This is a genomic window from Caballeronia sp. LjRoot34 (assembly GCF_964253815.1).
GTDB lineage: Bacteria > Pseudomonadota > Gammaproteobacteria > Burkholderiales > Burkholderiaceae > Caballeronia.
Window position 1 is genome coordinate 1 of record NZ_CAXUSB020000004.1, and the last position, 114,067, is coordinate 114,067.

A 114,067-nucleotide genomic window follows, 5' to 3' on the forward strand; every position below is an offset into this window, starting at 1 on the left:
GGCCGCGAGCGTCAGCCCGTGAGATTCTCTGAGCTTCTCGCACGCGAACGTCGGCCCAAAATCGGCATAGCGCTCGCGAATGATCGCCAAGGCATGATCTGCCAGTCCGGCGGGCAATTGGTGATTGCTGCAGCGCTCGCGCTTGCGTGAAATCAAACCCGCGGCGCCTTCGCTTCGATATCGGTTCGTCAGCCGTTCCACCTGACGCCGGCTGATGCCCAATCGCTCAGCGGCACGCCAAGGCATCAGCAGTCCATCGGCGACCATTTGGATCGCCTTCAGTCGCTCAAGCTCACGCATGCTCATGGTGATCATCCCAGTGCGGTCCATGATCGACTCCCAGCGACGGCGGAGCCCCAGCATGGGCCTGATCGAGCCTTCGGTGCGACATTTCTACTTGGCTCAAGTACGACATTACTATTTGGGGCCTACACCACTGAAATTGATAATGTTAATTATGTCAACTTACGTAGGAATACCAGTGAATAAAAGTTAGCCAATGTATCGTGTTGCCGCTCATCTATCGAAGACGTGTACCGGCTCGGATTGTCTGGACACGGGTTTGCAACTCAGGCGGCCTCTTTCATGGTGGCTGCCTGACGGGCTTCATGGGGTGACATAAAGCCCAGTTTTTCGAGACGCTGCACGGCATCCAGACCATGGAAGCGGCGAATGCATACGCGCCCGCCTTCAAGGCGACGTACAACGCGCGTTTTGCGAAGCCGCCGAGGAGCACGTTCGACGCGCACCGGCCGCTGCGTGACGATGAGGATCTGGACACGATCCTGACGTGGCGAGTGATGCGTAAGGTGTCGGACTCGTTGACCGTGCTGAATGACCTCATGATCTATCTTCTGGAAGAAACCGAGGCCAGCCGGAAACTGATCGGCCACTACATCGACGTGTGGGAGTATCCGGACGGTCGCATCGAACTGCGTGCCGACGGCGTCGCGCTGCCCTATCTGCGATACGACAAGCTCGCGGAAATCGACCAGGGGGCCGTGGTTGAGCACAAGCGGCTGGGGCATGCACTGCAGGTCGCGCAGGCGATGCAAGCCCAACGCGATAACCGTCGTGTATCGGGCTCGCCGTCACGCACGAATCGCGGCGAGCCGGTACGCAAGCCTGCAGCCCTGCCCGGCACGAAGAAGCCGCGCGCATTCACGCAGGCCGATCTGAATGAAACGATCCTGGAGCTCGCCACGCAACACACAAAACAGCCAAAGCCTGCATCAAAACCAGGCCGTCGGTCTGCAAGGGCGCACTGAACGCACTGACACGCCGTGCCCGTTCATAAGCAGTCCTTCAACACTGCATGAGTTGAAACCCGTGAAAGACAGACCCCACCAACCCCTGAGACCAGACATTTCTAATTAGCCCAAACCCCGACATTTCAAAAAAGCCTCGACACCAATGACGGTTGTAACGATCCTTAAACTCGATGACCGCAGCCCGGACTTCCTCCAGGTTCCTGAAGACGCGACCGTGAATGGCTTGTTCCTTCAGCGTCCGGTTGAAGCGCTCAGCGACGCCATTCGTTTGCGGTTCGGCGACGAAGGCGAAGCTCGGCGTGACGCCCCAGAACCTGAGCTGGTTGAGGAAGTCATCGGCCGTGTATTGCGAACCGTGATCCATGCGCAGCGTCAGGCCCCGACCAACCTCGGCACCCGTGCCGCCGAATTCACCCAGCAGTGCCTGTGCGATCGGCTGCAAGGCGGCGAACCGGTTGCCCGTCTTGACCGCATGGATGCCAACGCAGCAGGCGTCGCAATGATCAATCGCCGAGAACACCCAGACCCAGCCGTCATCCACGGTCTCGATGCGCACGCCGTCGGTGCCCCACATTTCGTTCGGGCGGCTCGTCGTGATCATGCCGTCGTGCAGAGACGACTTACCCTGGGGCCGACGATGCGGCGACAACAAAGCGTTCTCCCTCATCAGACGCAGCACACGGGTGCGCGAGACGCGGATGTCGCGCAGGATACGCAAGCGCGCCCATACCTTGCGGTGCCCCTCGCCGATAAACGGCGAGGCCGCCAGATCAGCCCGAATGGCATTCAGAAGGTCGGCGTCGGGCATCTTTGGCTTCGGGCCGCGCCGCTGTGCCACGAGTGGCACTACATTGCTCGACTCGCGCGCACGAGCGGCATAGATCGTCGAACGCGGGAATCCGAGCACTCGACAGACTCGCTCCAGCCCATAGGGCTTGCCGATGCCAGAGGAGATCGTTCGGCTCATTTCGACGACCTCCGGTTGACCAAAGGGTGTCGGGCCTGCCGTTCCTTGCGCAGCAGTTCGTTCTCCATGACCAGTTCGCCAATGCGCCGGGTCGCCTCGCCAAGCTTTGCCTCCAGCGGATCGTTCTCGCGCTCCTTGAGGCCAGCGTCGATACCGGCCAAGGCACGCTCGCGCCATTCTTCGAGCCGGTATATCGGTACCGAAATCTCGCGCGAAATGGCGTCCACCGGCTCGCCGCGCAATAAGCGCAAGACGACTTGTTTCTTCCGATTGGCCGACCACCGTTTCACTTCGGCGGCCGCGCCGGGGGCGCTTCCAGTCGCGCTACGCGCTCCTTCCACCGCCCCCGGCACAACCTCGGCCATCTTCGACTTCTTCAGCATGTTCAACTCCGTTTCCAGAAACACCTTTTACCCCAAAATCGTGTCCAGAAAAATCGGAGGCGGTTCAATCTATCGAAGACGGCCTGCGCTTCTGGTGTTCGTCGATGACGGAGCAGCCAGCCGCTCTGCGGATTTCTCGAACAGAGTCACTTGCTGCCGCGGCACAGCAGTAAGAAACAAGGCGCGCGGAGGGTGCCAACCTGGGGCGGGAAGACGGGGATAGAACGAACATCCTTCCAGATCGCTCGTTTACCGTCGCATCGTGCGTAATGGCCTCTTCACATGGCTAGACAAGCTATAAGCTAACCCGCTCATAGCGCGAAGATCACTATCTCGCTATGCCAGAAGGTTTGCCCGCGCTAATTGCGCACGAGATTTGCGGCTGCTGTATCACCCTTATCGCACCGCATTCATTCGATCAGGCACGTGATCAAGATCGACACTCAGCCGCAGGAACCCGTAGCGCGCACACTGCGCCACTACCGATGCCGCGGCCGCGTACCTCATGCATCTTTACATCTACTGTTGCAGTACTAGAATTGGTGGCGTAGCGCAACGCGGGCCACGATCTGGCTAGCGCTCGAAGAGGGGGCCGCAGCTCCCGGGATAAGGGCGGCGTCCAGTGTAGTGCTTGTCGTATTCCCGGTGAGTTTTTGGTAGGCGGCCTGTGCGTAGACGTCGGTACGTTTCGAAAGATTGTAGTCGGCCATGACGCCGACTTGATGCCATGACGGACTGGAGTCTCCGGTGAGCGAACCGAGTTTCGCGTGCGTGTACGTATACATCGCCCCCGCAAAGAGGGCAGGCGTGAACTGATATTTCGCGTTCACTTCGAAGTTGTCGAACTTCATGAAATTGGGAGTCGTTGCAAATGCGCCCACGTACACTGAGCTGAGCGGATTCTTCAAGTCGGTATGCGAATACACGAAACCGACGGTGACAACCTCGAGCGGCGTGTAGCTGATTCCGGCGCCCCACACGCGTTCGCGCGAGGCCGCGAAATTCCCGTCGTCGCTCGGCAACGCGCCGCCGACGTTCGAGCCGGGGTTGTCGATAGACATGTAGGCGGCCGCTACCATCACCTGAGCCGTCGAATATTGTGCGCCAACGCTATATGCGCGGTTGTTGGAAATCCCCCCAACCTGATTGCTAAATCCGTAGACACCTCCGAATGTAAATCCACCATACGAGTTGCTCAGATATTTGACCGCGTTGCTCATCCGAAACGTGTCGTCGGTATTGTCGTTGTCTAGTGGATGCGAGAAAAGATACCCACCCCAGTTTCCGTTCGCAGTCAGAGGGGCCACAAAATCAACTACCGAGTCGTACTGGCGCCCGAAGGTCAAAGTGCCTGCCTGCTGACTCGAAAGACCGACGAATGCCTGCCGGCCGAATTGCCGGTTTGGCTGGCTCAACGCGCCACTGCTACCGTCGAAGCCGTTCTCTAACTGAAAGACGGCGTTAAGGCCTCCGCCGAGGTCTTCGGTTCCTTTCAATCCCCATCGACTACTCGATGCGTCACCGCTTTGCATCTTCCATGCCGATCCGGTTCCCGCGTTATTGGTGTAGTCAATGCCCTGATCGATCACGCCGAAGAGAGTGACGCTACTCTGAGCCATCGCCGCGCCCGACATCAGAATGGCAGGAACAAGACATAACGATTTCTTTTTCATTTTATTACCCGCGCGAGCGGTCCGTTTAAATTAACTGCTGGATTGATACTGATATAAGTGGCCGGGCAGCGGCCACACATGACTATTTGATTAGTAATGCTTCGTAAATGGTTGAACGCAGGTATTTCGATAAAAATGGTCTGGCGACATGCTGCACGAAGCTTGTCTGTTATCACCCAGGGCCGTTGTCAGGCGTATGAAGTGACGTCTGGAGCCGGCCCCAGGCGTGGCGTAGCGGCTGTGCCAGAGGGACGGCCTTTTCAGGGCGGTCAGCCAGTTGAATTCTCGGGGTCGACAACCCTGCCCTCGACCACGACCGGAGTCTCGTCGAGCATGATCGTGCATCGACGCATGGGGATATCCATATGACAAGGAGTATTTCGGGGCCCGCCAACTTCCGTATTGGAACCGGTCGAGAACAGGAAATTGCCCTCGAACGCGCGCGCATCCATGCCGATACCGTCGTTCTTGTCGTGCAGCCCGATGGCAGTCCACTCGGCGCGCGGTTGCAGGCCCCAGCCAAGATGGGACAGTGCAAAGACCTCTGGGTCGTTGAAACGTGACATGTAAGTGTCAAGGTACTCGGCATCGAAGCCGCCATGGATCTTGCGGATGTAGCCTTCCCTGATCTCCAGGGTCACCGGTGACTGCACATATGTCTTGAACGGCAGCAGGATATCGCCGACGTCCAGCACAATAGTGCCCTCGGCGGATCCTTCATTGGGCCACGAAAAGAGGAAGCCGCTTGGCCAGTGGTCCCATCGCCCGGGCTCATCGGCAAAGCCGTATTCGGTCACAACCGGGTATTGCCCGAGTTGCGCAGTAAAGTCGGTGCCGGCATTGGAGGTAACCCGGAACGTCGAAGCCGCCTTCAGACGTTCCGCTGCAGCGTTGACGCGCACTTTGTCCTCTTCGGTCGGCAACATGCGAGCCAGCATTTCTGGCGGCTCGACCGCCAGGAGCATGCGCGTACCCGAATCTAGGATTTCGCCCTGCTCGGGGGAATGCAGCAGCATCATGGTGTCCACCACGAGGTCCGCCGCCATCAGTGCCTGCATGGCAGCCAGATTGCCCGTCAGCGGAGTATTGCCAACGATCGCGGTGAGATCGTTGCCCACTGCTCGCGGATCATGCAAAGCGGGCAGCTCGACACCGTAGACTTTGGCGCCCAAGCGCTGCGCGGCCTCCGTTGCCGCGCTCACGATCCGCGGATTCGAATAGTGGCTCTTTAGCACCGCCACGCTCTGGGTGTCATCCACCCTCGAAAGTTTCAGGACGTGCTCGAACATCTGAGTCAGTTGCGTGTTGCTGACAGGCATTGCGGTGCTCCTTTATTGAAAGGGCGTCGCCGGAAGGAGACACCCCACGGTATGTGCTCAAGTCATCCGAGAGGTGCCATTACGGATTGCCGGCGCCACCACGGTTTTGAGGTTTGGTGCCTTGGAGGGAGTTGCCCCACCCAGTTGTGACTGTTAGTTCAACGCGCCAGGTGCTGGATGAATTCGGCTTTGGAAATGACATCGCCGTACTTGCTGTCGATATCGAACAGATTCGCCTCATGAGGTGTTGCGTGACGATCGCCGACCGCCTCGCGTATGACCATGACCCGAAAGCCGTGCTGAACTCCGTCTACGGCGGTCGCCCGGATGCATCCGCTGGTGGAACAGCCCACCAGCACCACGGTATCCACGCCCTGGGCCATAAGCGTGGTTGCCAGGGTCGTACCGAAGAAAGCGCTGGGGTACTGTTTGCTGACGACCAGCTCATCGGGCAAAGGTTTTACTTCATCGCAGAACTCCGCGTGCGGGTGCCCTTCGACCATCGCTTTCATCACCGGCGCCTTCTTGAGCCAGACTCCGCCATCGATGAAACTGCCAGGCTTATAGCGGATGTTGGTGTGAACCAGAGGGATCCGCGCCGCTCGCGCCGCAGCAAGAATCTCTCCGGCGTGAGCGACAGCGGTAACCACGCCTCGGGCATACAATGGCGCGTCGTCGGTGGTATATCCCTTCATGAGATCAATCAGCAAAAGAGCAGACTTCTGCCCAAAGCCGACGCGGGTGTCCCACACCCCTGCGTAGTTGCTTGTTGCGTCCTGTGACATCTCTATGTTCTCCGAACCATATCGGTAAGATCGATTTATTCAGCCATGCCGGCATGGAGATTAATAGGCCGCCGCCGCTTTTCCGGTCGCGGTTGAGAGCGGATAGCGACCGCTGAGCAATGCGCCTGCATTGGGGACCACGGGCGCAAGGCCCAGATGATCAAGCATGCGCCGCGCGGTGCAGACTGCTGTTGAAACGACTGGCGTGCCGAGGCGATCCTCGACCCGTTGGATCGCGGGAAAGGACGGCATCTGCACGCAGGCTGAGAGGACCACCGCATCGACGCCGGACGTGTTGAGCTTGCGTACATCCTCCATGAGTTGTAGCGGATCGCGGCGACCGACTTCAAGGTTATCTGCAATCTCAAAGCAGCGTGCATCGACGACTTCGATGCCTTCGTGCTCTATGTATTCGACCACCAAATCCGTGAGTGGGCGCATGTACGGCGCCAGAAGGGAGATGCGTTTCGCTCCCATGATCTGCAGGCCTTCGATCAGCGCGCCCGCAGACGTCATCACGCGAGCGTCGCACCCGTTCGCACGCACCACGTCTTGCAGCTCGCGCTCCACCTGGCGGTGATAGCCGGGTCCCATAGCCATGATCGCTACCAGGCAGGCGGTGCTCATGACATCCACGCGGGCGTCGGCCAATTCAGCGGCACAGCGCAACCCTTGCTGGTTCATCGCTTCAAGTTCTTCGCGAGTGACTTTATGCATGCGCATCCGGCTGGAATGGAAAGTGAAACGCTCGGGCCGGATGCCCTCGCGGGCACGCAACATTGTTGGAATCTCGGTTTCCATAGTGGTATTCGAACTCGGCACGATCTGGCCGATACGGAATGGGGTCGTCGTCATTGAAGGCTCGGTGATCGTGGCCCCGCATAGCGGGGTCACAGGTGTCAGTTGTTTTAGAGAGTGGGTCCAAGGAAAGTGCCAAACGCCGCGAAAAATCCCTCATAGTCATCCCAGGGGATCATGTGACCGGCGCCCTCCACGCGCGCAACCTGGATCGACGGCATCAGTTGCCGTATTTCCTGCTCGTCCTCTGGGGGAATCACGTCGCCTTTGCCTGCGGCAATCAGCAAGGTAGGCACGTCGATCTTCGGCAGATCGCCATGAATGTCGTCCTCGTGGAAACCGTTGAAGGTGTCGATCACCGCTTTTTCGTTGCAGGTGTGCAGCCACTCGGCGCGCAAGCGCAACTGCTCGTCGGTCCAGGTGGGACAGTATTTGCGCACGATCTCGATGTCCGCGCCGCGCAGGCAGTCGCGGATGGAATCGACATACCAGGGCAACTTGCTTGGATAAGGACGACGTCCGGGGCCAGACACCGGCGGATCGATCAGCACCAGTTTTTCCAGATTCCGCGCCAGACTCCGCGCATCTCGCACGGCTGCGCGGATAGCAAATCGCGCCCCCATGGAATGGCCAGCGAGGACATAGCGATTCAATCCCAACGCGGTGGCAAGACTCAGGATATCGTCGGCGCAAGTATCGATCCTATAATCCAGCGCGTCACCCGTCTCAGACAGGCCGCGACCACGCACGTCCAGCACATGCACGTCGAAATGCCTGGCGAGCCGCTCGGCGACGAATCCCCAGGTGATCGCCGGGCTGGTGATCCCCGGCACCAGGATCATTGCCGGCCCATGGCCGCCATAGCGCAAGTAATGCTGGCGAATGCCGTTCGCGTGGATGTTGGCGCCATATAAAAATTGAGTCGTCAAAATTTTCCCTATGAAGATTGAGGTTGGCTCAGGTACGGCTTATGCCTCTCCCAGCTGGAACCGCCGGTCGCTTGCAACCTTGCGGCGCCACTTGAGGTCAATGTCCACTTCGTTGGCTGATTCAAGTGTCTTCACGGCGCTTTCGTACAACGGCAACGCCATCTTCACGGCCAAGGGCGGCCGGATACGCTCAAGACTCCAACGCAATTTTTCCCGGGCGCGTTCCCGGGAATAGACTCCCCTTCGCACCCAGTCGACGGTCAGCCAGTCGAATATCTCAAGGAAAGACAGCGAATCAGCTGCCTGCAGGATGTCTGCCTCCGGGCCGCCTCCTATCTCATGACGCAGAATCAGCGCCCGTACCCGCTTGATGAAGCCATCGTCCACTGCCGGCTGCTGCTGGCGCAGCCATTCCTCGACGATGTTGGCCGAGCGGGTCGAGTGAGCGAACAGGTAATCGGGATTATCGAATCCGTTTTCAGGGGTGTCGGTCGGCCCTCCCGGAAAAAAACGCTCGGCATCGTGAGTCAGCGCAGCGAACCGCAGTTCAGGCGACGCGGCTCCCAAAGACAGATCGATCACCCAGGCCCGGGTGTTGAACAGATGTTCCAACTGATAGAAACCATCCAGCCAGACGGTCGCTGCCAGCTCCAGTTCGCTTAGGGTCGGGTCCGCATAGCGTCCCTCTATGCAAGGTGTCATGTGTTCCTCTTAAATCTGTTGCGCGCATCGGTCACGCCCTTGGGGCGAGAGGCCTCCAAGCCGTGCCCGAGGATCATTTCTGTTGCCCCGCTGTCAACGCTTGCCACACCGATTCCGGGGTAATGGGTAGCTCGGAAAGCTCCACGCCATAGTCCGCCAGTGCGTTGCAAATCGCGTTGGCCACGGCGGCGCCTGGCGGAATGGTCCCGACCTCGCCGACGCCTCTCACGCCGAAGGTGGTGACGGACGACGGGACTTCTGTATGCAGCAGTTCGATGGGCGGTACATCCGCCGCCATGGGCACGAAGTAATCCAGCATCGAGCCGCTGACCAACTGCCCGGTCTCCCGGTCGTAACGCAGTTCCTCGCCAAGCGCGGCGCCCAGGCCCTGCACTAACGCGCCCCGCACCTGTCCCTCGACGACGAGGGGATTTACCGCTACACCGCAGTCGTGAACCATGACGAAGCGCTCCACCTTGAACTCCCCCGTCTCGGGGTCGACCGCGACAACCGCGGCAGCTGTACCGAAGGAGAACGCAGCATCGGGCGGCTCGAAAAAGGAAGTCGTCTCCAGCCCGGGAGTTTCTTCGGGCGGGATACCCTGGCCGAAGATGGCATAAGTGAAGACCTTGGCGAGCGGCACGCTTTTGCCTGGATCGGAACAATGGCGGACCAGCGTGCCCTCGATGACCGCTTCGTCGAGCGAAATCTCGAGGATCCAAGCGCCCAGTCGGAGCACCTTGTCACGGAACGGAAGCGCCGCCTCGCGCAAAGCGCCCGCCGCCGCGATCAGCGTGCGGGAGGCGAACGAACCGGTGTTGAGCGGTGACGCCGCCGTATCGCCGGCATGGACGCGGATGACGTCGTAGTCGACACCCAGCACTTCGGCGCACAGTTGGGCGAACGCCGTCTCGCTGCTCTGTCCGATGGAGGAGACGCCGGTATAGAGATCGATGGTCCCGGAGCGGTTGGCGCGCAGCGTCACGCTCTCGTGGGCGCCAAACTGTGACCCGCGGTTGGCAAGGAACCTCGCGCTCGCATATCCGGTGCGCTCCACGAACGAGGCGAAGCCAATGCCAACCAGCCGGCCGTCGTCCCTCGGGATCCGGGAAGACTCGCGGTGCGCGGCGTAATCCACCGCGTCTGCGGCCATGTGAAGCGTCTTCAGGTAGTCGCCGCTGTCGTAGACGGCACCGCTCGGGGTCTTCCATGGAAGATCCTCCGGGCGCAACATGTTGAGCGCGCGCAGCTCCAGCGGATCCCGGCCCAGCTTGCGGGCCATGCGATCGACCAGCACCTCCAGCGCAAAGTTGACCTCCGGCTGACCATAGCCGCGATAAGCACCTATCGGCGTCTTGTTGGTGAGGGCCACCCGGCGTTCGACGGCGGCGTCGACGACTTTGTAGGGACCGGTGAACACCACGCTGGAAAGCTGTGCCGAGCCGAAAGGCGAATTCCAGCCGCCGATGTCCGTCGTGTACTGGTCGGTCGCGGCCACAAAGCGTCCATCCGCCCCAGCCGCCAGCCGATAGTCATGGATGGACTCCCTGCCGTGCGTGCTGGCCCGGAAGTGCTCCATCCGATCCTCGATCCATTTCACCGGCCTCCGGAGCGCCATCGCATGCAGGCAAGCCAGTACGTCCTCGGGATAGACGCCGAGTTTCAAGCCGAAGCCACCGCCCACGTCGGAAGCCGATACCCGGATGCATCCTTCGTCGATGCGCAGAGACTCAGCAAGCTGCTTGCGCATCAGATGCGGTACCTGTGTGGAGGCGTGTACGGTCAGCTCACGGGCGCCGGGGCGCCAGATGGCGACAATGCCTCTGGGCTCCATCGGCAGTGCGGACACGCGGCCGCTGCGCATCCGCCCTTCGACGACGAAAGCCGCCGTCGCCATCCGCTCTTCCGGGTAGCCCGCACGGTTCTCGTTGGCCGCCATCAGGTTCGACGCCATGACGGACGGATGCAGGACCGGCGCCTCTGGCTTGAGCGCCTCCAGCGCATCGCTGACATGGGGAAGCGGCTCGTAGTCGATATCGATGAGTTCGAGCGCGTCCTCGGCGATCGCACGGCTTGTCGCCACTACGCTCACGACCGGCTGGCCCTCGTAAGTCGCGACCTCCTGTGCGAGCGCATAGTACGGAAGCTGCGGCGCGCCCGGCACCGGGCGCAGCACCGTGAGCGGACCGCTCAACGCCTTGATTTGCGAACCTGTCAAGACGTGCTTCACACCATCCAGTTCAATCGCCCGGGACACGTCGATGGACTTGATCCGGGCGTGCGGAAAGGGACAGCGTCCTACCGCCATCTCCAGTTGATGCGCGAGCTGCACGTCATCGGTGAAGCGTCCGTCGCCGCGCAGAAGCCGGTCGTCCTCCTTGCGCGGGACGCTCTTGCCGATCAAGCGATAGGCGGTGGCGGGTTCATCGCCGGCATCCGTTTGCTGTTTGAGCCGGGCCGCTGCAACGGGCTTTTCTACTATGCTGTTCATTGTGCAGCCTCATTCAACGCCGGCAAGGATTCGGCAGCTCCCACTTGCGTCCGAAGGTATTCTTCGATCGCCAGCACGATGCCCTCATAGCCGGTACAGCGGCACAACACGCCACTGATCTCGCTGCGAATCTCGTCCCGCGAGAGCATCACGCCACGCGCCGCCAGACTCGTCGCAAGCATTAGAAAACCGGGCGTACAGAACCCGCACTGCAGGGCGTGGTGTCGCTTGAAAGCTTGCTGCAGTTCGTTGAGCTGGTCGTTCACCGCGAGGGACTCGACTGTCCGGACGTCAGCGCCATCCAGTTGTGCAGCCAGCATCAGGCATGACTTGACGGCCTCACCGTCGACCTGGATGGTGCACATACCGCACTTGCCCTGCTCGCAGCCGACATGCGTGCCGGTGCGGCCCAGCCGGTGACGCAGGAAGTCGGCTGCATGCATGCGGCTCGGCACCGATACACGCATGGCCTCTCCGTTTACCTGCACGCTGATTTCGATCTCATTCGTATTCAAAGTAATGCCCTCGTTGTTCTGCCTTCGGCCAGACGTCCCGACAGATCCCGACGATGGAACCTGAATCTGTTATCCGGCGGAGTTGTCGGAAACGCATGGCGCTCGCGAGTTCTCAAGTCACGTGCCACAAGACGATCAAGCTGACGATGAACGCGGCCCCGCTAAGCGCCGCGGAAACCTTCGGCCACAGGTCACTGGCAGCGACGGGCGTCAGCACGGCGTTACGGGGAGCGTCGACTTCCATCGGGGTGGCGCTGCTCCGAGTGGCATCGGAGGCTGAACCCGCAGCCTCGGGTTTGCCACTGTCAGAAGGCCCCTTGCCTGACAGGATCAACTCCAGATTCCTGGAGAACTCGGTCGTCGCCTTTTCGGCTTGCTTGGCGATCACCTTCTGGCCAACGCTGCCGAGCGCCCCGCCAAGCGCGACGTCGCCCGCTACCAGGACGCGCGTATGTCCTCCTTCCCCGGTCAGCAATACGGTGTTCGTACTACGAAAGTTTCCGATTGCACCGCGCACGGCTTTACCGGTCGAGGCGAATTCGATTTTTTGGCGCTCGATGCGCTCGGTAATCTGCACCTTCGCCTCGAACGTGGCGGCCATCGGCCCAAGCCTTTGAGTCAGTACAACGATGAGATTGTCAGCATCGATAACCTCCGCTTTCTGTACCCCGGGAATGCAGTGCGCCACCCGCTCGAACTGCTCGAAGAACGCCCAAACTTTCTCGACCTCTTCTTCCACGCGAAATTCCTGCTCGTATTTCACCTGTTACTCCTTCTTGTGTGGCCGTCAGGCTGGTGCGCGATTACGGAGTTTCTGCAAAACCCGCCGCACATAAACCGGCACGAGATGAGCCCGGTACTCGGCACTCGCCCGTATGTCGCTCGCCGGGTCGATGACAGCCAGGGCCGCTTGCGCCGCCGCTGCGATGTCGTCATCGGTGAGCCGGCTACCCTCGAGCAGCGCTGCCGCTTCCATTGCGAGTACGGGCGTATCACTGACACCGCCGAGCCCCAAGCGCAGGTCGCGCCAACGTCCATCGGGCGAACGGTTGCCCGTGGCGGCGACGGACAGGACGCAAAAGTCGCCATGCCGGCGAGCGAACTCCATGAACGCGAAATGCTGCGGGTGCTTGGGGAAAACGATCTCCGTCAGCACCTCGTCGAATTCCAGGGTGGTCGCGTAGGAACCTTCGTAGAAGGTTTCCATCGGGATTTCCCGCACACCGCCGGGTCCCTGCACCCTGACTCTGGCACCGAGCACCAGGCACCCGAGCGGCATCTCGCCGGTCGGGTCGGCCTGCACCAGACTTCCGCCGATGGTGCCGCGGTTACGCACCTGCCGGTCGCCGACGAACTTCACCATAGAGGCCAGAAGTGGCAGCCGCTCGGCTGCGAGCGACGAAGTTTCCAGCGCCGCATGGCGTAACAGCGCGCCGGCAACGGTCTCCTCGCCCTTCACCTCCAGTCGTCCCAACTCCGGCACATGGTTAATGTCGACCAGGGCCGACAGCCGCCAAAGGCGCATGTTGAGCATCGGCATGAGGCTCTGACCACCCGCAATCACGCGCGACTCGCCGGGGTACTCGCTGAGATAGTTGACCGCTTCAGCGACCGAGGTGGCGCGGAAGTAAACGAAATCAGCCGCCTTCACAATTTGCCTTCCTCGGCGCCGACGGATTGCTTCGTCACGCGTGTGCCGCTCAAGCGAGCCAGCACGTGGCCGACCGGCGATCGGGCCGTACTGATCAGGGGCGATACCTCCTTGCGGCTCCACACGGTTTCAGGGCGGACCTGGAGAACACGCATTTCGCCTTGCTCGCTGACCGCCCATTCGATGTCCTGCGGCGCACCCCGCACCCGCTCGATATGTTTAGCCAATGTCGCCAGCTGCTGCACGTGGTCGTTTTCCAGGCAAACGACGTCGCACCGTTCGGACGCGATAGGAACGAGGCCCACCGTCCCCGTGTCGGGAACAAAGCGGTATTCCTCCGTCTGCGGCGTCCACTTCCGACCGACAATCTCCAGGGTCACCTTGTCGACCACGAACTGCGCCGGGGTGATATCACCCTTGACCACCCCTTCGCCCAGTCCCCAACAGGCCTCCATGACCACCTTGGACCTGTCGCCGTTAAGCGGATTGAGCGTGAACATCACACCGGCGGCCCGTGCCTGCACCATCTGCTGGATACCCACGCACATGCCATAGTCGCCGGTGGCGATGACCGTCTGACCATCGACGCGATAGGACAGCACCGCCTCGCCAAACATGCCCGCCCAGCAAGCCCGGATATGCTCAAGCACAGCATCGGCCCCGCATATCCACAGAAAGGTGTCGTACTGACCGGCGAAGCTCGCACCCGCCAGGTCTTCTGATTCGCCGCTGGAGCGGACCGCGACCGGGAGCGCCGAGACGCCGGTCCTCTGCTCCAGCTCGGCATAGCCTCCCCTGATCTGCGCCTCGAGATCGGCAGGCATTGGCGCGGTGGCGATTCCTTCGAGCAGGTGCGCTGTTTCTCCCTTGATCTCCGACAGCTTGAGACCAGCCGACGCTTCGCTGATTCGGCGTGCCTCGTCCGCCAGGCCGTTGGCGGTCATGAAGTGCCGATAGGCCGCCGTCGTGACGCCAAACCCGGTCGGCACGGCAAACCCCGCCGCGGTCATCTCGGCCAGATTGGCGAATTTTCCGCCAAGCAGCGGGTTGCCCGAAGCAGACGGATCGTCTAGCCAGAGAATGGACGGAGTGTTATTCATGGTTGCTGCCTCCTTCGAGAATGCGCACAGTGCCTTTGTAACCATCCACCTCGATCAGGTCGCCGGTACGAATGGCGACCGTGGCGAAACCGGTACCGACCACGGCGGGAAGGCCGTATTCACGGGAAATGATCGCGGTGTGGGCCATCATGCCGCCGACATCCGACACGGCTGCAGCGACGCGCTGGAACACCGGGGCCCAGCTCGGCGCGGTAATTCTGCAGACCAGGATTTCGCCCTCCTGCAGGTCGTACAGTTGCGCTGATTCGGTAATGACGCGAGCTCGTCCGGTCGCCTTGCCCGCCGATGCAGCAACGCCGCGCAGCTCGTTGCCGACCGCCGTCGCATCCACCCCGAGCCACTCCTGAATCGTTTCCTGGGTGATGCCCCACAGCATGATGGTCAGCGGTTCGGTGATGGACTCAGGCGGTACGCCCAGCGCCGGCGGCGGAGACCACTTGCAGAGCGCGTCGCGAATCCGCTTACGCTCGGCGATGATCGGCCGCCAATAGACCTCGCCGCGCGCAGGCGTGCTCACGGCCCAGCCGATCAACAGGTCATACAGGGCGTCATAGATTTCGTTGCGGTGCAGGTAGAAGATGTCGTCGCGGTCATCGAAGAAGTTGTGCGCGACGAAGACATCGCCCAATTCGCGGACCTTCGACCAAAACACCGAGTGATGCCAGTGCTCCACATAAAAATTGTGGTCTTCGACATACGGGTACACCTTGCGGGCTAGCTCGACCAGACCGTCGAAGGCTTCACGATCCGCATCGGTGGGAAGCAGGTCGCGATATTCCGCGGTCACCTTGGTACGCGTTTCGAGGATGGCGTCCAGCGGACGCCGAATATCTTCGCCACGACGCAGCGCATTGATATAGCCGCGCATGGCAACGAACGGCAGACGAGGATCACTGATCCAGACCGGATCCGAATGGGTATAACCGATACCCGTGGAGTACCAGAACCACGGATCCTTGGCTTTTTCATAAGCCTCTAGCCAACGGTTGCCATTTTGCGCGTGCGCGATGGCGGCCAATGCTTTTTCCGGATCCTCGTGCTCCAGGAGCACGTCGTCGAGATGCAGTTCGGTGGCAAGTTGCGCCAGGCCGCGAAGTTCATCGTCGGGTCTGAACAACAGGATATCGATGCCAGACACCATGTTGGTGATGGTCTGGTCGCTAATGCCGGGAAAGGCGTCGTGGCAGAATTCGCGGAACGTCAGATAGGCGCCATATCCGAGGTTCAGCATTTCGAAATGGTACGAACCCATTTCGAAAAGGTTTTCGATCAGCCGACTATAGGCGCTCAGCAGATCGTGGGACGAATAGACGCCACGATGATTAAAGACATTCTCGAGTGGCTCGATCTGGGGCAAGGGCTCAAACGTGATAGCTTTCAGGCGCGCTATGCAGTCCTTAGCCTTTTCTATCCACTCCGTATAGATCGTGTCCCAATTCTCGTAGTAGTGCCCCGCACGAACGTTAAATTGCTCCGCACGCCGGCTTATTTCCTCCGGGTCATCAATCGAGTTCGGGCTGACATACAGATAGCCGTTGATGATCCGTTGATCGATGCCAAGTGCGAGTGGAATAGGCCAGACCCGCGTGGTCATCTGGCTGGCCGCCACCCACCAGTTCTCGGTCATGATGGTGTCGAACGGATACAGCGGCTCCGGGTTGTGCATCCCGTCGAAATACCAAAGCTTGTCCTCCTCCATCGTCCGCCGCTCCGAACTGATTCGCGCGTAATAGGGATACATCTCCTGCCATCCCTCTGCTCCTTCCGGAGTGGGTACAGCAAACGGACTAAGAAACTGGCGCTTCGCTGGAGGTGATGCTGCGGGTTCTTTTTCCATCATGCGGTTTCCTCTTTTTTTCGATGCGTTGGGGGCAGTCGTCTGCTCTGCGCAAACCGTCGGCGTAACCACTTTTGCGGTCGGGTAGCACCGGGCCTGGAAGCTGGGCGACTGGAGAAGTAAAGTTTTCGGAATGGTATACCGATTGAAACATCACTCAAGCAGTGATTTCCCTCATGTAGCTCACAATTTATACGGTATACCATTTATGGCGACCTAGCCATGTTTGTAAAATTCCCGTTTAATCTCACCAACGCTAGGTTGTTGTACCAATTCAACACTTTATCGGCCTTAGGTGGCGTGGAACGCGCGGGGAGTTGTATTCCTGGCTCATCGGCAAAAAGAGCAATTCAATCACAAATGGTATGCCAAATGCCCGATTTCAGGGCATGAGGACCCGATGCGAATGCCGTGAAAAACCGGGCTTGAGTCATCTCTGCACTGGCGTGGTGCGGATACGCTGCCCGTTGATCCGCGGTTGAGCACGCGTTGGTAGCGTGACCTTTCCTAAGGTGACATCAATTTTAAGGAGCAAGCCGTGCTGAAAATTTTTCACGAGCAAGTGTCGACGAACGAAATACTGCTCACGTTCATTTACCTGGTCGGGGCCGTTAGCGTGCTTCTTGTCGTTCTCGGGCTCGGCTTCATCGACTCGGGGTTGGCCAGGGCGCGCAATGTACTGGATACGTGGGTGCAGAAGATGACGGCAGTCATGATCGGCGGGGCTAGCACGTTGTTGTTCGGGTACGCGCTCTGGGATCTGCAATTCGAACAGGCGTTCCAGGCGCCCAACCCGCTGTCGGCGGCGCTGAAAGCATGGTGGGTCGGAGGTAGTGCTATCAGTTCGCCATCCGTCTACCTCGATCCGGAGCATTTCCCTGGGGCCGATGTCCTTCAGGTCTTCGTCGTGTTCTTCATCACATTCTCGATGGCGACCATGGCCTTGATCCATAGTAGTGCGATCGAACGGATCAAGAGTAAAGCGCTATACACGATGGCGTTCTTCGTCGGGCTGGTGCTGTCCCCGCTTGTGGGGTATCTCTGCTGGGGACCGCTCTCGCCCTTGACAAATCGAGGCGTACACGACTTCGAAGGGTGTTTCCCGCTGTACATCTTCGCCGGCACATGGTCGCTCGTGCTTGCGTGGCGCCTTGGGCCTCGTCGCGGCGCCCTTGCGCGGGATCCTGAAGGAATCCAACCGACGCCAAGCAATCATGGATTGGTCGCTGCCGGCGTTCTGTTCATCCTTTTCGCCTTGCCATTTATCGCGCTCGGATCGACTTTCATTGTGCCCGGCGACGGTGTCTACGGCATATCACTTACGCGGACCGGCCTTGGCCTGATCTTGATCAACCTGTTTAGCGCATTAATGGCGGGAGGGATCGCTGGCGCGCTGATTGGCTATCGGCTGCGCGATCCTCGTTGGGTATTCCTTGGTCCGATCGCAGGGACAGTGATGGGAAGCACCCTCTTTGACATTGGAACTCCGCTGGAAAGCCTGCTGTTCGGCGCCGCCGGCCCGTTCGTAGCGCTTGCCACCGCGAAGCTCGTGCATCGGCTGGGTATCGACGAACCGAAGGTTGTACCATTGGCTCTGGGTCCTGGCATCGTAGGGGCTGTGCTGGTCGGCTTCACGCACTGGGGTACGGCCACGGGCGGCTTTCCGGGACTCACCGGGGAATATGCCGTCGGGCATGCGCAGATCACGCCGTGGTGGCAATTGGCGGGAGTCATCACAACGATGGCGGTATCCGGAATCCCCGCCTTCTTGCTATGCCTCGTCTTCGAAAAATTCCGCGCGCTGCGTATCTCCCGAGACGTTGAAGTCGTTGGCCTCGATATGTTTCACTGGAATATCAGCTGTCACGGTAACGACATTGAGCCGACGAGCATTCGAGAAGGCTTAGGCAACCCGGCATTTGATGCGCCGGCCGGCCTCAGCAGCATACAGCCCGGCAAGGGGGTACGGGCAACTTAAGCTCGGACCACTTCCGCCGAAGAGGTGGTTATTTGGGAACCCGGATTTGCCGGGTTCCACTCTCGCGGCCGAGGAACCTCGATCCAGGCTGCACGCGAGCTGCGACTCGGAGGTGGGAGCGGTGTGGGCCGGCCCGGCAAGGGCCGCGCGCCGCGACGCTCGACTTGGATAGCGAACGACAAAGCGACGGTCGCGCGTGCATTTGCAGAGTGGCTGCAAGGTGATACATGCTCCGCTCACAGCTCGCGCGGTCGGCACTTTGAAAATCTCGGTGAATCCGCGTAGTGCCGGCGGCAGGACCGCTATGGTCGACCCGACTCATGCGGCCCGCAGCGCCTCACTCTCAAGGATTTCAACCGAGGCGAAAGTATGCAAACCTTCTGACCCAGGGAACCGAAGTACAGAGTGGACGTTACCTCGCCGGCCCCAAAGCGTTCGCTTGCGGAAAACCGACCACTAAACTTGCCGTGCGACGTCTACTTAATTTCCTGGGATTTCGAGTCTCGCCAAAATTAACACCAGCACCCCGTTTGGACGCCCGGTGGATTGCTAGTGACGGTCTGTAGAAGGTGTTAAGCTTATAGACCATTCATGGAAAATGTGACTGTCTATGCAGTATGACTACTTCAAGGAGCTGTATGCCGAATTCGAATCGGTCCAGCATTCGAGTCGCGGCTCTGCTTCGAAACGGTTGAGCGAAAACCTAGCCTACGTCATTCGCAAAGCTATTCTTTCTGGCGTATTGAAACAAGGCATGCCAATACGCGAACGGATGCTGGCAGAAGAGCTCAATGTCAGCCGCACACCCGTTCGCGAGGCGCTTTTCGTACTGCAGGGAGAAGGCCTTGTCACGCTGAATCATAATCGCAGCGGATGCGTGGCTCATTTCTCCCTCGAAGACATTCGCAACATCTATTCGCTGCGCGGCGTTCTCGAGAGCTTTTCGGCTGAATGTGCGGCAAAGAATAATGATCCGGTTCAACTCGAAAAAGTGCGCAGCGCTTTAGTGAGATACCAGCATCTTGATGCCACCTCCACTTCTCTGGAACAGGCGCAGGCTGACCTCGAGTTTCATGAAGCCATTTCGGCGGCGGCCGGCAGCCAAATGCTGATGACGATTACCCGGCAAGTATTGGCAGTGACGATCACCCATCGGTCACGGTATGCCTATACCGAGGACCAGCTAAAGCAGGCTCAAATACAGCATGAGTCGATATTCAACGCAATCAATAATGGCGATTATGCTTTAGCCAAATGGCTCATGGCTGAGCATGTGAATAAGTCGAGCGACTTGGCTATCCAGCATTTGTCGTCGTCGCTTTAGAAACACCTTTTCGCGATGTCCGAGGGCAACGTCGCACCAGCTTTAATCTTTGGTTTCCCGACAAATCAGAGAAGCGTTGTATTTTTCGGTGATCTCAAGATTATGTTAACTCAAAATGTCAACTAGCGCGAAAAATGACGCGCTATCTGGCTTGCGCTATGGTGAATCGATGAACACAACGGTAATCGACATGGCAACCCCACTCGACCCCCTTATCTCCGAATTCGACACGGCCGAAGAAGCCGATGCATACGATCGCTGGTTTCGCGCCGAGGTCGAAGCGTCGCTGGCTGAGACTGGACGTAATCGGCTCGCGAGGGCCATTCCCTATCCCGCGTGCGCGTAAGGCATGATGATCCGGATAGTTCGGTATAGATCTGGTGAGATCCTGTCCACGATCGGATGATCATGGACAGGATCTATCTGGATCGACCCTTCAGGCAACAGGGGTCGGCGGGCTGGGCGTGGTTCAAAACCCGTGTTTTTTGCGTTACACAGACGAGCTGACTCGTCCTGCGTTTTCAGGCAGACGTAATATGGAATACGAATCAATTTGAGGTTTTTCGACCTCAGGCGATCAACTTTGCCGAGGCTGAAGCGGACCGAGTCCGAGTAGTGTCAGCCAGTGCGGATGGTCCTGGCCGGTCATCGCTTCACGCGGACTTTTGCCGATCCGCTCGCTGCACCGGCTGCGCATGAAGCGACGGTGATTGAAGAAGAACTGCAGCAGGCCCAGCCAGGCGCGGCTACCGTTCAGATGGCGCCGCAGCGTCAGGCAGTTGCGCAGCCGGGAGTTGAGGTTTTCAACCAGCGAGCTGCTGCGTGGCGTGCTCTGCATGGCTTGCGAGACCGCGGTCCAGACCCCGTAGAACTTGCGCCCCATAGCGGCATGCAGCCGGTTCCAGCCTTGCCAGAAGGCAGCCGAGGTGTCGGGCTTGCGATGCAGCATGCACGTTGCGCGGACCAGATAGTCCGGTACTGCCGCCGTGCGCGCGATAGCGGCCAGCTTGTCATCGAGCACGCCGACGAAGGCGAGCAGGTCGTCGCGCTGGTTCTGCAGGGCGACGCGCATCGTGCCGATGCGTGATGGATCTTCAGGCTCACGTTGATGAAGTTCATCGACGATGAAGTCGAACAGCTCCTGACGGGCGGCCCGCTCAGGACCCGCCAGCGACAGAATGTCACGTTCGAGCCACTGGGCGAGGGTGCGCAGGTCGTCCGCCCGCTCAGACGAGCGCGCTTCAAGCTGACGAAGCGCGACCAGCTCAGCCACGAGCAGGTGATCCTGGCAGCGCCGGCGCGGGTTGGCGAGCCGGGCTTCGAGTGCTTCGCGTTGCGAGCGTACGCCGCTGGCGATGCGTGCCCAGATGTTGACGAGGGTTTCGAACTGCTGACAGATGTGGAACACGTCGCCATGACACGGAGTGCCGGGCCAGGCGAGTTTCTGGCCGGCGCGCAGACCCGTGCCGGCGTCGGCAATCGTGTAACCGGGATTCAGTCCGCGCGCCTTCAGGTCGAGCAGATGGACGGCCCAGGTGTCGGCGTCGCGATGGTCTTCGGCGGCCAGCAGATAGCAATAGGTCGAGGCGGCGTCGATGCCGACGAGCACGGGCTGCGAGCCCTGAAAAAGCTCATCGTGCAGTCCCACCCGGATCGCCGACAGCTCAACGCTGTCTCTGATGACGATGGCGTGCTGCGCCGCCCGTTGGTGGATATTGTGCACGGTGCCCAGACTGATGGACACGCCCAGCAGATCAGTCATGAACTCCATGACGCCGCGCATCGAGGCGTGAGCAACCATCGTCAGCGCCAGGGTGACCTGCTCCAGCCATCGTTTGGTGACCGGCAGCGAGAACAGCACCTTGTCTTGGCCGTTGTCGCTCTGCGCCGGCGAAAAGAGCTCGTCAAGCGCGGCGCGGGCCTTGTCCATCTGCCGGTAGACCAACGGACGACTCACGCCGTGCCGGGCGGCCAGCGCACTGATCGGTTCAGCGCCCGCCAAAGCCCGAACGGCCATCACCTTACGGTCGTCGGTAGTCAGTTTTATGGAGGCTGCGCAAACGGATAAATTCATGGCGACGTGGCGTTGAAAATGGGGTCGCATTATCCCGCATTATTCTTCGCTCCCTCGCATGTGTAACGCAGCTTTGAACCTCGCCTTGAGGTCCATGGCTACCACCTGCCCGATGCGCCACCGCCGCCAAATCCGCCGCCACCGCCCCGGAAGATTGTGCGGCCGGCGCCGCTGCCGAATGTGCCCGACGGGCCGCCGACAGCACGCCCCCCTGCGTAGGCGCCGAGACCGCTGCCGAGTAACGTGAAAGCGAAGGCGATCGCGCCCGCGACTACTGCGATGAGCAGCGCGCCCGATAACATCCACGCGAGCGCCGCGACGGCGCCGCCGGTCACTACAGAGCCGGGCAACCGTCCTAGTAGCGTCCGACACACCCCGCCCGCGACCAGGGTGAGCACGAACAGAATGGGCAAATAGCGCGCGAGTTGCTCGGACGCGCCACCTGCATGTCGGTCTGGTCGCGGGAGAGGTTCGCCATTAATGACGCTCATGATGCGGTCAAGGCCGGCCGCAACACCACCGTAAAAGTCGCCCTGCTTAAATCTCGGAACGATCGTCTCGTTGATGATACGGCTGCTCGTTGCATCGGTGAGCGCCCCCTCGAGGCCGTAGCCAACTTCAATGCGCAGCGTCCGGTCGTCCTTCGCGATGATCAGCAACACGCCATCGTCGATACGCCCGCGTCCCAGCTTCCATTGATCAACGACGCGCAGCGAATACTGTTCAATGGTTTCCGGCCGGGTGGTGGGCACAATGAGGACGGATATCTGGCTCCCCTTTTTGGCCTCAAACGCCTGCAATGTCTGCTCTAGCGCCAAACGCTGTTCGCTGGTGAGCGTGATCGTCTCATCGGTGACGTGTGTCGTCAGTGGCGGAATCGCCACCTCCGCACTCGCAACGCACGGCGAGAATGCGAGGACGGCGAGCAGCAGCATGCTTGCGGACGTCAGGATGTTCAATTGGCTGCTCCGCTGGCCGGCGTGGGCGCTGTGCTGAAATCAACTAGTGGAGGACGCGCGATCTCTGCCTCGTTCGACACCGAGAAATTTGGTTTCTCCTTGTAGCCGAACATGCTCGCGGTGAGATTGGACGGAAATGACCGCACGGTCGTGTTGTAGCCTTGCACTGCCTTTATATAGCGGTTGCGCGCCACGGCTATGCGGTTTTCGGTTCCTTCAAGCTGCGCCTGCAGGTCACGAAAGTTGGCATCGGACTTCAACTGCGGGTAGTTCTCGGACACAACGAGCAGTCGCGATAGTGAAGACGACAACTGCGCCTGGGCCGATTCGAATTTCGCGAATGCCTGCGGGTCGTTCAGGACCTCCGGAGTCGCCTGCAGGGAACCGACTCGGGCTCGCGCCTTGGTCACGCTGATGAACACTTCTCGTTCCTGACTCGCGTAGCCCTTCACGGTGTTCACGAGATTCGGAACCAGGTCGGCCCGACGCTGGTACTGGTTGAGTACCTCCGACCAGCTTGCCTTCACCTGCTCATCCTGAGTCTGGATGGCGTTGTAGCCGCATCCGGAGACGGATAGCACGATGAAAGCAAGTAACGTTAGACATAGGGTACGCATTAGACCTTCCTGTTCTTCGGACAACTGCCACTAACACGCCTCTGACGACGACATGGCCCAGTGAAATCCAAACCCGGACCGCTTTCCTGCATCGTCGAGAAGGCAACCTCAGCCTACGCGGCAGGACCTGGCGTACGTTGACCCAAATCAAAGGAGAGACCGGCGAAAATTCGATAGCGATGGATATTGAGACGCACACTCGCTCTCGGCCTTCTCTGCCGTTTCCTCAAATGGTTTGATGTCTGTGCAACGTATTCCACTCCCGAAGCTGCCATGGGTCGCAAGGGTCGCGATGGCAGCACATCAGCCAGCAGTGACATTTCGATCACCGATGGACCGACCGAGCACGAGGCAGGTATTTTGTTGTGGCGAATCAGGAAGCTGACGTGACTGCAGGAGTAAGCGAGAGCCATGTGCACGGAGCGCAACCGCATCCAGTGCGGAATGTATTGAGACAACTGAGACGTGGCTATTCGCGGTTTTGGGCACTCGAGGCGTACTCGCGCTGCACTGACTCAACACTCGCGAGGTTACAGGCGCTTCTGCTATGCAGGTCATCACGTAGTTGAGCATCAGACTCGCAATGAGCCGCGCAGCGCGCCAAAATCTTGGCGCGGCGCATGCACAGTCCTTTCGGCCATGGCGAATAGCGGTTTGTCAACGTAGTGCATAACCCCCGTATCGCGGCTGCGTGTCAATGAATGAAGTTTTTCATTGTAGGACTGAGCCGCGCTGTTATAGCGTTCGCGCGCGCGGCTGATTTGTTTTTCCCCATTCGACAGCTTCGACTTGAGAAGTCCATATTCTGGATCGATCCGAATTCGCCGATTTTCGTCGAGGCTGACCAGGAGGCCGGAGAGCAAATCGGCCAAATGTCGTTGCGCCACCTCCTCTTTTTCGAAGGCAACCTTGTCGTTCGAGATATCCCTAGCGGCCGCCTGCGATGCCTCAGAACAAGCGGCTTCGACGGATGCAAGGTCGAACTTCTGGCGCACTCCCGTCACGCGTACCATGTGGATCAATTCTCGTGAGCTATCGACGCGATGCGTGTACTGATCGAGCACATCCGCGAGCCCCACTTTCACGTCAGCGTCACTAGGTGGGGCGATGTTTGCCCCACATGCGCTGACTAGCAGAGAAACAAAAAAAGCGACCATAACCCGATGCTTTTTCATCTTGGTTTCCATTGACGTTGGGGCAGCGCTGCGACGGCAGGACCTCTACCGACGTGTTGACCCGCGAGCGTTCAGGGCTGCCGACTCAAGCTCGTCGCGTCCGTCGGACTTCTACTGGTGACGATATGCTTCGACAAGCGTTGGCGACGCGCGTCTAGCCGAAGCGAGCGTTACAGATACTCCCCACCCGACTGACATGTTCTTCCGTCAATTATTCGCATCCAACATCGCTTGGCTTGCAAATGTACGGAACTCATCATCGGTGCTTCGCGCCAGCCCCGGTTGACTTGAATCAAGCGTCATTGCAGAAGGAGCATGACTGAGGCGGCGAGACCCACGTCTCTGGGAGAGTGACGGTCCATCAAGCGGAGCATGCCGACCACGAGCCCCCGCTATTTGCACATCAGAGCCGCCGTAATCACGCAATAGTCGCAATTACGGATACCGGGGTAGGCATGTCCCTAGAGGTTCTGGCGAGATCGACAGATCCTTTCTTCACGACCAAGCCTCGGGGTAAAGGCACCCGACCCGGGCTTCGCATGGTTTGCCGGTTCGGTCGACAAATGGGTGGCGATTGCTTGATCACCAGCGTGCCCGGGGAAGGTACGCAAGTCACTCTTTATTTGCGTTGTGCGCACCGTGTCCAATAGAAGCGGTCCCAACAGGCGCCCGATGAGCCCAGAACCTCCAGTAGGTTAGCAACCGTCTACATGAGTCGCCTCGTCACCCGAAATAACATCTAAGGTCATTACTTCGCTAACCCGCAGACCGTGTGACTTCACACAATCCTCTTCACGTTCCGACGATAACAGATCAAGCCACCTGGATCGCCGAGGCTTCGCGGTATAGAGCTCTGTCCGGTGAATCAGGTCACCCTCAAAGACACTGCGTCGACCAGCTCGTCGCCGCCCCATCTCTTAAAAGGGGCCGGGTTGTTCCCGACTCTCAAGCACAATCGATGAGGTATGGGCCGCAGATGCGCCATGACTTTCTTACTTCCACTTGAATTTTCTGGTTCCCACACGCGGTTTTGATGTCAAATCTGTTCGGCCATGAACGACTTTAATGCAATCCGCTGGGACGGTTCGAGCTTCTCAAACTCCAATCCATAGGCGCCGTTGACACCCTGTGCGTCAACCTCCTGTACGTGCCGTACAATCGCGGGGCAGTCGATGTTGACGTCTGTACCGTCCGTGTTGAAACGAAATGACAAGTGGAGCCGGTCGGTTAGCTTGGCGTGCGGCTCAGCGACGGCTAGCGACAGGCCAAAGGGACTAATGTCGCGAATCAAGCCAAGTTGAGGGATGCGCTCCTCGCTGCCCGCGGGGGAAAAACGGGCTGGCAGCCGCGCGGACACGCGCACGAATTTTCGGGCCCGCAATCGGCGAATGGTTCCTGGCTCCGACAATACGAGATAGGGAAACGGATCGCAGCATACGGCATCGACGGTGCAGGCAAACTGGAACACTGATCGCGTTGTCAGTGCGATAAGCTCGACATTCTCGCCGCTTGTCAAAGCCAGCGGCGGATGACCTGTCATCAAGGGTTGCGTGATGAACACCGCGGCGGCACGGTGGGGTCCCGGCGTGGAAAAACCGATCACGCGACTCGAATACATGGCGGCTCCCGGCGCCCCGCGCAAACCTAGTCGCGCACCGATTTTCAGGCCGATATCGTTGAGTGTGAGATGCCCTGCTGTCTCGCTCCCCAGCACTCCGCCCCGTGCATGATCCGTCTCCGTCGAATCACTCGCGTCATCTCGACTCACCTGTTCAAGCTTGTGCGGTTCGAAGTTCTCAAACAGGAATGTGTGCGCCGCGAGGCTCGTTACGGTAGTACCGGCTTCGAACAACAGCGTGCCATCTGCAGTAACAATAGACCATCCGAGCGGCTCGTGGACTGGAACGTCGGCGGGTGCAAGACGGCTGCGCGGCGGAGGCTTTGGCAAAGCATGATCGTCAGTCATAGTAGGCGCGGGGAACGGTCTAGGGAGTGACCATCGTCTAGCTTGTCGGTCATTCCGTTAAGGGTCGCGACAAGTGCGGTTTGATTTCCTGGTCGGCGGACATGTGGGAACTGCAAAGTCATTTTGGGCTTTTCGTGGTCGTTTTTTTTGACATTCGTATATAACCTTACAGTCAAGGCTAAACTCTCACTACCTGAAGTAGTTGATGTAGATCAATGCAACACAGGACGCCTTCAATGGTCCTTTTCGGATCTGTCGCATGGTCGGTGTTGCGACATTGACCGATCGGCTCCGCAGTGACGTATGCGATCGAATTGGTCGTTGTTTCATGTCCGCACCTCCAAGGTACGAGGGTGGACGGCTCGCGGCGTCCCTTAGCCGCCGATCCCTTGCCAAATAATGGGGAACAGACCGGAGCCAAGTTGTAGTTGCTCGGAAAGCAACGTCCACTGCTCTTTGGCATCGGGCGACGAAACTGACAAACCTTCAGATGCGCAAAATAAACGCACATTCTGTGCAATCGCGCCGGCGGTCAACCCTAGGGACAGGTCTTGTTCTCGAGCGGGGATGTCTCCCATGCGCGCGTTGTCCGCAACGCAGACAAGCTTCAGAGGAGCGTGTTCGATCGCTTCAGCTGCGTTCGCAGATCCACCAGAAACGAAGTCCAGACAATGATTCAATGGATCGTAGCGATACGCACCACCGCGGAGAATCGCGTATAGATTGACGTTGCGGGCGTTCGTGCCAGCTGTTGCCGAGGTGGGTTCGTTCCGTTGATGAATCACGCCATTGGCCGCCCACAACAGATTACTGAGCCGCTCGTGGGTAAGAGCGGCACTTGCAAAACCCTCGGACGAACGTTGCCACGCGAGCAACTGCATGAGCGGACGACCACCCAAACGATCCGGCGAGGACAGAGAGATTGTGCGCTCCGATGCAAACCCATCAATCGTACTGCTCTCGTCATGCGGCGTCGCCCACTCAGCACTGGCAGCACTTGTCATTTAGATCTCCCCCCTCAAGAAGTAGCGAGCTGTAACTCAATCGATTATTCAGCGTTGCGATGACCGGGTCTCCTGCCCAGTCGACAGCTATAGTTCTGCCATCGATAGCCTCGTTGCGACAGAGAGGTTTTCTCTCTATCGTCGACAGATCCTCGATATTGCCGTCCTGTGTTCAGGCTGATCCAAGCTTAGGGACTGCGCTCTTCTCGCCGCCCCTTACGGAATGTCTTTCTCCCGAACCAGTAACAGCGGTGTCCGGGCGACCGCCACGACCCTGTTGGCAACGCTTCCGAGCAGGCAACGCACCACACCGCGTCGGCCGTGCGTGCCCATCACCAGAAGATCGGCGTGCCATCTCGCGGCCTCTCTCACAATCGCATGTGCGACGTCGTCATTGGCTTCATCCGTCCTGAGCAGCGCAGTATCTAGCCGGGGGCCCCCTGCGTCCGTGAGCCCCTCGAAGAGCTCACTCGCGCTGGCAAGCGCGGTGTCGCCTTGTTCAACCAACGCGTCTTGCAGCAGAGTGTGCGGTACGAAATCGGTCAGGAGCGCCGCGAGGTCCAAGACATGAATAGCGCGAAGATCCGTTCGCGCGTTGGCAAGTCGTGCCACGGTACGCAGGGCTTCTTGCGACGCTGAACTGCCGTCGACCGCAAACAGGATTCGCTGTGGCCCTCCACGCCACACGAAGTCGCAGCGCTCGGGGACCACAAAGATCGCACACTCGGCAAACTTCATCAGCGGTTCCGACAGCGGTCCCTCTATCCAATGCAGCAGGCCCTGGTGCTGGCGCGAACCCATGACCAGCAAGTCTGCCTTCCAGGCTTGCGCGCACTTGGCCAACTCATGCACGACCTCACCGCCATGCGTTACAAGATCGAGAATCTGAATCTCGACGACGGCGCCGCTCGACGTGAACAACTCCTTCGCCACGGCGCACGCACTCTCAACTGCAGCGAGCAACTGCGCATGTGCCGCACTTAAGTGAACCGCCGCGAGCGGCCCGAGCGGGATCACGGCACGCGCGTTCTCCAATACGCCGACGATGCGAACGTGTGTCTCTTTGCTCGCCAGACTCGGAACGAAGGCGGCAGCGCGAGCAGAAGCAACCGTCGGATCAACGCATAGCAATATTCGCTTGAAAGCGGTGACAGTATCCAGATTTTCTGTTTGAAGTTCCATGACCGGTACTTATCCTGTGGTTCGAATCTCACTAATACATTCGTTCCGGCACATGGACGTACTCAAGCTTGCGAGTAAGCTTCTCGGCGAATACATCGAGTAGAAGCGGATCGATACCGCGCCTGATATCGTGGCTATCAATCTTGCAGTGCGCAACGGGCCGCCGGCCGCAAATTTGGACCATTTTCTCAAGTGCCAGTTCGGCTCCCCTGCCGCCCAGCGTGCAAAGAAACGCGCTGCTGGGCAGGGCTGCCCCGTACGCCTTGAGCCAGGCGTTCATGGGCGCAGCCAAGCGATGCGCCCAGACCGGTGTGGCGATCACCACCAATTCGTAGGCGGATGGAGCGTGTTTAACCGCGTTGATCTTAGCCGGCCGCTCGAGTAATGCATCGATGAGCGACCGGACAAACCCTGACGGACCCGAGCGGTCACTACGATCAACGATCTTCTCGACGTCTGCACCGAGCCGGGCTGCGAGCGATCGCGCCACTCGGGCGGTCACGCCGGAGCGCGAGTAGTAGACAACGAGGACTCTTGGTTTTGACATTGCAAATCTCCAAACGGTGTCACCGCAGCGGACAACGTCACCTAACTACAAATGAATCGTCTCCGAGCGCTCCAGGTCGATCCACACCATGTCCTTGCTACGACCTCACCCTCGCTTGCTAAGACTTTGAGTGTCCGAAAACCGATGCTTCTTGTCGCGCTCCGCCTTCGCGCCGATCGAGACCACATCGCCATCGATCTTCACGCCGATATCCTTCTTGTCCACGCCAGGAAGTACCGCCTTGACCCGATACGGCGGATCGGCTTCCTGGCGAGCCGCTGGTCCGTTGACCTGCATCAACGATCAGGTCGAGAGCTTCGCGATCTCCGGCGACCGCGCCAGATGCTTGAACCACAACGGCAATGCAGCAGGATTCGTTGCCGTTGCTTTCTGAAATTCGCCGGTCCACGTCGATTGCCAGCTCTTGAACACGTCCGAGAAGGCTTCGCTCACTGCCTTCTGGTTGCGCATCGTGATGCCAATCCTTTCCTCCAAAAGACCTTTGGTCGCCTTCAGATAGCTGCGCCCGATCGCCTGCGAGTCCAAAATAAATTCGCTCCAGTCTTTTGCATCCGCGATGGCTTCGCAACCCCGCCGAAGCACATCGAGATCGCGTTCGACACGCCGTGTCTCGAGCGCACTGGCTTCCTGCAGCCAGGTCTCGTAGGCAGTCATCAGCCGCGGTGCGAAATAGGGATTCGCGGCCCATCTGAAGGCATCTCCTTATACACAACTCGACGCTTGCGGAAACGATGGTGGAGTAGCAAAGCAGCCACAAGGGGGTTGTTAACAATGCGGATTTCGCGTTTACTCTCGGATTTTCGGCATGAAGATCCGAGACGACGCAGGAGCATGGGTGGACGAGGAATTTGAGACGCTGAATTTGGGTGATCCACGGCGAGACCGGCGCGCGAAGGAGCTGGTCAAACGGTTCGCCAGCCGGCCCACGGCCAGCATTCCGGGCGCGTGCGAAGGCTGGGCCGAGACGATCGCGGCATATCGCTTTCTGGGCAATGAGCACATCGACTGGCGCGACATGATGCAGCCGCATTGGGACCGTACCACGGCACGCATGGGGCAGTTGCCGGTGGTGCTGTGCATTGCCGATACGACAGAGCTAAACTTTAACGGTCAGGATATCGAAGGGGCCGGCCCGCTCAGTTATGAAGCACAGGTGGGCATGTATCTTCACGCGACCTATGCGGTGACACCGGATCGGGAGCCGCTGGGTGTGATGAATGCATGGATGTGGGCGCGCGAGCCACGCGATGCAAACGGCAGGCGTGGCGGTGTCAAGGAAAGTGTGCGTTGGATCGAAAGCTATGAGATCGTGGCCGAACAGGCACGGGCCCTGCCTGACACGCGACTGGTGTATGTAGCCGATCGTGAAGGCGACATCGCCGCGCTCATGCAGCGTGCGCAGGAACTGGGTGAACCGGCGGACTGGCTGATGCGCTCGCAGCACAATCGTGCCCTGAAGGGCGAAGCGAGTTTATGGGAGACGGTGCACGCTAGTGCGGTGCTCGGCCACATCAGCTTCGTGCTGCCCGGGCGCAGCGGCCAGAAGGCGCGTGAAGTGAGGCAGGAACTGCGTAGCCAGCGTGTCACGCTTCCCGGGCGTGCCGGTGTCACGCTCACCTGCGTCGAGGCGTATGAAGTGGATGCGCCAGCGGGTGTGAAGCCCGTCATCTGGCGTCTTGTGACCAACCGCGAAGCGGGCGATGCGCATGCGCTCATCGAACTCGTTGACTGGTACCGTGCGAGGTGGGAAATAGAAATGTTCTTCAACGTCCTGAAGAACGCCTGCCGGGTTGAGGCGCTGCAACTCTCACAGATGGAGCGCGTGGAGAAGGCGCTCGCGCTGTACATGGTCGTATCGTGGCGTATCGCGCGGCTCATGCGTGTGGGCAGAACCTGTCCGGAATTGGACGCGTCGCTGCTCTTCGCGCCTGACGAGATACACGGCGCTCACGTGCTCTGTAAGAAGGCGCGTCCGAAAAAACCACCGACACTCAACCAGATGATACGGATGGTCGCGTCGCTGGGCGGATTCCTCGGGCGCAAGAGAGACGGCGAACCGGGCGCGAAGACGCTGTGGATTGGCATGCAGCGAGTCATGGATGCGGTGATCACCATCCAGATCTTGCGCGACGGCTATGACACTTCTGTATAACGAGATGATCTGAAGGGCCTGTTGAAATCCGTTGCCATGATCAAGCCCTCTCTTATTGTTGAACGCCGCGCCATTCTCACCGTATGCTCAATATCAATTTAAGCGTGGGCCCAGCCTTGCCGTTGATCTATATCAATCAGCGTGTTCCGAGCGAAACCGCCCTCACGTCGTCGATCTGCATCGACCACCCTGGCAGGCAACACGTACACTTTGATCACGAGCGGCTCGCGTGGCATCCGAATCGGGCCGATCTCTTACTGGATCTCAAACGATGGCGCCATGAACATCGCATCCTGATCCAGCTGTAACACACGCTTACACACCTGCCTTTGCAGGCCGCGCGCTGTGTCGAAATCACACCGAGCCCTGCATACGATTACGAGAAACAACATCAAATGCGGCGGCGCACCGTCACCATCCGCGTACGCAGTTTTGTGTGATCCCGCAACCGTCTCGGCCGTTCTGCGACGTCGCCACTGGGCCTTAAAGGCATCGCCCCTTGATCTACGTCAATCGTGCAAGGAGCGAGGGCTGTATCTTGGGTTTCGTTTTCCGTACGGCGCGGACGTACGGCGCTGATCGACGCGAGTTCAACGAGGGATGTCCACCATGCGACGTGCACATAGCAATCCAAACGGAGTGGCCGCCGACGACAGCAAGTTTTATCTGGTCGGCGGGGGAATCGCATCGCTTGCAGCAGCTGCGTTCCTGATTCGTGATGTCGATATTCCAGGCCGTAATATAACGATCATAGAAGCGCTCGGCGTAGAAGGCGGCAGCCTTGATGCCGCGGGTTCGCCACAAGACGGCTATGTGCTGCGCGGTGGCCGCATGCTCGAAAGCAAATACGTGTGCACATTCGACCTCTTCTCGTCGATTCCCACGCTCGACGACAGCACGACCGTCACGCAGGAGATTTTCGACTGGAATGAAACGATGAAGACTTCATCGAAATCCCGCTTGGTGCGCAATGGTCGCCGGCTTGACAAACCCGCATTCGGTCTCGATGAAAAGCACATTCTTAAGCTTGAACGCCTCGCGATCGAACCAGAACACATGCTCGGGCGCAGTCGCATAGCGGACCATTTCGGGCCGGACTTCTTCAAGACGAACTTCTGGCTCATGTGGTGTACGACCTTTGCATTCCAGCCGTGGCATAGCGCTGTCGAATTCAAGCGTTATTTGCTGCGGTTCATCCACATGGTGTCGGGTTTCAACGAACTGCACGGGATCATGCGGACGGTCTACAACCAGTACGACTCGATGGTCCGCCCACTTAGACGATGGCTCGACGAGCGGGGCGTACATATCCAGCTCGGTACACGCGTCACAGATCTCACGCTCATCGAGAACGAAGGCCAGACGCGCGTGGCGGGTATCACCTGGGAGCGCGAGGGACGCAGCGAATCCATCTCGCTCGGGCCGGATGACTTCGCCATAATCACGCTGGGTTCAATGACCGAAAGCTCCTCGCTCGGTGGCATGGACCGGGCGGCGGTCCAGATCGACGAACCCTGCAGCGGCGCCTGGGCCCTTTGGAACAAGATCGCCCAGGACCGCCCCGCTTTCGGCCGCCCTGCCGTGTTCGCTAACCATGTCCACGAATCCAAGTGGCTATCCTTCACGACTACATTGAATGACCCGGCTTTTTTCAATCTGGTCAGGAATTTCACCGGCAATGTACCGGGAGAAGGCGGACTCATCACCTTCGCGGACTCCAGTTGGCTCCTGTCGATTGTCTTGCCGCATCAACCGCACTTCATAGGTCAGCCCGACGACATCCAGGTGTTCTGGGGATACGGCCTGTATGTCGACCTGCCCGGCGACTTCGTGAAGAAACCGATGATCGCCTGCACCGGTCGAGAAATCATGACCGAGATCCTCGGGCATCTGCGCGCTGAAACCACGCCAGCAGAAAAAGCGTCTCAACTCCTCGATCATGCCGTGTGCATTCCGTGCTTCATGCCATTCATCACCAGTCAATTCCTGCCGCGCGAAAGAGGCGATCGGCCGGACGTGCTGCCGAAAGGATCTGTGAATCTCGCGTTTAGCGGCCAGTTTTGTGAGTTGCCAGATGACGTCGTCTTTACTGTCGAGTACTCGATTCGCTCGGCGCAGACGGCGGTCTATCGTCTGCTCGGCATCGACCGCACTCCCCTGCCCGTGTATCAGGGCAAGTTTGACCGGCATGTTCTATTTGAGGCGTTCGAGGCCCTCCACGGCCGGTAGTCTCCATTTGATTCCATCAGTCACTCCAGGATGCAAAATCCAGCACTATCCGGCCTTCGATATCACCCTCGATCATCCGCGAAAATACGTGGTTGATATTTTCCCGCATATCGGTCGATACAGTGGCTTTGACCTTGCCCTCATCACCGAAGATCAGCGGCCCCTGCAAATCTAGCCGGGTACCGACAATCGATCCACGTACGGTGATTCCGCCCAATACCACGTCGAAAGTAGCCGGGCGGCAAGACGTTCAGGGAGACCGTGCCACCGCGCCGCGCATGCCGAGCGCTTGCGAAAACGCCTTTGGCGAAGCCGGCGTAACAAGCACTCTACGTGCGCCACCAATTTCCTTCTCTTAATTCCACACGCAGACGCGGTGGCGGTGACTGTAGGAAAACACTGACACGACTGCTCGATCGCTTACACGAAATCCAGCGCTGCCTGATTTTATTCTCGATGTCGGCGAACGATACTTAGGTCATGGATACGCACGTCCAATGACGTGTTCCCGTCACCGGACGTTGCGAGGAGATTGGCCATGTTTAACCACCCCACTCTTGCCGATTCTGACGCTGCACCCGCTGGGCAGCGCGATGCAAACTCAACAAGCGGCGAGTCCGATGAAATCCTCGCGCTTGCACGTAATGCCGGCATGCTGGTCACGCTCGACGGGCAGATTGGCCGAAAGAAGTACCAGAGCATCGCCGGATCCATCGCATCATTCATGCGCTTCGCCGATGCCGTTCGCACGACCCGGTTCTCCTGAATTGGAAATTGCCAGACGAAGTCTGCGCGATCTTCTTGGCACACTCACCTGGCCCCAAGTGCGAACTATGCGAGAACCCTGGTCTCATTGTCACCAAAGCCGAGTGTCGGGTGAGCGCAAAGCGGCGTTCCACACCAACACGCAATGCCGAAGGAGCAAAAAATGAATATCGGAGAACACTCACTGCGCTTGCTGGTCGAAAAATGGTTTGCGCTAACCGCGGCGACGCCGGTTCGCGTAACCCGCTTCAGTCGCAAACCTCCCACTCATGAACGCTGTGTTTGCGTTGAGACAGTTCGTAAAGAAGGCGCTGTTGCTATTTTTTTCTTTCAGCACGCTGACGGTGCGTGGTGTGTATTCCCGCCAAAGACCGGGTCCCTAACGATGCGTGCTTATGAGAGTGCGCGCTGGTCGGGTTGTCCGCAGGGGCGCCTCGGGATGCCGACAGGCGCACGTGTGCTGCATCACCTGAAGGCGTTCGCACCCGACCAGCCGCATACGATCGCACTCGTCGGCCACCAAGTCGCTAGCACTCGCCAGCCACGCGCCGAGCATCAAGATTAACGACGAATACGTCCGGGTTCGTGCCTCGGTCAAATCGATTTTCCCGCTGTCGGCACATCGTGTTGGCCTGGTGCACCCGATTACTTTGACAAACGGGGCGACTCGCGCGTGGTCAAGCGGGTAAACGCTTAGGCGCCTACAGCGAGTTGGGATCGATGCATGGGCAATTGACCTGCGTCAATTGAAACGCTCGGTAGTGGGCCAGCATGCAATGACAACGAGGGGTCGCCCTATGAAGAGTCCCGCAAATGCGCATTGGCGCAGGACTTGCTTTAAGTTGTGCCTATGATATCCGGCGAGACGACCGGAGCCCAACGAGCAGGAGGAGACAATGCGCGATGATGCCAATCACGCCGCTACGCCATTAGTACAACATGAAGCCGAATGGCTTACGCCATCAATCCAGAAGTCACACCAACGCTCTGAGACCTTCGGTTTGAGCGCATTGATGCGGCCAGACTACGATGTACTGCCTGCTGCCGAACTTGTCCTGAAGCTTGAGCAAAGCCGCATATTGTGCGCACACGCCACCCCGGTGATGGAATCGCTCCACGAGCAGATCGTCAACACTCAAAACGTGATCGTATTGACCGATGCCGAGGGACTGATTCTTCATTCGATTGGCGACGATGATTTCCTGCGGAGGGCCGAGAAAGTCGCGTTACGTCCCGGCGCGAACTGGGCGGAAGAGCGGCAAGGAACCAATGCGATCGGCACCGCCATTGCTGAACATTGTCCGACCGTTGTACACGGCGCGCAGCACTACCTGGCCGCAAACCGTTTTCTGACCTGTTCCAGCGTGCCGATCCTCGGTCCGTACGGTGACCTGATCGGCGTGCTGGACGTGACGGGCGATCATCGCAGCTACCACCAGCACACGATGGCACTCGCGAAGATGTCAGCGCAGATGATTGAAAACCATCTGTTCACCAATACCTTTCGCGAGACATTGCAGATTGCCTTTCATGGCCGCGCAGAGTTTCTCGGCACATTGATGGAGGGTATCGCTGCATTTACCTGTGACGGACGCTTCCTGTCCGCGAATCGCAGTGCGCAGTTCCAGCTTGGCCTGCCGCTTACGGCCTTGCGCGCTCACACGCTGTCGTCATTGTTCGGCCTCAGCAGCGCCGAGTTGATCGACCGGTTGCGAGCAAACCGGGATCAGCATCTGTCCCTGAATTTGAACACCGGTGCGGTCGTCTGCGCGAACGTTGAATTTCGACGCGCCGTGCTTGTCGACGGCGGCTGGTCGCCCAGGCCGACCAGTGAGGCAAGGCCGGAGGCTCTCAGCACACCGAAGGCAACCACTTCCGCCGGTGCGCTTTCGAGACTTAGCTATCTGGACACTGGCGACCCGCAGGTGGCCAACGTCATCGCCAAGGTGCGCAAGGTGATTGGCAAGAACATTCCTATCCTGATCACCGGCGAGACCGGAACGGGCAAGGAACTGCTGGCCCAGGCGATACATAACGATTCGCCACGCCGCTCAGGGTCATTCGTGGCGGTAAACTGCGCGTCGATTCCGGAAACCCTGATCGAATCCGAATTGTTCGGCTATGAGGAAGGCGCGTTCACCGGCGCGCGGCGCAAAGGTGCTGTCGGCAAACTGTTGCAGGCCAATGGCGGCACGCTCTTTCTCGACGAGATTGGCGACATGCCTTATCCACTGCAAGTGCGCCTGCTACGGGTGCTGCAGGAACGCCTCGTCAATCCGCTCGGCTCGGCCAAGTCAATCCCGGTCGACATCGCGATCGTCTGCGCGACCCATCGCGATCTGCGCGAGATGATTGCCCAGAACCGCTTTCGTGAAGACCTGTACTACCGTTTGAATGGATTGGTGGTGAAGTTGCCGCCCCTGCGCGAGCGAACAGATCTAGCGTCAGTGATTCAGAAGATGCTTCAGTGCGAGTCGCTCGGCGGCGCTAACGGCGTCAGCCTGAGCGTAGATAGCGAAGTGATGACGCTCTTCAAACAATGCGCGTGGCCCGGCAACTTCCGTCAACTCGGCAACCTGCTACGCACCGCCGCAGCCATGGTCGACGCCGACGGTCAAATCCGGCACGAACATCTGCCAGACGACTTCTTCGACGACCTCGACAATGCAGGTACCACGCCGCCGGAGACAATCGACACCGTGGCGCGGCAAAGCGCACGTCTCCAGGACGTTGCCGTCTATGCGATCACCGCTGCCGTTGCCCAGCACCACGGCAATGTGTCGGCCGCCGCGCGCGCGCTCGGCATCTCGCGCAACACCATCTACAGGAAGATGCCGGCGCCGCCCTGCGCCGATGATTGAACGAGAATCCCCTCGCCGGAATCTGCTTCACGTGTGTCATTTTGCAACACCGGTGCGCTGAAATTGAACACCGCGAAGGCCACGTATCGCGGCGAGTTTCCCCGGATCGACGCGACGCGACGCACGCTTGCAGCCCTCCAACTCTTCCTTCGGACCAACGCACCATCCGAGCAGGAAATCAAGCGTTACGAACACCGCTTGCCACGCCCGGCACAGACCTTGCATTGAATGCAGTGACCGCTTCCCAACTGCGGTTTTTCATTCACAAGCGTTTTCAAGGAGACAGCCATGCTTTGGATCACCCCCGCCTATACCGACCTGCGTTTCGGCTTCGAAATCACGATGTACATCGCCAACCGCTGAAGCAACGATAAAGCGCCGCCCGCTGCCGATGATGACGCAGCGTGGGGGCGCCCGGAGCATCGCTTATGAAGATCAAGATTTTGGGCTCCGGGGCAGGCGGTGGGTTGCCGCAATGGAACTGCAATTGCGCTAACTGCACCCACGCTCGCGACGGGACTGGCGACATCACGCCACGCACGCAATCGTCAATTGCAATCAGCGAGGACGGCTTCGACTGGATCCTGATCAACGCATCACCCGATTTGCTTGCTCAACTGCGCGCGCATCCCGAGCTGCAACCTGCCCGTTCGATTCGCGACACAGGGATAGCGGCGGTGCTGTTGATTGACGCTCAGATCGATCACGTCACCGGTTTGTTGATGCTGCGCGAGCGCTCCACTGCACTGCCGATCTATGCCTGTGCCCCCGTGCTCGCCGATCTGTCGAGCGGCTTGCCACTCATACCGTTGCTTGAGCACTACTGTGGCGTGGAACAGCATGCCATTACGCTCGATGAACCTTTCGTGATCGCACCGTTGGATGGCATCCGTTTTACAGCAATTCCGATCGATAGCAAGGCCCCACCCTACTCGCCACGGCGCACTGAAGCGGCGCCCGGCGACAACATCGCGCTTCTGATCGAAAACGAAGCCACCGGTGCACGGGCGTTCTATGCGCCAGGCCTGGCCAGCGCATCTGATGCTGTGCGTCAAGCGATGTGCTCGGCCCAGCTAGTGCTCGTCGACGGTACATTCTGGACTGCTACCGAAATGATCGATCTAGGCCTGTCGACGAAGCACGCCGGCGACATGGGTCATCTTGCCCAATGCGGACATGACGGCCAGCCAGGCATGGTCCAGTTGCTCGACTCGCTTCCCACCGCGACACGCAAGGTGCTGATTCACATCAACAATACCAACCCGATTCTCGATCCGCATTCTGCCGAATATGCCGTGCTACGCACCCGCGGCATCGACGTTGCGTGCGATGGAATGCATTTTCAGGTCTAGCCATGAACGCACCCCTGCACATCGCCATCCCCCAAGCCTCCCCGTGGCCGGCGAGCGAGTTTGAAGAACGCCTGCGCGAACTTGGCGCGCGTTATCACATTCATCATCCGTTCAATATGCCCATGAACAGCGGCCAGTGTTCGCCGCAGCAGATCCGCGGATGGGTCGCGAACCGCTTCTACTATCAGATCAACATTCCGTTGAAGGACGCATCCATCCTTTCGAATTGCCCGGACCGGCACACGCGCAGGCTGTGGATCCAACGTCTGCTCGATCACGACGGTACGGGTGACGATGCTGGCGGGATCGAAGCATGGGTGCGTTTGGCCGATGCGGTCGGCCTCGAGCGCGAGGCCTTGTGGTCGCTTGACTACGTGCTGCCAGGGGTGCGCTTCGCAGTCGATGCATACGTGAACTTCGCTCGGCGTGCGCCGTGGCAGGAAGCCGTGTGTTCATCGCTCACGGAGATGTTTGCGCCGCAGATTCACCGCGACCGCCTGGCCGGGTGGCCTTCGCTCTACCCGTGGATCGATACGGATGGGCTCCAGTATTTCCGCAGCCGCATTCCACTTGCCCAGCGTGACGTCGAGCACGGACTCGACGTCACGCTGAACTACTTCCGCACGCCGGAAGCACAACGGCGTGCGCTCGACATCCTTAACTTCAAGCTCGACATCCTGTGGTCGATGCTCGATGCAATCGAAAAGGCCTACCCGGCATGAGCTCTCTGAACGCCGGCAACGACGCCCAAGCCCTCCCCAGTTTGCGGACCATGTTCCGGCTGCAGTGGGAAACTACACAGGATGCCTACGTGCTGCTCTATCCGGAAGGCATGGTCAAACTCAATCCGAGCGCAGGTGAAATTCTCGCGCGCTGCGACGGGACACGCGAACTGGACGACATCATCGATGAACTGGAGGATCTGTTCGGCGCATCGAATCTGGCCGCCGATGTCTACCGTTTCATCGATCATGCACGTCAACGTGGCTGGCTCGACTGATATGAATACCGATAGCATCCGTCCTTCCCAGCCTTTGTGGTTGCTCGCCGAGCTGACCTATCGCTGCCCGCTGCATTGTGCGTTCTGTTATAACCCGACCGACTTTGCCCACCAAACCGCCGAACTCGACACGGACACCTGGCGCGATGTCATCAGTCAGGCGCGCAAGATGGGTGCCGCACAAATCGGCTTCTCAGGCGGCGAGCCACTGGTGCGCGACGACCTCGAAACGCTGGTGGCCCACGCACGTGGAATCGGCTTCTATACCAACCTGATCACCTCTGGTGTCGGACTGACCGAGACACGGATTGCACGTCTGAAGGAGGCGGGTCTCGACCATATCCAGTTGTCGTTTCAGGACTCTACACGCGAGCTGAACGATTTCGTCTCTAGCACCCGGACCTTCGAGCTGAAGCAACGCGTCGCGCGCCTGATCAAGCAGCACGGTTACCCCATGGTGTTGAACTGCGTGCTGCATCGCTACAACCTGCCGCACGTCGCGCAAATCATCGACATGGCGCTCGAGATGGAAGCCGACTACCTGGAACTCGCCAACACCCAATATTACGGCTGGGCCATGCTCAATCGCGAGCAGCTGATGCCGACGCGTGAGCAACTGCGTGAAGCCGAGGCGACTGTCAATCAATACCGCGAGCGCCTGGGCAATCGCTGCCGCATTCTGTTCGTGGTGCCTGATTATTTCGAGGAGCGTCCTAAGGCATGCATGAACGGCTGGGGCTCGGTATTTCTCGGCATCGCCCCGGACGGAACCGCACTGCCGTGCCACGCAGCGCGCTCGCTGCCGGGTCTGGAATTGCCCCACGTGCGCGACGCGTCGCTGGCTCACATCTGGTACGAAAGCGACGCTTTCAATGCGTTTCGTGGAGATAGCTGGATGCGTGAGCCATGCAAGACCTGCGACGAACGTACGGTCGATCATGGCGGCTGTCGCTGCCAGGCGTATCTGCTGACAGGCGATGCTGCGGCAGCCGATCCGGTTTGCTCGAAATCAGCAGATCACGACAAGATCGAACAGGTGGTCATGCTCGCACGACGTCCGGTGCGTGATGAAAATGTGCAACCGCTGATTTTCCGTAGCAAGGAAAACTCACTGCGCATTGGATAGCCATGCAATCGCCGAAGATTTTCTCGGCGTGCGTTCCACGTTCCAATATGCAGCGTGAGTAGCCATCATGCGGAGCAAGGGCATAGCTGAATAGCGTCCCCCATCCCAATCGAATCACCATCGACCGCACAGTCCCCGCCGCCGTCGCGACTGCACGAAAAGCGGGGTCCTGGTCCGCCGTCAGGTGCGTTTGCTGTAGGCGTTGCACCACCCGCTCGCGGCAACATCCTTTTTGCCAAACATCGGACATCCGCCAAACCCGTCTCCCGGTTTGCCAGCGAAAAACTGGCAAGTCGCACAGTTCTGGCCGGGTTGATACTTCGGGAATCGAGCGCGGTCGACCGTTGCCGCATCCGACTTGTAACCGAGTGCCTGTGCTGCCGGATCATTCTCAGCGAGGTGCGGCTGCGCCGCGAGCAACTCCCGATAAAAGGTGAGGCCCGCACAAAAACCGGCTGTTCTGGCAAGGAATACTCTGCGTGTTGAACTCATGAATTTTAGTCCTGGAAAAAATGGCACACGTCGCGCGTACGCATTGAGCGACAGTATTTCGCGAGCGGCATGTGGCCGCTCGCGATCTCGCTGCTGCAGATAACCGGATGCTCAATGCGACGTACCCGCATTCAGGGGTGTCGTTGAAGCTTTCGCGCTGTCTGCGGTCAGCTTGGTCGTTCCCGCGTTGTAGCCGTTCGAGTTCAACAGGAACGCCATGAGGTCCGCGTAGTCCTCGGGCTTCAGCTTACCTGGCCGATCCGCCGGCATGTTGCTCGCCATATAGCCAAATACGCCGCCGATGGTAAGGTGGGCGTTGGCCGCCGGCGCAAATGCGGGACCTCGCAGCGCGGGCGCGTTGACCCCTTGCAACTGCGCACCGTGGCACTTGGCACAGGCACCGGCATACACGCTCTTGCCGTGCGCAACCTGGGCACGATTGTAGGTTGGGACGTCGCCACCCACCGCCGCATCGACGCGAATGAAACCACCGCCTCCAGCCAGACCCCGCGCGCCTGCTTGCGCTATGCCAGAGGACCCGCCAACTTGCACCGGACCGTCCAGATAGGCAAACTGGTCAGTCACCGGCAGCGCAGCCTGAGCTGTGTCGGGCATCGCCCATTGCCGGGTCAGCGCTGCCAGCCTGCCGTTCGCAGTCATCTTGGCGAGCGCCGCGTCAATTCGTTGCTGCAATGCTGCATGGCCCGGTCCAAACGCAAAGACGAGTTGCCAGTCCGCATAGGGCGAGGTCGTGCCCGCGACGGCGAAATGCCGCTGCGGGTGGGCCAACGAGTAAGCGACCACCGCTGGATACCAGACGATCGCACGCTGTGCATGACCCTTGGCCACCGCGTCGACAGTGAGTTCCGGCGTATTCTCGAGATCGAGCGTCACGTCGTGCTGCTGCACGGCGATCAGTTGCGCCGGACTAGCGTACGTAGCGGCAACAATATCGGTCGCGGCTGCCGGTTTACCCGACAGATCTTTCATGCTTACGCTGACGTACCCGGAACGTAAGTAGCCCTGAGAGAAAAGCAACTTGCTACCCGTTCCGTCGGCAACCGACGAGCGTGGAAAGCCGGCGATCACATCACAACTATGGCCGAGCGCCCGGCCGAGTTCCTTCAACGAAATGCCGTCGTCGTCGCTCCCTTTGAACCCGCCTGGAGCGAGCGACGCCGCGATACCCGCAGTCCTGAACGCTTCACGGGTAACCGCCCGATCCAGTGCCGTGGACGGACTGCCCGGAAACGTGCAGACGCGCACGCCGGCCGTTGCGAAACCCGGCGCGAGCGCACCACAGGTCATCAGCACGCAGAGTGCGAGGGAATTGAGTCGAATTTTCATGATCATGTTTCCGATAGGTGCCGGGATGCCACGGCGTCCGCGCTTGATGCCCGGCGCGCCATGGCACACCCGGCGATCAGGCGTGATTCAATGCGAACACATACAGCGTGCCGCCCACTGGCACCTTTTCCGCTGCCTTGGCCATCGGGCCGCCCCATATCGGATTGGCGCCGCCGTAGCCGGTCAGGATCGCAACATATTCCTTCCCGTCGACTTCAAACACCGACGGCTGCGCAATGATCCCGCTGCCGAGTTTCGGGCTCTGCCACAACACCTTGCCGGTGGCTTCATCGAACGCATACAAGTGACCGTCGAGCGAGCCGCTGAAAGCCAGGCCGCCCGCCGTCGTCGCGACGCCGCCGTTCCACGGCATCTTGGTCCAGTGACTCCAGACTTTCTTGCCGGTGTTGACGTCGATTGCCTGCAGCTCGCCATAACCCTTGCTACCCGGCTCCGGCTTAATCTCGAACCCCTCGCCAAGATAAGGCAGTCCCTCCATGTAGTTGACCGACTTGCCGGACAGCGACATGCACGCATGCAGGGCTGGGACAAACGCGAGATGCCGTTCCGGATCATACGAAACGGACCACCAGTTCTTGCCGCCAAGGAAACTCGGGCAGGTCTCGATCGTCGTGCCCGCCTTCGGATACTTTGATTCATCCTGGATTGGCGCGCCGTCAGCCGAATACCCGGTGACCGAGCTCGCCGTCACGAACGGCTTGGCATAGATCAACTTGCCCGTAGTACGGTCGATTGCGTGAAAAAAGCCGTTTCGATCCGCATGGATGATTGCATCGTAGTCCTTATCCTCATACTTTATCGTCGCAAGCACCGGCGTATTGACGCCGTCGTAGTCCCAGGTGTCGTGGCGGGTGTACTGGTAGTGCCATTTAAGATCGCCGGTTTTCGGATCGAGCGCAAGCAACGAGTCAGAGTACAAATTGTCGCCCGGGCGAAGGTCGGCGAGCCACGGTCCCGGATTGCCCACCCCCCAGTAGAGCGTTTTGGACGCTGCATCATAGGTGCCCGTCAGCCACGCGGGAGCCCCGCCATGGTCCTGCATGCCCTTCGGCCAGGTGTCGGCATTCTTCTCCCCGGCCGCCGGTACCGTAAAACGCTTCCAGAGCACCGAGCCGTCACCGGGACTCAATGCGGCTATGAAACCCCGCGCTCCGTATTCACCACCTGAACTGCCGATCACGAGCGCACCGTCGAGTGCGAGCGGTGCGAGCGAGAACGCATAGCCAAGACCCGGCTCGAACATCTGCTTCTTCCACACCACCGCGCCGGTCTGCGCGTCGAGTGCGACGACATCACCACTCAGCATGGCGACATAGACGTTCTTGCCGTACAAGGCGACGCCCCGGTTGACCACGTCGCAGCATGCGGTCTTGAATGACTCCGGGCCCAGGTTCGGTTCGTACTTCCACAATTGCTTGCCGGTCACGGCATCGAACGCGTATACGTTGTCCTTGGGCGTCGTCACGAACATGAACCGGCCGTTGATGATCGGTGTCGCTTCAAAGCCCTGCTTCAGGTTCGCGGGAAACTTGTAGCTCCACACCTGCTTGAGCCCGCTGACGTTGGCCGTATCGATCTGTTTGAGCGGCGAATGCGATTGGCCATTGTAGGTGCGATAGTAAGTGAGCCAACCGGGGTCGCCCTGGGCGGCTGTCAAGCGCTCATATGTGACGGCCGGATAATCGGCCGCCGCGGCCACCGCTCCAAATGCCAGACTGATGGCAACCGCGACGCCCGTCGCAAGCGTCGTGGGTCGCGTCGCCCAAGCTAAACGTGTTTTCATCCTTGTCTCCTGTTGAGTTGTCGACGCGGTGCCGTACGGCGGCGCCTTCGCCTGGTGTTTGCAGAGAAACTGCATACCCTTCAAGGCAAATCGCGTGCCATCGCGACCTGCATCGCGACCCGCATCGCGATGGACCCTGTGAAGCACCCGTGGGATGCGCGGCGGCACGTTTCCCATGCGCCGCGAACGACGAACATGGCGTTGCATCGAGGTACAGAAAACGCGACATGTGTTGCTAAATGGGACAACGGACATGGCTCACCACGACCCTTCAGACAGCCCCACGTTTGCGCCAGTGACCCAGTGCGCTGAATGGCTCCGGCATTGAAGGCCTTGAGAAACGCAATGGCATGGTTCTCGCTGTTTGACCCCGCACGATGAAGAGCACCGGCGAAGTAGCGCTGTCCGTGCATCGCAGCGCTCTTCGTCGGATCGCTCACACAACTTCTGGAGGAGTGCGGTATGAACCACGCAGACATGCAGTTTCTCGACGTCGAGTTTCCGTTCGCAAAAAAATATGGCAATTTCATTGGGGGCGAATGGGTGCCACCCGTGCGCGGCGAATACTTCGACAACGTCACGCCGATCACAGGCGAACCGTTCACGTCGATCCCGCGTTCAACCGCGGAGGACGTCGAACTCGCGCTCGACGCCGCCCACCGTGCCCGCAAGGCGTGGGCCGACACGTCGCCGGCCACCCGCGCCAACATCCTGAATCGCATCGCGGATCGCATGGAGCAGAACCTGTCGCGCATCGCGTTCGCCGAATCGATCGATAACGGCAAGCCGGTCCGCGAAACGCTCGCGGCCGACATCCCGCTTGCGATCGATCATTTCCGCTACTTCGCAGGCTGCATTCGCGCGCAGGAAGGCACGCTCTCCGAGATTGATAGCGACACCGTGGCGTACCACTTTCATGAGCCGCTTGGCGTGGTCGGTCAGATCATCCCGTGGAACTTCCCGATCCTGATGGCGGTATGGAAAATCGCACCCGCACTAGCCGCGGGAAACTGCATTGTCCTTAAGCCAGCCGAGCAGACACCGGCATCCATCCTCGTGCTGATTGAGTTGATACAAGACCTGTTGCCGCCAGGCGTGCTCAATGTGGTGAACGGGTTCGGTCTCGAAGCGGGCAAGGCGCTAGCAACCAGCAAGCGCATTGCGAAGATCGCCTTCACCGGCGAGACCAGCACCGGCCGTCTGATCATGCAGTACGCAAGCCAGAACATCATTCCGGTCACGCTTGAGCTCGGCGGCAAGAGCCCGAATATTTTCTTCGCCGACGTGATGGACCAGGACGACGGCTTCTTCGACAAGGCGCTTGAAGGCTTTGCGATGTTCGCGCTGAATCAGGGCGAAGTGTGTACGTGTCCGTCGCGCGTGCTGATCGATGAGAACATCTATGACCGCTTCATCGAGCGTGCTCTAAAGCGTGTCGCTGCGATCAAGCAAGGCCATCCGCTTGATCCGCGCACAATGATCGGCGCGCAAGCCTCGCAGGAGCAGCTCGAGAAGATCCTGTCGTATATCGATCTCGGCAAGCAGGAAGGCGCTGAATTGCTGATCGGCGGGGAACGCAACTCGCTGTCCGGCGAGCTCAGCCAAGGCTATTACGTGAAACCGACCGTGTTCCGAGGTCATAACAAGATGCGCATCTTTCAAGAGGAAATCTTTGGTCCGGTCTTGTCGGTAACGACGTTCAAGACCGAAGACGAGGCGCTGGAAATCGCCAACGATTCGCTCTATGGTCTCGGCGCCGGCGTGTGGACTCGCGATGGCGCCCGTGCTTACCGCATGGGGCGCGGCATTCAGGCGGGCCGTGTGTGGACGAACTGCTATCACGCGTATCCTGCACACGCTGCATTTGGCGGATACAAGCAATCGGGCATCGGACGCGAAAATCACAAGATGATGCTTGACCACTATCAGCAGACCAAGAACCTGCTTGTCAGCTATAGCCAGAAGCCGTTGGGGTTTTTCTAAGTCCGAGACACCCGGAGCAGCCGCACGGCCGCTCCGGGTCGTCCTGTGTTCCGAGTCGTCCTGCGAGAGTCGCCTTGCCGATGCCTGGGCAGTCGCGAGCCACCCTACTTCCACGCATAGCGCAACCCCACCCAGACGCCGCGTGGTGCTCCCATCCCTAGAAACTGTTCGTTCGTCACATCGTTGCCAGAAAAAGAGTGTCCCGGACCGTTAAAGAAATTTTCTCCGAGGATGCCGAAGTCCGCATAACGCTTGTCGAACAGATTGTTCACGTGTGCAAACACCTGCAACTGCTTGGTGACCTGATAGGTCGTATCAAGGTCGACGACGAAGTAGCCGGCGATCTGCCCATTCACGTCCTGATTGTTTTCGTCGCCACGGGCGAAGATGGAACTCCGATACTGCACGTTTGTACCGACATTCCACTTCGACGTCGCCGCATAGTCAAAGCGCACCTTCAGCGTGTTCTGCGGAATGCCGGGAATCCGGTCACCCGCATTCACCGTCACGTTACCTTGCGCATTGGCGCTCGAGTTGCTGGCGCTCTGCTCCACAAACGAACTCTGGTAGGTAGCGCGCAGATACGTGTAGCTCGCGGTGACCGCGAGCGGCCCGGTTTTCCCACGTGCGTTGAGTTCAAATCCCTGCCTGCGCGTGGTCCCGACGTTCTGGAAGTAGCCAGTCGAGGACGATGCGCCGTTGCTGCTGACAAACGCGATGTCGTCGTGCAGGTCGGTTCGAAAAATCGCACCGCTCCAGCGGAACGCCGAGGTCAGGGTGCCACGTGCACCTGCTTCGAAGGTGCGGGATATGACGGGTTTCAGTGCTGGGTCGGCGATAAAATCATTCGGGAGCGAGCAAGGTGCGGCTGGATCGGCGCACGCGAGTTCGATCGCCGTCGGCGTGCGCACGCCCTCGTTGTAGCTCGCGTAGGCCGTGAGCCACGATACCGGGTTGTACGTGATGCCGAGCGCAGGATTGATACGTGAAAAACTATGTGAGCCGTTGAGAAGCGGCTGCGTTCCGGTCAGATCCTCTATTTTGACGCTCGCGTGGTTGTAGCGGGCCGACGCTGTCAGCGCGACGGTGCGTGTCAGTGAAAGCGTGTCGCTCACAAACACGCCAAGGTTGCTGTTGCGTGTGGACGCATCTGTTTGCAGCGTGTAGTTGTCGGTACCGACGGTCTCGCGATCACCGGTGAACTGTGCGTCCTGATAGTACTGCGAGAAGCGCGCGTTGGCGAAATCGCCGCTCACGCCCGCCGTCAACTGGTTGTTCATACCGGCGAGCTTGCCGGTGGCGCTCAGCTGCAAGGCGAATCCGTAACTGTCCTGGGCGATGACCGAGCGGGTATTGTTCGCTGTCGTCATATCGATCTGGCCTGTTAGCGGGTCAATCGAACCGTAATCGTTGTTCACGTTGCTACTGGTGTTGTCGTTGTTGTAGTGCCGGTAGTATGCGTTACCGGACAACTGCAGCGCATCGCTGAAATCATGCTTGCCGGTCAAATTCAGCATGATCGCGCGATTCTGGTTGACGTCAGGATAGGTGTACGCCTGACGCGGATTGTCGAGGAACGAGCGAGGAATGGTCTGTGTTCCCTGCAGGTTGTTGTCAGCGGCAGTCAGGCTCAGGCCGATCGCGGTGTGCGCATCCGTATAGCCCAGCTTGCCGAACAACTGCTTCACCCGGCTCGGATTGTGGTCGGCCCAGCCCTGGTCCGCTTCATCATTGGCCGTGACAAAATAGTCGAAGTTGCCGTTCTGGCCGCCTTGCTGGAATACCATGCTACGGCGTCCAAACGATCCGCCCTCCACTTCGACGCTGCCCCCGGGATTGTCCCGACCGCTTTTTGTCGTAATCGCGATTGCCCCGCCAAGCGTGTTAAGACCAAAGAGCGGATTGGAGCCGGGCATCACTTCAATACGCTCGATCGCCGACTGTGCAAGCAAGTCCCAGTTCACCACGTCGCCGAACGGCTCGTTGATCCGTACGCCGTCCTGAAACACTGACAACCCCTGTGGCGTGCCTAGCAGCGGAGATGCGGTGAAGCCACGGTAGTTGACGTCCGGCTGATACGGATTTCCCTGACTGGAATTGAGCGTCACACCCGTGACGTTCTGCGCCAGATAGTCGGTGATCGTGTTCGGATGTTGTGCTTCGATCTCCTTGGATCCAACAATCTGCACTGCCGCCGGAATCTCAGTGAGCGCCATGCCCAGACCTGTCAGCGGTGTCGTGCCAACGACGGTCACCATCGGCATCACCTGGGTCGCCGGCGAAGTATTCGGCACAGGCGCCGTCTCTGCCCCCACGGGGGCGCCTTGTATCATCGCCATTGCACCGGCGATGGCGAGCGCGAGCTGAGTGCGCCTGCACTCAAGATGCTGTCTCTTCATCTGTCTCCTCCGCTGCACACATCGGTCTCTACGCCGGCGTGCTATTTGTCCCGTTGCCGGGTATGTGCATGCTCAAAGCAACATCGATGCCCATCGTCAACGCTTTCGCGGCCGATGCCGCACGCAACGCAACGTTGGCAATAGCCGATGTCGCCGATGTCCTCAAATGGCACACCAGTGTCACAAACGAGGACAGTCTCCCAAGAGGTTGCAACAGCTGACGCATCGCATTGGGACAGAACACGCACGCTCACGACCGGCACACATGTTGCGTACTGAAACGCGATCAGCACGAGCATGAGGGCAGCAGGGATGAGCGCTTGGACAAGCAACGGAACGATCGCAGCACGGCGGCGCATGGCGGCGTTGCAATGCGCCACGGGTACCTCGGCGAGCGGCGTCACGATGTGCCGACCGTTGCCGCAAGACAGTGGCCTAATCTGCGAAGTGCGGCAAAAACGTCTATGCCTGGTGGTATTGGCTGTGCTGGTAGCGCATGGACTAGCCGTAGTCGAGATGCGGCGCGCCATGATGTCGGACACGGCAATGACGAGGCCGCGCGTGCTTGACGTCGAGTTCAGCATGCAAGACGTGATACCGCAATCGCCGAGCGTCGCGCAGCAGCCCGCGATACTCCCCCACGAGAATGCTGCACGACCCGCATTGGTGAGACCGCGAACGCCATCGCCCACGCGCAGCCCCAATGATGCGAAGGCGCACCGCAGCATGTCAGAACCCCGACGCGCCATGCCGAGCGCGGACGTTACGCGTGCGAAGCCGGCTTCACCAACACCCGCTCCGGCATTCGCGCAGTCATCGACTGACACTGCTGTTGCGCAGACGCCCGTGCCTTCGACAGTTGCACCGCCCAGCCCCCCGCCAGTAGCCGAACCACTGACCGAACCCGGCTTTGGCGCGGCCTATCTGCACAACCCCGCGCCAGCCTATCCCGCCGTCGCGCTGCAACGCGGCTGGCAAGGCACCGTACTGCTAAAGGTCCACGTGCTCGCGAACGGCCGGGCGGATCACGTTGCGCTCCTGTCGACGAGCGGGCACCCATCGCTCGACGATGCCGCAGCCGTTGCCGTCGCCGACTGGAGTTTTGTACCTGCGCGCCGCGGCGCTCAAGCCATTGATGGGTGGGTCCAGGTGCCCATCGATTTCAAACTCGGAACCTGAGGCCCTGAACATGTCCGACTTCGCCACGCTGTATATCGTCGACGGTGCGCTTTTCGTGCTTGCCGCGTTCTCTGTGCTCACATGGATTCTGATTCTGCACAAAGCCTATGTGCATTGGCGGCTTGCATCTGAAAACCGGCGCTTCACAGCCTTCTTCTGGAAGGCTGCCGAACGCGATCCGACCGGCGCCCTTGGCGGCCAGTTGCACGCAGCAAGCGGTTCGAAGGCGCGCGTAGCTCGCGCGGGCTTTGCGGCGCTTTCGAGCGCCGCACCCGTCGATGCAGACTCCCGGACGGAGTTCGCGACGTGGGACCGGCAGGAGGTGCTGGAACGCTTCCTCGCGCAGCAGATCCAGCGAGAGCGGCGCGGTCTCGAACGCGGGCTGACGCTGCTTGCGTCGATCGCCAATGTGGCGCCCTTTGTCGGGTTGTTCGGTACGGTATTCGGCATCATCCATGCGTTGCACGCGCTCGCGGCAGGCACAACGGGCGGCGTCGAGGCGATCGCGGGGCCGGTCGGACAGGCACTCGTCGCCACGGGCGTCGGAATCGCCGTCGCCATACCTGCGGTACTTGCCTACAATCTCTTTCTGCGCCGGTTGCGCGTGACGGTCGCTGACCTGGATGACTACGCCACCGACCTGGTCAATCTGGCTCGATGCAACGGATTCCGGATCAGCTTCGCGGCGGACACACTCGTCAGCACCAGCCTGCCGTCGCATACCGGCGAGGTACGAGCATGATTTCCCGTTCGAGTACGACCGACACCGATGAACCGCTCGCTGAGATCAACGTCACGCCGCTCGTCGACGTGATGCTCGTACTCGTTGTGATCCTTCTGGTCATCGCGCCGTTGCTAACGAGGACGATACGCATCGATCTGCCCAAGGTCACGGCGAGCGCATCCGAATCGCGCGCTCACTCGGTGACGGTAAGCCTCGATGCGGATGGAAGGATCTTTTTCGACGGTAGCGAAATCGCCTTGGAGCAACTCGAGCCGGCGCTCAGGCGCCGCGCGTTGCAGGACAAGCGAACCACTGTCAATCTACGTTCTGATAAAAATGAATCGTTCGGCGCGGTCGCGGACGTGCTGGCCAGAATCGGCCATGCGGGGATCGAACATGTGGCTGTGGTGACAGCGCACACCAGCAAGCCCTCTGAATAAATGCCTTTCGACCATCAGGGATAGCATCTCACTTCAGTACCATTGCACGTCGCCAAGATGCGATGGCTTGTCAGCACGCGTGCGAAACGCAGAGCTACTTTTGACTCAGCAATCGAGACATGCGAGTCTGGCTATGACGAAAAGAGGTCGGCCCTTGAATCGCCAATCAAACTCGGAGCATCACTCGCTTTCTGTCGCCGTAGGCTTTGCTGACGAGCTTGCTAGCTCGCAGGGTCCCTGCAGATTTGTCTCCTGACAGTACCGCTCGAACCGACAAACTGTCCACAATCGCATTTGCCGCATTGGCATTGCCGCGACGTTTCAATTCGTCCACGAGCACCTGTTGAAGACTTGGCCACACTCCTTCCTCCTGCCACTCGGCCAGTCGCCGGCAGCAAACTTGGCCAGCTCCGTAGCCCAGTTTCTTAGGAAGCAGGGTCCACGAGATACCCGATCGCAGCACAAAAACAATGCCAGAAAATACTGCACGGTCCGGTGCTCGGGGACGCCCGGCGCTGCGGCGCTCGGGCAACGATCGCGTAGGAATCAATGGTTCAATAAGCGCCCAAAAGTCGTCGTCTATCAGACCGTCAAGCATAGATCCCCCGGGGAAAAATCGAGAAGCCAGTCTCTTTCTACATAGCGATTTTGATGCGCGTAACTTAACGGAACCCTCGGTTTAGCCCGCCGTCCCCAGGCAAAGCTGTCATTGGCGGCGCTTTGTTCACGCACTGGATGGACCACTAGACGGGACCGAGAGAACTCGCCTGAAGCAGGGAGAAAGTACGCCGCGCGTGGCTAATGCCGCACGCAGTCTTAAGACTACGCTGCCATTCTTAGATGAGGGTTAGCTGCGGCTTTCGGTTTTCGGTTTTCGGTTTTCGGACAGTCATAGAACACATTCAAACTGTCACCAGCTGCGAGAACAAGTAGCTCAGCGCGATAGGACATGCCACCCGGTTAGCATCCGAGTTTTGCCATGCAAGCAATCAAGTATCGCTAAAAGCGCCACTGACATCGAGGCGCGGTAGCGGCGGTTGTCAACGTACTTGTCGTGTCACTTCAAGCAAACTGCTTTAGTTCTTCCGGCTTCATGCGCTCCGGATTGAGCCAGACTTCATCCTTCAATTCCCAATTACGCGTTGATCGGGACCAACGCCGTGGATTGCGCTCCCTGGCCTCTGCATAAACTACTTCACGCTGCGCGAGCACTGCGGCGGCTACGCCGTTGTGGCGCTGCGCCGGCGTGACGAATTTCAGGCCGCTGTGTTTGTGCTCCTGGTTGTACCAACGCACGAACTTCTGCGTCCAGGCCCGTGCCTCATCCACGCTGCCGTACGGCCTGCGCGGGTAGTCGGGCCGGTACTTGCAGGTGCGGAACAACGACTCTGCGTACGGGTTGTCATTACTCACACGCGGCCGGCTAAACGAGGCCGCGACCCCCAAGTTCTCCAGAGTGGCAAGCATCGTCGCACCCTTCATCGGGTTGCCGTTATCCGAGTGCAGCACCAGGGGACGTCCTGCCAGGCCCTCGGCCAGACTGGCACGCCGCATCAGCAACGCGGCTAGTTCTGCCGATTCGGCTTCATGCACTTCATGAGCGACAATCTTGCGGCTGAACACGTCCAGCATCATGTACCAGTAGTAGTACTGTCCTTTGACCGCCGCCGGCAGCCACGTGATGTCCCACGACCAGACCTGATTCGGTGCCGTCGCACAATGACTGGTCACCACCCGGGTCGAAGGCTTGCGCGCACGACCCCGGTGATGCTGCTGCGAGGTGCTGCGCAGCACGCGATAAAAGCTCGATTCCGACGCGACATACACGCCGCGATCGGCCAGGCTTGGCACAATCTGGCTGGGCGGCAGGCTGGCAAACTCCGCACTATTGGCCACCTCAAGAATCTGTTGCCGTTCGGCCTCACTCAGCTGATTCCCCGGCAGCGGCCGTTCGGTCGTGGTACGGCCATCGGCGAGCACCGCGTCACCGTCACACACCCAGCGCTGGAATGTGCGCAGGCTCATGCCCAGCTCGTCGCAAGCCTTCTCCAGCCGACAGCCTGACTGCGCCGCCTCGCGTATCAACGATATACATAACAGGCGATCCGGGACGTTGATCAATCGTCCTCTTTGTCTCCCCAAATCGCCTGGGCTTTTTTTCTCAGAATCAGCAGCGCAGCCGCTTCCGCCAGCGCCTTCTCCTTGCGCTGCAATTCTTTCTCGAGCTGCTGGATGCGCTTCTTGTCGTCCTTCGACTGATGGCGCTGCTCGCGTGCCTGCTCCGTGGCATTCGCATTGGCCAAACGGCAAGCCGCTCGCCAGGCGGATATCTGTTCCGGATAAAGACCTTTTCGACGGCAATACTCGGCCAGCTCCGCTGCATTGAGCGGCGCGGTTTCCAGCACGACTGCAAACTTGTCCTCCGAAGACCATGCTTCGGGATTCTTCCCATCGCTCGGCACAGCCAACCCTTGTCCTTTCGCCTGTCGGCGCCACGTGTACAACGTCTGTTCGGTAATTCCCGTTTCTCTGGCCAGCGCCGAAACCAGCGCGTTTTCCGGCGGCATCATGCGCCGCACCAGCGCTTCTTTTCTTTCTGCTGAGTAGGTTTTCATTCACCCTGATTTTACCGCCCCCGGACCATGTCTATAAGAATCAGATAACACGACAAGTAGTCTGACGCCGGGGGTGGCCAGCGCCGAAACCAGCGCGTTTTCCGGCGGCATCATGCGCCGCACCAGCGCTTCTTTTCTTTCTGCTGAGTAGGTTTTCATTCACCCTGATTTTACCGCCCCCGGACCATGTCTATAAGAATCAGATAACACGACAAGTAGTCTGACGCCGGGGGGTAGAGTGCCGATTGCAGTCCACTTTCCGATTTGCGTTCTTGAGTCAGATACTCCCCGCTTCCTTGGAATCATCGACTCAGCGCCAGGTCGCCTCGGCGACGCCGGCGAGCGCACAAAGCACAACGACGGCGAGTGGTGGAATCTTCCAGCGCGTCAACAGAAAGAATCCGATGGCTGCAATGGCAAAGTCGAGCTTCGAAAGTACCGCACTTGTCCTCACCGTTGAATACAGCGCGCTGGCCAGCAGTCCAACGACCGCAGCGTTCACCCCCGCAAGCAGTGCATCCATCGACGGATGTGCACGCAGCGCCTGCCAGTAAGGGAGCGCCGCGAGCACGAGCAGCAGGCCCGGGAGGAAAATACCCGCAGTAGCGAGCAATGCACCGGTCCAGTGATTTGGCGCCTCGGCCATCATCCAGCCGAGAAATGCCGCGAACGTGAACAAGGGACCGGGAACTGCCTGCGCGGCACCGTAGCCCGCAAGAAATTCGTACGGAGAAATCCAGCCGGTCGCGATAGTTTGCTGTTGCAGAAGCGGCAACACGACGTGGCCGCCGCCAAACACCAGGGCACCCGAGCGGTAGAAGGCTTCGAAGACCGCGACCGCGTGACCCGCGTGGAGTCCGACCAGCGCCGGAAGTCCGAGCAGCAGGACACAGAACAGAATCAGCGCGACGGCGCCCACCGTGCGGGAAACGCGGATTTCGTGACCGTGCCGTGGTGTGCGACTGGTGTCTGACGATGTCGTTGTCTGGCACAACGCGAGTCCGAGCACAGCGCCGAGAACGATTACGATGAGCTGCGCATAAACGGTCGTCAGAATGCTGAGTACCGCGATTGCCATGAGCGCGATGGCAGCACGGCGTTGGTCCGGACACAGGCGCCGTGCCATATCCCAAACTGCTTGAGCGACGACAGCGACAGCGACAAGTTTCAGCCCATGGATCAAACCACTACCGACCGGGCCGCCAAGACCAGGGGAGATCGCCGCGAAGCCGAGCAAGAGAAGCATTGAAGGCAGCGTGAATCCGAACCACGCGGCGAGTCCACCGACCCACCCGGCTCGCAACAGACCAATCGAGAATCCCACTTGGCTGCTCGCCGGTCCTGGCAGGAACTGACAGAGTCCGACCAGGTCTGTGAAGGTTTCGTCATCGAGCCAGCGGCGCCGCTCGACGAATTCCCGGCGGAAGTATCCCAAATGGGCTATGGGACCGCCAAAGCACGTCAATCCCAACTTGAGAAACACCGCAAGAACCTCTGACGCGGTATTCGCCCGGGTCGGGCGCGATGAGGAAATACCGTTTTGCATAAAACTGACAGTTTCTCAGATTGAAAGATCAGCGCGTCCGCACGGTCCGGGCGGTCACTCGCTTTCGAACAACTCGCCGACAAGCTCGCGCACCTTTTGCTTCACTGCAGTCTTCTCCAGCCTGCGCTGTATCCAACGTCAGCGATCACTGACCTTCCCACGCTTGTCCGTTTGTTGATTTGAATCAACCCGTGCATGCGCCGCTCGACACCAGATAGAACTTTCCCCACGTCGTACGAGTATCACGCATGAATTTGCCCGCATTCTCGATCCGCGTCTGCTCGGTCGGCTGATGTCCGCCGATGAGGCGGCTGGGCTTTGTTAACTTGCCGAGAATAGGACGACACGACGGCCGGTATGACGAGTGGTCAGAAGGCGCTCGACGGATTTTGGGTGAGTTCGGCGAATTCACGCCAAGCGACGAACCGAGCGGCAAGGTGTGAAGTTCTTCGTTGCAGGACCGGGCGGAAGCTTTATGACCGTCAGTCTCTATGGCGCGAACGAGCCATAGATCAATACAAGATCATGGGTCCGGTGAAACAGGTGTCAACGCAACCCACGAATCAGCCTACGAATCGCAGAGGGAATTCAACACCCTCTGCATTCCATCAATCACTTCAGGATGCAAAATCCAGCACTATCCGGCCTTCGATATCACCCTCGATCATCCGCGAAAATACGTGATTGATGTTTTCCAGCTTGTCGGTTGAGACAGTGGCTTTCACCTTGCCCTCATCGGCGAAGATCAGCGACTCCTGCAAATCGAGCCGGGTTCCCACGATCGATCCGCGTACGGTGATGCCGCCCAATACCACGTCGAATATAGGCAAGGGAAAGTCGCCGGGCGGCAAGCCGTTCAGGGAGACTGTGCCACCGCGCCGCACCATGCCGAGCGCTTGCGAAAACGCCTTTGGTGAAACCGCGGTCACAAGCACCCCATGCGCCCCACCAATTTCCTTCTTGATGAAAGCGACTGGATCGGTCGTCTTCGCGTTGACCGTGACAGCAGCACCGAGACGCGTGGCAAGTTCGAGCTTCTTATCGTCGATATCGACGGCGGCCACGTTGAGACCCATGGCCTTTGCATACTGCACTGCCATATGCCCGAGGCCGCCGATGCCGGAAATGACGACCCAGTCTCCGGGTTTCGTATCCGTCATCTTCAGCCCCTTGTACACCGTCACACCGGCACACAAGATTGGCGCGATCTCGATGAACCCGATCCCCTTCGGCAAGCGACCTACGTAATTCGCGTCGGCGAGGGCGTATTCAGCGAAGCCCCCGTTCACGGAATATCCCGTGTTCTCTTGCGATTCGCAAAGCGTTTCCCATCCACCCAGACAATGCTCGCAGTGTCCGCACGCGGAGTACAACCATGGAATACCAACGCGATCGCCTTCCTTGACGTGACGCACGCCGGCCCCGACTTCAGCCACATAACCGACACCCTCATGTCCCGGAATAAAGGGAGGTTTAGGCTTGACCGGCCAGTCTCCGTGGGCGGCGTGCAGATCCGTATGGCAAACGCCGCAGGCTTCGATCTTGACAAGCACCTGCCCGGCACCTGGAGCCGGCACGGCGACTTCCTCGATCTGCAGTGGCTGGCCGAACTCACGTACTACCGCCGCTTTCATTGTCTTGCCCATCGTTCACCTCTCATCAACGCATTGTTCACGCGGTTGCGCCTCTCACGAGGCGCGCTGTGGATGTAACCGGAATTGCGCGATCGCAAGGACGCCACGCCTGTCGCGCGATGAACAGCGCCGCCAGTCAAGCAGTCTTGCTATCTGAAGACCCTACTGCCCCTCACGGACCAGCAAGACAGGACAACATGAGAACCGCAGAAAACGCTCCGCGATACTACCCGTTATCATCCGCCTCACGCCGCGCCGTCCGTGAGTGCCCATGACCACGAGATCAGCGCCATGGCGCTCTGCGCTGCGCAGCAGGCAGTCAGCGACACATTCAGATATGTTGTCGGTTTCCGCCACTTCGACGTCGCACTTGAGTCCGTGCTCCGCCATGACTGCCTGCGCGTCCGCCAGTACGCGCTCGCCGTCATGGCGCAGCGTGTCGACAATCGCGAACTGATTGGAGTTCGCCGCATACATGAGCATCGCGGACCGGTCGAGTACATAGACGGCCGTGATCTTTTCGTAGCCTGCGTTCGCCATATGAACGGCTTGAAGCAATGCGCGCTTCGAGGATTCGCTGCCGTCCACCGCGATCAGAATGTTTCGATACATAATCGCCTCCTCACCTTTGAGCGGGCGACAGGAAACGATCCGGGACCCCGGTCGCTCGCATCGAAGCGCCTGCGACCCCGTTCCGGAAGCGTTCGCCTCTTCATGACCCACGATCACATTGCGGGAATCACTACCGGAAAACCCGTGTGATCCTCGACACCTTTAACACCCGGCACGTTCTCCGCGGCGACGCACATGGCGCGCGCTTGCTCGACCGAGGTCACAACACCCCATAGATGAACCGTCCCTGCGTTCACAATGACGTTCTCGACAGGTAGCGCCCACCGGTGAGCGGCAAGTTCGCGAAGGACCGCCTCGCGAATGACCTCATCGGCCTCCGATGCTGCAGAGCTTGCTTCCTTCGGCACGCTGGCCAACGCCTTCACTAGGTTCGCCCGGCTAACGATCCCCAGAAGCTCGCCGTCAAAGAGGACCGGGACGCGCTTGATCCGATGTCGCTCCAGCAGATCTGCAATTTCCCTGACCGGCGTGGTCTCTTTCACGGAAATCACCTTGCCCGTCATGACGTCCTTTACCAACCGTGCGTTTTCCTTGATATAGGTAGCGGCAAGTTCCCGGTTGGACGAAAAGAATTCGAGCCACCATGAGCGCCGCCGGGCTTGCGTCCCGGTCTCGGCTCTATGAAGCAGGTCGCCTTCGGTAATCATGCCGAGCAACCGGCCCTCGTCATCCACCACCGGCGCGCCGCTGATGTCGTTCTCAGCGAATATTCGCGCCGCTTCTCGCACCGGTGTTTCCGGATCGACGGTAATTACCTTTCTGGTCATGACGTCAAGTGCGCGCATGTGCTTCTCCTCAATGTGATCCGCCGAATTCGCAGTAAAGGCTGACCTTTTTCTTTTGGACCCACCCACAATAGGAATGCTAGTCAACGATGAGCCGCAGGTCTTGACTCAGGTCAACCGTGCCGCCCTTGCCCTCATCGCGATTCAACGATCCGAAATAGAGTCCGAGCGCGATTCCAGCCACATGGCGTTGATAATGCCGAACGCCAGCGCGACGCCAATGCCTAATATCCACGTGAAATACCACATCGTTGTTCTCCCGGTTGCTCAATAGAGCGACGAATCGTTTTCCACCGACGCCGTCGATACCCGTCCCCTCATTACCCGATACACCCACGTCGTATAGAGCAGCACGATCGGCAAAAAGATCAAGACCGCAATGAACATGATCTGCAAGGTCAGTCTGCTCGAGGTGGCGTTCCAGACCGTGAGGCTGTCGGATGCCTGGATCGAAGATGGCATGATGAAGGGGAACATCGATGCACCCGCCGTCAGGATCACGCCGGCCACGGCCGCGCCGCTCGCAATGAATGCTCGCGCTCGCAGCCCCCGAGCCGCGCATACTGCGGAGAAAAGAGCACCGACGATACCGATCAGCGGCGCCATGACGACCCATGAACTCTTGCCGTAGTTCGAGAGCCACAGGCCATGACCTGTCGACACTGTGCCATCCGCTGACAACTGGAAGCCCGGAAGCCACAACGCCACCGCGACGCCCGCGGCACCGAACAGAGCCGCCGTCAGGCATCCCGCCCAGACATTCACCCTCGCGGCGCGGGAGGACACGTCACCCGACGCCTTCAGATGCAGGAACGCCGCACCGTGCATGACGAGCATCGCCACGCTGACGAGCCCGCATAAGAGCGCGAACGGATTGAGCAAGCCAAAGAAGGTGCCCGTGTAGGTTGCCCGCAAGTCGGCGTCGAAACTGAACGGCACGCCGCGCAACAGGTTGCCGAACGCGACGCCGAACACCAGCGCCGGAACGGAACTGCCCGCGAACAAAGCCCAGTCCCAGGCACGGCGCCAGCGCGCGTCGGGCAGCTTGCCCCGGTATTCGAATCCCACCGGCCGAAAAAACAGCGCGAAAAGCACCAGCAGCAGTGCCACGTAAAAACCCGAGAATGCCGTCGCGTAGACGGTCGGCCACGCGGCGAAGGTCGCGCCACCCGCTGTGATGAACCAGACCTGATTGCCCTCCCAGGTCGCGCCCACGCAATTGATGACAACCCGCCGCTCGGTGTCGGTTTTCCCCACGAAAGGAAGCAGCATGCCCGCTCCCATATCGAAGCCGTCGGTCAGCGCGAAGCCGATCAGCAACGCCCCGATCAATACCCACCAGATCACTTTCAGCACGTCGTATTCGATCATGTCAGCCCCTTCTTTTGCAATCCGGTTTGCAGACCCTCTTCCAGCCCTTCTTCATGCGCCTTAACCTGCGGTCTGCCAGGCGTCCGGCCTGAAGGTGGGTCGATGCGCGTCGGATCCGTGGGACCGAGCCGTGCATACTTGAACATCAGGAACATCTCTATGACGAACAGCAGCGTATAGAAGAGGACAAATCCCGCCAGACTGAAGATGAGATCGCCTCGTCCCAAGGTTGAAGCCGATAAATGCGTGGGGAGGACACCTGCGATAGTCCAGGGCTGCCGTCCGCACTCTGCAACAATCCAGCCCAGTTCCGCGGCGATCCACGGCAGCGGAATCGCGATGACTGCCCAGCGCAGAAACCAGCGACGCTGCGTGAGCAACAGCGAGCGCTTCGCGCAGAACCAAAACGCTGCAGCGAATGTTGCGAGGAACAGGACGCCCAGGCCAACCATTACGCGGAACGACCAGAACAGCGGCGCGACGCGCGGGATGGTGTCGGCGGCGGCCTGGGTAATCTGCGCGGGCGTCGCATCGAGCACCTTCTGCGTGTAGCGCTTGAGCAGCAGTCCATAGCCGAGATCGTCGCTGTGCGCGTCGAAGCTGGCCTTGACGTCTGCCGAGGTGTCGCCCGCGCGCATCTTTTGGAGCGCCCCGTACGCGAGCATGCCGCTCCTGACCTTGCCGGCATTTTCCTCTTCGAGTTGTTTGATGCCGACTACCGGTGTATCCAGCGACCGGGTCGCGATGAGGCCGAGCATCCACGGTAGACGCAGCGCGTAATCGGTATGCTGCGTCGCCTGATTCGGCATGCCGAACACAGTAAACGACGCCGGTGCGGGCCGCGTGTCCCATTCCGCCTCGATCGCGGCAAGCTTCACCTTCTGCACCTGGCCAGTGGTGTAGCCGGACTCGTCGCCGAGTACGATCACCGACAGCGTCGAGGCCAAGCCGAACGCCGCCGCTATGGCGAACGAGCGCACAGCAAACCCGGTATGCCTGCCCTTGAGCAGGTACCACGATGAAATGCCAAGCACGAACATCGCCGCGGTCACATAACCAGCCGAAACCGTATGCACGAATTTCACCTGGGCGACGGGATTGAAAAGCAGCGCCCCGAGGTCGGTGAGTTCCATCCGCATGGTCTGATAGTTGAAATGCGCGCCCGTCGGGTTGTTCATCCAGCCGTTTGCGACCAGGATCCAGAGCGCCGACAGGTTCGAGCCGATTGCCACCAGCGTCGTGACGACCAAGTGCTGAACCCGCGTGAGTCGACTCCAGCCGAAGAAGAACAGGCCGACGAAGGTGGATTCAAGGAAGAACGCCATGAGCCCTTCAATCGCGAGCGGCACCCCGAAGACATCGCCGACGTAGTGAGAATAGTAGGCCCAATTGGTGCCGAACTGAAATTCCAGAGTGATACCCGTTGTCACGCCCATCGCGAAGTTGATGCCGAAGAGCTTGCCCCAAAAGCGGGTCATGTCCTTGTAGACGGGCTTGCCTGTCATGACATAGACCGCTTCCATGATGACCAACAACCACGACAGGCCGAGCGTCAAAGGAACGAAAAGAAAGTGATAGAGCGCAGTGACACCGAATTGCAAACGTGACAAGTCAACAACGGAACTATCGATCACGGCGAACCTCCGAAAGCGGTGTGGGAACACCCAGGACGGCTTGTGCGACTACGGCATCATCGGGGTGAACTCGACGATCGTTGTCGTTATCAAAAAACGCGTAGTAAAGCAAACCGAGTAGAACAAATTTCAAGGCCAGCGCGATGCCGATATCGCGCATGAACGGGGTGCACGCGAAGCGCCCGAGTTTGGGCGCGGCGCGTAGCGCTGAACGGCGGTGGCGGGTCATCAGCTTTCCTCTGGAGAATTCTTAGTTTCTCTACGCATAACTCTAAATACGCTCGCCTTCATCCGGTTGATCTGCATCAACACTTCGCGCGTATAAGCTAGCGTGAATACCCCCGCTAGAAACGCATGCCTACACCAACGCCGACCACCAACGGGTCGATCTTGAGTGAGCCGAGCGAAGCGCCGTCTGCCGACGCACTTGTGCGCATCCAGATCTTCTTGACGTCGAAGTTGACGAACAGATTGCGGGCAACCTGCACGTCAATACCCGCTTGCAGCGCCGGCCCAAAGCTTGAGTTCTTGATCGAGACCGGTGTGTCGCCTGCGTGAAGTCCGTTGTTGTAAAACAGCGTGTAGTTCAGGCCAGCACCCACATAGGGGCGAATCTTTCCTGCCGAGTTGAAGTAGTACTGAAGCAATAAGGTCGGCGGAAGGACGTTCACGCCCCCAAGCGCGCCAATGTTCGACGTCACCTCATGACGCGACGTGGCAAGAATCAGCTCAATACCGATGCTTTGGCGCACCATGTACACGAAATCGAGCTCGGGAACGATCGCATTCTTGACACCCGTACCGAGGGTAGAGAGCGTGCCCCCCGACGAGACATCTGGCTCGATGCTGATTGCTCTTACGCGCGCGAGAATGTCGCCTTGATCGGCTTGGGCCGGTAGACCAACCGCCGACAAAGTCGCGCTCAACAGCGCCGCTGCAATAACTAGCTGCTTGTTCACGGATTACCCCTTTTTATTTTTTACCGGCCGCGAATGCGAGTGCCGTGTCGATATTCTCCGAACGTAGGGGCCCTTCTTTGTTGATTTGGATCACGGAATTCGCAGGGCGCTCCGTTGCGTACGTCGAGATATCCCGTTCATCAAAGATATTCGTGGCATGCCTCCGGCCTTTGATCTGGGTCAAGCTGGCTTGCGTTGGAAACGCGCGAAATAGTGTTATCACGAGGTATGAAAAGCCGCGTGGAAATCTTTCAGGGCGAACACCATGACAGCACACACCTCCAGACGCGAAAGGAAAGCTACGCAAGAATGGCGGATGATCGACGCGGCACTGCGCCGCTCTTGTACGTATCGACATCCTGCCGGACGCATCCGCAGAATCGAAACGCATATATCCGTGGTCTATCTGGCTGGGCGGCATGCCTACAAGATCAACAAACCGGTAGCGCTCGGTTTTGCCGATTTCACGCGACTGACAACGAGGCAGCATTGTTGCGAAGAAGAGGTGCGACTGAATCAGCGCCTCGCCAAGCGTCTATATAAAGGCGTGATACCACTTACGCGAGTGGGGCGTACCGCGAGGCTTCGAGGAGATCGGCGCGTGATCGGCTATGCGGTGCGCATGAGGCGTTTCGAGGACGACTGTCTGTTCTCCGATCTTGTGAGCACGAATCGACTAGGCAAGGACGCAATCGAACGCGCCGCGGAGCGTGTCGCCGCCTTTCATCAGTCTATTCCGGCGCTTGCGCCCCGACGAGAATACGGCTCGGCGCCTCTGTTTCAATCACAATTGAGCGCCGCTCTCGATGGACTCCACGGTGCTGGTGTGGAGGTTCCACCGGCCGTACGTTCGTGGTGTAAGTCAGAGCTTGCACGACTCGCCGATGACATCGAAGAACGCCGGAGGCAGGGCTTCGTTCGCGAATGCCACGGCGACCTGCACCTCGACAACCTTGTTCAATCAGGCCGCGATGTGCTCGTCTTCGATTGCATCGCATTTAGCGAATCGCTGCGCTGGATCGACGTGATGAACGATGTCGCGTTCCTCGTCATGGATTTGCAGGCGCACGGGCGGCCCGATCTCGCGGCCCGATTCCTGAATCGATGGCTATTTTTGACGGGCGACTTCTCAGGGCTGCGCGTCCTGCGGCTTTACGTCGTGTATCGCGCACTGGTGAGAACATTGGTCGAGACCCTGAAGGCGCGCGGCAACAACTCGGCGCAGCGTGCCCGTCGCTACCTCGACTGTGCGATCGAGGCGATCCAGCCCCGGCATCCGTTACTTTTGCTGTGTCACGGCTTTTCAGGCTCGGGCAAGTCAGTGGCAAGTGCCGAACTGGCACCGCTCATCGGTGCCGTGCGCATTTCGAGCGATACCGAGCGCAAACGCGACCGTCCGTTCGGTCCTGCCGGGGGCAAAGCCTTGCCACGTACCGCGTATACGCAAACCGCAATCGATGCTCACTACACCAGGCTCCGCGCTCTGGCCTGCAAACTGATCGAGAGTGGCTACAGTGTCATCGTTGATGCAAGCTTCCTCAAACACCACCATAGGCAACGTTTTTTTGAGCTTGCCCACGCCTTGTCAGTCCCTGTGCAGATCCTCGACTTTCACGCGTCCACCACCAGTTTGTTCCGTCGTATCAGGGAACGAAAAGTGGACGCGCAAAGACTGACCGATGCCGACGAGCAAGTCTTAGTGAAGCAACTGGCGAATGAAGATCCGCTGCGACCGGAAGAATGCGCGCAAACGCTGTTTTTCGACACAGATGTGCCACAGGTCAGGTTTGGCGAGCGCGCATATTGGAAGTCCCTACTTTCGTTTCCAAGCTCACCCGTGACGCTGCAAGCCGTTCATCCCGTTGATCGAACTGCAAGCGCGCACGTGAGGTCACACGCAACCTTGGCTTGCATGAGTCAGGCAAGTGCGGCAAATGCCTAGACTTTGAATTGAACCATGAGTGCTGAGCCGCATTGACGATACGGAGTTCATCATGCGCATTACCGTCCATCTCGACACGTTCGACCGCGTTTGCCCGTGCGGATATGCCATCCTTGAAATCAACAAGCAGTCCCGCCGCTGGACGTGCGAAAACCAACTCGGCTTGACGCTGCCGAAGGAAGGCACATTGGTCGCCACATCAACAGGCACTCTTCTTTGCGGGCAGGCGAACCAGGCACGCGTATGCCTACTTGAAGGTCTCGACATCTTTGCCGATACCGGACCGTTCGAGGGTGAAACGGGGCTCGCCATGTGGTACGGAAATCAGGGTATCCAGCCTGCTGCAGGCCACTGGCACGTCGAGCTCGCACAAGATTGTGATGAACGGTGGTTTAGCTTTTCTTCCCCAAGCGAGTCGGAATAGAGTCGGATTAACCGACGCAGAGTTCATCATGTCCTTAAAAGTCGACCTCATTGGTGCGCGCGACACGTACCGCCTGTGTTTCGTGCGTGCGCCATGGGCGTTCCTAACCCGCCTGACGCTCGACCAACAGTGGGGGGAGAACTGGCAGCACTCGCCGTATCAGCAGTTTGCGGGTATACCTAGCCATCACTTGCCTGACCAACTGCTAACTGTCGCGTTCGACGGGCCACTATACACACCCGATACCGGCTACGACGGCGGCTCGCACAGCGTACTTGAGATCAACGCGGGCATCGTGCCATGGCTGAGAGCTGAAAGCTACGCCGGCGGGCCACCCCTGCATATCATGGCGGGCGCAACGCTTGAGTCGTTCGTGACGTCCGTCGAACTTGCCGGCGGTCAGGTATATGTTCCGCTTGGCTGGGGCATCCAGCCCGGCATTTCGTCCTTGCCTGCGCAAGTCCAGGTTCAAGCCTGAACTCGTGCTCGATACTCACCCATAGATCACTTCAGCTATCACCGAAAACACTTCCCGAGTCCAGAGTCCGAATGCCAACCCCGTCGACCACGTTCCTCGATTTGAAGCCAAGTTGTGTGCCGATAGGCCCAGTCATCGCGTTGTACCGGACGTCGAGCGCGCCGAAGTTGCGCGATACGCCACGCTGACGTTCGTCTGCAAATTGTGGCGCAGCGCTGGTCGATACGAGTCAAGCGAGCGGCATTCGACGGTCGGTGCGCGACCACCAAACTCGTTGATGTAGATCAGGGCTCGAATAACGCCGTCGTTCGATCATTGGTACATGTTCGTTGCCGGGCCGCCTAATCGACGCCGCCTGAAACGCTAACCCCAGGAGCCTTTGATGCACACACTCGCGACTTCGCAGATTGACCTTCTGAAACAAAAGCTCGAATCGCAGCAAGTGGAACTTAAGGCAGCGCTAGTTCGCGAAGCGACTCATGGCAGCCAGATCGAAGATCTCGACTCGATCGATCGCGCCCATGCTGTAACTGCACCAATTGTCGAAACCGAGTTTGCGGTGGCGAGCCATCTCGCCCAGCAACTCCAACAAGTCGAGCGCGCGCTTGGCCGTTTGCGAACCGCAAACTACGGTGTTTGCGTCGACTGCATCGGTGCAATTGGTTTTGCTCGTCTGATCGGGTGTCCCAGCGCGGAGCGCTGCGAGCGTTGCCAGGAAGTCTACGAATATACGCACGGAATGCACATACGCCAGCCCATGTAAGCAACGCCTGCGCCGAATCGCGGGTTTCTGGTTGCAGCAACCGTTCTTCACCGCCGTGAACAATCGCTTACCGCAATCCATGCCGTCCGACGGCACGGTTCACGCTTTCTTCAAGTGACGCACGGCATGACCAATCGCCCGCAGGTGATTGAGCGTCAGCCACACGGGCGCTTTATCCGCACACGTGTGAAGCGCACGCAAGACCCCGTACCCCTTTACGAGACGTCCTTCTCTCGGACCAATAGTAGTGGCGTCCGTGCAATTCCCGCGACCCTGTTCGCGACACTGCCGAGCAAGCAACGCACAAGACCGCGCCGACCGTGTGTTCCCATCACCAGAAGGTCGGCATGCCAGGTCTGCGCTTCGCGCTCGATCGCGTGGGCGACGTCGTCGTTGGCTTGATCGGTGTTGACTAGCGCCGTTTCAAGATGAGCGCCACCTGCTTCTGGTAGTGTTTCGAGGAACTGGCTCGCTTGCGCGAGTGAGGCGTTACCCTCTTCCACCAACCCGTCTTCCAGCACGGTGAGCGGAACGAAATCGGTCAAGCGCACCGCGCGATCGACGACATAGATCGCGCGTAGTTCTGTTCCCGCGCGGGCAAGCCTCGCGCCGATCCGCAGTGCTTCCTGCGAAGCCGAACTGCCGTCAACTGCGAACAGAATTCTCTGCGGTCTGCCACGCCACTCAACGTCACCGTGCTCGGGCACGACAAGGATGGCGCAAGCCGCAAATTTCATGAGCGGTTCAGACACAGCGCCCTCAACCCAATGAAGCAGCCCTTGATGCTGGCGCGACCCCATTACCAGCAGGTCCGCCTGCCAGTCTTGCGCGGCCTTTGCCAGCGCATGCACGACCTCGCCACCATGAGTTATCAGGTCGATGATCTGAACCTCAACCTTGGCGCCGCTCGACGCGAACAGTTCCTGCGCCGTAGCGCACGCGTTCTCAACATCTTGCAGCAACAGTGCGCGCGCTGCGCTCAAATGGAATGCCGCCAGCGGTCCCAGCGGAATCACTGCACGTGCGTTTTCCACCACGCCGACAATTCGAACGTGTGTCTCCTTATTTGCAAGATGAGGAACAAAGGCGGCGGCGCGAGCAGATGCGGCTGTCGGATCGACGCATAGCAGTATCCGCTTGAAGCCCGTGCGAACATCCGTGTTCGTTGCTTGAAGTTCCATGATCGACACTCGCCCCGTCATTGTTCAGATTGTGGTCAGCATGCCCATTCCAACGCGTCGACATGTGCGAGCTTACGCTCCAGGCGTGCGGCGAAAATTTCAAGCAGGCGCACTTGCGCGCCGTCACGAACATCGCGTGCATCTATCTGACAGCGCGCGAGGGCTGATCTTCCGCTGATATCGGCCAACTGCCCGAGCGCCTGCTCGGCTCCGCTGCCGCCGAACGTGCAAAGAAACGCGACCTTGGGCAAGCGTGCCCGATAGGCTGTGAGCCATGTACGCATGGGCGTCGCCACGCGATGTGCCCAAACCGGAGTAGCAATCACAACGAGTTCGTAGGAAGACGGATCGTGTTTAGCAGCGTTAATCCTGGCGGGACGCTCCCTCAACACGTCGATAATCGATCGGACGAACCCCAGCGGGCCCGATCGGTCGCTGCGCTCCACGATATCTTCGAGATCCGCGCCAAGTCGGTTAGCAAGCGCTTTCGCGGCGTGAGCGGTCACGCCTGAACGCGAGTAGTAGACGACAAGAACCCTTGCTTTCGTCATCGTGATTCTCCGAAGAGAGACATTCCAGCGTGCAAGTCAACGCAACGCAGCTATAGATGAATTGTTTCCGACAGCTTCAGGCTTATCCACACCATGCCTTCGCGAAGACCGTCGAGTACCGCCTCGCGTTCAGTTGCGAAGATTTTAGAATGTCGGAATTGATGCTTGAATTCCTCACCCGCACCGGCGTGACCGACGTGAATCTCGCAACCAAAGCCGCCGTCGGCCGGGAAGGTATCGGTGGTGACGTTCCAGCTATCGCTCGTCACTTGACCCTTGAGCGTCATGGTGCCTCTCCCTTATTCCACTACCAGGTGATCGACCACCGCATGTACGCCAGGAGCGGACCACGCGGCGCCACGAGCGGCCTCCCGTTCGCGGTAGGTTCCCACGGTGCCGCTCAGGGTCACAACGCCGTCATGCACCTCGATGCCGATGTGCTTGGCCTCGCGCTCGGCATGGCGCAGCAGGGCGCGACTGATCTGTTCTCCGATGTCGGCTGGTGCTAGGCTGCCGCCCACCTTGATCATGTTTGCGACACCCGTGACGCCGCGCATGTGCGCAATGCGGCGAGCTGCGCGATGGCGCTGCCAGTTCAAGTCGACGTCACCGCGCAGCGTTACCCAACCCTTTTCGACCTGAACCTGAATGGCGCCTTCCTTCAGCCCGGCGGTCCAATGCAAGGCCGACGTTGCCGCCTGCGCAATGTCGGCGTCGCTCATCACGTCCTTGGAGGGTAGACGCACCTCGGCTTCGACAACCATGGCCTTAACGCCCGAGACCCGTTGCACACCCTTTTCGGCGGCAAGTTTCTCCGCGTAGCTGGACGGATGGCCAACCAGCGTCACAATGCCGTCTTTCACTTCAACCGCGAACTTCGACGAATCGACGTCCGGTGTCCAGTCCAGTTCCTCTTCCACGTCCTGCTTCAACTGCCGGTCGGTTTTCATAAAGTCCTCTGCGACGAAAAAAGCGCGCGGCGGCCGCGCGCCAACGACTCAACTGATCTGAAGGCGTTTTTGCTCAGCCTGCGCCTTCTTCGGGAGCGTCAGTGAGAGCACGCCATCCTGATACTGCGCCACCGACTTGGCTTCATCGAGATCGCACGCAAGCGAGAACGAACGGCTGATCGCGCCAGCGTAGCGCTCGCGCCGGATAACCCGTTCCCCTTCCTTGATTTCCTTGTTGCGCTCGACCTTCGCGTTGATCGATACCACGTTGCCGTCGATCTTCACGTCGATATCTTTCTTGTCCACGCCAGGCAGTTCCGCCTTAACCTGATAGGATGAGTCAGATTCACTGACGTCGATCTTCATGTCTGCCAGCGGCGCGTCGTCGTTGCTCATCATGCTGCGCAACGGCCGGAATAAGCCGTGAAACATGTCGGACACCGGCTCGATCGAGAATGGGTCGTAACGGGAAAGATTGCTCATTTCAAAACTCCTTAATTAAAGTAGTACAACACAATATCCGCCTTGTCACATCGAAACCGGAACGGACGGAATCAAAGCAACTTCATTTCGCCAAGATGATCGCTTTCAGCGCGCGCGTATTCGGCGGCCTGAGCAAAGGTCTCATGGGCGTTCATGACGTTAGGCCATTCGTTGAGTGATTTGCTGTCGAGTCCGCACTAGACAAATGTCTTCATCGCGGACGTCCTCGTTTGCGTAACAACCGTGCGTCAACAATAAAACTTTAGGCTGGCGGGACGCCTGTCCATTGACCTACATCAACCGAGCGAGACATGCCCTGCAACGCGTGGATCGCCTGGCATTGCCACGCGGGTACGCAACGCAATCCACGTAGCCATGCTGTGTGCTCCACTCGCCTCTCTTTAACGGCGACGCTCAGGTTGCAAGATGGTCACCGCGGCGTGAACGTGTGCCCGACTGGGTTGACGATGCGTCGCCTTGCACAGTTGCCGGCAGTGGGAGTGCCGTCGGTGTGGTCAGGTTTTTGAACCAGGGCGGCATTGCAGTGGGGTTTATTGCCACCGCTTTCTCAAATCCGCCGGTCCACGTCGAGTGCCAACTATTCATTGCGTCGGAAAAGGCTTCACCGAGAGCGCTTTGATGCCGCATCGCGACCTCGATGCCATCCTGCCAAAGACTGGTGGTTGCTTTGCAATAGTCGCTCATGACGGCCTGCGAGGCAGAATTGAACTCACTCCAGTCCTTTGCATTCGCAATGGTTTCGCACGCAAGCCGAAGCGCTCCGAGGTCGCGCTCAACGCGCTTCGTTTCCAGAGCGCAGGCATCCCGACGCCATTCCTCATAGGCCGTCATCAGGCGCGGCGTCAAATACAGATTTGCGCCCCGGACGAACGGATGGGCGAGTTCGGTTGCCATGATCGAGTCCTCTTTACGTATGAACGAAGGCGCGAAGAGCGCCGTATGGTCGATCTCAATTTAGGCTTGGGAATCGGCCGGTCGTTGACCTATATCAACCAGTCTGTTCCCGAAACAGCCGCCCGCTTGTACTTGATCTGCATCAATCGGCTGGCAGCAGCAACTCATACACTTTTAATCAGGAGCGCACGATTTGGACCGATGCGGGCGCCTTCACTGACTCACTAACGGAGCACTCGCGATGAGTTACAAGAGCATCGTCGTTCAACTCGACACAAGCGAACACTCGGAATCCCGGCTCGAATACGCGTTGCGGCTCGCCAAGCAATTCGATGCGCATGTAAGCGGCGTGTTTTCGGCGTTCACCCCGGATCCGCGCTCCTTCTATGTCATGGCCGGATCGGCCGAGTACTTTGAAGCGCACCGCGAGTTCCGCCGGAAGCGGCACGACGCACTCGAGCGGGTCTTTCAGGCGGAGTTGTTGCGCGCGGGCATATCGGGGCAGTGGATTGACCATAATGAGTACGCGAGCGAAGCAATGCCGCGGTACGCCCGTTATGCGGATCTAATCATTGCCGGCCAGGACGATCCAAACGACCCCGAGTCGTTTATCGCCGATCACTTCCCTGAGACGCTTGTCCTGTCAGCGGGCCGGCCGGTGCTCTTCATTCCCTACGTCGGTGTGTTCCCGACGCTCGGCGCGAATGTAATGGTTGCATGGAACGGTAGCCGCGAAGCAACCCGCGCCGTTCACGACGCCCTGCCATTGCTGCAGCGCGCAAAAAAAACCACCATTGTTACGCTTAACGGTCTGAAGGACGAGCCGCGCGGAAACCGCATTCCCGGAGCCGACATCGCGCTCGTGCTGGGGCGCCACGGAGTTAAAGCTGAAGTGGCGGAGCTGGATGGTATCGACGACGTGCCGCTGGGCGAGATGCTGCTCTCTCGCGTGTCGCAGTTGAACGCCGATCTGGTGGTGATGGGAGCATATGGCCACTCGCGCTGGCAGGAACTCGTCATGGGCGGTGCGACACGCAGCATGCTGCAGTCCATGACCGTGCCCGTATTGATGTCACATTAAAGCCAAGGAGAACAGCTATGTATAAACGTATTCTTGTGCCGATTGACGGCAGCGAAACGTCCACGTGCGCCCTCGATGCCGCGCTTAAACTTGCGCACGAACACGACGCGGAACTCAAACCACTTTATGTGGTGGACGTGCCACCGCTCATGTATTCCGAGGCCGCGTTCGATCCGACGTCACTGCGCGAAGCTTTCGTCAAGGAAGGCACACGCGTGCTCGCCGACGCCGCCGCAAAGATGCAACGCGAGGGCGTCAAAGGCTCGACGCGCGTCCTCGAGGTAGACCCTGTCGGCGACGACATCGCGCAGCAAATCACGCGCGCCGCGACAGAGTTCGACGCCGATCTGGTGGTCATGGGCACGCACGGACGGCGCGGCTGGCGGCGCCTTGTGCTCGGCAGCGTGGCCGAACGCTTCCTGCGCATCTCGACTCGCCCGGTGCTGCTCGTCCCGCTGCATACCGCGGCACAAAAGGAGCCACACCCTCTTTCAGCACCTGACATCGCCGGAGCATGGCTATGAGCTACAAGACAATACTCGTACATATTGACGACAGCCAGCGCAGCAATGCGCGCGTCGAGTTCGCCGTCGACTTTGCGCTTAAGCACGACGCGCACCTGATCGGACTTTATGTCGTGTGTCAGGATCTCCTGCGACCTCTCTTCAGACGCGACGAAAGCCTGAACCTGGCCGTCAACGAAGCGCAGAGCGCAGCACGGCAGCAGCGGGCTCGTGACCACTTTACGGCAACAGCACAGCGGGCGGGCGTCAATGGCGAGTGGCGCGCACCGCCCGGCCCTGCCATCGAAAACGCAACGTTGCACGCACGCCATGCCGACCTGCTGATACTTGGTCAGCAAGATCCATCGGATCCGGCGGCGCATATCGCGAGGCATTTCCTGGAAGATATCTTGATGGGAAGCGGTCGACCGGCGATTGTGCTTCCGTACGCGGGGCGTGTGGAGCGCTTCGGTGACACGGTATTGATCGCGTGGGATGGCGGGCAGGCAATCGCGCGTGCGGTGCAGGATGCCCTTCCAATCCTGCAACGTGCGCGTTTCGTGGAGATTGTCTGTGTGACACGGCATCCCGACGAAGGGGAACCGGCCGGACTCGATCTGGCAACGTATCTGGAACGGCAAAACGTGCGCGCCGGGTTTAGGTCACTGCTGCGCGTGTCCGGCGTCAGTACTGGCGCTACGTTGCTTAACGCACTCGCCGATACGAACTCGGATCTTCTGGTTCTCGGCGCATACGGTCACGCACGCGCCGAAGAACGGGTGCTTGGCGGTGTGACCAGAACCATGCTCGAAAGTATGATCACCCCGGTATTCATGTCTCATTGAACGACACGCTGACTTTTAAGATTGCGCGCCTGGAAAAGTGCCCGAGTACAACATTGGGGTCCGCCATGGCGTTTTTTTATGGGTGCGTGGGGCACGACCTGTTACGCACAAGCCCAACTTGACTGGGCGGTGGTGGCCGTAGAGGGGATAGACGCCCGAGACGTTTTCAGAGCTTGCGACCACAGATAAAACCGGAGCGCCAATGCTCTACCCCAAGGTGTTAATACCCGCTTGTGCAGCGCATCCAAAGCGCGCCTTCATCCGAATCCTGGGTGCACCCCTTTCTGCGCCGTATGGGGAGTTCGAATTTTCCTTGCGCTGTGAGACCACGGATTTGATGCTGGACACGTTCTCGAACAATGGAAATTGCCTTTGATCGTCCTGTTCGACATATGCGGCACGATCAAAGGCACACCGCCTGCAGAGTTCGGCTGGCTTGTCGGCGACTTCTTCACGAAAAGCAACCAATTCGCCTGATTCACTACCCTACACCACCACTATCTACTGGAAGATCAGGAATGTGCGATCCCGCACACAAGTAGAGGTGGCCTCAAGGGAGGGAATCTAGACACGCGGAGGGGCTAAGAAGTGGCCAATTCGAGTATCAGTGATCGAGCGGGGGTGCCAGAATCGCAGACTAGGTGCCCTACAACCAAGGTCGACTTTCGAGAAGGGCCTATAAAGGCTTCGCGGCGTATCGGGACGAGTAAGGCGACCGTCTGAAAAGACGTCTAACACATCCGATTTTTGAAATTTGACACACCCTCGCACAACAGGCGACGCGGTGCACAAAACGAAGCTCGCTGGAGAAACCAGCAATCAGGACACGTCGAACACTTGACCCATACGCTTCTACCCGAGCCGCGGGCGACCTCACTGGCAGTTCGCGAGCGCAACATCCAGTGCATCGTCGCGAACCACGAGAACGGGTACACGACTCGAACGCAGGACCGTTTCCGCAACGCTGCCGAGCAGATGCCGGCGCACACCCCGACGTCCGTGCGTTCCCAAAACGATAAGATCGGCTTCAAACGCTTGTGCTGCCTGCATGATCGCGCTTGGGACGCTTGCCCCGTGCGCATCGATTATCTGTGTTACAGCGCGCACTTCGCGCAGCGCGCAAAGCTCGCGCGCGTGGTCCAATTCCTGCTGCGCCGATTTCCGTGCGGCAACGTGGGACGCCTCGGTTTCGCTAATACCAACCACCAGGTCGTACACAGGAAAGCTAGGCTCGACAACACTCGCCACCATGACAGTCGCATCATCTGCGTGCGCCAGCTGAAGGGCATCTTCGAGCGCGAGATGCGCGCTATGGCTTCCGTCGAGAGCCGCGAGAATTCGTTTGTACATGACAGGCCCCTTAATTAATGGTTACAGTTAGTGTCCGCGACGGGGTCCCGACCCCGCTTGATCTACATCAAATCGCCGTCGCCTGTCACATCACATGGAAAGTCGCACTGACCAACCGGAAAATTTTGTAGCCGGCATGCTGTATCCTAAGTTTCCCCGATCGCACCCTTTCCTTTCTCATAGACACCATGGCCGGCCAGTCAACTAAACGACGTAACGTGGCAGCGAAAAACGGAGCGCCGCTGGACATAGCCGACGCTGGTCGCATGGTCAGTAAGGCCAAGCCCTCCCAACAAACGGAATCGGTACCTCACCCGCTGAGTCAGGCGCGCCTTCTTGGCATCATCCGGTCGTCCATGGAAGCGATCATCACGATCGATGAGAACCAGCGTATCGTCGTGTTCAATCCGATGGCGGAACGACTGTTTGGCTGTCCCGCCTCCGAGGCGCTCGGTGCCTCCCTTGAACGTTTTGTGCCCGAGCGATTTCGTGCCGCTCATGCTGCGCACGTTCGCCAGTTCGGCGTGACGGGCGTGTCGGATCGGCAAATGGGCGGCAGGCGAGTACTGTACGGCCTGCGTGCAAATGGCGATGAGTTTCCGATCGAAGCATCGATCTCGCAGTTCGATGATGAAAACGGCAAGCTTTACACCGTGATGCTTCGCGACATCACACCGCGCCTGGAGGCGGAACGCGCGCTGCAGCGTTCGCACGAGGAGTTGCGCGAGCTTTCGGCTAACCTGCTAAGCATTCGTGAGGAGGAAAAGTCCCGGATCGCGCGGGAGTTACACGACGATCTGGGTCAGCAACTGACTGCGCTGAAAATGGACGTATCGTCTCTTGAATTGGCACCCGGAACGGATGCCGATGCTCGCGCGCAACTGCGTGGCATGCAACGCCTGATCGATGCAACCGTCGCCTCGATGCGTCGGATTGCCGCCGATCTGCGACCCGTGATGCTGGATGACCTCGGTCTGGTTCCGGCAATAGAATGGCTGGTCAACGACTTTACGAACCGTTACGGAATTCAGGTTCAGTCGCGAATTGATGGCATGCTTACCGACTTCAGCCGCGATAGCTCGACCGCCATCTTCCGGATCGTGCAGGAAGCGCTCACTAATGTGGCGCGCCACTCGAACGCTTCACATGTCGAGTTGGAGTTGCGCCACGAGGCAGACTGGTGCGTTGTGCGCATTACTGACGACGGCCAAGGCGCGAACCAGCGCGCCGATGCGCGGCAAAAGTCGTTTGGCTTGATCGGAATACGCGAGCGGGTGCACCAGCTGAACGGTTCCGTATCGATTGAAACCGCTGTCGGCCAAGGCTTCGCCATGAGCGTGACGCTGCCCCTTGTCTCCTTGCAAGACGACAAAGGTATCTCCGAATGAAGGCAACATTCAAGGACCAACCTCTGCGATGATACGTGTACTGATCGCCGACGACCATGCCCTGGTGCGCGACGGACTGCGCCATATCCTGCTCAGTGCAAGCGGCTTCGAGGTCGCGGGTGAAGCCAGCGACGGCGTTACCACCATCGCGATGATTCGTTCGACCGTCGCGGACGTACTGGTGCTCGACCTCTCGATGCCGGGCCGAAACGGCGTGGATCTGATCAAGCAGATCAAGGACGAAAAGCCAACGCTGCGCATTCTCGTCTTGACCATGCATGCGGAACAGCAATATGCGGTGCGTGCGTTTAAAGCGGGTGCATCGGGCTATCTGACCAAGGAAAGTGCGAGCGCCGAACTCGTCACGGCGGTGACCAAGGTCGCGGCAGGCGGTGTATACGTCAGCCTGACCATGGCCGAGCGCCTGGCGCAAACCTTGAACGAACCTCCCGGTGACTTGCCGCACCAGCGCCTTTCTGACCGCGAGTTCGACGTGTTTCGGCGGATCGCGGCTGGCGAGACGATCACTGAAATCGCTCAGGCGCTGTCCGTCAGCGCCAAGACGGTCAGCACTTACAAAACGCGCATTCTCGAAAAAATGCAGATGCCGCACGAAGCCGCTCTGGTTCGCTACGCGGTGCGCAACAAGCTCATTGAAGAAGACGACGCCTGAGACACCCCATCACACGGCGAGCGCGTAGTCCGTTTCCTACATGCCTTCCTGAATCCCTACCTCAAGTCGCGCCGCTCGCCCATTTTATTTTGAGATAGCTTCAAAGATACTTCGAGGCGTGAACTCGAATGGATGCGCGCTGCGCTGACGGTCTTCCTTGTCGACAATGCACGCCTTGTCCGGCACCCCTTCGCGGCCCTGATCTGCGCTGGACAAGATGACGATCGTGCGATTGGCAAAAGAGAAGCAATGCAAAGCGGCGTGAGCTACTAACCGATCAATCAGGAGAACAGCATGTCTTCAGCTACCGCGTGCGCGTCCGTTACTTCGAACACGCCTCCTCTCGCACATCTGGGGTACGCCGATATCGCGTTCGCCCCGTCTCCGGCCGCGCGCGCCGGCACGCGCTGCTCTACCTGTTCGATGCACTCCGCCTGCATGCCCCAACAGTTAACGCCAGTTGAGCTGACCCGGCTCGACACCATTATCTGTTCCACTCATCTCGTCAGGCGCGGTGCGTCGCTGTATCGCGCCGGGGACTCCTTCGAGAGCATCTATGCGGTGCGCACCGGCTGCTTCAAAACCGTCGTCATGCATCGCGACGGCCATGAACAAGTCACCGGATTTCATATCGCGGGTGAACCGCTCGGACTCGACGGGGTCTGTTCTGACGAACATAATTGCGACGCGATCGCCCTTGAAGACAGTACAGTGTGTGTGATCCCCTTTCATTTGCTGGAGGAGATGTGCCACGACGTAAAATCCATGCAGCAGCACGTCCATCGCATGATGAGTGGGGAGATCGTGCGCGAATCCGGCCTCATGATGTTGCTCGGGACGATGAGCGCCGAACAGCGCGTCGCTGCATTCCTGATGAACGTGTCGACCCGGATGAAGGCCCGCGGATATTCCGCAGCGCAATTCAATCTGCGCATGACGCGCGAAGAGATTGGCAGCTTTCTCGGCCTGAAACTCGAGACCGTCAGCCGGATGTTCTCAAAGTTGCAAAAGCAAGGCGTCGTCGATACCAACGGCAAACAGATAACCATCCTCGACGGCGAAAAGCTGGCCAAGGTGTGATCGAGCGCGCGGTTCTTCCTGGTAGTCAAAGCGACGCCATGCGTTTTGACGGTGCCGGATGTCCTCACCGTGCCACCTTGAGAACGGCAGCGCCATGCACCCTGCCAGCCCGCAGATCGTTGAGCGCCTGGTTGGCGTCCGTGAGGCTGTACGCAGTGGTCGCGACTTCGAGCGGGAATTCATTGGCGATGCGCATGAATGCGCGTCCGTCTTCGCGAGTGAGATTGGCCACCGACACAACGCTCCGTTCGCCCCAAAGAAACGCATATGGGAAAGATGGAATATCGCTCATATGAATGCCCCCGCAGACGACAATACCGCCCTTCGTCACCGCCTTGAGCGCCGCGGGGACCAGCGCGCCTACCGGTGCGAACAGTAAGGCTGCGTCAAGCTCCTCGGGAGGCTGTTCAGTGCTGCTACCGGCCCAGCACGCGCCGAGCCGCATGGCGAGTGCTTGAGCAGCCATGTCTCCCTCGCGCGTGAATGCATAGACACTGCGTCCCTGACGCAGCGCGATCTGCGCGACAAGATGCGCAGCGGCGCCAAAACCGTAAATACCAAGCCGTTTCGCATCGCCCGCCATCACGAGCGAGCGATAGCCGATAAGCCCCGCGCACAGCAATGGGGCCGCTTCTACGTCCGAATACCGCTCCGGCAAGTGCAAACAATATTCGCTTTCGACGACCACACGCTCCGCGTAGCCGCCATCGAGCGTGTAGCCGGTAAAACCCGGCCGGTCGCACAGGTTTTCGCGGCCTGAACGGCAAAACGGGCAAGCTCCGCACGTGTGACCGAGCCATGGCACACCAACCCGGTCGCCCGGGCTGAACCCCGACACTCCGTCGCCGAGCGCGGCCACCACGCCGACAATCTCGTGGCCGGGAATGACCGGCCGTTTTGGGTCTGGAAGCTCGCCGTCGACCAAATGGAGGTCCGTGCGGCACACGCCGCACACGTGTACATCGATCAACAGCTGTCCAGGCCCTGCCACCGGATCGGGCAAGTTCATTGCACGCAGCACCGGCCCGCTGCCGTCGAAAACCATCGCTCGCATGTCTAATCTCCTGCTGTCCGTTGCCGTGGTAACCGGCTCCGCTCTATTCCACTTGATGACGCGCGGGCCCGCTTGACCTGGGTCAACACCTTGTCGCCGCGATGCTGACACGATGAAGGCACGAATCCATCGAAACATGGTGATACAAAATGCCGACGCTTGCACCTCATACAGCATGGGACATCGAAGAAAGCCATTTGTCGCCGCTAGCATGCGCCGAAGCGCGCCTGCGTTTTGCGCTGAATTACGCGGTGCTTGCCCCTTCAAGCCATAACTCGCAGCCTTGGCGCTTTATCGTTGATGGCGACACGGTGATGCTCTGCGCCGACCGCACGCGAGCCCTCTCGGTGGTCGATCCGTTCGACCGTGAACTGGTCATCAGTTGTGGCGCTGCGCTGTTCAACTTGCGTGTCGCGCTCAGTCACTTCGGACTTGGCTATGCCATTACGTTGCTACCCTCGGGCGCTGAACCGGACGTGCTCGCAAAGGTGCGCGTGCTCGCGAGCGGGGGTAGGGATGCAAGCATCGCGCCACTGTTTGACGCCCTTGCCCGACGCGTGACGACGCGTGACGCTTTTCACGCTGAAGCCGTCGCACCGGAGATACAACAGCGGCTCCTCGGTGCGGCAGAGGCGGAAGGCGTGCAGGCTGTATGCATCGACGATCTGCGCAGACGAGAAGAAATCGCCCAACTGATAGCCGAGGCCGATCGCATTCAGTTCCACGACCCTCGTTTCAGACGCGAACTGGCGAGCTGGATTCATCCCCGGCGCACGGACGACGGTATGCCCGCCTACGGTCCCGGTGTGAGCAAGCTGCTGGACATCGCGGTGCCACTGGTCACCTCGGTCATTCGCACCTTCGATCTGGGAGGCGGCATTGCTGCAGCGCACGAAAGCCTCGTGCAGGCATCGCCCATCCTCTTCTGCATCGGCACCGGCATTGACGATCCTCAGTCGTGGCTCGCCGCGGGGCAAGCCCTCGAGCGTGTGTTGCTGACCGGTGTCGAGTCAGGACTCACCGCGTCCTATCTGAACCAGCCAGTAGAGACTGAGAAATTGCGCGACTCTCTCAGGCAAATTACCAGGATGACCGCGCAACCGCAACTGCTTCTGCGCATGGGACGCGGACCGCATGCTGTCCATTCGCCGCGCCGGCCGATCCAGGATGTAGTGTCGTGATTCCTCGTCGATGGGCGACTCTTGATTCAGATCAACGATACACAACAGCCAAGGGGCAGCATGGTTTTGTCGGTAGCTTCTGGTCCGCTGCATGCCCGCGGGGACTCGATGAAACCATCGCCGCATACCTGATCGAGCAACGCGGTCGATTAAAGAACATACTATTGGAGCCTGTCGATGCAGCCACTTCAGCGATCGCGTCATGCCGGTATCGCCGGCCTTTTGCTGTGCATAGGGATCCAGGCGCACGCGTCGCCGGAGCCGGAAGCGCTTGTCGATCAGCAGCACTGCATGTTCTGCCATACCGTCGACTCACCCTTTCTTGCACCATCGTTTCAGCAAATCGCGGCGCGGTATCGCAACGTTCCGAACGCGGCATTGATGCTTGAGGAAAAATTGCGGGTCGGCGGCCCCGCTCATTGGGGCGATATGGCAATGCCGGCGGCGGCTGATCGCGGTGGTCCGCTTTCGCGAGAAGACGCCCGTACGCTCGTTCAATGGGTATTGAGTAACTAATCTAATGTTGCGGAGGACACCATGCGTATCACGATCAAGTTGGATCGACCTAAAGACCCGGACCGCTTTGCAGTCCTTTGGCTAGACCTGGACTTGAGCCACTGGTCGCGGGAAATGCACAGCGGCGTCGACATTCCGTCCTGGGGCCTTTTCCGCACTGCGCCCGGCGCAACGCTGATCTGCGACCCGGATTCAACAGACGCACTGTGCGCCTTGACCGACCTCGATCTGGAAGACCCTACTCGCCTGATCGAAGGCCAGTTTGGACGTGTGGTGTGGTACGGCGACGCGAATCTGGAAGCGCGCCTGGATCGCTGGCATGTTCAATGCATCGAGTCCGACTCGATTGAAGCCGAGAACGAGGTATTCGACGAGTAGAAAATGTGCACCCCCGGGGATGCAGTCGGGGGGCGAGTCGCCTTCACCACTCGTGCGGCGAGGGTGGCGGATTGAGCATCACGACAAGCAGTGCGACGCTTGCAATGATTGCCGCGACGCCATATCGAACGAGACTGGACTCATCGAAGATCATGCCGCGAAGGGCCGCCGCAAGGCCGGCCAGTGCAACAAAAACTGAAGTTGCCGCAACAGCAATTCTTGGTTCAATCCTGATCATTTCTCCTCTCCCAGATCTGCACCTACTGTCGAACCTACCGACGCGCCCTCTTTTTCGAGCAGGCGCACCGCCGAATCGAAAGCTGCCCGGATCGCCACTTGAGGATCGCGATCGGTCACATGCTCGACCGGGATCATGTTGTAGTCGCGCGTGATGAGATCGAGCCGGGCATCGTACGACCGCGAGCCGTCGAGATTACGTAAGGACTCGATGGCCAGATGACAGCCCGCAACGAAACGCGCGAACCGATCAATTCGAACAAGCTGCACGCTTGCTTCGGACTCTATTTCCGCTGATCCGACAAAGCCCATATAAGCGATTTGCATTCCGACACCCATCACACCACTCCTTCGATCGTTAAGGCGATTATCTCTTTCGCGTCATCACCTTTCCTCAGGCCAGTGGGTATATCCCGATGGCAGAGCGAAAACTCTCGCTATTGCAACCATGATGTACTGCCGCTGCCCCTGCGCATTGACCTGAATCAAGCTAGAACGCAGGGCCGGTTCATGCCAGAACACAGCCACGTTCGAGTAGCAATTTTATGTCGTATGTCGCGGGGTTTCGGTCACGAACATGGATGGAGCGATATCCGCAGGACACCGTGCGCAAGCTTCTACAAGTGACCATGGACAACGATGCAGTCCTGTACATCCGTGATATCGACGATTTTCTCGAAAACGGCGTTCGGCTCGCTGCCAGTCTCGCTCGATTTCGATGCGCTCTTGGTGCAGAACGATCATGGACTCGCGGCCATTAACGCGAGCATGTTTTAGGGATGGTCTCTCGATGCTTGATCCACATCAAATGGACGGCGCCGTCCAGGTGACCTAATTGGGCCATCCGACATTTCAGGAGACGGTGATGAAGAACCTTGCGGAACCACTGGTAGATAAATCGTCGCCTCCCGCGCGACGGGTCATGAATGCTGTTGTGCCTCAGCCATTGAAGCTCGGTTTGCTAACGGCGCTCGTTGTTGGATCGATGATCGGCAGCGGCGTTTTTTCACTACCGCAAAACATGGCGTCGGGCGCAGGCGCGGGCGCCGTCATCCTTGGATGGTTGATTACCGGCGTCGGCATGTTGATGCTTGCGTTCGTCTACCAGTCACTCGCCACGCGCAAGCCCGACCTCAACAACGGCGTCTATGCTTATGCCCGTGCAAGCGCGGGTGAGTTCGTCGGCTTCAGTTCCGCGTGGGGTTATTGGGTCAGCGCATGGATCGGCAATGTCGGCTACCTGGTCATTGTGTTCGGCACCCTCGGCTATTTCTTCCCGCTCTTTGGCGACGGTAATACGCCCGCCGCGATAGTTGGCGCCTCAGTCGTATTGTGGGCGATGCACTTTATGATCCTGCGTGGCGTACGCGGCGCGGCGCTGCTCAATGGATTAACTACCGTCGCAAAGATCGTCCCGCTGCTGATATTCATCGTGCTCGCCGTGGTTGCTTTCAGAAGCCATGTGTTCACCCAGGACTTCTGGGGCACGCCGAAGCTCGGCACCGTGTTCGACCAGGTGAAGAGCACTATGCTTATCACGGTGTGGGTGTTCATTGGTATCGAAGGCGCGAGCGTCTACTCCGCGCGCGCCCAAAATCGCAAGGACGTTGGCCGCGCCACGCTGCTCGGTTTCGCGGTGGTGCTGGTCTTGCTGATGGCAGTCTCCGTGCTGTCCCTCGGCATCATTCCGCAAGCTGAACTTGCTGGAATGAAAAATCCATCGATGGCGGGTGTGCTCGACAAGGCCGTCGGACACTGGGGCGCGGTACTCATCAGTATCGGCCTTCTGGTCTCGGTGGGCGGCGCCCTACTCGCTTGGACGTTGCTCGCCGCTGAGACCCTGTTCACACCGGCGAACGACGGCGTCATGCCGACTTTCCTGTCACGCGAAAATGTCCACGGTGTTCCTGCGAATGCGCTTTGGATCACAAACGGTCTGGTACAGCTCTTCCTGGTTCTCACGCTGGTCTCGAATGCAACCTATCAGGCACTGATCTCCCTCGCGACGTCGATGATCCTCATTCCGTATCTGTTCTCCGCCGTGTACGCCGCGCGCACAGCGGCAAGCGGTGACGGTTACCACCCCGGCGAAAGCGCGCGCGGCCGCGACATGGTGATCGGCTTGCTGGCGACGATCTACTGCGGCTGGCTTCTCTATGCGGCTGGCCTCAAGTATCTGCTGCTCGCGGCTCTCCTCTACGCTCCGGGAGTCCTGATTTATGGCTGGGCGCGGCGCGAGAAAGGCGCACGTCTTTTCAGGCCATTCGAAATCGCGATTCTCGCCGCACTGGTCGTGCTGGCGATTATCGCGGGGTGGCTCTTGTCGACCGGCCGGCTCGGTCTCTAACCCTGGAGGAATTGCGATGACATCCGGTGTTTTCTCCGAGGTCGGCACGCTGCGCAAGGTGCTAGTTTGCAAGCCCGGGCTTGCGCAATCGCGCCTGACGCCCGCCAACTGCCGCGAGCTGCTGTTTGACGACGTTCTGTGGGTCGCGCAGGCGCGCACTGATCACTATGCGTTCGTTACCGCGATGCAAGACCGTGGCGTCGAGGTTTTCGACACGCACGACATGCTCGCCGACATCCTTCGCGAGCGGACCGCGCGCGACTGGGTGCTCGACCGCAAGTTGTCACCGGGCACCGTCGACATAGAGCTGTCCGCACAACTTCGTCCTTGGCTCGACGAGATGAAACCGGACGAGCTCGCGACAGCCCTAATTGGCGGCGTTGTGCGGGCAGAACTGCCGTTCAGGCCCGCCGGCCTGCTTGCAAATTGTCTCGGCCATGCGGGTTTCGTTCTGCCGCCGCTGCCCAATGCAATGTTCACACGCGACAACAGTTGCTGGATCAACCAGGGCGTTGTCCTGGGTTCGATGTACTGGCCCGCCCGGCGCCAGGAGACCTTGCTGTCCACGGCGATCTATCGCTTTCATCCGCTATTCGATGCCGGCGCGCGCGTCTGGTGGGGCGACCCGGACGTTGATCATGGCGGCGCGACGCTCGAAGGCGGCGACGTCATGCCGTTGTCGAAGGACGTTGTCGTCATCGGCATGGGCGAGCGAACCTCGCCCCAAGCGGTGGCGCAACTAGCCCGCTCGCTTTTCGCCCACGAGACCGTGAAGCACGTGATAGCCGCGCAATTGCCGAGCTCGCGCGGAGCAATGCATCTTGATACCGTATTTACGTTTTGCGACCGCGACCTGGTCACGATCTTCCCGGAGATCGTGAACGGCATTCGCTGCACCAGCCTTCGTCCGGGTGAGCAACCCGGCACGTTGGACGTGCGTGCCGAAACTGCGCCGTTCCTCGATGTCGTCGCCCACGCGATCGGACTGAAAACGTTGCGCACAGTCGCCACCGGAGGCGACGAATGGGAAGCAGAACGCGAACAATGGGACGACGGCAACAACGTCATCGCGCTCGCGCCGGGCGTGGTGGTCGCATACAACCGCAACGTCTACACCAATACGTTATTGCGCAAGGCTGGCATCGAGGTCATCACCATTCCGAGCAGCGAACTAGGTCGCGGCCGTGGTGGCGGCCATTGCATGACCTGTCCGATCGAGCGCGATCCGCTTTGACCACTCAGTCTCTTAGGAAAAGATCATCATGGCATTCAACTTGCACGGCCGCAGCCTGCTCAACATGCAGGATTTCGTTCCACGCGACATCCGCTTCCTGCTGGACCTCTCGGCCGAACTGAAACGCGCGAAGTATGCGGGCACTGAAGTGCCCCGGCTGAGCGGCAAGAACATCGCGCTGATTTTCGAAAAAACATCGACACGTACACGCTGCGCGTTCGAGGTCGCCGTACACGACCAGGGCGGACACGTCACCTACATCGATTCGAGCAGCTCGCAATTAGGGCGCAAGGAATCGCTCAAGGACACGGCTCGCGTGCTCGGACGCCTGTATGACGGCATCGAATATCGCGGGTTCCATCAGAGCACCGTGGAGGATCTTGCACAGTATTCCCACGTCCCCGTCTGGAACGGTCTGACCGACGAATTTCATCCGACCCAGATCCTGGCGGACCTGCTGACAATGGAGGAATTCGCCGAAAAACCGCTGCACGAACTGTCGTTCTGCTACGTTGGCGACGCGCGCTTTAACATGGGCAACTCGCTCCTGATCGGTGGCGTGCAAATGGGCATGGACGTACGCATTGCCGCTCCGCGTGCGCTGTGGCCGGACGACATGCTCGTGGCGCAGATGCGCACGCTCGCGGAGCAAACGGGCGCGGTCATCACAATTACCGACGACCCGTTGGCCGCGGTCAAGGGCGTGGACTTCATCTACACCGACGTGTGGGTATCGATGGGCGAATCGATGGACGTCTGGGGCGAGCGGATCAAACTGCTGAAGCCATATCAGGTGAACACGGCGCTGATGAAAGCGACTGAGAAGCCCCGCACACGGTTCATGCATTGCCTGCCTGCGTATCACAACCTGGAGACTGAAACAGGCCGTGAGATTCAGGAGCGGTTCGGCATGTCGGAACTGGAAGTCACGGACGAAGTGTTCGAATCGGACGCGTCGATCGTCTTCTCGCAGGCGGAAAACCGCATGCACACCATCAAGGCCGTGCTGGTCGCCACACTCGGATAAGGCGACGTCATGCGTATTCTCATTGCACTGGGCGGCAACGCCATTCTGCGGCGTGGCGAACCGCTGACGATCACCAACCAGATCGTCAATATTCGCCGTGCGGCGGTCCAGATAGCACGCATTGCACCCGGCAATCAACTGATCATCACCCACGGCAATGGCCCTCAGGTCGGCCTGCTGGCGCTTCAGGCCGCTGCCACGGGAGGCCAGGATGGGGGCACCCCGCTCGACGTGCTGGATGCGGAATCCGAGGGGATGATCGGCTATCTTCTGGAGCAGGAGCTGGCCAACGCGTTGCCGCCCGGACGCCCTGTGGCGACGCTGCTGACGCGTGTCGAAGTGAAGGCGGACGATCCTGCTTTCGCTCATCCGACCAAGCCGATCGGGCCAGTCTATACAAAGAGCGAAGCTGAGCGACTCGCCGTGCTCAATCACTGGACGATCGCCCCCGACGGAGCTGGGTACCGCCGTGTGGTGGCATCGCCAGAACCTCAACGAATCAGCGAACTGATGCCGATACGCTGGCTCGTCGACCTCGACACGATTGTTATTGCCGCAGGGGGGGGTGGCGTTCCGGTGAGTGTTACAGCCGACGGCAAGACTTCCACGGGAGTTGAAGCGGTGATCGACAAAGACCGGTGCAGCGCACTGCTGGCAGCGGACGTCGATGCGGATATGCTGATTATCGCCACGGATGTCGACGCGGTGTATCTCGATTGGCACACACCGCGTGAACGCGCGCTCGGCGAGATCTGCGCTACAGAACTAAGAACCATGGCGTTTCCGGTGGGATCGATGGGTCCGAAGGTGGAAGCGGCCTGTGCGTTCGTATCGAAAACGGGCCGGCCAGCCGTCATCGGGTCGCTCAACCGAATTGGTGAAATGGTGAACGGAACGGCCGGCACGCGTGTGATGGCGGGCAAACCAACGGGCACTCCGCCGCGCCGCGACGTGCGCTGCGGAACGCAACCGTGCCGGCCGCCCCGGCCACTCTGACCCGTGTTGTCGCAAGTCAAGACGGACCGGTCAAGGCCCAGCTCGCGTCATCAATGCTCGACACGTTTTTTTGGTGACCTCGCGGGCCCACCGGGCTTCAAATATGCAGGTTTTTATCGACTATTCCGCTGTCGGCGATGCTCACGGTGCGGGTAGTCGTGGCGCGGGTGGACGAGTCGATCGGTCAGCGATGTTGACGCTCCCAACGGACCGAATTCGGGTGGCGCTGCGACGTACCAAGGGTCAGCAAGCTGGAGACAAAACCACTGATACTGCGCTTCAGGATGCCGCTCGACGCCCGGGTCATGCGGCACGCGCTCGACATTGAACATCCGCTCGCGTTGTTCGGCGAAGTCTCGCTCTGCAACCTATACCGCTACGATGCGCTTTTCCAACCTCCCTGCGTAGGCGAACGCCTACTGGCCGTGCGCAAATCCTACTCGAATTTCCGCCGTCACTGATTTCCCTTTCATCGGCCGCTAACGATACTTTAAACGACAGCAGACAGCGACTACGCTGCCCATCCGTGAAGGAGACACATCATGCGAGCTACTTGTTTCCTGAGTAATCAGGACATCTTCGACCGCGCCGTCGAACACCTGAATACGCAGCGTGGCGCGGCGCTTCTGCCTAGAGGAGGTGGTGCATATCAGGGCCCATGCGGTGGCTGCCCCGTTGGCCACTTCATACGCGCACTCGATTACACGACGGCCATGGAAGGCGTTCCTGTTCGCTACCTGAGCAATACGACCCGCAATCATCCTACGTACATGGACGCCGGTATCAAAGCGCTCCAAAAGGCTTTATTGCGGGCCAGGATTGACGTGCACGACGAGTGCACCGTCGCGTTGCTGAGTTGTCTGCAAAACGTACACGACGCATTTGGAACATGGGAATGGACGGAGCGATTAGTCTCAATCGCAAGAGATTTCAACCTGAGCACCAACAACAACATCCGTGCTTCAGCCGATGGATCGAAGGGGCAATTCGCCCGCGCCGAGACCGGCGCCGGATTCTTTATCTAGTCACGGATGATCGACATGCTTGCCGCGGAGACGCTCCTCTTTTGATGAAACCGGTTATTCGTCTGCCCAGACTGTTTGATTTGCATCAAAAGGTCATCTGGCGGACATCTCATAGTTGACTCACAGCAGCGTCTCGATTCGAGCGTCGACCATGCTAGAGGCGCATACCCCCCACGCGGGCAAAGCCCGTGCAAGCCATCAAGAGCTCCCGGGCGACGGCTGCTGTTTGCTCGTCCATCTCACGACTCAAGCGAGGAGACTATGTCTACCATCGAATCGATACCCCGCATTTCTACCGAGGGTATTCCTTTAACACGGCATGCCACGATTGACGGAATGGATGCTTACCGCACACTCGTGGCTGAGGCCGCACGCAACAATGAAGCTTTCTGGGCGCGTCTTGCCCGCGAGCATCTGACCTGGCATCGTCCATTCACGCGGATTCTCAACGATGAGAATGCTCCGTTCTACCGATGGTTCGAGGACGGGGAACTCAATGCGTCGTACAACTGCCTTGACCGGAATCTCATCAACGGCAACGCGGACAAAACGGCAATCATCTTCGAGTCCGACGATGGCAAGGTCTCGACCGTCACGTATCAGGCGTTGTATCACCGAGTATGCCGGCTCGCGAATGCACTACGCGCACGCGGTGTGAAGAAAGGCGACCGCGTAGTCATCTATCTGCCGATGTCAGTCGAAGGTGTTGTCGCAATGCAGGCGTGTGCGCGCATCGGTGCGCCGCACTCGGTTGTCTTCGGTGGCTTTTCCGCGAAGTCGCTCCACGAGCGGCTGATGAACGTCGGTGCGGTTGCGATCATTACCGCAGATGAACAGGTACGTGGCGGCAAGACGCTGCCGCTGAAGACGATCGTCGACGAAGCGCTCGCAATGGGTGGTGTCGACGACGTCAAGACTGTCGCTATTTATCGGCGCACGGGCGGACGGATTCCGTGGATCGGCGGTCGAGACGCATGGTTGCATGAGCTTGAGAATGATCAGCCGGATACGTGCGAGCCCGAATGGGTTGGTGCCGAGCATCCGCTGTTCGTGCTGTATACGTCAGGGTCCACCGGCACGCCGAAAGGCGTCCAGCATAGTACAGGCGGCTACCTGACATGGGCCGCCGTCACCATGCGATGGACCTTCGACATCAAGCCGGATGATGTCTTTTGGTGTACTGCCGACATTGGCTGGATCACAGGGCATACGTACATCTGCTATGGACCGACTGCCGTAGGCGCGACCCAGGTCATTTTCGAAGGCGTGCCCACGTACCCGAACGCTGGGCGCTTCTGGGACATGATCGAGCGCCACAAGGTGTCGATTTTCTACACCGCGCCCACGGCCATCCGGTCGCTGATGAAGAGCGCTGAAGCAGACTCGGCTGTCCATCCTGCAAGCTACGACCTCAGCACGCTGCGCATCCTCGGCACGGTGGGCGAGCCCATCAATCCCAGTGCGTGGCAGTGGTATGCGGAGCAAGTCGGCGGCGGCAGGTGCCCCGTACTTGACACCTTCTGGCAGACAGAAACAGGCGGTCACATGATCACGCCGTTGCCAGGTGTCACCCCGCTTGTTGCCGGCTCCTGCACGCTGCCGCTGCCCGGTATAGATGCCGCGATCGTCGATGAAACCGGTAACGAGGTCCCGAACGGGCAAGGGGGCGTGCTGGTGATCAGAAAACCCTGGCCCTCCATGATCCGCACCGTATGGGGCAACCCGGAGCGCTTTCAAAACGGTTATTACCCGGAGGAACTCGGCGGCAACCTGTACCTCGCCGGAGACGGTGCGATCCGCGACGCCGACACGGGTTATTTCACTATCACGGGCCGTATCGACGATGTACTCAATGTATCGGGTCACCGTATGGGCACAATGGAAATCGAGTCGGCGCTGGCGGCCTGTCCGTTGGTCGCGGAGGCGGCGGTAGTGGGTCGTCCCGATGAAACGTTCGGCGAAGCCATCGTCGCATTCGTCGTGCTGAAAGGCGCGCGGCCGACTGGCACCGACGTGAAGCGCATAGCCGACGAGTTGCGAGCATGGGTCGCCAAGGAGATCGGTCCGATTGCCAAACCAAAGGAGATTCGTTTCGGCGACGCCATGCCAAAAACGCGTTCGGGAAAGGTCGTGCGCCGGATGTTGCGCTCGGTCGCGAAGGGCGAAGAAGTCTCACAAGACACGTCGACCGTTGAAAATCCGCAGGTGATCGCGCAGTTCGCTGATCCGGCTTAACGCCGGGTATCGACCGCGTGTCGAGAACGCTTAACCCTAAACCTGAGTCGCGCGGAGTTGATTCACGCAGACTGCTGCGCGACAAATCTTGTTTCCCTCAGGAGACTGCATCATGAACATCAAAACACCCAACCCCGCGTCGCTCGGGCTCGCCGGATTTGCTCTGACAACCTGGCTGCTCAGCATGATCAACGCCGGCTGGTTCACAGGCGACGCCATGGGCATGGTGCTCGCCGTCGCCTTCGCTTACGGTGGCACAGCACAGGCACTAGCCGGGCTCATGGAGATACCGCGCGGCAACACGTTCGGCGCCACCGCTTTCCTCAGCTACGGGGCATTCTGGTGGTCGCTCGCGCTTTTTGTGCTGTTCCTGCACGACAAGGTGCCGGCCGCCTTTATTGGCTGGTACTTGTTCCTGTGGGGCGTATTCACGCTGTATATGTGGGTCGCGACATGGCGCTCGGCGCGTGCGCTGCAATTGGTGTTCTTCGTCCTTTGGATCACCTTTTTCGTGCTGGCCGCAAGCGAATGGACCGGTCTCGTGTGGCTGCATCACGCGGGAGGCTATTGCGGTCTCGTCACAGCGGCGCTCGCGTTCTATCTGTCCGCAGCAGAAATCATCAACGAGATGCACGGGCGCAGCGTGCTGCCTGTGGGGACAAGCGACACAGCGATCGTAGTGGAAGTATCGGTTGGCTCGACCGATAACCTGCAACGAACCTGATAAGCGTCACAGGCAGCTGCACCAACGGTGACAAGGCGTTTGTATAACCGCTTACGCTACTTCGCAGCCATGCTTGCCCTGGACATCGGACAAGCGTGGCACGCAGCATGCGATGGTTGCAGCGACACCGTATTTCGCAGGACTTGACCCAATGAAGACCACATCGTGAAAGACCGCGGCAAGCGCGGCCAGTGCGACAAACATAGGGTTACCCCAGCGAAAATTCCTGGTGCAGTCCCGATCATTTCTGATTTCCTGCCGTGCGCCATCGATGCACCATTTTTCCGTGAAAGTGCACACAACCCCATTAGACGTCGCTCGGGCCACAGATCGCGATTTGCTTACATTACCAGATCACCCTTCCCAGCGGGCGCTCGCCTTTCGGCACCACGTCGCACTTGACCAGCCTCCCTCGCCAATGGAATCACTCAGGTTTACCAGGTGACTGAAAACCCGGTTTCCCAATCTGGTCTGCCCGCTGCGGAACCCGCCTAAAGCGGGAGGTATCGAAACCAAGCGCGGCAAGTTGTGCCAACAGCGAAGTATACATTTCGTCGCTAACCGCGGGATCGCGCGCCATGATCCACCCGAGACTCCTGTCAGATAGACCGAAGATCGTGTATTGGTAATTTTCGTCTACGTACAGTGCGAGGCGCGTTGTGCAGGCCAACCAGGAAAAACAAACTCTCCATTCCCCGTTTCGAGTATTCGGCACGATTGTGTCAATGAAAAAACTGCCCGTCACTGGCTGATCAAAGCCGTATCGACGCCCGACGAAAGCGTCCATGATCTTGCCGTCGCCGCGCAGCGCCCACTGCGTGTACGTCCCGACATAGTCGTGCTCGCCTAGATACGGAATATTGCCAATCACGTACCAGCGTCCCATAAAACGAGGAAGATCGATTGACACCGCGACCAGTGAGTCGTTCGCGCGGGGATTCGGATTCGGTGGCGCGCCCGCACAAGCCGCAATGGCGATGAGCAAGGACACACCTACAGCGTGAACAACGCGGCGCATGGGCTTTTCCAAACGTGTAAGTGAAAGACTTCAGATCCGCTTTGAAACCGCGGAATAAGTTTCAACTATTGACGCTAACAGACGCTGTCAGCGTCATCCACGTTTTGATTGCATGCCTCCTTCGTGCACGCAGGAACCGTGGATGGCTCTCCGCTTCGTATGTGATGCGGTCTTCCGGTTGCCCGCTACTCACCGCGATATCCGAAAAAATAGGTCCTCGAATATGTTAGTTTCGCGAACGAACGCGTCGCGCAATGCTACAAAACCGTCTTCGTTGCTCTCCATGCTCGGTGCCCGCGTCAGGTCGGAAATAGTCAGGTTGACTTGGTTTCAAAATTGCCCTCCATGACGCTTGCGACTGTCATCGCACAACACATTTACTCTGCAAAATGCACCATGGCCACACAGAACCGTCCCAGTTGCTCAACATGACGGCGTACCGACTCCTTGAGCTCCACCAAAGTATTAGACCATTGAAGAATGTTTACAAGGGCAGTTTCATTCTGTTATCCGCACAATCGATTACGAAGGTGAGGATTCAGTGTGCGCGACAGCACAGCGCCGACTTTGACACGGATCAACATGACGATTTTTAGATGGCGGTTGCCAATTCATGCGGTATTGCAAGTACCCCCGCGAAGCCATTTGCGGCGAGATTGACAGCCCCTGGTTTCAACTGAATTGCTGCACGTCTCGACGATTCGGCTTATTTCGGATCGCACGCTCTTCAGCGCACGTGCGGCGACCTGGGAAAATGACAACCGTTTGCGGACTATGTCGCGCGCGCACTGGCTTAAGGATCGCCTGCGACTGTGCGGAGATGATGACGAATTCAAATACCCAGTTCGAACAACAGTATTTCGACGTTAAGTGTTATGCACTTTATTGATCGACCTCAACGATTGCGCCGAATGCTTGTCCAGAATTGTCGCATCAACAACGGGATAGCCGCGAATGCGGCGTCCCAACGACACGGAGGCAAGACATGGCGCAGAAAATGTGCGATTTGTGCGGGGTTCGGCCGGCAGCGGTGCGCGTAGCGGTGATCCAGGATAGGAAAACCCGCCAGATCGATGTATGTGACTATCACTACGCACAGCTTTCGCGCCATCAACGTCAGGTCTCCCCGCTCGAATCACTGTTCAGGGGCGGGCTATTCGACGATTTCTTCGGCGACCAGCCATCGGGTGGAAATCCGCCGACCAGTTTTGTTCCATCGGGTGCGTCTGGTGAAGCTGAACGCGTCAATTTGCAGCAGCACTTCAGCGACCAGTCGAAGGAAATTCTGCAACGAGCCGCTGAACGAGCGTTGCAGTTCGGCCGGCAGGAAGTTGACACAGAGCATTTGCTCTATGAACTCGTCGACAACGAGACTGTGCAACGCATATTGTCAACGCTCAAGATTTCCGGTACCGACCTCAAGACGTATATCGAGCAACATGCGTTGAGGGACGAGGCCGTGCCAAAGCGCACCGACGGTCAGATTGCCGTGTCGCCCCGACTTAAAAGCGCACTCGAGCGTGCTTTCATCGCATCGCGCGAGTTCGGCCAGAATTATGTCGGTCCCGAACATATGCTGACCGGCTTAGCCGAGGTCACCGACAGTTTCGCCGGCGATCTGCTGATGAAATACGGCATGACGCCACAGGCGCTGCGCCAACAGACGCTGAAGCTGGTCGGAACGGATGAGAACACTGCGGCGGCGCCCAGTGACACTCCCCACCTCGACAAATATAGTCGGGATATCACGCAGCTTGCGCGCGAGGGCAAGCTCGACCCGGTGATAGGCCGTTCCAAGGAAACCGAGACACTTGCAGAAGTGCTCGCAAGACGCAAGAAGAATAACCCTGTGCTCATAGGGGAGCCGGGGGTCGGTAAAACTGCGATCGTCGAGGGTCTGGCTCAAGGCATGATTAGCGGAGACGTCCCGGAGACGCTGCGCGGCAAACGGCTGATCGAGTTGAATGTGAACTCGTTGGTAGCCGGGGCCAAGTACCGCGGTGAGTTCGAAGAACGCGTCAAGCAGGTGATGGACGAGATCGCCGCGCACAAGGACGAACTGGTCTTGTTCGTCGATGAAGTACATACGGTAGTTGGCGCAGGCCAAGGCGGAAGCGAAGGCGGCCTCGATATCGCGAACGTGTTCAAGCCGCCGATGGCACGCGGCGAACTGAATTTGATCGGCGCGACCACGCTCGCTGAATACCAGAAATACATTGAGAAAGACGCCGCGCTCGAGCGCCGCTTTCAGCCAGTGCTGGTCGGCGAGCCGTCTGTCGAGCAGACCATCGGTATCCTGCGCGGCCTGCGCGACCGGCTTGAGGCTCATCACAAGGTGACAATACTTGACGAGGCTTTCGTCGCAGCAGCCGAACTGTCCGACCGCTACATCACTGGTCGCTTCCTTCCGGACAAGGCGATCGATCTGATCGACCAGGCGGCCGCACGTGAGCATCTGCTATCGACATCTCGACCTGCCGACATTCTCGAACTCGAAGCCGAGATTGCACAAATCCGCCGCGAGCAGGACTACGCTGCCTCGCGCAAGCAGTTCGAGCGTGCGAAGGTGCTGAGCGAGAACCTGGCGACCAAGGAAACGCAACTCACGGATGCCGTCGATAATTGGAAACGCCGTGTGAGCTCCAGCAAATCCGAGGTGAGTATCACGCAGGTGGCCGAGATTGTCGCAAAGCTGACGGGCATTCCGGTGGCTGAATTGACGCGAGAAGAAAAGGACAAACTCCTCAAACTCGAAGATCGGCTGCACCAACGCGTCATTGGTCAGGACGAGGCAATCGGCGCAGTCAGCGATGCGGTACGGCGTAGCCGTGCCGGCCTGCAAGGACGTCGCCAACCGGTTGCAGTGTTCCTGTTCCTCGGGCCGACCGGAGTCGGCAAGACTGAACTGGCCAAGGCCCTCGCTGAAGCCGTATTCGGCGACGAAGACGCGATCGTGCGCATTGACATGAGCGAATACATGGAGCGCCATGCCGTGGCGCGCCTGATCGGTGCTCCACCAGGCTATGTGGGCTACGACGAAGGCGGTCAACTAACCGAGCGCGTACGCCGCCGGCCGCACAGCGTGATCCTCTTCGATGAAATCGAAAAAGCACATCCAGATGTGTACAACCTGCTGCTTCAGGTGTTCGACGACGGCCGTCTCACAGACGGCAAAGGGCGCGTGATCGACTTCGCCAATACGCTCATCATTGCCACGAGCAACCTTGCATCGGACGTCATCAGTGGGACACGGCGCAACGGTCCTGGCTTCCTGCCTAGCAATGGCAACGAACCCGGCAAGCCAGGCAAGCCAGGCAAAGCCCGCATGAGCGGCACGCAAGATTCGTTGCACGAAGGCGTGATGACCGTGTTACGGGCACACTTTCGGCCGGAGTTTCTGAATCGGATCGATGAAATCATCATCTTCGAATCGCTGACACAGGACCAGATCCGTTCGATCGTGCGGCTGCAACTCGATAAGGTCACCCATATGACCAGGAGCCAGGATATCGATCTGGTGTTCGATGAAAGCATCGTGGAACAACTCGTATTCGAAGGCTATCGGCCCGAATATGGGGCCCGCGAGTTGCGTAGGCGAATTCGCCAGGTGATCGAAAATCCGCTCGCGAAGGAGCTGCTCGAAGGCCGGATCACGGAAGGTAGCCGGATATGTTGTCGCTTCGACACCCAAGAGAAAAAATCGGTGTTTGAGCTGAGCGCCCAGCCGGCCAGCGAGCCCAATCGGGTGGCGGATCCAACCATGGCCGACGAAAAAAAGGTCGACAAACCTGAGAAGAAACCTCGCAAACCGCGGGGGCCCACGCGCAATCGAGGTGACGTGGAAGATCCCAAGGAGGTGACAGCATAACGCCGGATACATCGGATCGAGGTGCCGCCTTTTATCGGTCGCGCGGATGCACCGTGACAGTAACCAATCGCGGCTTCTTGGCGAACCGGTTAGACGTTTTATTTCACCCTGATGAGGCGAGCACTTTCGATCCGCTCGATGCACCGCATATCTGGCCGCGTCGCCACGGGTTCGCAACTTGACATGAACGCAGCGCGATACAAGGGCAAGGCGCGTTGCGTGAGCGCAGGACGACGCGGCAAGTATTCGCGAAAATGCCGGAGCGCACGTCAGCGCATCGAACCTGGGGCAAGAAGGTTTCGCTGCTATGCAAAATAGACCCGCTGCGCGAACTTTCTTCGATCAGCGACGCCATTTACAGTAGAGGAGTGTCAGGGATGCATATCACTTTCCCATCGTTACCGCCTGAGTACCGTGGATGGAACCTCACTGTCGGCTTTGCTACGCGTGTCGATGGGGAAGACATCGACTGCGCAGTCTCGGCAGAAGCGCTCGAAGACCATTTTGGCGCCGCATCATCGAGTGCAGCTGACCTGCTCGACGCATTCAACCAGCACCGATCACAAATCGAACGCATGGCGCGAAACCTGTTACGCGAAGTGCATACGAAAGAACTGCTGATGCGTAGCGGCCACTTCCGGTTTGAATCGGAGCGTCGTCTAGGTGACGCCAAGACCTAGCTTGCATGATTCTGAATCTAGAAACACTCGCGGATCACCTATAGCTGGGATTGCGCACCGATCTTCTGTGTGTCTTCTCGCCCCCTCCGGACGACCGGTTTGAGAAGCCGCCAACGAGGGGGCGCCGGGCACTGACATTTGATCTAAGTCATGCCTGCAGGTGCAGCAAGGGTGCAACATTAAGCAATTAAAGAACGCAACGCCATCCAAGGCGCGCCCAATGCATCAAAGCATCCGCGAGAAAATATGTCAGCCAAGTTGATGGGGCGCCCCAATGCGCGTGCAATTGCCTTAGCAAAGGTAACGCGGTTCTCTCTCAAGGTAGATGCGACGCCGCACGTCACGCTTGCGCTTCATCTGCCCTGCCTTTGCAAGGTTGTGTCAGGGCAATCTGCCCTGGTCCTGCTCCCGCGAGCGAACCGATGAACCGGGCGCTCAGTTTCCGGCTGCTGCGAATGCTGGCGTTCGCGTGGTTGGTGGTGACATCCTCAGTGCACGCCTCAGCGAGCGAACCGCATGTCGTGATCCTCGTCTATCATCGCTTTGCGCTTACCGCTCAGGATTCGATGACCGTACGCACCGACACGTTTGAGGCGCAATTGCAATCCTTGCGTACGCACGGCTATCAGGTCGTTCCTTTGCGCGATGTCATCAAGTGGCTGAACGACCCCACTGCGACATTGCCACCCAAGACCGCAGTGCTTACCGTGGATGACGGCCATCGTTCGGTGTTCGATATACTACGGCCAATCGCAATCCGTGACCGCTTGCCAGTCACCTTGTTCGTTTATCCATCGGCTATTTCGAACGCGTCCTACGCGCTTACGTGGGATCAGCTACGCACACTCAAGCAGACCGGATTGTTCGACGTCCAGTCCCATACCTACTGGCATCCCAATTTCAAGATCGAGCGCAAGCGGCTTTCGCCAGCTGAGTTCATCCAGTTTGTTCGTGCGCAACTGCAGCGATCCCGAACGCGTATCGAGGCTGAGGTCGGCGGTCACGTCGACATGCTCGCGTGGCCGTTCGGCATCTACGACGCCCCGCTTATGGCGCTTGCTGCCAGCGAAGGATATGTCGCTGCTTTCACGCTGGACGGCCACGCTGTCAAAAGACAATCAGCAATGCTGGCACTGCCGCGTTTTCTCATCATCGACGCGTATAACGCGAGCGCATTCGCGCGGCTGCTCGGCGAGACCGAAGGGCGATCGGTAACCGCGTCAGAGTCCCGGCCATGAGGTGGCCAAGTGTTTTCTGGCGAGTCGCGAGCACCGGCCTTTCGGTCGTTGCGCTGCTCGTCAGCCCGGGGGCCATTGCTGTAACCGGCGTCGTGATCGACGCGACTACTCGATTGCCGGTTGCCGAGGCTATTGTCACCACCGCGTCGGGAACCATCCTGACCGGCCGCGACGGAAGCTTCACAGTGGAACGTCCGGGAACAAGCATCGCGGCGCGCTCGCCCGGTTACCTGCGCACACGAGCCGCAGTCTCTGGAGACGAGCCCGTCACGCTTATCCTGACACCCTTTCGTCCGAAGGCGGTGTATCTATCCGTCTATGGCGTGAACAGCCCGTCCCTGCGCGAAGCGGCCGTCAACCTGCGGGACAGTACGGCGATCAACGCGCTGGTCATCGACGTCAAAGGCGACCGCGGTCTTACGCCGTACCCTAGCGAGGCGCGCGAGGCGATCGGAGCCAACGCGCAACTCAAGACGCGTGCGCCCGTCGCAAAAGACCTCTCGGCAGTACTCGCCGAGCTGCATCGAAAGAACTTTTATCTGATCGGCCGCATTGTGGTGTTCAAGGACGATCCACTTGCTGATGCACATCCTGGCTGGGCTGTTCATGACGCCGCCGGTCATCCGTGGCGCGACCGCGAAAAGCTGCAATGGATGGACCCTTTTTCACATGACGTCTGGAAACACAATCTCGACATCGCGGAGGAAGCGGCACGCCTGGGCTTCGACGAGATCCAGTTCGACTACGTGCGTTTCCCCGATGCCAGCGGCCTTCAGTTCGCGCTGCCGAACACACGTGCAAACCGGACCGCCGCGATCGTCGGCTTTCTGAAGGCTGCTCGTGAACGGCTCGCACCCTATAACGTGTTTGTGTCGGCGGACATCTTCGGTTACGTCTGCTGGAATCTCGACGACACGGCGATCGGTCAGGACATCCAGACGCTGGGCGCTGCGCTAGACTATATTTCACCGATGCTTTATCCCTCCGGCTTCACGTGGGGGCTGCCCGGCTGCACGAAGCCGGTCGACGATCCCGGCCAGATCGTGCGCCGCTCGCTCGCCGAAGCCCAGCGGCGCACCGGTCTTCCCGGCGTGCGCTTCCGGCCGTGGCTGCAGGCGTTCAGGGACTACGCGTTCGATCATCGAGATTTCAATGCGGAGGCGATTCGCGCACAGACGCAAGCCGCCGACGCATCCAGTACGGATGGATGGATGTTATGGAATCCTCGAAACCAGTACGACGCCGCCGAGCTTCCGCGCTGAGTCGTTTATGGCACCGCGTCCTTCTATGCTCGTTCCTGCTCACCGCAAGTGGCGCCCAGAGCGGTGAACTGGACGCTGTCGCACGCGCTCAACTCGATCTCATCGTAGCGGCGCAGATTGAGGCAGGCAGGTCCCCGGGCGCAGTGGTGGTGACGGGCGACGCGCATGGCATATCGTATGAAAAAGCGTTTGGACTTCGCGTGGCTGGGCAGCACCCGGAGCCAATGACCGTTGACACGGTGTTCGACCTCGCGTCCCTTACAAAAGCCATTGCGACGACCACGGCAATCCTGCAACTGGTCGAAGATGGACAACTGCAACTCGACGCGCCCGCCGCACGCTACTGGCCTGCATTTGCTGCGAATGGAAAGCAACATGTGACCGTGCGCGAACTGCTTGCGCATACCTCGGGCTTGCGCCCCGGCTTGCCTGTGCTGCCTGCTGCAGCGACTCCAGCAAGCGTCTTGCGAGACGTTGCCGCCGAGCGCCTGCATGCCGAACCCGACACTCGCGTGATCTACAGTGATCTGAATTTCGTGGTACTAGGCCAGCTCGTGCAGCGAATCACACACCGCTCGCTTGATCACTACTGTCGAACTCACGTATTCGATCCGCTCGGAATGGCCGACACCGGTTACCTTCCTGACAGTGAACATGCGTTGCGCAGCGCTGCGACGACGGCCGACCGCGAAGGCATGCGCCGGGGTCGTGTTCACGATCCTCTCGCTTCCGCGATGGGTGGCGTGTCTGGTAACGCCGGCGTCTTCTCCACTGCGCACGACCTCGCCCGGTTCGCGCAGATGATCTTGAACAACGGGCGCGCTGGCGAGGTGCAGATCTTGAAGACGTCGAGTGTCACGGCGCTTGCAACGCCCGCGTCGCCCCCTTCGATACTGCCGTTGCGGGGTCTGGGATGGGAATTGAGCGCCCCACTCGCTTCCAATCGGGACCGATTGCCTCCCGTCGGATCGATCGGTCACACGGGCTATACCGGCACTGGAATCTGGATCGACTTTGTATCCCAAAAGTGGGTCATTATCCTCACGAACCGCGTGTATCCGGATGACAAAGGCGATGCTCGGCCGCTTCGTGAGCAAGTGCTTGGATTGCTGGCGAGCCGCGAGCCCGAGATCGATATCCGGGATGTTGAACAGCGACTTCCATGGACCGCTCCCGCGATTGCCGCGGCGTCCATCCTGCCCGTGTCGACCGGTCCGCTCAAAACCGGCATCGATGTTCTCGAGGACCAGCAGTTCGCTCCGCTGTCGGGTCTGCGAATCGGACTGGTTACGAACCGCAGCGGCTTTGATGCGAATGGCAGGCGTACGATCGACGTACTCGAACAAGCGCCGGGCATCACGCTTGCGGCATTGTTCGCGCCAGAGCATGGGCTGGACACGAACCGGGACGAACGCATTGGTGACTCCCACGACGCTGCTACGGGCCTCGCCGTGCACAGCCTTTATGGAAACAGCCAGCGCTTTTCGGACGCGTCGCTCGAAGGGCTCGACGCACTGGTTTTCGACATTCAGGACGCCGGGGTTCGCTTCTTCACTTACGAAACCACGCTTGGCTACGCACTTGAAGCCGCAGCACGCCGGAAGATTCCACTCTTTGTACTCGATCGTCCCGATCCGCTTGGTGCCGAGCGCTTCGGCGGACCCGTGCTGGACTCCGGACACGAGTCGTTCACAGGCTTTTTCCCATTACCTCTGTTGCCCGGCATGACCGTAGGAGAACTTGCAGCGCTCTTTAATCAGGAACGGCTTATTGGCGCGGACTTGAGAGTCATTCCGATGCACGGGTACCAGCGCTCCATGCGCATAGCTGATACCGGACTTGGTTGGGTGCCTTTGTCACCGAACCTGCGCACCGCGTCCCAGCTCGATCTATACCCGGACGTCGCGCTGCTCGAAGGCGCCAACGTAAGCGTCGGCCGCGGCACGCCGCACCCTTTCGAGTGGATCGGTGCACCCTGGATCGACGGCGTGCGCCTGGCCCAAACCCTGAACGACCTTGACACCGGAGCCCGCTTCGAGCCAGTCGACTTCGTGCCCACCGAGTCCGCCTATCGCGGCGAACTTTGCCACGGGGTTAGCATCGTCTCTCATGAACCGTCACGACAAACGGCTCGCCTCGGACTGGCACTGCTCTCCGCGCTGCTACGTCTATATCCCCAAACCTTCGACCTCAAAGCCACACGCGATGCCGTTGGCTCAAAAGCGATATGGCAAGCCATCCGCCAAGGGGCGGATCGCGAAACCCTCGAAGCGCTCGAGGCGGAAGAGTTGGGTCGTTTCGGGTTGCTACGCGCACGCTATCTGCGTTATCCAGGCGAATGATGTCACGCATATTCACCTTGAACCGTCGATGAAAACCGAGCGTGCGTCAGGCCACCACATGAAAACCGGCGTCAGCGTAGATGGTCGAACCAGTGAGCGTCATGCCGACGTCGCTGGCGAGCACGGCTGCGATACGCCCAATCTCCTCGATCGTGACAAGATGCTGCGCAGGGGTTCGCGCACGGACCTCGTCGAGCAGCACATCGAAGTGATCCAGACCCGACGCCGCACGCGTCTTCACCGCGCCGGCGGAGATTGCGTGAACATGAACCCGCCGGGCCGCGAGATCGGCTGCGAGGTAACGCACGCTTGATTCGAGCGCCGCCTTGACCGGTCCCATCAGGTTGTAATGATCGACGGCCCGTTCAGCGCCGTAGAAACTGACGGTCATGAGGCTGCCGCCATCGGTCATCAGAGGCAACGCCATCTTTGCCATGCGAATGAATGAATGGCAGGACACGTCCATCGCGAGCGCGAATCCCTCTGCCGAGCAATCGGCAAGGCTCGCGTGAAGGTCACCAGCAGGCGCGAAGGCGATCGAGTGGAGCACGAAGTCCAGTTTCCCCCACTCCCTCTTGATCCTTTCGAAGACGGCTTCGAGCTCGCCCGGGACGCTGACATTGCAGGGCATGATGAGTGCTGCCGGGAGGGTCTCGGCGACAGCACGCACGAACGGTTCAGCCTGTTCGTTCAGATAGGTGATCGCGAGGTCCGCTCCGGCGATTCGAAACAGGCGTGCGCAACCGGTGGCAATGCTGTGTTCATTTGCAATGCCAACGACCAAGCCGCGCTTGCCGGATAAATCGATGATGTCGTTCATACGGTTTCTCCCTCGCTGCGAAGAATCGAAAGGGCCTCGTTCGCGATGATCTGCTCTTCGTCGGTCTCGAGCACCAGCACGGCAATGCGACTCCGTTCCGAACTGATGACGCTTGCGTTGTCCGCGTTAGCCCGGTGATCGATTTCGACGCCGAACCACGCGAGTCGCTCGCATATGGCCGCACGGACCTCAGGCTGGTGTTCGCCGATACCGGCGGTAAAGATCAGGCAATCGAGGCCGCCAAGGGTCGTGGCAAGCCGGGCCGCTTCGCCCGCAATCCGAAACGCAAACAGGTCGAGCGCCTCGCGTGCTTCGGGCTGGTTGCTAGCGCTCAACTCGCGGCTGTCCGCGCTCAATCCTGAGATCCCGAGTAATCCGGACTGTTCGTACAGGATCTTTTCGATTTCGGCTGCACTCAGGCCTTGCTGCTGAAGCAGATAAAGGACGACGCCAGCATCAAGCGCCCCGCAGCGCGTTGCCATCGGAATACCGTCGAGGGTCGAAAATCCCATGCTGGTGTCCCGGCTCGCGCCAGAGCTCATCGCACACAGGCTCGCGCCGCTGCCGAGATGCGCCGCAATCACGTTCCGGTTTGCGATCTGGGGAAACTTGCGGGCGAGGGACTCCGCGATGAACCGGTACGAGAGGCCGTGAAAACCATAACGCTTGACGCCCTCGTCGAAGAAACGGCGCGGTAGCGCGAAGCGGCGTACAAGATCCGTTTGCGTGCGATGAAAGGCAGTGTCGAATGAGGCCGATTGCACGAGGTGGGGCCTCAGGTGTCGAACCGCACGAATCAGCCGCACGCTCTGCGGTTGGTGCAACGGCGCGAGCGGTATCAGCGATTCGATAGTGGCGAGCGTTTCGTTTGTGATCGCGACAGGCCCGGAAAACGTGTCGCCGCCGTGCACTACGCGATGCCCCACCGAGACGACATCTGCTATCGGGAAGTGTATCGCGAACCAGTTGAGCGTTTCGTCCAGCACTTCGTGCAGGTCTTCGGTGACGGCCGATCGCAGCGCGATGTCGTGAACCGTGTCGCCGTTGACCAGATGCAGCGAGAGCGGCGTGTGCCGGAAGTCGATCGTGCCTTGGCCGGTCCGCGTCGCACCATTAGCGGAGACCTGAAACAAGCCTATTTTGACTGACGATGAACCAGCGTTAAAGGTTAGCATCAGCGGGCTGCTCATGTTGGTAGCACCCTCTTGCCAAGCGTACGTTGTGCGACGATCCTTGCGAGCGCCACGGAAGCCAACCGCACCCGCAAGCTGTCAGCACGGCTTGTCATGATGATCGGCAGGCGCGCACCAAGCACAAGGCCCGCCGCATCGGCGCCGCCAAAGTACATCAGTTGCTTCGCGAGCATGTTGCCTGCTTCCAGGTCGGGCACGAGCAGGATGTCGGCCTGGCCGGCGACTGCTGAAGCGATACCCTTGGTTTTTGCCGCGGCAAGACTGATGGCGTTATCGAAGGCGAGCGGGCCGTCGACGAGCGCACCGCGAATCTGGCCGCGTGCAGCCATCACGGTGAGAGCAGCCGCGTCCAGCGTGGTCTGCATGCGCGGGTTGACAGTTTCGATTGCCGCAAGGACGGCGAGGCGCGGCTGCTTGATACCCAGCAAGTGCAGCAGGTCGATTGTGTTCTGACAGATATCGCGTTTCTGCTCGAGCGACGGCGTGACGTTGACCGCCGCGTCCGTAATGAAAAGAGGCTTCGGATAGGCGGGCACATCCATCGCGTAGACGTGGCTGATGCGCCGCTCTGTCCGCAGGCCGGACGCCGGACTCACGATTGCTGATAGCAATTCGTGCGTCTCCAGACTGCCCTTCATCAGTGCGGCGACTCTCCCCGCCGCTCCCAGTTCGACCGCGCGCGCGGCGGCCGCATGGCTGTGTTCGACGGCCTCGATAGTCACTCCATCCAGACTCACCTGAGCCAGTTCAGCAGCCGCGCGTATCTTAGCTTCAGGGCCAATCAGGATTGGATCGATAAGCCCTTCATTGCGGGCCTCGATGGCGGCCTTGATCGCATCGGCGGAACACGGATGGACGATCGCCACGCGCAGGGAAGGCAGCATCCGTGCTTCGCGAATGAAGGCGTCATAGCGATCGTGGCTTCGCACCGAGACATCCGGGCGTGCGATCCGCGGCCACACGATAGACTCGGCCGGCGCAATCACCGTGGCCATGCCTGTCAGCACTACGTCGCCGCGCTGGTTGGTGCAACGCGTATCGAGCAGCACAATTCGTTTGTCCGCGCGTTTTTCCTTGACGCTCACCGTCGCAGTCACCACGTCTCCGGGTACAACCGGATGTCGGAACTGCAGATCCTGATCCAGATAGATCGTGCCCGGTCCAGGCAGTCTCGTGCCCAGCAATGCAGAGATAAGACCGGCTGTCCACATGCCCTGCACGACGACATGACCGAACATATCGTTCACGGCGAAGGCTGCGTCCAGGTGCGCGGGATTAACGTCCCCCGACATCGCGGCGAACAGTTGTATGTCGTCCTGGCCGGCAGTGCGCACAAGCGACGCTGATTCCCCGATCGCGAGTTCATCGAAGGTGCGGTTGTGAAGGAGATTGTCGTCCATGAATATCCTCAATCCTGAAGCACATAGGTGCCGGGCGCGTCCGGCAGGGATGTAAGGTCTTGAGCATGCGGCCCCATATGCGGCGGCGTGACGGTTTCCGCACTCGATTGGGCGGCGAGCCAGTCGGTCCATGCGGGCCACCATGAACCGTCCCGCGATTGTGCAGCTGCAATCCATTCATCGGGCCCGATGCGAAGGTCTGTGGCCGCCGTGTACTCAATCCTGAACTGACGGTTGGCGTGGCCCGGCTCGCTGACGATGCCTGCGTTGTGGCCCCCGCTCGTGAGGACGAACGTGATGTTGGTGCTCGACAGGTAGTGGACCTTGTACACCGAGCGCCAAGGCGCGATATGGTCGCGATCCGTGCCGACCACAAACATGGGTGCACGAAGATTGCGCAACGAGATCGACCGTCCGTCAACCTGATAACGGCTTGCGGCAAGGTCATTGTCGAGAAACAGTTGCCGCAGGTATTCCGAGTGCATCCGATACGGCATGCGAGTTGAGTCGGCATTCCACGCCATCAGGTCGAACATGGGCGTACGCTCGCCCAGCATGTAGTCGTGGATGACGCGCGACCAAAGGAGGTCATTTGACTCCAGCATCTGAAATGCACCCGACATCTGGCTTGCATCGAGATAACCCTTTGACCACATCATGCTTTCAATGAAGTAGACCTCGCTGTCGTCGATGAACAGTTGCAGCTCGCCGGGTTCCGTGAAGTCCGTCTGTGCGGCAAAGAGCGACACCGAGGCAAGCCGCTCGTCGCCGACACCTGCCATTGCTGCCGCCGCAATCGACAACAGCGTGCCACCAAGGCAATACCCTGTCGCATGGACCCGTTGCTCCGGCACGATCTCATTAATGCTGTCGAGCGCGGCCATGACGCCGAGCGTGCGGTAGTCTTCGAGGCTCAGGTTCCGGTCCTCGGCCCCGACGTTGCGCCACGAAATACAGAACACCGTATAGCCCTGAGCGACCAGGAAGCGGATCAGCGAGTTGTGCGGCGAAAGATCGAGGATGTAGTACTTCATGATCCACGCGGGCACAATCAAAATGGGCTCGGCGATCACCTTTTCAGTGGCAGGACTGTACTGGATGAGTTCGATCAGATGGTTGCTAAAGACCACCTTCCCCGGGGTCACCGCAAGAGCGACGCCGACCTTGAACTGATCGGCTCCGGCAGCAGTTTCACCGCCCGCTTGACGACGCGCGTCCTCGAGCATGTTGCGGGCGCCCCGCAGGAGATTGCCGCCGAGCGTAGCTTGGGTTCGCTCAATCACTTCGGGGTTGGTGAATGGCGAATTCGTCGGCGACACCATGTCAAGCAACTGACGTGCACCGAAGCCCACGACGTTTTCGTGGTGCTTGGTCGCACCCGGCACGTCATGAGTGGCAGCTTGCCACCACTGCTCCGTAAGAAGGAACATCTGGGACCATAGCCTGTAGGGCTCGGTCTGCCACACGTCGGCACGGAATCGATGGTCTGCGGGCGCAGGCTCTGCCAGCGGAGAGGAAGCGGCGCCTGTCAACGAACGGAGCATGTAGTCACGTATCACGCGGCCGTTCGCAGCATACAGCGAAGCGAGCTCCGCGCGCTTTCCTGGTGCAACCGAGAGATGGATAAACCAGTCGGCCACGGCCAGCGATAACGCCGCAGGGGACAGGCCGCCCGTGAGGCGAGCTATGGCGGCCTCTTTCGTGTGATCCAGTGCGCGAAAGGGACTGCAGGAGGTACCGGCAACCGGTTGCGGTATAAATGCGCGGTTGTCGTTGACGTCGGTCCGGGAACGGGTATCCATTGGCGATTCCTTCAATAGTCATTGGCTTGGGGCAGGTGCGACGGAGCCGGCTCCAGGAACCCGGCTCGCCCGGCCGCGTCGGCCTGCAGTGTTCGTATCCGGCGAAGCTGCACCGGCAAGGCTCAATGCCCTTAGTCCGCGAACTATCGGATTGCACAGCATTTGTGTCACTGCGAGGCGCGCGTTGCTTCGCATCGGTTCGAATGTCCTTGCCGCGGCGCGATGTCCCGCTCCCTCCTGCGATACGCGCCACTTGCGGCCGCAGCCAGCATGAAGATTGTCCAGACCACGACAAGTGACGGCACGGCTACGTAGCCGACAAGCTGCCAGAACTCGTCTATACGGTCCTGCATAACGGACGCCGCATAAGTGCCTGTGTCATTCGTTGCGTCTGAGAACGTTGCGCGATAAAGAAAAAAGGATCGGCAGATATCGTTGTTCGGGAGCGATGCCGACAGCAGCGAACCGGCTGCCATGGCCCGGACCTCGGCGCACGCGGGCGACGTCATCCCCGCCGTGATCGCTGTGTCAATCGGGTGATCAGCGATCGAGCCTGCCCACGTTATGCCGATTGCGAGTATTGCACCCAGGACTGTTGCTTGCGCGAGTCTGGTCAACCACGGATGCGTATTACGTTTGGATATGGGGTCCATTGCGCTGCTCCGGCGTTCGTTCCGAGGGCTTTCCAAGCAGCAGAATAGGCTCGGGGTCCCTTACCGAAGTTGAGCTATGTCAATGCATAACTACATGGCTTTTCGCCGCGCGCACCACCGCCGACGCTCGTCACCGTGGCGCCAGGGCTTGCCAAACCGAGCCGATCGTCTCGGGCCGCGGCAACACCCGTCTCAATCCAGGGGGGACTCGCCGGGAACATTCAGCCTACCGGAATCCTTTGATAACGCCGCGCGGAATTCGGAAAGCTGTTGCTGATAGCTCACGGCGTCTCCGTAGCGAATGAATTTCTCATACCTGGCGTGAGTCCCAAGCACCCGGTTGGCGTGCTTGATGGGACACCAGTATTGCTCAGTACGAGCTGCAATCTCGGTGCCGTAGGCAATGATTCCATTTGCATAGGCGCAATATAAGCAATTAAATCTCTCCATGAAATTCAGATAGCCTAAATGCCATCTATCAGTGGCGATATAGTCCGAGCGTTTGACTTTCTCGATCTTATACACCGGGAAACAGATAATTTGATAGACGGTGAGCCCCAGATCGAATATCAGAAGCGGCACGATCAACCCGTAGATCACCGGCGCGACCAAAATCGTGGACGGACGGCTCTCGAGAACCCAGCGAAATAGTCCGGTCCTCGACGCGCGATGCGCAGCGCTTACAGAAGCGTCGAACTCGATTCGCTTGCCGTTGACGTGGTAGAAGAGCGGGATCTCCCTGTCATGCAGCGTTGTCTTCAGTTCGTCTTCCAGAGCGCTTATTCGAGCCAGCAGGTGACGTACTTTCTCATTCACAAAACCTCCACGGCCGTTGGTCATACTAGCTCCCGATGGAGCATGCGTCGGCGATAGGGCAACCGCCACGATCGGACAGGCTGATCCGATGTCGCGTCGTCCAATCAGCACGCGCCTGTCTCCACCGTTGGACCGGAACAAGCCAGGAGCGGAGTGTCAATCGTCGTCTGCCACAAAGTGTCGAAAGCCGCGTTCCACCTGTGCCACCTGCCCGGCACAAGTGCCATACATCCAGCCACGGCTACCATCGCTTTCGTACATGCCGCGGCACATCACCTTTATCTTGATTGTTGAGGAGACTCGATCACCCGACATGGACGTCTTTGATGCCCATATATAAAGCACACCAAACTGATGGGGCTCTTTGGTCTCGATAACGTCGTTGTCAGCCCTTCGAATCGGCGTCGTCGAATGTTGAACTATGTAGTCTCTGGTCCGCTGCCAAATAGACTCACAGGACTTCTGTCCAACGCAAGCAATCGATGTCTGTTCGTATGCAACCTGCAACTCTGCGTCTTCCGCGTAATTATCGTTGCGCGTCCCGCCGCCTGCGCAAGCCACGAGGCTAGCGAGCGTGATCACCAGTAAGGTCAACCGTTTCATGTTCGCAGCCACTCCGGTCCTGTCACATTAAGCTCTTAGCCTAGAGATTGCATCGCGCATGTTGTTGATCTGGCTCACGAACCGTTAAACTTGCAGACCTCCCCAAGGCCATTGACTCGATTCATTGACTCAATTCCCTGAGTAAGCAAGCTCGCCAGCCCGTGCTCCCCATATAGGTCCTGTGATTGTCGTAGTTGAGGGCCTTTGCGATGCAGGTCGCGCTACCCCCTGAAAATATCGAAGGGCTCGATCTTGAGTACCTTGCGCACCCCGATGTAGCTGGATATCCCCGCGATCAGCACGACCATACCGAATGCTAATCCCAAATTCCAGAATGTCGTGATCGCGGCGTAGTTGGGCAACATATTTCTCGCGATAGCAATCACCAGTGTCACCAGACCAATCCCGAGACCATATCCTGTGAGCGCCGTAAAGGTCGCCATGAACAGAATCATGTACACCAGTTCACGCCCCTTTGCCCCGATTGCCTTGAGCGCACCGAACTTATCCAGGTTCTCCAGGATGAACGTATAGAAGGTCTGTCCGGAAATGGAAAGTCCAACAATAAAGCTGATGATGGTCATCAACAGGATGTTGGTGCCAATGCCTGTCTGGTAGGTGTAATAGTCGGCAATGCGCTGGTTGAACTCATCTTTGGTCAGGGCGAGATAACCGAGTTTTGCCACTTGCTGCTTGATACGCGGGATGTCGGCTTTGCTCTTCGCCTGCACGAGTACGTAGGAGATGGTGAAACGCGTCCCCGGAATGTATTGGATGGCCCGGTTGTAGGTCGTGTACAGCGTCGGTACGCCGTTCAATCCGTTGGCGGCAACCCGGGCGACGCCGACAATCACGCCGCGATGGTCGTTCAGTTCGAACGTCGTACCGATCTTCGGGTTCTCCATTTTCGAGAATTCCGAGTCGTTGACCACCATGAATGCGTCGTCGGCGTAAATATCCAGAATGTTGCCTTTTTCCATGTCCGGGCGGCCGAACAAGCTCGCGTCGTCCAGACCGACTACGCTTACAGCTTGATAGGTGCCATCGGCGAGCTTAACCTGTGCGCCGCCGATAAAGAGCGGCACCGCGTAACTAACCCCGTCCATGCTGAGCACCGCGTCCAGCAAATAATCGGGCAGAGGAAATGAGGTGGTGGGCGTGTTGACGGCCGGGTCCATGATCCATATCGTCGCACCAATATTGGTGACCGTCGAATAAGCACGGTTAAGGATGCCAGCAAACATAGCCGTCATCTGCACCATTAAAAACACGGCGAACGTGATCCCTATCAGCAGCGCAGAGAACTTGGCCTTGTCGTTGACCAACAGCTTGAACCCTATACGCATGACACCGGCATATTTCATCGCGTCTGGCCCTCGCCTGCCGGATCTTTATCGTTCCACCATCCCCCACCGAGCGCGACAAACAAGGCAACCGTGTCTTGATGACGCTGTGCGACGGCTTGCAGATAGGCAAGAGTCGCCTGGTGGTATTGCACGTCGGCTATCAGCACATCGAGGTAGCCAACCGTTCCCGCGCGGTAGTTCGCCTGTATCAGATACAGCGCTTGCGCAGCGTCGTGCCGTGCTTCAACCTGCGCCTGCAGTGCCTGTGCATCGTGTTCCAACGCCCTCAGGGAATCGGCAACTTGTTCGAATGCCCCAAGTACCGTCTGTCTGTAGTTTGCGAGCGCCTGCTGATAAGCGTCGATCGCCGCCTTGCGGCCGTACCACAGACTGCCGCCCTGAAAAAGCGGCATCGTAACGGAGGGGCCAATGCTCCAGAAACGGAAGCTGTCCGATGACAGGTTGCCAAAGCTCGTACCTCCGGCGCCATAAGTCCCACTCAATGTGAAACTGGGAAACATGGCTGCGGTCGCAACGCCAATGTTTGCGCTGGCAATGTGCAGCTGCGCGGTGGCCGACAGGATATCGGGGCGCTGGCGAAGCAGATCGGACGGCAAGCTCACCGGCAGATCGGATGGCAGGGTCAACGAGCTCAAGTCGAGTTCGGATGCGTCAACCTGGGACGGAAATGCACCCTCCAACGTCGCCAATAAGTGATCTGCCTGACTGATCTTCTGTTTCAGAGGCGCCAGCGCTGCCTGATTCGTGGCGATCAGACTGCGAACGCTCAGGACGTTCGCATAGGCGGCCGTGCCGGCACGAAGCTGCGCCTCAGTGGCCTCAAGTTGCTGGTTCTCGAGCTCGATCATCTCCTCGGTCGCACGTACCTCGGCGGCGTAGGCGGCTCGCGCGATACTTGCATTGACGACATTGGCAGACAAGCTCACATAGGCCGCCTTGCTTGCGTAGCGTTGGTAGTCGGTCTGGGCGCGCAGCCCTTCTACCTCGCGGCGCTTGCCTCCGAACACGTCGAGTGCGTAGCTGATGGTGCCGCTCAGCGTAATTAAATTGAAGATCGTCCCTGGCGTGTGCAATCCGTTTTCCAGGGGTGCCGTGCGCTGCCGGCTGCCATCTGCCTCGGCCCCTATTTGCGGGAAGAACACACCGTAGCCGGCGCGCAGGTTGTCCTGACTCTGACGTAAGCTTGCCTCCGACGCTTCGAGCGTCGGATTGTTAGAAATTGCCCGTTGGACTATCGTGTCGAGTTGATCCGATTTAAACAGCCGCCACCAATCGGCAGGGATTGCTTCGCCGGGCGTGAAGCGTTGTGCCACGTTGTCCGCCACGACGGTCTCGACCGGCTGCGGCTCGCGTGTATAGCGATCCACTCCGGGGCCCGCCGGACTGACGAAATCGGGACCGACTGAGCACGCGCCGAGCATCGCCACGGCGATCATGCCGGGGAGTAATCGCCGCGCTGACGATCGAGAGGCTTGTGCTGCACGCATCTCGTACGGCGTCTGATTGAGTGCCGGCATTATTTCGACCCGATAAAGACATCGACCAACAGCCCCGGATAGACCATCGAAAGATCCTTTTTCTTAAACCGGAAAATCACCGGCAGCACTCTCAGATCGACCTTTTCCTGGCGCTGGTTAGACAGCTCTATTTTTGGTGACACATAGGGTTGTACCCGGACGAACTCCAGCGGCACTTTAATATCAGTACCCCGAATTGACAACTGAGCTCGCATGCTCGCCGGGGCTGGGAGCCGCGAGACGAGAATCTCATCCACATAACAGCGTACCGCGAGGTAGTCCTGGGACGCCCCCATCACGACTACCGGATCGGTTCCCTGCGTGTAGGCATCGTAGACACCCTGCGAGGACACATAGCTTCCAGGTGATGCATTGAGCGCAAGCACGACTCCGTCCGCCTGCGCCTTGACTGTATATTTCTGCAGTAGTGCATTAGCAGACTGGTATGCCTGCGTAAGCCCCTGATACTGCTTCTCCTGGTTCTGTATGTCGTAACTCCACGCCCCTGCCCGGGTCAATTCATATTGCTTGCGGGCTACCTCTAGTGTGGTTCCAGCCTGAGCAACGGCGTCCTGGGCAGTATCGACCACGTCCTTGCTGATCGATCTCGGGTCAAACTCGTACGAAGCGCGGCGCTTATCGTACTGGTCGTGCGCAGCCTTCAGGTTGGATTCAGCCTGGTCTACCTGCGCTTTTGCGATATCCAGGGTTTCCTTTCGCGGCTGGGCCTTGAGTTCCTGCAACAGGACGAGCGCGCCGTCCGACTGCAGACGCAACTGCTCCGTGGTTGCTTTTTGCACGGAATCGTCAATCCGAAGGAGCGGCGTGCCGGCTGATATGGACTCGCCTTCGTGCACCAGAACCTGGGTGATTGGGCCCGAAACTTCTGGATAGATATTGATATTCGCGCCACCGCCCTGCTCGCTCTCAACGATGCCGTCGGCGTAGATCGCCGTCGCATAGGGGTTGCTGATTGGGTGAAACACCGGAGGTTCGGGTTTCCTCTGGATACCGAAAATGAAGGCACCAATCAACGCCGCTAGCATCCCTATTATCGAGAGGGCAAAGATGACCTTGTTTCTCATTCCGTCCCCTTGTCCAACCCGGTAATGCGACCGTCTTCCATATGGATGATCCGATCGGCATATTCGTTAATGCGCACATCATGGGTGACGATCACGATGCAGCGGTTTCGATTGAGGATTTTCTCCTTGACAAAGGCGATGATCATTTTTCCTGTGTCACCGTCAAGAGAGGCTGTGGGTTCGTCAAGAATCAGAATTTGGGGGCCACTCACAATTGCCCGCGCGATCGCGACTCGCTGCTGCTCTCCTCCCGAGAGCTTTACCGGCAAAATCCCAGCGCGACCTTTGAGCCCGACAATCTCGAGACATTTTGTTGCCTCGGCGATTGAGTCATTCCAGTCGCGCTGTTTCAGAATCAACGGAATGGCGACGTTCTCGGCACTCGTCAGCCGGGGAAACAGGTGATAGTCCTGGAATACGAAACCAACAGTGTTCAGACGGAATTCGGCTAATGCGTCGTTGTCCAGCGTCCATATATCGGCGCCATTGACGTTCACTGTGCCCGCGTCAGGACGAAGAATCCCCGATATCATGCTGAGCATCGTCGTCTTGCCGCTACCGGAGGGGCCGACGATAAACAGCATTTCGCCCAAGTGCGCGACGAAGTCAACACTATTGACGGCTGTCATCCTGGTCGCGCCCTCTCCAAACCATTTCGTCAGGCCGACTGCAACAATTGCCTCATGCCGCGGTTCTTCAGCCATTTTTCAGTTTGCCAAGAGTTGCACTCTCAGGACCCGCTATCTCAACGGGTGGCATACCGGCGGACAAACTCAGAGCCCCTTCGTCTATTGGTTGGGTCTCCGACTTAAGTTCAGCATCGGGCTGACTGGTCGTCATAGTCATCGTCGTAGTCGCGATCTCTGCTTGAGCCCGAACGATCGCTTGGGCGACGATACGTCCCGCACGCTCAGGGTCGTTGAGGAAATCATCGCCACACAGGTCGCCGAGTCTCGTGTTCATCAAAATTACTATCGCGCTCTTTTCGTCCGGACGAGTCCCGGGTTTGGTTGCGGGCCGAGTCTCGACCTTGGCCGCGGAATGAAGCACGGCACTGAATGCAATGGCGACTTGATCTTTGCACCGAGTCAAAAGCGGATATAGCGCAATGGCAAAAAAGACGATGCTACCGCCCAACAGAATGAAAACAAGTACCGAACCACCATCCCTTACGAATCCCTGATAAAGGCCCAGTGCGAGCGCTGCTATTCCCAGAGCCGGGAAAACATAGTCTGCTTTCTTTTGGGTAAGAAGGGCCGGTTGCGTTTCAGACATGACGTTCTCGGGGATGGCCTGTATCAGGTTTAGTTTCCTTACAATTCCGACTTCGTCTGCGTTTGGTTCCACGCATAAAGCGGAAGCCAAACGAGCAAGCACTTAACTCAGATTACCGGCACATCAGGGTTGCCGCTTGATGTAGGTCAAGCACCCAGTGCCTCGATTTCGTTGAGAGACAGGTGCCGCATGAAGGTGACAGCAGGAGACAGGAAGAGTCAGGAGCCGTGCAGACGAGGGGGTGCCTGCCTCTTTGCGAGTTGTATCCACTGCGCGGCGTTCAGTCAATTTGCGTTTGCGCTTCGTGTCTCGCGAACAGTCATTGAGCTGCACATTTCGCAATGCCCCCGGGGCGAATTCCGATGAATTTTTAGGCATAGCTGTCATCTCCAGGCGGGTTCGTTCCTGCAGCGACCGGTCGGCTGTTTCGCAGTTGCGGATAGCGCCGTTGAATCCCGGTCGGCCGGCGACCTTAAGGTTGACCTGGATCAACCGCTACCTGACGAAAGGCAATAGATTGGAGATGGCGTCACGTTCAATGGTATAGCCTGACGCGCCCTGTCCTCTCTTGGCCAATCGGGATAACGATGCAGCCGCCCATCATTGAAACGCATGAACTCGAGCGCCGTTTTGGCAACGTTACCGCTGTTGATGCGCTAACGCTGTCCATCCTGGCGGGAGAAGTGTTTGGACTGCTTGGCCGTAACGGCGCCGGTAAGACGACTGTCATCAAAATGCTGACGACCCTGTTGCCGCCTAGCCAAGGATCAGCGACAGTTGGCGGCTTCGACATCGTGCGGCAAGCGGGGGCGGTCAGACGCATCATCGGTTACGTCCCACAAGCGCTGTCAGCTGACGGCGACCTGACCGGTTTCGAAAACCTGTTGGTGTTTGCCAAGCTCTATGACATTCCGCGGATCGAACGCGCGTCGCGGATTCGCGACGCGCTGGCGTTCATGGGCCTGAGCGAGGTCAGCGGTCGAATGGTCAAGACCTATTCAGGTGGCATGATCCGCCGGCTGGAAATCGCGCAGTCCACGCTGCATCGACCGCGCGTTCTGTTTCTCGACGAACCCACAGTCGGACTCGATCCTGTGGCGCGCATTTCCGTGTGGGAACAGGTGGAAAGCCTGCAGTCGCGATTTGGCAGCGCCATTCTGTTGACGACCCACTACCTTGAAGAAGCGGAACGCCTTTGTGATCGTGTAGCCATTATGAATCGAGGCAGGATCACAGCAATTGGTGCTC

General features: G+C 59.2%; 109 protein-coding genes and 4 pseudogenes (1 of these 113 cut by a window edge). 47 read left to right on the forward strand and 66 right to left on the reverse strand.

Annotated features, from left to right (window positions below):
- A partial coding sequence (locus ACSQ36_RS40335; RefSeq protein ID WP_436186498.1) for a helix-turn-helix domain-containing protein occupies positions 1-330 on the reverse strand: 330 nt, incomplete at its 3' end.
- Positions 331-641: 311 nt separating this feature from the next.
- Here ACSQ36_RS40335 and ACSQ36_RS40340 point away from each other — a divergent pair.
- Positions 642-1,268, forward strand: a pseudogene (locus ACSQ36_RS40340) (ISNCY family transposase); the annotation flags it as partial.
- A 37-nt stretch (positions 1,269-1,305) separates the two neighbouring features.
- On the opposite strand, the gene ACSQ36_RS40345 reads toward ACSQ36_RS40340, so the two are convergent.
- The 14 genes from ACSQ36_RS40345 to ACSQ36_RS40410 form a co-directional block, all read right to left on the reverse strand.
- The gene (locus ACSQ36_RS40345; protein WP_436186499.1) at positions 1,306-2,079 is read right to left on the reverse strand and encodes a transposase; all 774 of its coding nucleotides are present in this window, start codon (positions 2,077-2,079) and stop codon (positions 1,306-1,308) included.
- A 155-nt stretch (positions 2,080-2,234) separates the two neighbouring features.
- A complete protein-coding gene (locus tag ACSQ36_RS40350; RefSeq protein ID WP_436186500.1) occupies positions 2,235-2,621 on the reverse strand; it encodes a hypothetical protein in 387 nt (128 codons plus the stop codon).
- Positions 2,622-3,154: 533 nt separating this feature from the next.
- A complete protein-coding gene (locus tag ACSQ36_RS40355) occupies positions 3,155-4,294 on the reverse strand; it encodes a porin (protein ID WP_436186501.1) in 1,140 nt (379 codons plus the stop codon).
- A gap of 269 nt (positions 4,295-4,563) precedes the next feature.
- Positions 4,564-5,613 carry a 2,5-dihydroxypyridine 5,6-dioxygenase gene (locus ACSQ36_RS40360; protein ID WP_436186502.1) on the reverse strand — a complete coding sequence of 350 codons (1,050 nt, stop codon included), beginning with the start codon at positions 5,611-5,613 and terminating at the stop codon, positions 4,564-4,566.
- A 158-nt stretch (positions 5,614-5,771) separates the two neighbouring features.
- A complete protein-coding gene (locus ACSQ36_RS40365) occupies positions 5,772-6,398 on the reverse strand; it encodes an isochorismatase family protein (RefSeq protein WP_436186503.1) in 627 nt (208 codons plus the stop codon).
- A gap of 60 nt (positions 6,399-6,458) precedes the next feature.
- Entirely contained in the window at positions 6,459-7,253 is a 795-nt protein-coding gene (locus ACSQ36_RS40370; protein WP_436186504.1) for a maleate cis-trans isomerase family protein, read from the reverse strand.
- 53 nt (positions 7,254-7,306) lie between these two features.
- Positions 7,307-8,125 carry an alpha/beta fold hydrolase gene (locus tag ACSQ36_RS40375; RefSeq protein WP_436186505.1) on the reverse strand — a complete coding sequence of 273 codons (819 nt, stop codon included), beginning with the start codon at positions 8,123-8,125 and terminating at the stop codon, positions 7,307-7,309.
- Between the two features lie 39 nt (positions 8,126-8,164).
- Positions 8,165-8,827 carry a hypothetical protein gene (locus ACSQ36_RS40380; RefSeq protein WP_436186506.1) on the reverse strand — a complete coding sequence of 221 codons (663 nt, stop codon included), beginning with the start codon at positions 8,825-8,827 and terminating at the stop codon, positions 8,165-8,167.
- 73 nt (positions 8,828-8,900) lie between these two features.
- Positions 8,901-11,318, reverse strand: coding sequence for a xanthine dehydrogenase family protein molybdopterin-binding subunit (locus ACSQ36_RS40385; protein WP_436186507.1), 2,418 nt, complete (start codon positions 11,316-11,318; stop codon positions 8,901-8,903).
- Complete coding sequence (locus ACSQ36_RS40390) at positions 11,315-11,833, reverse strand: (2Fe-2S)-binding protein (protein WP_436186508.1); 519 nt, start codon at positions 11,831-11,833, stop codon at positions 11,315-11,317. The genes ACSQ36_RS40385 and ACSQ36_RS40390 overlap by 4 nt, the downstream gene beginning before the upstream one ends.
- Positions 11,834-11,945: 112 nt before the next feature.
- Positions 11,946-12,596, reverse strand: a complete 651-nt coding sequence (locus ACSQ36_RS40395) for a CoxG family protein (RefSeq protein ID WP_436186509.1) — start codon at positions 12,594-12,596, stop codon at positions 11,946-11,948.
- A 24-nt stretch (positions 12,597-12,620) separates the two neighbouring features.
- Positions 12,621-13,484, reverse strand: a complete 864-nt coding sequence (locus ACSQ36_RS40400; RefSeq protein WP_436186510.1) for an FAD binding domain-containing protein — start codon at positions 13,482-13,484, stop codon at positions 12,621-12,623.
- Complete coding sequence (locus ACSQ36_RS40405; RefSeq protein ID WP_436186511.1) at positions 13,481-14,584, reverse strand: PEP/pyruvate-binding domain-containing protein; 1,104 nt, start codon at positions 14,582-14,584, stop codon at positions 13,481-13,483. Before ACSQ36_RS40405 ends, ACSQ36_RS40400 begins: the two co-directional genes overlap by 4 nt.
- Positions 14,577-16,514, reverse strand: a complete 1,938-nt coding sequence (locus ACSQ36_RS40410; RefSeq protein ID WP_436186512.1) for a PEP-utilizing enzyme — start codon at positions 16,512-16,514, stop codon at positions 14,577-14,579. The genes ACSQ36_RS40405 and ACSQ36_RS40410 overlap by 8 nt, the downstream gene beginning before the upstream one ends.
- Before the next feature lie 466 nt (positions 16,515-16,980).
- Here ACSQ36_RS40410 and ACSQ36_RS40415 point away from each other — a divergent pair, with 466 nt between their 5' ends.
- The 3 genes from ACSQ36_RS40415 (at position 16,981) to relB (ending at position 20,090) form a co-directional block, all read left to right on the forward strand.
- Positions 16,981-18,420 (forward strand): hypothetical protein, encoded by a 1,440-nt coding sequence (locus ACSQ36_RS40415; protein ID WP_436186513.1) that lies wholly within the window; start codon positions 16,981-16,983, stop codon positions 18,418-18,420.
- A gap of 610 nt (positions 18,421-19,030) precedes the next feature.
- Entirely contained in the window at positions 19,031-19,744 is a 714-nt protein-coding gene (locus tag ACSQ36_RS40420) for a GntR family transcriptional regulator (RefSeq protein WP_436186514.1), read from the forward strand.
- A gap of 169 nt (positions 19,745-19,913) precedes the next feature.
- On the forward strand, positions 19,914-20,090 hold the full coding sequence (relB, locus tag ACSQ36_RS40425; RefSeq protein ID WP_436186515.1) for a type II toxin-antitoxin system RelB family antitoxin: 177 nt from the start codon (positions 19,914-19,916) through the stop codon (positions 20,088-20,090).
- Positions 20,091-20,321: 231 nt separating this feature from the next.
- Here the strand turns inward: relB and ACSQ36_RS40430 are convergent, their stop codons facing one another.
- The 4 genes from ACSQ36_RS40430 to ACSQ36_RS40445 all read right to left on the reverse strand — a co-directional run bounded on the left by ACSQ36_RS40430 (position 20,322) and on the right by ACSQ36_RS40445 (position 24,569).
- Positions 20,322-21,818, reverse strand: coding sequence for a hypothetical protein (locus tag ACSQ36_RS40430; protein ID WP_436186516.1), 1,497 nt, complete (start codon positions 21,816-21,818; stop codon positions 20,322-20,324).
- A gap of 98 nt (positions 21,819-21,916) precedes the next feature.
- The gene (locus tag ACSQ36_RS40435) at positions 21,917-22,777 is read right to left on the reverse strand and encodes a TPM domain-containing protein (protein ID WP_436186517.1); all 861 of its coding nucleotides are present in this window, start codon (positions 22,775-22,777) and stop codon (positions 21,917-21,919) included.
- A complete protein-coding gene (locus ACSQ36_RS40440; protein WP_436186518.1) occupies positions 22,774-23,394 on the reverse strand; it encodes a LemA family protein in 621 nt (206 codons plus the stop codon). The genes ACSQ36_RS40435 and ACSQ36_RS40440 overlap by 4 nt, the downstream gene beginning before the upstream one ends.
- 572 nt (positions 23,395-23,966) lie before the next feature.
- The gene (locus tag ACSQ36_RS40445; RefSeq protein WP_436186519.1) at positions 23,967-24,569 is read right to left on the reverse strand and encodes a LemA family protein; all 603 of its coding nucleotides are present in this window, start codon (positions 24,567-24,569) and stop codon (positions 23,967-23,969) included.
- A 350-nt stretch (positions 24,570-24,919) separates the two neighbouring features.
- Between ACSQ36_RS40445 and ACSQ36_RS40450 the strand changes: the two genes are divergently transcribed.
- On the forward strand, positions 24,920-25,219 hold the full coding sequence (locus ACSQ36_RS40450; RefSeq protein ID WP_436186520.1) for an ATP-binding protein: 300 nt from the start codon (positions 24,920-24,922) through the stop codon (positions 25,217-25,219).
- Positions 25,220-25,605: 386 nt separating this feature from the next.
- Here ACSQ36_RS40450 and ACSQ36_RS40455 read toward each other — a convergent pair whose 3' ends face one another.
- From ACSQ36_RS40455 to ACSQ36_RS40480, 6 genes are all read right to left on the reverse strand, one after another.
- Complete coding sequence (locus ACSQ36_RS40455) at positions 25,606-26,535, reverse strand: flagellar brake protein (protein ID WP_436186521.1); 930 nt, start codon at positions 26,533-26,535, stop codon at positions 25,606-25,608.
- A gap of 374 nt (positions 26,536-26,909) precedes the next feature.
- Positions 26,910-27,539, reverse strand: coding sequence for a nitroreductase family protein (locus tag ACSQ36_RS40460; protein WP_436186522.1), 630 nt, complete (start codon positions 27,537-27,539; stop codon positions 26,910-26,912).
- Between the two features lie 216 nt (positions 27,540-27,755).
- Entirely contained in the window at positions 27,756-28,721 is a 966-nt protein-coding gene (locus ACSQ36_RS40465; protein WP_436186523.1) for a universal stress protein, read from the reverse strand.
- Positions 28,722-28,752: 31 nt separating this feature from the next.
- Positions 28,753-29,268, reverse strand: a complete 516-nt coding sequence (locus ACSQ36_RS40470) for a flavodoxin family protein (protein WP_436186524.1) — start codon at positions 29,266-29,268, stop codon at positions 28,753-28,755.
- A gap of 105 nt (positions 29,269-29,373) precedes the next feature.
- On the reverse strand, positions 29,374-29,565 hold the full coding sequence (locus tag ACSQ36_RS40475) for an Hsp20 family protein (protein ID WP_436186525.1): 192 nt from the start codon (positions 29,563-29,565) through the stop codon (positions 29,374-29,376).
- A gap of 6 nt (positions 29,566-29,571) precedes the next feature.
- Positions 29,572-29,943, reverse strand: coding sequence for a hypothetical protein (locus tag ACSQ36_RS40480; RefSeq protein ID WP_436186526.1), 372 nt, complete (start codon positions 29,941-29,943; stop codon positions 29,572-29,574).
- 151 nt (positions 29,944-30,094) lie between these two features.
- On the opposite strand from ACSQ36_RS40480, the gene ACSQ36_RS40485 reads away from it, so the two are divergent.
- Positions 30,095-31,441 (forward strand): IS4 family transposase, encoded by a 1,347-nt coding sequence (locus ACSQ36_RS40485; protein WP_436186527.1) that lies wholly within the window; start codon positions 30,095-30,097, stop codon positions 31,439-31,441.
- 609 nt (positions 31,442-32,050) lie between these two features.
- A complete protein-coding gene (locus ACSQ36_RS40490) occupies positions 32,051-33,670 on the forward strand; it encodes an oleate hydratase (RefSeq protein WP_436186528.1) in 1,620 nt (539 codons plus the stop codon).
- Between the two features lie 16 nt (positions 33,671-33,686).
- Here the strand turns inward: ACSQ36_RS40490 and ACSQ36_RS40495 are convergent.
- A pseudogene (locus ACSQ36_RS40495) lies at positions 33,687-34,025 on the reverse strand (zinc-dependent alcohol dehydrogenase); the annotation flags it as partial.
- Positions 34,026-34,208: 183 nt separating this feature from the next.
- Between ACSQ36_RS40495 and ACSQ36_RS40500 the strand changes: the two are divergent.
- From ACSQ36_RS40500 to pqqE, 9 genes and pseudogenes are all read left to right on the forward strand, one after another.
- Positions 34,209-34,436, forward strand: a complete 228-nt coding sequence (locus ACSQ36_RS40500) for a hypothetical protein (RefSeq protein WP_436186529.1) — start codon at positions 34,209-34,211, stop codon at positions 34,434-34,436.
- Positions 34,437-34,871: 435 nt separating this feature from the next.
- A pseudogene (locus tag ACSQ36_RS40505) lies at positions 34,872-35,058 on the forward strand (MBL fold metallo-hydrolase); the annotation flags it as partial.
- Positions 35,059-35,331: 273 nt separating this feature from the next.
- Positions 35,332-37,296, forward strand: a complete 1,965-nt coding sequence (locus ACSQ36_RS40510) for a sigma-54-dependent Fis family transcriptional regulator (RefSeq protein ID WP_436186530.1) — start codon at positions 35,332-35,334, stop codon at positions 37,294-37,296.
- Between the two features lie 63 nt (positions 37,297-37,359).
- Complete coding sequence (locus ACSQ36_RS40515; protein ID WP_436186531.1) at positions 37,360-37,524, forward strand: hypothetical protein; 165 nt, start codon at positions 37,360-37,362, stop codon at positions 37,522-37,524.
- Between the two features lie 60 nt (positions 37,525-37,584).
- Complete coding sequence (pqqA, locus tag ACSQ36_RS40520) at positions 37,585-37,659, forward strand: pyrroloquinoline quinone precursor peptide PqqA (RefSeq protein ID WP_436186990.1); 75 nt, start codon at positions 37,585-37,587, stop codon at positions 37,657-37,659.
- A gap of 65 nt (positions 37,660-37,724) precedes the next feature.
- The gene (pqqB, locus tag ACSQ36_RS40525) at positions 37,725-38,648 is read left to right on the forward strand and encodes a pyrroloquinoline quinone biosynthesis protein PqqB (RefSeq protein ID WP_436186532.1); all 924 of its coding nucleotides are present in this window, start codon (positions 37,725-37,727) and stop codon (positions 38,646-38,648) included.
- Between the two features lie 2 nt (positions 38,649-38,650).
- Positions 38,651-39,370, forward strand: coding sequence for a pyrroloquinoline-quinone synthase PqqC (gene pqqC, locus ACSQ36_RS40530; RefSeq protein WP_436186533.1), 720 nt, complete (start codon positions 38,651-38,653; stop codon positions 39,368-39,370).
- The gene (gene pqqD, locus ACSQ36_RS40535) at positions 39,367-39,648 is read left to right on the forward strand and encodes a pyrroloquinoline quinone biosynthesis peptide chaperone PqqD (RefSeq protein WP_436186534.1); all 282 of its coding nucleotides are present in this window, start codon (positions 39,367-39,369) and stop codon (positions 39,646-39,648) included. Before pqqC ends, pqqD begins: the two co-directional genes overlap by 4 nt.
- A gap of 1 nt (position 39,649) precedes the next feature.
- Positions 39,650-40,774 (forward strand): pyrroloquinoline quinone biosynthesis protein PqqE, encoded by a 1,125-nt coding sequence (pqqE, locus tag ACSQ36_RS40540; RefSeq protein ID WP_436186535.1) that lies wholly within the window; start codon positions 39,650-39,652, stop codon positions 40,772-40,774.
- A gap of 180 nt (positions 40,775-40,954) precedes the next feature.
- On the opposite strand, the gene ACSQ36_RS40545 is transcribed toward pqqE, so the two are convergent.
- From ACSQ36_RS40545 to ACSQ36_RS40555, 3 genes are all read right to left on the reverse strand, one after another.
- A complete protein-coding gene (locus ACSQ36_RS40545; RefSeq protein WP_436186536.1) occupies positions 40,955-41,266 on the reverse strand; it encodes a high-potential iron-sulfur protein in 312 nt (103 codons plus the stop codon).
- 111 nt (positions 41,267-41,377) lie between these two features.
- Complete coding sequence (locus ACSQ36_RS40550; RefSeq protein ID WP_436186537.1) at positions 41,378-42,613, reverse strand: c-type cytochrome; 1,236 nt, start codon at positions 42,611-42,613, stop codon at positions 41,378-41,380.
- A gap of 76 nt (positions 42,614-42,689) precedes the next feature.
- On the reverse strand, positions 42,690-44,417 hold the full coding sequence (locus ACSQ36_RS40555) for a methanol/ethanol family PQQ-dependent dehydrogenase (RefSeq protein ID WP_436186538.1): 1,728 nt from the start codon (positions 44,415-44,417) through the stop codon (positions 42,690-42,692).
- Positions 44,418-44,879: 462 nt separating this feature from the next.
- On the opposite strand from ACSQ36_RS40555, the gene adh reads away from it, so the two are divergent.
- The gene (gene adh / locus ACSQ36_RS40560; RefSeq protein WP_436186539.1) at positions 44,880-46,400 is read left to right on the forward strand and encodes an aldehyde dehydrogenase; all 1,521 of its coding nucleotides are present in this window, start codon (positions 44,880-44,882) and stop codon (positions 46,398-46,400) included.
- A 104-nt stretch (positions 46,401-46,504) separates the two neighbouring features.
- Here the strand turns inward: adh and ACSQ36_RS40565 are convergent, their stop codons facing one another.
- Positions 46,505-48,799 (reverse strand): TonB-dependent receptor, encoded by a 2,295-nt coding sequence (locus ACSQ36_RS40565; protein WP_436186540.1) that lies wholly within the window; start codon positions 48,797-48,799, stop codon positions 46,505-46,507.
- Positions 48,800-49,111: 312 nt separating this feature from the next.
- On the opposite strand from ACSQ36_RS40565, the gene ACSQ36_RS40570 reads away from it, so the two are divergent.
- Genes ACSQ36_RS40570 through ACSQ36_RS40580 form a run of 3 tightly spaced genes read left to right on the forward strand, consistent with a single transcriptional unit; the run spans position 49,112 to position 51,142 of the window.
- Entirely contained in the window at positions 49,112-49,978 is an 867-nt protein-coding gene (locus tag ACSQ36_RS40570; RefSeq protein WP_436186541.1) for an energy transducer TonB, read from the forward strand.
- 10 nt (positions 49,979-49,988) lie between these two features.
- The gene (locus ACSQ36_RS40575; protein WP_436186542.1) at positions 49,989-50,720 is read left to right on the forward strand and encodes a MotA/TolQ/ExbB proton channel family protein; all 732 of its coding nucleotides are present in this window, start codon (positions 49,989-49,991) and stop codon (positions 50,718-50,720) included.
- The gene (locus ACSQ36_RS40580) at positions 50,717-51,142 is read left to right on the forward strand and encodes an ExbD/TolR family protein (protein WP_436186543.1); all 426 of its coding nucleotides are present in this window, start codon (positions 50,717-50,719) and stop codon (positions 51,140-51,142) included. Before ACSQ36_RS40575 ends, ACSQ36_RS40580 begins: the two co-directional genes overlap by 4 nt.
- A 166-nt stretch (positions 51,143-51,308) precedes the next feature.
- Here the strand turns inward: ACSQ36_RS40580 and ACSQ36_RS40585 are convergent, their stop codons facing one another.
- The 12 genes from ACSQ36_RS40585 to ACSQ36_RS40640 all read right to left on the reverse strand — a co-directional run bounded on the left by ACSQ36_RS40585 (position 51,309) and on the right by ACSQ36_RS40640 (position 62,319).
- On the reverse strand, positions 51,309-51,740 hold the full coding sequence (locus tag ACSQ36_RS40585) for a transposase (protein ID WP_436186544.1): 432 nt from the start codon (positions 51,738-51,740) through the stop codon (positions 51,309-51,311).
- A gap of 464 nt (positions 51,741-52,204) precedes the next feature.
- Positions 52,205-53,757, reverse strand: a protein-coding gene (locus ACSQ36_RS40590) for an IS3 family transposase (RefSeq protein ID WP_436186545.1) whose coding sequence is annotated in 2 segments (ribosomal slippage) — positions 52,205-53,295 and positions 53,295-53,757 — 1,554 coding nt in all. Because the reading frame shifts where the segments join, the coding sequence is not laid out codon by codon here.
- Positions 53,758-53,916, reverse strand: a complete 159-nt coding sequence (locus ACSQ36_RS40595; protein ID WP_436187012.1) for a hypothetical protein — start codon at positions 53,914-53,916, stop codon at positions 53,758-53,760. It lies immediately after the preceding gene.
- Between the two features lie 151 nt (positions 53,917-54,067).
- Entirely contained in the window at positions 54,068-55,303 is a 1,236-nt protein-coding gene (gene chrA, locus ACSQ36_RS40600; protein WP_436186546.1) for a chromate efflux transporter, read from the reverse strand.
- Between the two features lie 617 nt (positions 55,304-55,920).
- The gene (gene adhP, locus ACSQ36_RS40605) at positions 55,921-56,949 is read right to left on the reverse strand and encodes an alcohol dehydrogenase AdhP (RefSeq protein WP_436186547.1); all 1,029 of its coding nucleotides are present in this window, start codon (positions 56,947-56,949) and stop codon (positions 55,921-55,923) included.
- A 150-nt stretch (positions 56,950-57,099) separates the two neighbouring features.
- Complete coding sequence (locus ACSQ36_RS40610) at positions 57,100-57,549, reverse strand: universal stress protein (RefSeq protein ID WP_436186548.1); 450 nt, start codon at positions 57,547-57,549, stop codon at positions 57,100-57,102.
- Positions 57,550-57,662: 113 nt separating this feature from the next.
- A complete protein-coding gene (locus tag ACSQ36_RS40615; protein ID WP_436186549.1) occupies positions 57,663-58,355 on the reverse strand; it encodes a CBS domain-containing protein in 693 nt (230 codons plus the stop codon).
- Between the two features lie 144 nt (positions 58,356-58,499).
- The gene (gene cydX / locus ACSQ36_RS40620) at positions 58,500-58,604 is read right to left on the reverse strand and encodes a cytochrome bd-I oxidase subunit CydX (RefSeq protein ID WP_436186550.1); all 105 of its coding nucleotides are present in this window, start codon (positions 58,602-58,604) and stop codon (positions 58,500-58,502) included.
- An 18-nt stretch (positions 58,605-58,622) separates the two neighbouring features.
- A complete protein-coding gene (gene cydB / locus ACSQ36_RS40625) occupies positions 58,623-59,723 on the reverse strand; it encodes a cytochrome d ubiquinol oxidase subunit II (protein WP_436186991.1) in 1,101 nt (366 codons plus the stop codon).
- On the reverse strand, positions 59,723-61,360 hold the full coding sequence (locus ACSQ36_RS40630; RefSeq protein WP_436186551.1) for a cytochrome ubiquinol oxidase subunit I: 1,638 nt from the start codon (positions 61,358-61,360) through the stop codon (positions 59,723-59,725). Before ACSQ36_RS40630 ends, cydB begins: the two co-directional genes overlap by 1 nt.
- Complete coding sequence (cydP, locus tag ACSQ36_RS40635) at positions 61,350-61,589, reverse strand: cytochrome oxidase putative small subunit CydP (RefSeq protein ID WP_436186552.1); 240 nt, start codon at positions 61,587-61,589, stop codon at positions 61,350-61,352. The genes ACSQ36_RS40630 and cydP overlap by 11 nt, the downstream gene beginning before the upstream one ends.
- Positions 61,590-61,704: 115 nt before the next feature.
- Positions 61,705-62,319, reverse strand: coding sequence for an OmpW/AlkL family protein (locus tag ACSQ36_RS40640; protein WP_436186553.1), 615 nt, complete (start codon positions 62,317-62,319; stop codon positions 61,705-61,707).
- Between the two features lie 265 nt (positions 62,320-62,584).
- Between ACSQ36_RS40640 and ACSQ36_RS40645 the strand changes: the two genes are divergently transcribed.
- From ACSQ36_RS40645 to ACSQ36_RS40660, 4 genes are all read left to right on the forward strand, one after another.
- Positions 62,585-64,261 carry an AAA family ATPase gene (locus tag ACSQ36_RS40645; protein ID WP_436186554.1) on the forward strand — a complete coding sequence of 559 codons (1,677 nt, stop codon included), beginning with the start codon at positions 62,585-62,587 and terminating at the stop codon, positions 64,259-64,261.
- A 52-nt stretch (positions 64,262-64,313) separates the two neighbouring features.
- Positions 64,314-64,685 carry a DUF3564 family protein gene (locus ACSQ36_RS40650; protein WP_436186555.1) on the forward strand — a complete coding sequence of 124 codons (372 nt, stop codon included), beginning with the start codon at positions 64,314-64,316 and terminating at the stop codon, positions 64,683-64,685.
- Between the two features lie 28 nt (positions 64,686-64,713).
- A complete protein-coding gene (locus ACSQ36_RS40655) occupies positions 64,714-65,163 on the forward strand; it encodes a hypothetical protein (protein ID WP_436186556.1) in 450 nt (149 codons plus the stop codon).
- Between the two features lie 382 nt (positions 65,164-65,545).
- Entirely contained in the window at positions 65,546-65,926 is a 381-nt protein-coding gene (locus ACSQ36_RS40660; RefSeq protein ID WP_436186557.1) for a TraR/DksA family transcriptional regulator, read from the forward strand.
- Between the two features lie 215 nt (positions 65,927-66,141).
- Here ACSQ36_RS40660 and ACSQ36_RS40665 read toward each other — a convergent pair whose 3' ends face one another.
- The 6 genes from ACSQ36_RS40665 to ACSQ36_RS40690 all read right to left on the reverse strand — a co-directional run bounded on the left by ACSQ36_RS40665 (position 66,142) and on the right by ACSQ36_RS40690 (position 70,006).
- Positions 66,142-67,107, reverse strand: a complete 966-nt coding sequence (locus ACSQ36_RS40665; protein ID WP_436186558.1) for a universal stress protein — start codon at positions 67,105-67,107, stop codon at positions 66,142-66,144.
- A 35-nt stretch (positions 67,108-67,142) separates the two neighbouring features.
- Positions 67,143-67,658 carry a flavodoxin family protein gene (locus ACSQ36_RS40670; RefSeq protein ID WP_436186559.1) on the reverse strand — a complete coding sequence of 172 codons (516 nt, stop codon included), beginning with the start codon at positions 67,656-67,658 and terminating at the stop codon, positions 67,143-67,145.
- 50 nt (positions 67,659-67,708) lie between these two features.
- Positions 67,709-67,945 carry a hypothetical protein gene (locus tag ACSQ36_RS40675; RefSeq protein WP_436186560.1) on the reverse strand — a complete coding sequence of 79 codons (237 nt, stop codon included), beginning with the start codon at positions 67,943-67,945 and terminating at the stop codon, positions 67,709-67,711.
- Between the two features lie 12 nt (positions 67,946-67,957).
- Positions 67,958-68,608, reverse strand: coding sequence for a BON domain-containing protein (locus ACSQ36_RS40680; protein ID WP_436186561.1), 651 nt, complete (start codon positions 68,606-68,608; stop codon positions 67,958-67,960).
- Between the two features lie 48 nt (positions 68,609-68,656).
- The gene (locus ACSQ36_RS40685; RefSeq protein WP_436186562.1) at positions 68,657-69,091 is read right to left on the reverse strand and encodes an Hsp20/alpha crystallin family protein; all 435 of its coding nucleotides are present in this window, start codon (positions 69,089-69,091) and stop codon (positions 68,657-68,659) included.
- Between the two features lie 414 nt (positions 69,092-69,505).
- A complete protein-coding gene (locus ACSQ36_RS40690) occupies positions 69,506-70,006 on the reverse strand; it encodes a hypothetical protein (RefSeq protein WP_436186563.1) in 501 nt (166 codons plus the stop codon).
- Positions 70,007-70,247: 241 nt separating this feature from the next.
- On the opposite strand from ACSQ36_RS40690, the gene ACSQ36_RS40695 reads away from it, so the two are divergent.
- From ACSQ36_RS40695 to ACSQ36_RS40705, 3 genes are read left to right on the forward strand one after another with little or no spacing between them, the layout of a single operon-like run.
- Positions 70,248-71,087 (forward strand): universal stress protein, encoded by an 840-nt coding sequence (locus tag ACSQ36_RS40695; RefSeq protein WP_436186564.1) that lies wholly within the window; start codon positions 70,248-70,250, stop codon positions 71,085-71,087.
- Between the two features lie 17 nt (positions 71,088-71,104).
- On the forward strand, positions 71,105-71,611 hold the full coding sequence (locus tag ACSQ36_RS40700) for a universal stress protein (RefSeq protein WP_436186565.1): 507 nt from the start codon (positions 71,105-71,107) through the stop codon (positions 71,609-71,611).
- Positions 71,608-72,435 carry a universal stress protein gene (locus tag ACSQ36_RS40705; RefSeq protein ID WP_436186566.1) on the forward strand — a complete coding sequence of 276 codons (828 nt, stop codon included), beginning with the start codon at positions 71,608-71,610 and terminating at the stop codon, positions 72,433-72,435. The genes ACSQ36_RS40700 and ACSQ36_RS40705 overlap by 4 nt, the downstream gene beginning before the upstream one ends.
- Before the next feature lie 873 nt (positions 72,436-73,308).
- On the opposite strand, the gene ACSQ36_RS40710 is transcribed toward ACSQ36_RS40705, so the two are convergent.
- Complete coding sequence (locus ACSQ36_RS40710) at positions 73,309-73,785, reverse strand: universal stress protein (RefSeq protein WP_436186567.1); 477 nt, start codon at positions 73,783-73,785, stop codon at positions 73,309-73,311.
- Positions 73,786-74,099: 314 nt separating this feature from the next.
- Here ACSQ36_RS40710 and ACSQ36_RS40715 point away from each other — a divergent pair.
- From ACSQ36_RS40715 to fnr, 3 genes and pseudogenes are all read left to right on the forward strand, one after another.
- Positions 74,100-75,173, forward strand: a pseudogene (locus ACSQ36_RS40715) (PAS domain-containing sensor histidine kinase); the annotation flags it as partial.
- A gap of 28 nt (positions 75,174-75,201) precedes the next feature.
- Entirely contained in the window at positions 75,202-75,846 is a 645-nt protein-coding gene (locus tag ACSQ36_RS40720; protein ID WP_436186568.1) for a response regulator, read from the forward strand.
- Positions 75,847-76,140: 294 nt separating this feature from the next.
- The gene (gene fnr / locus ACSQ36_RS40725; RefSeq protein WP_436186569.1) at positions 76,141-76,926 is read left to right on the forward strand and encodes a fumarate/nitrate reduction transcriptional regulator Fnr; all 786 of its coding nucleotides are present in this window, start codon (positions 76,141-76,143) and stop codon (positions 76,924-76,926) included.
- 64 nt (positions 76,927-76,990) lie between these two features.
- On the opposite strand, the gene ACSQ36_RS40730 is transcribed toward fnr, so the two are convergent.
- Positions 76,991-77,980 carry a zinc-dependent alcohol dehydrogenase family protein gene (locus tag ACSQ36_RS40730; RefSeq protein WP_436186570.1) on the reverse strand — a complete coding sequence of 330 codons (990 nt, stop codon included), beginning with the start codon at positions 77,978-77,980 and terminating at the stop codon, positions 76,991-76,993.
- A gap of 149 nt (positions 77,981-78,129) precedes the next feature.
- On the opposite strand from ACSQ36_RS40730, the gene ACSQ36_RS40735 reads away from it, so the two are divergent.
- From ACSQ36_RS40735 to ACSQ36_RS40745, 3 genes are all read left to right on the forward strand, one after another.
- The gene (locus tag ACSQ36_RS40735) at positions 78,130-79,161 is read left to right on the forward strand and encodes an Acg family FMN-binding oxidoreductase (protein WP_436186571.1); all 1,032 of its coding nucleotides are present in this window, start codon (positions 78,130-78,132) and stop codon (positions 79,159-79,161) included.
- Positions 79,162-79,338: 177 nt separating this feature from the next.
- Positions 79,339-79,677, forward strand: coding sequence for a c-type cytochrome (locus ACSQ36_RS40740; protein ID WP_436186572.1), 339 nt, complete (start codon positions 79,339-79,341; stop codon positions 79,675-79,677).
- A 21-nt stretch (positions 79,678-79,698) separates the two neighbouring features.
- Entirely contained in the window at positions 79,699-80,055 is a 357-nt protein-coding gene (locus tag ACSQ36_RS40745) for a DUF3564 family protein (protein ID WP_436186573.1), read from the forward strand.
- Positions 80,056-80,098: 43 nt separating this feature from the next.
- On the opposite strand, the gene ACSQ36_RS40750 is transcribed toward ACSQ36_RS40745, so the two are convergent.
- Positions 80,099-80,293 carry a DUF2964 family protein gene (locus ACSQ36_RS40750; RefSeq protein ID WP_436186574.1) on the reverse strand — a complete coding sequence of 65 codons (195 nt, stop codon included), beginning with the start codon at positions 80,291-80,293 and terminating at the stop codon, positions 80,099-80,101.
- The gene (locus ACSQ36_RS40755; RefSeq protein WP_436186575.1) at positions 80,290-80,631 is read right to left on the reverse strand and encodes a hypothetical protein; all 342 of its coding nucleotides are present in this window, start codon (positions 80,629-80,631) and stop codon (positions 80,290-80,292) included. Before ACSQ36_RS40755 ends, ACSQ36_RS40750 begins: the two co-directional genes overlap by 4 nt.
- Before the next feature lie 526 nt (positions 80,632-81,157).
- Here ACSQ36_RS40755 and arcD point away from each other — a divergent pair.
- The 8 genes from arcD to ACSQ36_RS40795 all read left to right on the forward strand — a co-directional run bounded on the left by arcD (position 81,158) and on the right by ACSQ36_RS40795 (position 89,880).
- Positions 81,158-82,639 (forward strand): arginine-ornithine antiporter, encoded by a 1,482-nt coding sequence (gene arcD, locus ACSQ36_RS40760; protein ID WP_436186576.1) that lies wholly within the window; start codon positions 81,158-81,160, stop codon positions 82,637-82,639.
- Positions 82,640-82,655: 16 nt separating this feature from the next.
- Positions 82,656-83,873, forward strand: a complete 1,218-nt coding sequence (locus ACSQ36_RS40765; RefSeq protein WP_436186577.1) for an arginine deiminase — start codon at positions 82,656-82,658, stop codon at positions 83,871-83,873.
- Between the two features lie 28 nt (positions 83,874-83,901).
- Positions 83,902-84,900: an ornithine carbamoyltransferase gene (argF, locus tag ACSQ36_RS40770; protein WP_436186578.1), complete on the forward strand. Its 999-nt coding sequence runs from the start codon at positions 83,902-83,904 to the stop codon at positions 84,898-84,900.
- A 9-nt stretch (positions 84,901-84,909) separates the two neighbouring features.
- Entirely contained in the window at positions 84,910-85,896 is a 987-nt protein-coding gene (gene arcC / locus ACSQ36_RS40775; RefSeq protein ID WP_436186579.1) for a carbamate kinase, read from the forward strand.
- Between the two features lie 284 nt (positions 85,897-86,180).
- Positions 86,181-86,357, forward strand: a complete 177-nt coding sequence (locus tag ACSQ36_RS40780) for a hypothetical protein (protein WP_436186580.1) — start codon at positions 86,181-86,183, stop codon at positions 86,355-86,357.
- An 81-nt stretch (positions 86,358-86,438) separates the two neighbouring features.
- Positions 86,439-86,921 carry a hypothetical protein gene (locus tag ACSQ36_RS40785; protein WP_436186581.1) on the forward strand — a complete coding sequence of 161 codons (483 nt, stop codon included), beginning with the start codon at positions 86,439-86,441 and terminating at the stop codon, positions 86,919-86,921.
- Between the two features lie 261 nt (positions 86,922-87,182).
- The gene (gene acs, locus ACSQ36_RS40790; RefSeq protein WP_436186582.1) at positions 87,183-89,156 is read left to right on the forward strand and encodes an acetate--CoA ligase; all 1,974 of its coding nucleotides are present in this window, start codon (positions 87,183-87,185) and stop codon (positions 89,154-89,156) included.
- Positions 89,157-89,268: 112 nt separating this feature from the next.
- The gene (locus ACSQ36_RS40795) at positions 89,269-89,880 is read left to right on the forward strand and encodes an acetate uptake transporter (RefSeq protein ID WP_436186583.1); all 612 of its coding nucleotides are present in this window, start codon (positions 89,269-89,271) and stop codon (positions 89,878-89,880) included.
- Positions 89,881-89,931: 51 nt separating this feature from the next.
- Here ACSQ36_RS40795 and ACSQ36_RS40800 read toward each other — a convergent pair whose 3' ends face one another.
- Positions 89,932-90,084, reverse strand: coding sequence for a hypothetical protein (locus ACSQ36_RS40800; RefSeq protein ID WP_436186584.1), 153 nt, complete (start codon positions 90,082-90,084; stop codon positions 89,932-89,934).
- Between the two features lie 220 nt (positions 90,085-90,304).
- A complete protein-coding gene (locus tag ACSQ36_RS40805) occupies positions 90,305-90,898 on the reverse strand; it encodes a lipocalin family protein (protein WP_436186585.1) in 594 nt (197 codons plus the stop codon).
- A gap of 985 nt (positions 90,899-91,883) precedes the next feature.
- On the opposite strand from ACSQ36_RS40805, the gene ACSQ36_RS40810 reads away from it, so the two are divergent.
- From ACSQ36_RS40810 to ACSQ36_RS40830, 5 genes are all read left to right on the forward strand, one after another.
- Positions 91,884-94,766 carry an ATP-dependent Clp protease ATP-binding subunit gene (locus ACSQ36_RS40810; protein ID WP_436186586.1) on the forward strand — a complete coding sequence of 961 codons (2,883 nt, stop codon included), beginning with the start codon at positions 91,884-91,886 and terminating at the stop codon, positions 94,764-94,766.
- A gap of 377 nt (positions 94,767-95,143) precedes the next feature.
- Positions 95,144-95,446: a DUF1488 domain-containing protein gene (locus ACSQ36_RS40815; protein ID WP_436186587.1), complete on the forward strand. Its 303-nt coding sequence runs from the start codon at positions 95,144-95,146 to the stop codon at positions 95,444-95,446.
- Positions 95,447-95,868: 422 nt separating this feature from the next.
- Positions 95,869-96,684, forward strand: a complete 816-nt coding sequence (locus ACSQ36_RS40820; protein ID WP_436186588.1) for a polysaccharide deacetylase family protein — start codon at positions 95,869-95,871, stop codon at positions 96,682-96,684.
- Positions 96,681-97,946: a putative glycoside hydrolase gene (locus ACSQ36_RS40825; protein ID WP_436186589.1), complete on the forward strand. Its 1,266-nt coding sequence runs from the start codon at positions 96,681-96,683 to the stop codon at positions 97,944-97,946. Before ACSQ36_RS40820 ends, ACSQ36_RS40825 begins: the two co-directional genes overlap by 4 nt.
- Positions 97,901-100,288, forward strand: a complete 2,388-nt coding sequence (locus ACSQ36_RS40830) for a serine hydrolase (RefSeq protein ID WP_436186590.1) — start codon at positions 97,901-97,903, stop codon at positions 100,286-100,288. Before ACSQ36_RS40825 ends, ACSQ36_RS40830 begins: the two co-directional genes overlap by 46 nt.
- A gap of 46 nt (positions 100,289-100,334) precedes the next feature.
- Here ACSQ36_RS40830 and fabI read toward each other — a convergent pair whose 3' ends face one another.
- From fabI to ACSQ36_RS40890, 12 genes are all read right to left on the reverse strand, one after another.
- Positions 100,335-101,096, reverse strand: coding sequence for an enoyl-ACP reductase FabI (gene fabI / locus ACSQ36_RS40835; RefSeq protein ID WP_436186992.1), 762 nt, complete (start codon positions 101,094-101,096; stop codon positions 100,335-100,337).
- 8 nt (positions 101,097-101,104) lie between these two features.
- Positions 101,105-102,298 (reverse strand): acetate/propionate family kinase, encoded by a 1,194-nt coding sequence (locus ACSQ36_RS40840; RefSeq protein ID WP_436186591.1) that lies wholly within the window; start codon positions 102,296-102,298, stop codon positions 101,105-101,107.
- Positions 102,295-103,701: a bifunctional enoyl-CoA hydratase/phosphate acetyltransferase gene (locus ACSQ36_RS40845; RefSeq protein WP_436186592.1), complete on the reverse strand. Its 1,407-nt coding sequence runs from the start codon at positions 103,699-103,701 to the stop codon at positions 102,295-102,297. The genes ACSQ36_RS40840 and ACSQ36_RS40845 overlap by 4 nt, the downstream gene beginning before the upstream one ends.
- Positions 103,702-103,709: 8 nt before the next feature.
- Positions 103,710-105,503 carry a PHA/PHB synthase family protein gene (locus tag ACSQ36_RS40850; RefSeq protein ID WP_436186593.1) on the reverse strand — a complete coding sequence of 598 codons (1,794 nt, stop codon included), beginning with the start codon at positions 105,501-105,503 and terminating at the stop codon, positions 103,710-103,712.
- A 167-nt stretch (positions 105,504-105,670) separates the two neighbouring features.
- The gene (locus tag ACSQ36_RS40855) at positions 105,671-106,156 is read right to left on the reverse strand and encodes a hypothetical protein (protein ID WP_436186594.1); all 486 of its coding nucleotides are present in this window, start codon (positions 106,154-106,156) and stop codon (positions 105,671-105,673) included.
- Positions 106,157-106,348: 192 nt separating this feature from the next.
- Positions 106,349-107,083, reverse strand: coding sequence for a hypothetical protein (locus ACSQ36_RS40860; RefSeq protein ID WP_436186595.1), 735 nt, complete (start codon positions 107,081-107,083; stop codon positions 106,349-106,351).
- 45 nt (positions 107,084-107,128) lie between these two features.
- Positions 107,129-107,575 carry a hypothetical protein gene (locus ACSQ36_RS40865; protein WP_436186596.1) on the reverse strand — a complete coding sequence of 149 codons (447 nt, stop codon included), beginning with the start codon at positions 107,573-107,575 and terminating at the stop codon, positions 107,129-107,131.
- 221 nt (positions 107,576-107,796) lie between these two features.
- Positions 107,797-108,939 carry an ABC transporter permease gene (locus tag ACSQ36_RS40870; RefSeq protein ID WP_436186597.1) on the reverse strand — a complete coding sequence of 381 codons (1,143 nt, stop codon included), beginning with the start codon at positions 108,937-108,939 and terminating at the stop codon, positions 107,797-107,799.
- The gene (locus tag ACSQ36_RS40875; protein ID WP_436186598.1) at positions 108,936-110,459 is read right to left on the reverse strand and encodes an efflux transporter outer membrane subunit; all 1,524 of its coding nucleotides are present in this window, start codon (positions 110,457-110,459) and stop codon (positions 108,936-108,938) included. Before ACSQ36_RS40875 ends, ACSQ36_RS40870 begins: the two co-directional genes overlap by 4 nt.
- A complete protein-coding gene (locus ACSQ36_RS40880) occupies positions 110,459-111,544 on the reverse strand; it encodes an HlyD family secretion protein (RefSeq protein ID WP_436186599.1) in 1,086 nt (361 codons plus the stop codon). The genes ACSQ36_RS40875 and ACSQ36_RS40880 overlap by 1 nt, the downstream gene beginning before the upstream one ends.
- On the reverse strand, positions 111,541-112,248 hold the full coding sequence (locus ACSQ36_RS40885; RefSeq protein ID WP_436186600.1) for an ABC transporter ATP-binding protein: 708 nt from the start codon (positions 112,246-112,248) through the stop codon (positions 111,541-111,543). The genes ACSQ36_RS40880 and ACSQ36_RS40885 overlap by 4 nt, the downstream gene beginning before the upstream one ends.
- Positions 112,241-112,819 carry a hypothetical protein gene (locus ACSQ36_RS40890; protein WP_436186601.1) on the reverse strand — a complete coding sequence of 193 codons (579 nt, stop codon included), beginning with the start codon at positions 112,817-112,819 and terminating at the stop codon, positions 112,241-112,243. Before ACSQ36_RS40890 ends, ACSQ36_RS40885 begins: the two co-directional genes overlap by 8 nt.
- 587 nt (positions 112,820-113,406) lie before the next feature.
- Between ACSQ36_RS40890 and ACSQ36_RS40895 the strand changes: the two genes are divergently transcribed.
- Positions 113,407-114,067: the 5' portion of an ATP-binding cassette domain-containing protein gene (locus ACSQ36_RS40895; RefSeq protein ID WP_436186602.1), read on the forward strand. It continues 140 nt past the right edge of the window; 661 of the gene's 801 nt are visible here — the first part of the coding sequence; the start codon lies at positions 113,407-113,409; its stop codon lies beyond the right edge, outside the window.

Excerpts from the sequence above, each read along its gene's own strand:
- ACSQ36_RS40345 (WP_436186499.1), bottom strand. The coding sequence starts at position 2,079 with ATGCCCGACGCCGACCTTCTGAATGCCATTCGGGCTGATCTGGCGGCC.
- ACSQ36_RS40350 (WP_436186500.1), bottom strand. The coding sequence starts at position 2,621 with ATGCTGAAGAAGTCGAAGATGGCCGAGGTTGTGCCGGGGGCGGTGGAA.
- ACSQ36_RS40355 (WP_436186501.1), bottom strand. The coding sequence starts at position 4,294 with ATGAAAAAGAAATCGTTATGTCTTGTTCCTGCCATTCTGATGTCGGGC.
- ACSQ36_RS40360 (WP_436186502.1), bottom strand. The coding sequence starts at position 5,613 with ATGCCTGTCAGCAACACGCAACTGACTCAGATGTTCGAGCACGTCCTG.
- ACSQ36_RS40365 (WP_436186503.1), bottom strand. The coding sequence starts at position 6,398 with ATGTCACAGGACGCAACAAGCAACTACGCAGGGGTGTGGGACACCCGC.
- ACSQ36_RS40370 (WP_436186504.1), bottom strand. The coding sequence starts at position 7,253 with ATGACGACGACCCCATTCCGTATCGGCCAGATCGTGCCGAGTTCGAAT.
- ACSQ36_RS40380 (WP_436186506.1), bottom strand. The coding sequence starts at position 8,827 with ATGACACCTTGCATAGAGGGACGCTATGCGGACCCGACCCTAAGCGAA.
- ACSQ36_RS40385 (WP_436186507.1), bottom strand. The coding sequence starts at position 11,318 with ATGAACAGCATAGTAGAAAAGCCCGTTGCAGCGGCCCGGCTCAAACAG.
- ACSQ36_RS40405 (WP_436186511.1), bottom strand. The coding sequence starts at position 14,584 with ATGAATAACACTCCGTCCATTCTCTGGCTAGACGATCCGTCTGCTTCG.
- ACSQ36_RS40420 (WP_436186514.1), top strand. The coding sequence starts at position 19,031 with ATGCAGTATGACTACTTCAAGGAGCTGTATGCCGAATTCGAATCGGTC.
- relB (WP_436186515.1), top strand. The coding sequence starts at position 19,914 with ATGAACACAACGGTAATCGACATGGCAACCCCACTCGACCCCCTTATC.
- ACSQ36_RS40430 (WP_436186516.1), bottom strand. The coding sequence starts at position 21,818 with ATGAATTTATCCGTTTGCGCAGCCTCCATAAAACTGACTACCGACGAC.
- ACSQ36_RS40440 (WP_436186518.1), bottom strand. The coding sequence starts at position 23,394 with ATGCGTACCCTATGTCTAACGTTACTTGCTTTCATCGTGCTATCCGTC.
- ACSQ36_RS40445 (WP_436186519.1), bottom strand. The coding sequence starts at position 24,569 with ATGAAAAAGCATCGGGTTATGGTCGCTTTTTTTGTTTCTCTGCTAGTC.
- ACSQ36_RS40455 (WP_436186521.1), bottom strand. The coding sequence starts at position 26,535 with ATGACTGACGATCATGCTTTGCCAAAGCCTCCGCCGCGCAGCCGTCTT.
- ACSQ36_RS40460 (WP_436186522.1), bottom strand. The coding sequence starts at position 27,539 with ATGACAAGTGCTGCCAGTGCTGAGTGGGCGACGCCGCATGACGAGAGC.
- ACSQ36_RS40465 (WP_436186523.1), bottom strand. The coding sequence starts at position 28,721 with ATGGAACTTCAAACAGAAAATCTGGATACTGTCACCGCTTTCAAGCGA.
- ACSQ36_RS40470 (WP_436186524.1), bottom strand. The coding sequence starts at position 29,268 with ATGTCAAAACCAAGAGTCCTCGTTGTCTACTACTCGCGCTCCGGCGTG.
- ACSQ36_RS40475 (WP_436186525.1), bottom strand. The coding sequence starts at position 29,565 with ATGCAGGTCAACGGACCAGCGGCTCGCCAGGAAGCCGATCCGCCGTAT.
- ACSQ36_RS40480 (WP_436186526.1), bottom strand. The coding sequence starts at position 29,943 with ATGACTGCCTACGAGACCTGGCTGCAGGAAGCCAGTGCGCTCGAGACA.
- ACSQ36_RS40485 (WP_436186527.1), top strand. The coding sequence starts at position 30,095 with ATGAAGATCCGAGACGACGCAGGAGCATGGGTGGACGAGGAATTTGAG.
- ACSQ36_RS40490 (WP_436186528.1), top strand. The coding sequence starts at position 32,051 with ATGCGACGTGCACATAGCAATCCAAACGGAGTGGCCGCCGACGACAGC.
- ACSQ36_RS40500 (WP_436186529.1), top strand. The coding sequence starts at position 34,209 with ATGTTTAACCACCCCACTCTTGCCGATTCTGACGCTGCACCCGCTGGG.
- ACSQ36_RS40510 (WP_436186530.1), top strand. The coding sequence starts at position 35,332 with ATGCGCGATGATGCCAATCACGCCGCTACGCCATTAGTACAACATGAA.
- pqqB (WP_436186532.1), top strand. The coding sequence starts at position 37,725 with ATGAAGATCAAGATTTTGGGCTCCGGGGCAGGCGGTGGGTTGCCGCAA.
- pqqC (WP_436186533.1), top strand. The coding sequence starts at position 38,651 with ATGAACGCACCCCTGCACATCGCCATCCCCCAAGCCTCCCCGTGGCCG.
- pqqD (WP_436186534.1), top strand. The coding sequence starts at position 39,367 with ATGAGCTCTCTGAACGCCGGCAACGACGCCCAAGCCCTCCCCAGTTTG.
- pqqE (WP_436186535.1), top strand. The coding sequence starts at position 39,650 with ATGAATACCGATAGCATCCGTCCTTCCCAGCCTTTGTGGTTGCTCGCC.
- ACSQ36_RS40545 (WP_436186536.1), bottom strand. The coding sequence starts at position 41,266 with ATGAGTTCAACACGCAGAGTATTCCTTGCCAGAACAGCCGGTTTTTGT.
- ACSQ36_RS40550 (WP_436186537.1), bottom strand. The coding sequence starts at position 42,613 with ATGAAAATTCGACTCAATTCCCTCGCACTCTGCGTGCTGATGACCTGT.
- ACSQ36_RS40555 (WP_436186538.1), bottom strand. The coding sequence starts at position 44,417 with ATGAAAACACGTTTAGCTTGGGCGACGCGACCCACGACGCTTGCGACG.
- adh (WP_436186539.1), top strand. The coding sequence starts at position 44,880 with ATGAACCACGCAGACATGCAGTTTCTCGACGTCGAGTTTCCGTTCGCA.
- ACSQ36_RS40565 (WP_436186540.1), bottom strand. The coding sequence starts at position 48,799 with ATGAAGAGACAGCATCTTGAGTGCAGGCGCACTCAGCTCGCGCTCGCC.
- ACSQ36_RS40570 (WP_436186541.1), top strand. The coding sequence starts at position 49,112 with ATGAGCGCTTGGACAAGCAACGGAACGATCGCAGCACGGCGGCGCATG.
- ACSQ36_RS40575 (WP_436186542.1), top strand. The coding sequence starts at position 49,989 with ATGTCCGACTTCGCCACGCTGTATATCGTCGACGGTGCGCTTTTCGTG.
- ACSQ36_RS40580 (WP_436186543.1), top strand. The coding sequence starts at position 50,717 with ATGATTTCCCGTTCGAGTACGACCGACACCGATGAACCGCTCGCTGAG.
- ACSQ36_RS40585 (WP_436186544.1), bottom strand. The coding sequence starts at position 51,740 with ATGCTTGACGGTCTGATAGACGACGACTTTTGGGCGCTTATTGAACCA.
- ACSQ36_RS40595 (WP_436187012.1), bottom strand. The coding sequence starts at position 53,916 with ATGAAAACCTACTCAGCAGAAAGAAAAGAAGCGCTGGTGCGGCGCATG.
- chrA (WP_436186546.1), bottom strand. The coding sequence starts at position 55,303 with ATGCAAAACGGTATTTCCTCATCGCGCCCGACCCGGGCGAATACCGCG.
- adhP (WP_436186547.1), bottom strand. The coding sequence starts at position 56,949 with ATGGGCAAGACAATGAAAGCGGCGGTAGTACGTGAGTTCGGCCAGCCA.
- ACSQ36_RS40610 (WP_436186548.1), bottom strand. The coding sequence starts at position 57,549 with ATGTATCGAAACATTCTGATCGCGGTGGACGGCAGCGAATCCTCGAAG.
- ACSQ36_RS40615 (WP_436186549.1), bottom strand. The coding sequence starts at position 58,355 with ATGCGCGCACTTGACGTCATGACCAGAAAGGTAATTACCGTCGATCCG.
- cydX (WP_436186550.1), bottom strand. The coding sequence starts at position 58,604 with ATGTGGTATTTCACGTGGATATTAGGCATTGGCGTCGCGCTGGCGTTC.
- cydP (WP_436186552.1), bottom strand. The coding sequence starts at position 61,589 with ATGACCCGCCACCGCCGTTCAGCGCTACGCGCCGCGCCCAAACTCGGG.
- ACSQ36_RS40645 (WP_436186554.1), top strand. The coding sequence starts at position 62,585 with ATGACAGCACACACCTCCAGACGCGAAAGGAAAGCTACGCAAGAATGG.
- ACSQ36_RS40650 (WP_436186555.1), top strand. The coding sequence starts at position 64,314 with ATGCGCATTACCGTCCATCTCGACACGTTCGACCGCGTTTGCCCGTGC.
- ACSQ36_RS40655 (WP_436186556.1), top strand. The coding sequence starts at position 64,714 with ATGTCCTTAAAAGTCGACCTCATTGGTGCGCGCGACACGTACCGCCTG.
- ACSQ36_RS40660 (WP_436186557.1), top strand. The coding sequence starts at position 65,546 with ATGCACACACTCGCGACTTCGCAGATTGACCTTCTGAAACAAAAGCTC.
- ACSQ36_RS40665 (WP_436186558.1), bottom strand. The coding sequence starts at position 67,107 with ATGGAACTTCAAGCAACGAACACGGATGTTCGCACGGGCTTCAAGCGG.
- ACSQ36_RS40670 (WP_436186559.1), bottom strand. The coding sequence starts at position 67,658 with ATGACGAAAGCAAGGGTTCTTGTCGTCTACTACTCGCGTTCAGGCGTG.
- ACSQ36_RS40675 (WP_436186560.1), bottom strand. The coding sequence starts at position 67,945 with ATGACGCTCAAGGGTCAAGTGACGAGCGATAGCTGGAACGTCACCACC.
- ACSQ36_RS40680 (WP_436186561.1), bottom strand. The coding sequence starts at position 68,608 with ATGAAAACCGACCGGCAGTTGAAGCAGGACGTGGAAGAGGAACTGGAC.
- ACSQ36_RS40685 (WP_436186562.1), bottom strand. The coding sequence starts at position 69,091 with ATGAGCAATCTTTCCCGTTACGACCCATTCTCGATCGAGCCGGTGTCC.
- ACSQ36_RS40690 (WP_436186563.1), bottom strand. The coding sequence starts at position 70,006 with ATGGCAACCGAACTCGCCCATCCGTTCGTCCGGGGCGCAAATCTGTAT.
- ACSQ36_RS40695 (WP_436186564.1), top strand. The coding sequence starts at position 70,248 with ATGAGTTACAAGAGCATCGTCGTTCAACTCGACACAAGCGAACACTCG.
- ACSQ36_RS40700 (WP_436186565.1), top strand. The coding sequence starts at position 71,105 with ATGTATAAACGTATTCTTGTGCCGATTGACGGCAGCGAAACGTCCACG.
- ACSQ36_RS40705 (WP_436186566.1), top strand. The coding sequence starts at position 71,608 with ATGAGCTACAAGACAATACTCGTACATATTGACGACAGCCAGCGCAGC.
- ACSQ36_RS40710 (WP_436186567.1), bottom strand. The coding sequence starts at position 73,785 with ATGTACAAACGAATTCTCGCGGCTCTCGACGGAAGCCATAGCGCGCAT.
- ACSQ36_RS40720 (WP_436186568.1), top strand. The coding sequence starts at position 75,202 with ATGATACGTGTACTGATCGCCGACGACCATGCCCTGGTGCGCGACGGA.
- fnr (WP_436186569.1), top strand. The coding sequence starts at position 76,141 with ATGTCTTCAGCTACCGCGTGCGCGTCCGTTACTTCGAACACGCCTCCT.
- ACSQ36_RS40730 (WP_436186570.1), bottom strand. The coding sequence starts at position 77,980 with ATGCGAGCGATGGTTTTCGACGGCAGCGGGCCGGTGCTGCGTGCAATG.
- ACSQ36_RS40735 (WP_436186571.1), top strand. The coding sequence starts at position 78,130 with ATGCCGACGCTTGCACCTCATACAGCATGGGACATCGAAGAAAGCCAT.
- ACSQ36_RS40740 (WP_436186572.1), top strand. The coding sequence starts at position 79,339 with ATGCAGCCACTTCAGCGATCGCGTCATGCCGGTATCGCCGGCCTTTTG.
- ACSQ36_RS40745 (WP_436186573.1), top strand. The coding sequence starts at position 79,699 with ATGCGTATCACGATCAAGTTGGATCGACCTAAAGACCCGGACCGCTTT.
- ACSQ36_RS40750 (WP_436186574.1), bottom strand. The coding sequence starts at position 80,293 with ATGATCAGGATTGAACCAAGAATTGCTGTTGCGGCAACTTCAGTTTTT.
- ACSQ36_RS40755 (WP_436186575.1), bottom strand. The coding sequence starts at position 80,631 with ATGGGTGTCGGAATGCAAATCGCTTATATGGGCTTTGTCGGATCAGCG.
- arcD (WP_436186576.1), top strand. The coding sequence starts at position 81,158 with ATGAAGAACCTTGCGGAACCACTGGTAGATAAATCGTCGCCTCCCGCG.
- ACSQ36_RS40765 (WP_436186577.1), top strand. The coding sequence starts at position 82,656 with ATGACATCCGGTGTTTTCTCCGAGGTCGGCACGCTGCGCAAGGTGCTA.
- argF (WP_436186578.1), top strand. The coding sequence starts at position 83,902 with ATGGCATTCAACTTGCACGGCCGCAGCCTGCTCAACATGCAGGATTTC.
- arcC (WP_436186579.1), top strand. The coding sequence starts at position 84,910 with ATGCGTATTCTCATTGCACTGGGCGGCAACGCCATTCTGCGGCGTGGC.
- ACSQ36_RS40780 (WP_436186580.1), top strand. The coding sequence starts at position 86,181 with ATGCCGCTCGACGCCCGGGTCATGCGGCACGCGCTCGACATTGAACAT.
- ACSQ36_RS40785 (WP_436186581.1), top strand. The coding sequence starts at position 86,439 with ATGCGAGCTACTTGTTTCCTGAGTAATCAGGACATCTTCGACCGCGCC.
- acs (WP_436186582.1), top strand. The coding sequence starts at position 87,183 with ATGTCTACCATCGAATCGATACCCCGCATTTCTACCGAGGGTATTCCT.
- ACSQ36_RS40795 (WP_436186583.1), top strand. The coding sequence starts at position 89,269 with ATGAACATCAAAACACCCAACCCCGCGTCGCTCGGGCTCGCCGGATTT.
- ACSQ36_RS40800 (WP_436186584.1), bottom strand. The coding sequence starts at position 90,084 with ATGTTTGTCGCACTGGCCGCGCTTGCCGCGGTCTTTCACGATGTGGTC.
- ACSQ36_RS40805 (WP_436186585.1), bottom strand. The coding sequence starts at position 90,898 with ATGCGCCGCGTTGTTCACGCTGTAGGTGTGTCCTTGCTCATCGCCATT.
- ACSQ36_RS40810 (WP_436186586.1), top strand. The coding sequence starts at position 91,884 with ATGGCGCAGAAAATGTGCGATTTGTGCGGGGTTCGGCCGGCAGCGGTG.
- ACSQ36_RS40815 (WP_436186587.1), top strand. The coding sequence starts at position 95,144 with ATGCATATCACTTTCCCATCGTTACCGCCTGAGTACCGTGGATGGAAC.
- ACSQ36_RS40820 (WP_436186588.1), top strand. The coding sequence starts at position 95,869 with ATGAACCGGGCGCTCAGTTTCCGGCTGCTGCGAATGCTGGCGTTCGCG.
- ACSQ36_RS40825 (WP_436186589.1), top strand. The coding sequence starts at position 96,681 with ATGAGGTGGCCAAGTGTTTTCTGGCGAGTCGCGAGCACCGGCCTTTCG.
- ACSQ36_RS40830 (WP_436186590.1), top strand. The coding sequence starts at position 97,901 with ATGGAATCCTCGAAACCAGTACGACGCCGCCGAGCTTCCGCGCTGAGT.
- ACSQ36_RS40840 (WP_436186591.1), bottom strand. The coding sequence starts at position 102,298 with ATGAGCAGCCCGCTGATGCTAACCTTTAACGCTGGTTCATCGTCAGTC.
- ACSQ36_RS40845 (WP_436186592.1), bottom strand. The coding sequence starts at position 103,701 with ATGGACGACAATCTCCTTCACAACCGCACCTTCGATGAACTCGCGATC.
- ACSQ36_RS40850 (WP_436186593.1), bottom strand. The coding sequence starts at position 105,503 with ATGGATACCCGTTCCCGGACCGACGTCAACGACAACCGCGCATTTATA.
- ACSQ36_RS40855 (WP_436186594.1), bottom strand. The coding sequence starts at position 106,156 with ATGGACCCCATATCCAAACGTAATACGCATCCGTGGTTGACCAGACTC.
- ACSQ36_RS40865 (WP_436186596.1), bottom strand. The coding sequence starts at position 107,575 with ATGAAACGGTTGACCTTACTGGTGATCACGCTCGCTAGCCTCGTGGCT.
- ACSQ36_RS40870 (WP_436186597.1), bottom strand. The coding sequence starts at position 108,939 with ATGAAATATGCCGGTGTCATGCGTATAGGGTTCAAGCTGTTGGTCAAC.
- ACSQ36_RS40875 (WP_436186598.1), bottom strand. The coding sequence starts at position 110,459 with ATGCCGGCACTCAATCAGACGCCGTACGAGATGCGTGCAGCACAAGCC.
- ACSQ36_RS40880 (WP_436186599.1), bottom strand. The coding sequence starts at position 111,544 with ATGAGAAACAAGGTCATCTTTGCCCTCTCGATAATAGGGATGCTAGCG.
- ACSQ36_RS40885 (WP_436186600.1), bottom strand. The coding sequence starts at position 112,248 with ATGGCTGAAGAACCGCGGCATGAGGCAATTGTTGCAGTCGGCCTGACG.
- ACSQ36_RS40890 (WP_436186601.1), bottom strand. The coding sequence starts at position 112,819 with ATGTCTGAAACGCAACCGGCCCTTCTTACCCAAAAGAAAGCAGACTAT.